Source organism: Microcella putealis (genome assembly GCF_004216575.1).
In the GTDB taxonomy this organism is placed as follows: Bacteria; Actinomycetota; Actinomycetes; order Actinomycetales; family Microbacteriaceae; genus Microcella; species Microcella putealis.
Window position 1 is genome coordinate 288,358 of sequence record NZ_SGWW01000003.1, and the last position, 110,995, is coordinate 399,352.

The 110,995-nt window shown below is 69.9% G+C and carries 108 protein-coding genes, 3 tRNA genes and 2 pseudogenes (2 of these 113 running past the window's edge); 66 read left to right on the forward strand and 47 right to left on the reverse strand.

All coding sequences use genetic code 11. From position 1 onward, the window contains the following. On the forward strand, nucleotides 1–1,115 hold the 3' portion of the coding sequence (locus EV141_RS08800; RefSeq protein WP_130485584.1) for a kynureninase. Its footprint begins 94 nt before the window's first position; the window shows 1,115 of its 1,209 coding nt (coding positions 95–1,209); its start codon lies beyond the left edge, outside the window; it ends in the stop codon at nucleotides 1,113–1,115. A gap of 108 nt (nucleotides 1,116–1,223) precedes the next feature. Here the strand turns inward: EV141_RS08800 and EV141_RS08805 are convergent, their stop codons facing one another. Then, nucleotides 1,224–1,481, reverse strand: coding sequence for a hypothetical protein (locus tag EV141_RS08805; protein ID WP_130485585.1), 258 nt, complete (start codon nucleotides 1,479–1,481; stop codon nucleotides 1,224–1,226). Nucleotides 1,482–1,634: 153 nt separating this feature from the next. Then, on the reverse strand, nucleotides 1,635–3,641 hold the full coding sequence (locus EV141_RS08810; RefSeq protein ID WP_130485586.1) for a glycogen debranching N-terminal domain-containing protein: 2,007 nt from the start codon (nucleotides 3,639–3,641) through the stop codon (nucleotides 1,635–1,637). Nucleotides 3,642–3,816: 175 nt separating this feature from the next. Between EV141_RS08810 and EV141_RS08815 the strand changes: the two genes are divergently transcribed. The 4 genes from EV141_RS08815 to EV141_RS08830 are packed head-to-tail and all read left to right on the forward strand — an operon-like array spanning nucleotide 3,817 to nucleotide 8,168. Further along, nucleotides 3,817–4,863 carry a LacI family DNA-binding transcriptional regulator gene (locus EV141_RS08815; protein ID WP_241969211.1) on the forward strand — a complete coding sequence of 349 codons (1,047 nt, stop codon included), beginning with the start codon at nucleotides 3,817–3,819 and terminating at the stop codon, nucleotides 4,861–4,863. A gap of 34 nt (nucleotides 4,864–4,897) precedes the next feature. Next, a complete protein-coding gene (locus tag EV141_RS08820) occupies nucleotides 4,898–6,148 on the forward strand; it encodes a sugar ABC transporter substrate-binding protein (protein WP_241969190.1) in 1,251 nt (416 codons plus the stop codon). After that, complete coding sequence (locus EV141_RS08825; RefSeq protein WP_130485588.1) at nucleotides 6,148–7,248, forward strand: carbohydrate ABC transporter permease; 1,101 nt, start codon at nucleotides 6,148–6,150, stop codon at nucleotides 7,246–7,248. The genes EV141_RS08820 and EV141_RS08825 overlap by 1 nt, the downstream gene beginning before the upstream one ends. Continuing rightward, nucleotides 7,245–8,168 (forward strand): carbohydrate ABC transporter permease, encoded by a 924-nt coding sequence (locus EV141_RS08830; protein WP_130485589.1) that lies wholly within the window; start codon nucleotides 7,245–7,247, stop codon nucleotides 8,166–8,168. Before EV141_RS08825 ends, EV141_RS08830 begins: the two co-directional genes overlap by 4 nt. Before the next feature lie 427 nt (nucleotides 8,169–8,595). On the opposite strand, the gene EV141_RS08835 is transcribed toward EV141_RS08830, so the two are convergent. Together EV141_RS08835 and EV141_RS08840 are read right to left on the reverse strand one after the other, a co-directional pair. Next, nucleotides 8,596–9,510 (reverse strand): ABC transporter permease, encoded by a 915-nt coding sequence (locus EV141_RS08835; RefSeq protein ID WP_130485590.1) that lies wholly within the window; start codon nucleotides 9,508–9,510, stop codon nucleotides 8,596–8,598. Further along, on the reverse strand, nucleotides 9,507–10,490 hold the full coding sequence (locus EV141_RS08840) for an ATP-binding cassette domain-containing protein (protein WP_130485591.1): 984 nt from the start codon (nucleotides 10,488–10,490) through the stop codon (nucleotides 9,507–9,509). Before EV141_RS08840 ends, EV141_RS08835 begins: the two co-directional genes overlap by 4 nt. Nucleotides 10,491–10,675: 185 nt before the next feature. Here EV141_RS08840 and EV141_RS08845 point away from each other — a divergent pair, with 185 nt between their 5' ends. The 3 genes from EV141_RS08845 to EV141_RS08855 are packed head-to-tail and all read left to right on the forward strand — an operon-like array spanning nucleotide 10,676 to nucleotide 13,747. After that, a complete protein-coding gene (locus tag EV141_RS08845; RefSeq protein ID WP_130485592.1) occupies nucleotides 10,676–11,896 on the forward strand; it encodes an acyl-CoA dehydrogenase family protein in 1,221 nt (406 codons plus the stop codon). A 25-nt stretch (nucleotides 11,897–11,921) separates the two neighbouring features. Further along, nucleotides 11,922–12,806: an alpha/beta fold hydrolase gene (locus EV141_RS08850; protein WP_241969191.1), complete on the forward strand. Its 885-nt coding sequence runs from the start codon at nucleotides 11,922–11,924 to the stop codon at nucleotides 12,804–12,806. A gap of 44 nt (nucleotides 12,807–12,850) precedes the next feature. Then, a complete protein-coding gene (locus EV141_RS08855; RefSeq protein WP_130485593.1) occupies nucleotides 12,851–13,747 on the forward strand; it encodes a hypothetical protein in 897 nt (298 codons plus the stop codon). Here the strand turns inward: EV141_RS08855 and EV141_RS08860 are convergent. The 3 genes from EV141_RS08860 to EV141_RS08870 form a co-directional block, all read right to left on the reverse strand. Then, the gene (locus EV141_RS08860) at nucleotides 13,728–14,720 is read right to left on the reverse strand and encodes a serine hydrolase domain-containing protein (protein ID WP_130485594.1); all 993 of its coding nucleotides are present in this window, start codon (nucleotides 14,718–14,720) and stop codon (nucleotides 13,728–13,730) included. The genes EV141_RS08855 and EV141_RS08860 overlap by 20 nt on opposite strands. A gap of 48 nt (nucleotides 14,721–14,768) precedes the next feature. Continuing rightward, nucleotides 14,769–15,779 carry an isopenicillin N synthase family dioxygenase gene (locus tag EV141_RS08865; RefSeq protein ID WP_130485595.1) on the reverse strand — a complete coding sequence of 337 codons (1,011 nt, stop codon included), beginning with the start codon at nucleotides 15,777–15,779 and terminating at the stop codon, nucleotides 14,769–14,771. A gap of 125 nt (nucleotides 15,780–15,904) precedes the next feature. Continuing rightward, nucleotides 15,905–16,552 (reverse strand): TetR/AcrR family transcriptional regulator, encoded by a 648-nt coding sequence (locus EV141_RS08870; protein ID WP_130485596.1) that lies wholly within the window; start codon nucleotides 16,550–16,552, stop codon nucleotides 15,905–15,907. Between the two features lie 50 nt (nucleotides 16,553–16,602). On the opposite strand from EV141_RS08870, the gene EV141_RS08875 reads away from it, so the two are divergent. The 13 genes from EV141_RS08875 (at nucleotide 16,603) to EV141_RS08935 (ending at nucleotide 30,886) form a co-directional block, all read left to right on the forward strand. Next, nucleotides 16,603–17,046, forward strand: coding sequence for an SDR family NAD(P)-dependent oxidoreductase (locus tag EV141_RS08875; protein ID WP_130485597.1), 444 nt, complete (start codon nucleotides 16,603–16,605; stop codon nucleotides 17,044–17,046). A gap of 36 nt (nucleotides 17,047–17,082) precedes the next feature. Beyond that, on the forward strand, nucleotides 17,083–17,562 hold the full coding sequence (locus EV141_RS08880; protein ID WP_130485598.1) for a Rossmann-fold NAD(P)-binding domain-containing protein: 480 nt from the start codon (nucleotides 17,083–17,085) through the stop codon (nucleotides 17,560–17,562). Nucleotides 17,563–17,689: 127 nt separating this feature from the next. Beyond that, on the forward strand, nucleotides 17,690–18,757 hold the full coding sequence (locus EV141_RS08885) for an acyl-CoA dehydrogenase family protein (protein ID WP_241969192.1): 1,068 nt from the start codon (nucleotides 17,690–17,692) through the stop codon (nucleotides 18,755–18,757). Further along, nucleotides 18,751–20,118: a PIG-L family deacetylase gene (locus EV141_RS08890; RefSeq protein ID WP_130485599.1), complete on the forward strand. Its 1,368-nt coding sequence runs from the start codon at nucleotides 18,751–18,753 to the stop codon at nucleotides 20,116–20,118. Before EV141_RS08885 ends, EV141_RS08890 begins: the two co-directional genes overlap by 7 nt. Further along, nucleotides 20,115–20,810 carry a glycosyltransferase family 2 protein gene (locus EV141_RS08895; RefSeq protein WP_130485600.1) on the forward strand — a complete coding sequence of 232 codons (696 nt, stop codon included), beginning with the start codon at nucleotides 20,115–20,117 and terminating at the stop codon, nucleotides 20,808–20,810. Before EV141_RS08890 ends, EV141_RS08895 begins: the two co-directional genes overlap by 4 nt. Before the next feature lie 56 nt (nucleotides 20,811–20,866). After that, a complete protein-coding gene (locus EV141_RS08900) occupies nucleotides 20,867–21,745 on the forward strand; it encodes an aldo/keto reductase (RefSeq protein ID WP_157985535.1) in 879 nt (292 codons plus the stop codon). A 14-nt stretch (nucleotides 21,746–21,759) separates the two neighbouring features. Then, nucleotides 21,760–22,824 (forward strand): NAD(P)-dependent alcohol dehydrogenase, encoded by a 1,065-nt coding sequence (locus tag EV141_RS08905; RefSeq protein WP_130485602.1) that lies wholly within the window; start codon nucleotides 21,760–21,762, stop codon nucleotides 22,822–22,824. A 45-nt stretch (nucleotides 22,825–22,869) separates the two neighbouring features. After that, nucleotides 22,870–23,820, forward strand: coding sequence for a 1-phosphofructokinase family hexose kinase (locus EV141_RS08910; protein ID WP_130485603.1), 951 nt, complete (start codon nucleotides 22,870–22,872; stop codon nucleotides 23,818–23,820). Nucleotides 23,821–24,032: 212 nt separating this feature from the next. Beyond that, complete coding sequence (locus EV141_RS08915) at nucleotides 24,033–25,361, forward strand: ABC transporter substrate-binding protein (RefSeq protein ID WP_130485604.1); 1,329 nt, start codon at nucleotides 24,033–24,035, stop codon at nucleotides 25,359–25,361. A 3-nt stretch (nucleotides 25,362–25,364) separates the two neighbouring features. Continuing rightward, nucleotides 25,365–26,345, forward strand: a complete 981-nt coding sequence (locus tag EV141_RS08920; RefSeq protein ID WP_130485605.1) for a carbohydrate ABC transporter permease — start codon at nucleotides 25,365–25,367, stop codon at nucleotides 26,343–26,345. 4 nt (nucleotides 26,346–26,349) lie between these two features. Then, nucleotides 26,350–27,267, forward strand: coding sequence for a carbohydrate ABC transporter permease (locus tag EV141_RS08925; protein WP_130485606.1), 918 nt, complete (start codon nucleotides 26,350–26,352; stop codon nucleotides 27,265–27,267). Next, nucleotides 27,264–29,639 (forward strand): beta-xylosidase/alpha-l-arabinosidase, encoded by a 2,376-nt coding sequence (locus tag EV141_RS08930; protein WP_130485607.1) that lies wholly within the window; start codon nucleotides 27,264–27,266, stop codon nucleotides 29,637–29,639. The genes EV141_RS08925 and EV141_RS08930 overlap by 4 nt, the downstream gene beginning before the upstream one ends. Next, nucleotides 29,636–30,886 (forward strand): endo-1,4-beta-xylanase, encoded by a 1,251-nt coding sequence (locus tag EV141_RS08935; protein WP_130485608.1) that lies wholly within the window; start codon nucleotides 29,636–29,638, stop codon nucleotides 30,884–30,886. The genes EV141_RS08930 and EV141_RS08935 overlap by 4 nt, the downstream gene beginning before the upstream one ends. Here EV141_RS08935 and EV141_RS08940 read toward each other — a convergent pair. From EV141_RS08940 to EV141_RS08950, 3 genes are all read right to left on the reverse strand, one after another. Beyond that, nucleotides 30,883–32,001, reverse strand: coding sequence for a prenyltransferase/squalene oxidase repeat-containing protein (locus tag EV141_RS08940; RefSeq protein WP_130485609.1), 1,119 nt, complete (start codon nucleotides 31,999–32,001; stop codon nucleotides 30,883–30,885). The two genes, EV141_RS08935 and EV141_RS08940, sit on opposite strands and share 4 nt — an antisense overlap. 86 nt (nucleotides 32,002–32,087) lie before the next feature. Further along, entirely contained in the window at nucleotides 32,088–33,119 is a 1,032-nt protein-coding gene (locus tag EV141_RS08945) for a LacI family DNA-binding transcriptional regulator (RefSeq protein ID WP_130485610.1), read from the reverse strand. Between the two features lie 23 nt (nucleotides 33,120–33,142). Then, nucleotides 33,143–34,357: an ROK family transcriptional regulator gene (locus EV141_RS08950; RefSeq protein WP_241969193.1), complete on the reverse strand. Its 1,215-nt coding sequence runs from the start codon at nucleotides 34,355–34,357 to the stop codon at nucleotides 33,143–33,145. Nucleotides 34,358–34,466: 109 nt separating this feature from the next. On the opposite strand from EV141_RS08950, the gene xylA reads away from it, so the two are divergent. The 3 genes from xylA (at nucleotide 34,467) to EV141_RS08965 (ending at nucleotide 38,287) form a co-directional block, all read left to right on the forward strand. After that, nucleotides 34,467–35,657, forward strand: coding sequence for a xylose isomerase (gene xylA, locus EV141_RS08955; protein ID WP_130485810.1), 1,191 nt, complete (start codon nucleotides 34,467–34,469; stop codon nucleotides 35,655–35,657). A 138-nt stretch (nucleotides 35,658–35,795) separates the two neighbouring features. Then, the gene (locus EV141_RS08960; RefSeq protein WP_130485611.1) at nucleotides 35,796–37,343 is read left to right on the forward strand and encodes an FGGY family carbohydrate kinase; all 1,548 of its coding nucleotides are present in this window, start codon (nucleotides 35,796–35,798) and stop codon (nucleotides 37,341–37,343) included. A 95-nt stretch (nucleotides 37,344–37,438) separates the two neighbouring features. Continuing rightward, nucleotides 37,439–38,287: an alpha-E domain-containing protein gene (locus tag EV141_RS08965; RefSeq protein ID WP_130485612.1), complete on the forward strand. Its 849-nt coding sequence runs from the start codon at nucleotides 37,439–37,441 to the stop codon at nucleotides 38,285–38,287. Here the strand turns inward: EV141_RS08965 and EV141_RS08970 are convergent. From EV141_RS08970 to EV141_RS08980, 3 genes are read right to left on the reverse strand one after another with little or no spacing between them, the layout of a single operon-like run. Next, the gene (locus tag EV141_RS08970) at nucleotides 38,284–38,538 is read right to left on the reverse strand and encodes a hypothetical protein (RefSeq protein WP_130485613.1); all 255 of its coding nucleotides are present in this window, start codon (nucleotides 38,536–38,538) and stop codon (nucleotides 38,284–38,286) included. The genes EV141_RS08965 and EV141_RS08970 overlap by 4 nt on opposite strands. 2 nt (nucleotides 38,539–38,540) lie before the next feature. After that, entirely contained in the window at nucleotides 38,541–39,869 is a 1,329-nt protein-coding gene (locus tag EV141_RS08975) for an MFS transporter (RefSeq protein ID WP_241969194.1), read from the reverse strand. A gap of 5 nt (nucleotides 39,870–39,874) precedes the next feature. After that, complete coding sequence (locus tag EV141_RS08980) at nucleotides 39,875–40,339, reverse strand: MarR family winged helix-turn-helix transcriptional regulator (protein WP_130485615.1); 465 nt, start codon at nucleotides 40,337–40,339, stop codon at nucleotides 39,875–39,877. Nucleotides 40,340–40,463: 124 nt separating this feature from the next. Here EV141_RS08980 and EV141_RS08985 point away from each other — a divergent pair, with 124 nt between their 5' ends. After that, the gene (locus EV141_RS08985) at nucleotides 40,464–41,354 is read left to right on the forward strand and encodes an alpha/beta fold hydrolase (protein WP_130485616.1); all 891 of its coding nucleotides are present in this window, start codon (nucleotides 40,464–40,466) and stop codon (nucleotides 41,352–41,354) included. Here the strand turns inward: EV141_RS08985 and EV141_RS08990 are convergent. Then, entirely contained in the window at nucleotides 41,351–41,686 is a 336-nt protein-coding gene (locus EV141_RS08990; RefSeq protein WP_130485617.1) for a cupin domain-containing protein, read from the reverse strand. The genes EV141_RS08985 and EV141_RS08990 overlap by 4 nt on opposite strands. A 22-nt stretch (nucleotides 41,687–41,708) precedes the next feature. Here EV141_RS08990 and EV141_RS08995 point away from each other — a divergent pair, with 22 nt between their 5' ends. The 4 genes from EV141_RS08995 (at nucleotide 41,709) to EV141_RS09010 (ending at nucleotide 45,533) form a co-directional block, all read left to right on the forward strand. Beyond that, nucleotides 41,709–42,545 (forward strand): sulfurtransferase, encoded by an 837-nt coding sequence (locus EV141_RS08995; RefSeq protein WP_130485618.1) that lies wholly within the window; start codon nucleotides 41,709–41,711, stop codon nucleotides 42,543–42,545. Nucleotides 42,546–42,616: 71 nt separating this feature from the next. Continuing rightward, complete coding sequence (locus tag EV141_RS09000; RefSeq protein ID WP_130485812.1) at nucleotides 42,617–43,666, forward strand: lipoate-protein ligase LplAB; 1,050 nt, start codon at nucleotides 42,617–42,619, stop codon at nucleotides 43,664–43,666. Then, nucleotides 43,663–44,703 (forward strand): FecCD family ABC transporter permease, encoded by a 1,041-nt coding sequence (locus EV141_RS09005; protein ID WP_241969195.1) that lies wholly within the window; start codon nucleotides 43,663–43,665, stop codon nucleotides 44,701–44,703. The genes EV141_RS09000 and EV141_RS09005 overlap by 4 nt, the downstream gene beginning before the upstream one ends. Continuing rightward, the gene (locus EV141_RS09010; RefSeq protein WP_130485619.1) at nucleotides 44,703–45,533 is read left to right on the forward strand and encodes a heme ABC transporter ATP-binding protein; all 831 of its coding nucleotides are present in this window, start codon (nucleotides 44,703–44,705) and stop codon (nucleotides 45,531–45,533) included. Before EV141_RS09005 ends, EV141_RS09010 begins: the two co-directional genes overlap by 1 nt. A 32-nt stretch (nucleotides 45,534–45,565) precedes the next feature. Here the strand turns inward: EV141_RS09010 and EV141_RS09015 are convergent, their stop codons facing one another. The 7 genes from EV141_RS09015 to EV141_RS09045 form a co-directional block, all read right to left on the reverse strand. Further along, nucleotides 45,566–45,850 carry a GNAT family N-acetyltransferase gene (locus EV141_RS09015; protein WP_130485620.1) on the reverse strand — a complete coding sequence of 95 codons (285 nt, stop codon included), beginning with the start codon at nucleotides 45,848–45,850 and terminating at the stop codon, nucleotides 45,566–45,568. Nucleotides 45,851–45,912: 62 nt separating this feature from the next. Next, on the reverse strand, nucleotides 45,913–46,467 hold the full coding sequence (locus EV141_RS09020) for an HdeD family acid-resistance protein (RefSeq protein WP_130485621.1): 555 nt from the start codon (nucleotides 46,465–46,467) through the stop codon (nucleotides 45,913–45,915). Between the two features lie 15 nt (nucleotides 46,468–46,482). Next, on the reverse strand, nucleotides 46,483–47,505 hold the full coding sequence (locus EV141_RS09025; protein WP_130485622.1) for a LacI family DNA-binding transcriptional regulator: 1,023 nt from the start codon (nucleotides 47,503–47,505) through the stop codon (nucleotides 46,483–46,485). A 64-nt stretch (nucleotides 47,506–47,569) separates the two neighbouring features. Next, the gene (locus EV141_RS09030; RefSeq protein WP_130485623.1) at nucleotides 47,570–49,021 is read right to left on the reverse strand and encodes a GH1 family beta-glucosidase; all 1,452 of its coding nucleotides are present in this window, start codon (nucleotides 49,019–49,021) and stop codon (nucleotides 47,570–47,572) included. Continuing rightward, nucleotides 49,018–49,989, reverse strand: a complete 972-nt coding sequence (locus tag EV141_RS09035; RefSeq protein ID WP_130485624.1) for a carbohydrate ABC transporter permease — start codon at nucleotides 49,987–49,989, stop codon at nucleotides 49,018–49,020. Before EV141_RS09035 ends, EV141_RS09030 begins: the two co-directional genes overlap by 4 nt. Next, nucleotides 49,986–51,008: a carbohydrate ABC transporter permease gene (locus tag EV141_RS09040; protein ID WP_130485625.1), complete on the reverse strand. Its 1,023-nt coding sequence runs from the start codon at nucleotides 51,006–51,008 to the stop codon at nucleotides 49,986–49,988. Before EV141_RS09040 ends, EV141_RS09035 begins: the two co-directional genes overlap by 4 nt. A gap of 97 nt (nucleotides 51,009–51,105) precedes the next feature. Next, on the reverse strand, nucleotides 51,106–52,401 hold the full coding sequence (locus EV141_RS09045; RefSeq protein ID WP_130485626.1) for an ABC transporter substrate-binding protein: 1,296 nt from the start codon (nucleotides 52,399–52,401) through the stop codon (nucleotides 51,106–51,108). Between the two features lie 288 nt (nucleotides 52,402–52,689). Between EV141_RS09045 and EV141_RS09050 the strand changes: the two genes are divergently transcribed. After that, the gene (locus tag EV141_RS09050; protein WP_157985536.1) at nucleotides 52,690–53,640 is read left to right on the forward strand and encodes an amidase domain-containing protein; all 951 of its coding nucleotides are present in this window, start codon (nucleotides 52,690–52,692) and stop codon (nucleotides 53,638–53,640) included. A gap of 46 nt (nucleotides 53,641–53,686) precedes the next feature. Here EV141_RS09050 and EV141_RS09055 read toward each other — a convergent pair whose 3' ends face one another. The 3 genes from EV141_RS09055 to pgm all read right to left on the reverse strand — a co-directional run bounded on the left by EV141_RS09055 (nucleotide 53,687) and on the right by pgm (nucleotide 57,647). Then, on the reverse strand, nucleotides 53,687–54,664 hold the full coding sequence (locus EV141_RS09055) for an IS481 family transposase (protein WP_130485813.1): 978 nt from the start codon (nucleotides 54,662–54,664) through the stop codon (nucleotides 53,687–53,689). A 98-nt stretch (nucleotides 54,665–54,762) separates the two neighbouring features. Then, nucleotides 54,763–55,989, reverse strand: coding sequence for a MalY/PatB family protein (locus EV141_RS09060; protein ID WP_198675529.1), 1,227 nt, complete (start codon nucleotides 55,987–55,989; stop codon nucleotides 54,763–54,765). Nucleotides 55,990–56,027: 38 nt separating this feature from the next. After that, complete coding sequence (gene pgm / locus EV141_RS09065; protein WP_130485628.1) at nucleotides 56,028–57,647, reverse strand: phosphoglucomutase (alpha-D-glucose-1,6-bisphosphate-dependent); 1,620 nt, start codon at nucleotides 57,645–57,647, stop codon at nucleotides 56,028–56,030. Between the two features lie 332 nt (nucleotides 57,648–57,979). Between pgm and pheA the strand changes: the two genes are divergently transcribed. Further along, nucleotides 57,980–58,930, forward strand: coding sequence for a prephenate dehydratase (gene pheA, locus EV141_RS09070; RefSeq protein WP_130485629.1), 951 nt, complete (start codon nucleotides 57,980–57,982; stop codon nucleotides 58,928–58,930). A 244-nt stretch (nucleotides 58,931–59,174) separates the two neighbouring features. After that, nucleotides 59,175–63,368, forward strand: a complete 4,194-nt coding sequence (locus EV141_RS09075) for an endo-1,4-beta-xylanase (RefSeq protein ID WP_130485630.1) — start codon at nucleotides 59,175–59,177, stop codon at nucleotides 63,366–63,368. A 119-nt stretch (nucleotides 63,369–63,487) separates the two neighbouring features. Here EV141_RS09075 and EV141_RS09080 read toward each other — a convergent pair whose 3' ends face one another. Continuing rightward, entirely contained in the window at nucleotides 63,488–64,474 is a 987-nt protein-coding gene (locus EV141_RS09080; protein WP_130485631.1) for a diacylglycerol/lipid kinase family protein, read from the reverse strand. A gap of 118 nt (nucleotides 64,475–64,592) precedes the next feature. Between EV141_RS09080 and serS the strand changes: the two genes are divergently transcribed. The 6 genes from serS (at nucleotide 64,593) to EV141_RS09110 (ending at nucleotide 70,040) form a co-directional block, all read left to right on the forward strand. Beyond that, nucleotides 64,593–65,861 carry a serine--tRNA ligase gene (serS, locus tag EV141_RS09085; protein ID WP_130485632.1) on the forward strand — a complete coding sequence of 423 codons (1,269 nt, stop codon included), beginning with the start codon at nucleotides 64,593–64,595 and terminating at the stop codon, nucleotides 65,859–65,861. Continuing rightward, nucleotides 65,858–66,688: an HAD family hydrolase gene (locus EV141_RS09090; RefSeq protein ID WP_130485633.1), complete on the forward strand. Its 831-nt coding sequence runs from the start codon at nucleotides 65,858–65,860 to the stop codon at nucleotides 66,686–66,688. Before serS ends, EV141_RS09090 begins: the two co-directional genes overlap by 4 nt. A gap of 57 nt (nucleotides 66,689–66,745) precedes the next feature. Next, nucleotides 66,746–66,833, forward strand: a tRNA-Ser gene (locus EV141_RS09095). Between the two features lie 34 nt (nucleotides 66,834–66,867). Next, complete coding sequence (locus EV141_RS09100) at nucleotides 66,868–68,157, forward strand: LCP family glycopolymer transferase (RefSeq protein ID WP_157985537.1); 1,290 nt, start codon at nucleotides 66,868–66,870, stop codon at nucleotides 68,155–68,157. Nucleotides 68,158–68,237: 80 nt separating this feature from the next. Beyond that, nucleotides 68,238–68,329 (forward strand) — tRNA-Ser (locus EV141_RS09105). Nucleotides 68,330–68,402: 73 nt separating this feature from the next. Further along, the gene (locus EV141_RS09110) at nucleotides 68,403–70,040 is read left to right on the forward strand and encodes a sulfatase-like hydrolase/transferase (protein WP_130485635.1); all 1,638 of its coding nucleotides are present in this window, start codon (nucleotides 68,403–68,405) and stop codon (nucleotides 70,038–70,040) included. Here EV141_RS09110 and EV141_RS09115 read toward each other — a convergent pair. Both EV141_RS09115 and EV141_RS09120 read right to left on the reverse strand, forming a co-directional pair. Continuing rightward, on the reverse strand, nucleotides 70,024–70,440 hold the full coding sequence (locus EV141_RS09115; RefSeq protein ID WP_130485636.1) for a hypothetical protein: 417 nt from the start codon (nucleotides 70,438–70,440) through the stop codon (nucleotides 70,024–70,026). The two genes, EV141_RS09110 and EV141_RS09115, sit on opposite strands and share 17 nt — an antisense overlap. Before the next feature lie 42 nt (nucleotides 70,441–70,482). Beyond that, nucleotides 70,483–72,144: a sensor histidine kinase gene (locus tag EV141_RS09120; protein WP_130485637.1), complete on the reverse strand. Its 1,662-nt coding sequence runs from the start codon at nucleotides 72,142–72,144 to the stop codon at nucleotides 70,483–70,485. A gap of 131 nt (nucleotides 72,145–72,275) precedes the next feature. Here EV141_RS09120 and EV141_RS09125 point away from each other — a divergent pair. After that, nucleotides 72,276–72,348, forward strand: a tRNA-Arg gene (locus EV141_RS09125). A 113-nt stretch (nucleotides 72,349–72,461) separates the two neighbouring features. Here the strand turns inward: EV141_RS09125 and EV141_RS09130 are convergent. After that, on the reverse strand, nucleotides 72,462–73,100 hold the full coding sequence (locus EV141_RS09130) for a hypothetical protein (protein WP_130485638.1): 639 nt from the start codon (nucleotides 73,098–73,100) through the stop codon (nucleotides 72,462–72,464). 336 nt (nucleotides 73,101–73,436) lie between these two features. Between EV141_RS09130 and EV141_RS09135 the strand changes: the two genes are divergently transcribed. From EV141_RS09135 to EV141_RS09145, 3 genes are read left to right on the forward strand one after another with little or no spacing between them, the layout of a single operon-like run. Beyond that, nucleotides 73,437–74,798, forward strand: coding sequence for an APC family permease (locus tag EV141_RS09135; RefSeq protein WP_130485639.1), 1,362 nt, complete (start codon nucleotides 73,437–73,439; stop codon nucleotides 74,796–74,798). Between the two features lie 9 nt (nucleotides 74,799–74,807). Further along, on the forward strand, nucleotides 74,808–75,872 hold the full coding sequence (locus EV141_RS09140; RefSeq protein WP_130485640.1) for an enoyl-CoA hydratase/isomerase family protein: 1,065 nt from the start codon (nucleotides 74,808–74,810) through the stop codon (nucleotides 75,870–75,872). After that, the gene (locus EV141_RS09145) at nucleotides 75,869–76,732 is read left to right on the forward strand and encodes an enoyl-CoA hydratase-related protein (protein WP_130485641.1); all 864 of its coding nucleotides are present in this window, start codon (nucleotides 75,869–75,871) and stop codon (nucleotides 76,730–76,732) included. The genes EV141_RS09140 and EV141_RS09145 overlap by 4 nt, the downstream gene beginning before the upstream one ends. A gap of 20 nt (nucleotides 76,733–76,752) precedes the next feature. On the opposite strand, the gene EV141_RS09150 is transcribed toward EV141_RS09145, so the two are convergent. Together EV141_RS09150 and EV141_RS09155 are read right to left on the reverse strand one after the other, a co-directional pair. Further along, a complete protein-coding gene (locus tag EV141_RS09150) occupies nucleotides 76,753–78,078 on the reverse strand; it encodes an ISL3 family transposase (protein ID WP_130485642.1) in 1,326 nt (441 codons plus the stop codon). A gap of 594 nt (nucleotides 78,079–78,672) precedes the next feature. Continuing rightward, nucleotides 78,673–78,984, reverse strand: coding sequence for a putative quinol monooxygenase (locus EV141_RS09155; RefSeq protein ID WP_130485643.1), 312 nt, complete (start codon nucleotides 78,982–78,984; stop codon nucleotides 78,673–78,675). Nucleotides 78,985–79,091: 107 nt separating this feature from the next. Here EV141_RS09155 and EV141_RS09160 point away from each other — a divergent pair, with 107 nt between their 5' ends. Next, on the forward strand, nucleotides 79,092–80,033 hold the full coding sequence (locus tag EV141_RS09160) for a GlxA family transcriptional regulator (RefSeq protein WP_130485644.1): 942 nt from the start codon (nucleotides 79,092–79,094) through the stop codon (nucleotides 80,031–80,033). A 33-nt stretch (nucleotides 80,034–80,066) separates the two neighbouring features. On the opposite strand, the pseudogene EV141_RS09165 reads toward EV141_RS09160, so the two are convergent. Beyond that, a pseudogene (locus EV141_RS09165) lies at nucleotides 80,067–80,336 on the reverse strand (integrase core domain-containing protein); the annotation flags it as partial. A gap of 69 nt (nucleotides 80,337–80,405) precedes the next feature. Here EV141_RS09165 and EV141_RS09170 point away from each other — a divergent pair. From EV141_RS09170 to EV141_RS09180, 3 genes and pseudogenes are all read left to right on the forward strand, one after another. After that, a pseudogene (locus EV141_RS09170) lies at nucleotides 80,406–81,583 on the forward strand (IS3 family transposase). 51 nt (nucleotides 81,584–81,634) lie between these two features. Beyond that, nucleotides 81,635–82,546 carry a pseudouridine-5'-phosphate glycosidase gene (locus EV141_RS09175; protein ID WP_130485645.1) on the forward strand — a complete coding sequence of 304 codons (912 nt, stop codon included), beginning with the start codon at nucleotides 81,635–81,637 and terminating at the stop codon, nucleotides 82,544–82,546. Continuing rightward, complete coding sequence (locus EV141_RS09180; protein WP_157985538.1) at nucleotides 82,543–83,463, forward strand: carbohydrate kinase family protein; 921 nt, start codon at nucleotides 82,543–82,545, stop codon at nucleotides 83,461–83,463. Before EV141_RS09175 ends, EV141_RS09180 begins: the two co-directional genes overlap by 4 nt. On the opposite strand, the gene EV141_RS09185 is transcribed toward EV141_RS09180, so the two are convergent. From EV141_RS09185 to EV141_RS09200, 4 genes are all read right to left on the reverse strand, one after another. Beyond that, nucleotides 83,411–84,319 carry an EamA family transporter gene (locus EV141_RS09185; protein ID WP_130485647.1) on the reverse strand — a complete coding sequence of 303 codons (909 nt, stop codon included), beginning with the start codon at nucleotides 84,317–84,319 and terminating at the stop codon, nucleotides 83,411–83,413. The genes EV141_RS09180 and EV141_RS09185 overlap by 53 nt on opposite strands. Nucleotides 84,320–84,472: 153 nt before the next feature. Continuing rightward, nucleotides 84,473–84,910, reverse strand: a complete 438-nt coding sequence (locus EV141_RS09190) for a hypothetical protein (RefSeq protein WP_130485648.1) — start codon at nucleotides 84,908–84,910, stop codon at nucleotides 84,473–84,475. Nucleotides 84,911–85,103: 193 nt separating this feature from the next. Beyond that, entirely contained in the window at nucleotides 85,104–86,480 is a 1,377-nt protein-coding gene (locus EV141_RS09195) for a cryptochrome/photolyase family protein (protein WP_130485649.1), read from the reverse strand. An 88-nt stretch (nucleotides 86,481–86,568) separates the two neighbouring features. Then, nucleotides 86,569–87,006, reverse strand: a complete 438-nt coding sequence (locus EV141_RS09200) for a MarR family winged helix-turn-helix transcriptional regulator (RefSeq protein WP_130485650.1) — start codon at nucleotides 87,004–87,006, stop codon at nucleotides 86,569–86,571. Between the two features lie 313 nt (nucleotides 87,007–87,319). Between EV141_RS09200 and EV141_RS09205 the strand changes: the two genes are divergently transcribed. The 7 genes from EV141_RS09205 to EV141_RS09235 all read left to right on the forward strand — a co-directional run bounded on the left by EV141_RS09205 (nucleotide 87,320) and on the right by EV141_RS09235 (nucleotide 91,762). Next, nucleotides 87,320–87,979: a HEAT repeat domain-containing protein gene (locus EV141_RS09205; RefSeq protein ID WP_130485651.1), complete on the forward strand. Its 660-nt coding sequence runs from the start codon at nucleotides 87,320–87,322 to the stop codon at nucleotides 87,977–87,979. A 47-nt stretch (nucleotides 87,980–88,026) separates the two neighbouring features. Beyond that, complete coding sequence (locus tag EV141_RS09210; protein WP_130485652.1) at nucleotides 88,027–89,001, forward strand: metal ABC transporter substrate-binding protein; 975 nt, start codon at nucleotides 88,027–88,029, stop codon at nucleotides 88,999–89,001. After that, complete coding sequence (locus EV141_RS09215) at nucleotides 88,998–89,780, forward strand: metal ABC transporter ATP-binding protein (protein WP_130485653.1); 783 nt, start codon at nucleotides 88,998–89,000, stop codon at nucleotides 89,778–89,780. Before EV141_RS09210 ends, EV141_RS09215 begins: the two co-directional genes overlap by 4 nt. Then, nucleotides 89,777–90,637, forward strand: a complete 861-nt coding sequence (locus tag EV141_RS09220) for a metal ABC transporter permease (RefSeq protein ID WP_130485654.1) — start codon at nucleotides 89,777–89,779, stop codon at nucleotides 90,635–90,637. Before EV141_RS09215 ends, EV141_RS09220 begins: the two co-directional genes overlap by 4 nt. A gap of 43 nt (nucleotides 90,638–90,680) precedes the next feature. Further along, entirely contained in the window at nucleotides 90,681–90,932 is a 252-nt protein-coding gene (locus EV141_RS09225; protein ID WP_130485655.1) for an addiction module protein, read from the forward strand. Continuing rightward, nucleotides 90,929–91,243, forward strand: a complete 315-nt coding sequence (locus tag EV141_RS09230) for a type II toxin-antitoxin system RelE/ParE family toxin (RefSeq protein ID WP_130485656.1) — start codon at nucleotides 90,929–90,931, stop codon at nucleotides 91,241–91,243. Before EV141_RS09225 ends, EV141_RS09230 begins: the two co-directional genes overlap by 4 nt. A 75-nt stretch (nucleotides 91,244–91,318) precedes the next feature. Further along, nucleotides 91,319–91,762 (forward strand): DUF1003 domain-containing protein, encoded by a 444-nt coding sequence (locus EV141_RS09235; RefSeq protein WP_241969196.1) that lies wholly within the window; start codon nucleotides 91,319–91,321, stop codon nucleotides 91,760–91,762. Here EV141_RS09235 and EV141_RS09240 read toward each other — a convergent pair. Continuing rightward, nucleotides 91,759–92,451, reverse strand: coding sequence for a winged helix-turn-helix domain-containing protein (locus EV141_RS09240; RefSeq protein WP_130485657.1), 693 nt, complete (start codon nucleotides 92,449–92,451; stop codon nucleotides 91,759–91,761). The genes EV141_RS09235 and EV141_RS09240 overlap by 4 nt on opposite strands. A gap of 26 nt (nucleotides 92,452–92,477) precedes the next feature. Here EV141_RS09240 and EV141_RS12515 point away from each other — a divergent pair, with 26 nt between their 5' ends. Beyond that, nucleotides 92,478–92,606, forward strand: a complete 129-nt coding sequence (locus tag EV141_RS12515) for a hypothetical protein (RefSeq protein WP_260437766.1) — start codon at nucleotides 92,478–92,480, stop codon at nucleotides 92,604–92,606. 97 nt (nucleotides 92,607–92,703) lie between these two features. Here EV141_RS12515 and upp read toward each other — a convergent pair whose 3' ends face one another. Continuing rightward, nucleotides 92,704–93,339 (reverse strand): uracil phosphoribosyltransferase, encoded by a 636-nt coding sequence (gene upp, locus EV141_RS09245; RefSeq protein ID WP_130485658.1) that lies wholly within the window; start codon nucleotides 93,337–93,339, stop codon nucleotides 92,704–92,706. Between the two features lie 25 nt (nucleotides 93,340–93,364). Between upp and EV141_RS09250 the strand changes: the two genes are divergently transcribed. Further along, complete coding sequence (locus EV141_RS09250) at nucleotides 93,365–93,832, forward strand: nucleoside deaminase (RefSeq protein WP_241969197.1); 468 nt, start codon at nucleotides 93,365–93,367, stop codon at nucleotides 93,830–93,832. Nucleotides 93,833–93,859: 27 nt separating this feature from the next. On the opposite strand, the gene EV141_RS09255 is transcribed toward EV141_RS09250, so the two are convergent. Further along, the gene (locus EV141_RS09255; protein WP_130485659.1) at nucleotides 93,860–94,219 is read right to left on the reverse strand and encodes a hypothetical protein; all 360 of its coding nucleotides are present in this window, start codon (nucleotides 94,217–94,219) and stop codon (nucleotides 93,860–93,862) included. Between the two features lie 46 nt (nucleotides 94,220–94,265). After that, nucleotides 94,266–94,622 (reverse strand): cation diffusion facilitator family transporter, encoded by a 357-nt coding sequence (locus EV141_RS09260; RefSeq protein ID WP_130485660.1) that lies wholly within the window; start codon nucleotides 94,620–94,622, stop codon nucleotides 94,266–94,268. A 43-nt stretch (nucleotides 94,623–94,665) separates the two neighbouring features. Here EV141_RS09260 and proC point away from each other — a divergent pair, with 43 nt between their 5' ends. Further along, nucleotides 94,666–95,505 (forward strand): pyrroline-5-carboxylate reductase, encoded by an 840-nt coding sequence (gene proC / locus EV141_RS09265; protein WP_130485661.1) that lies wholly within the window; start codon nucleotides 94,666–94,668, stop codon nucleotides 95,503–95,505. Here the strand turns inward: proC and EV141_RS09270 are convergent. Both EV141_RS09270 and EV141_RS09275 read right to left on the reverse strand, forming a co-directional pair. Then, nucleotides 95,502–96,173 carry a potassium channel family protein gene (locus EV141_RS09270; protein WP_130485662.1) on the reverse strand — a complete coding sequence of 224 codons (672 nt, stop codon included), beginning with the start codon at nucleotides 96,171–96,173 and terminating at the stop codon, nucleotides 95,502–95,504. The two genes, proC and EV141_RS09270, sit on opposite strands and share 4 nt — an antisense overlap. Then, entirely contained in the window at nucleotides 96,166–97,614 is a 1,449-nt protein-coding gene (locus EV141_RS09275) for a TrkH family potassium uptake protein (protein ID WP_130485663.1), read from the reverse strand. Before EV141_RS09275 ends, EV141_RS09270 begins: the two co-directional genes overlap by 8 nt. 70 nt (nucleotides 97,615–97,684) lie before the next feature. Between EV141_RS09275 and EV141_RS09280 the strand changes: the two genes are divergently transcribed. The 3 genes from EV141_RS09280 (at nucleotide 97,685) to EV141_RS09290 (ending at nucleotide 98,707) form a co-directional block, all read left to right on the forward strand. After that, nucleotides 97,685–98,188, forward strand: a complete 504-nt coding sequence (locus EV141_RS09280) for an ArsR/SmtB family transcription factor (protein WP_130485664.1) — start codon at nucleotides 97,685–97,687, stop codon at nucleotides 98,186–98,188. A 109-nt stretch (nucleotides 98,189–98,297) separates the two neighbouring features. Next, nucleotides 98,298–98,492 carry a helix-turn-helix domain-containing protein gene (locus EV141_RS09285; RefSeq protein ID WP_130485817.1) on the forward strand — a complete coding sequence of 65 codons (195 nt, stop codon included), beginning with the start codon at nucleotides 98,298–98,300 and terminating at the stop codon, nucleotides 98,490–98,492. A gap of 116 nt (nucleotides 98,493–98,608) precedes the next feature. Further along, nucleotides 98,609–98,707, forward strand: a complete 99-nt coding sequence (locus EV141_RS09290; RefSeq protein WP_003792170.1) for a 30S ribosomal protein bS22 — start codon at nucleotides 98,609–98,611, stop codon at nucleotides 98,705–98,707. Nucleotides 98,708–98,800: 93 nt separating this feature from the next. On the opposite strand, the gene EV141_RS09295 is transcribed toward EV141_RS09290, so the two are convergent. Beyond that, nucleotides 98,801–99,595, reverse strand: a complete 795-nt coding sequence (locus EV141_RS09295; RefSeq protein ID WP_130485665.1) for an HAD family hydrolase — start codon at nucleotides 99,593–99,595, stop codon at nucleotides 98,801–98,803. A 36-nt stretch (nucleotides 99,596–99,631) separates the two neighbouring features. On the opposite strand from EV141_RS09295, the gene EV141_RS09300 reads away from it, so the two are divergent. The 3 genes from EV141_RS09300 to EV141_RS09310 are packed head-to-tail and all read left to right on the forward strand — an operon-like array spanning nucleotide 99,632 to nucleotide 100,924. Further along, nucleotides 99,632–99,886, forward strand: coding sequence for a glutaredoxin family protein (locus tag EV141_RS09300; RefSeq protein WP_130485666.1), 255 nt, complete (start codon nucleotides 99,632–99,634; stop codon nucleotides 99,884–99,886). Then, entirely contained in the window at nucleotides 99,883–100,179 is a 297-nt protein-coding gene (locus tag EV141_RS09305; RefSeq protein WP_130485667.1) for a Dabb family protein, read from the forward strand. Before EV141_RS09300 ends, EV141_RS09305 begins: the two co-directional genes overlap by 4 nt. Nucleotides 100,180–100,192: 13 nt before the next feature. Then, on the forward strand, nucleotides 100,193–100,924 hold the full coding sequence (locus tag EV141_RS09310; RefSeq protein WP_130485668.1) for an SOS response-associated peptidase: 732 nt from the start codon (nucleotides 100,193–100,195) through the stop codon (nucleotides 100,922–100,924). A gap of 423 nt (nucleotides 100,925–101,347) precedes the next feature. On the opposite strand, the gene EV141_RS09315 is transcribed toward EV141_RS09310, so the two are convergent. Together EV141_RS09315 and EV141_RS09320 are read right to left on the reverse strand one after the other, a co-directional pair. After that, a complete protein-coding gene (locus EV141_RS09315; RefSeq protein ID WP_157985539.1) occupies nucleotides 101,348–101,695 on the reverse strand; it encodes an SdpI family protein in 348 nt (115 codons plus the stop codon). Nucleotides 101,696–101,816: 121 nt separating this feature from the next. Next, a complete protein-coding gene (locus tag EV141_RS09320; protein ID WP_130485670.1) occupies nucleotides 101,817–102,341 on the reverse strand; it encodes a thermonuclease family protein in 525 nt (174 codons plus the stop codon). An 84-nt stretch (nucleotides 102,342–102,425) separates the two neighbouring features. On the opposite strand from EV141_RS09320, the gene EV141_RS09325 reads away from it, so the two are divergent. From EV141_RS09325 to EV141_RS09340, 4 genes are all read left to right on the forward strand, one after another. Further along, nucleotides 102,426–102,968, forward strand: coding sequence for a hypothetical protein (locus EV141_RS09325; protein ID WP_130485671.1), 543 nt, complete (start codon nucleotides 102,426–102,428; stop codon nucleotides 102,966–102,968). Between the two features lie 52 nt (nucleotides 102,969–103,020). After that, the gene (locus tag EV141_RS09330; protein ID WP_130485672.1) at nucleotides 103,021–103,446 is read left to right on the forward strand and encodes a hypothetical protein; all 426 of its coding nucleotides are present in this window, start codon (nucleotides 103,021–103,023) and stop codon (nucleotides 103,444–103,446) included. A gap of 72 nt (nucleotides 103,447–103,518) precedes the next feature. After that, nucleotides 103,519–104,106: a DUF305 domain-containing protein gene (locus tag EV141_RS09335; protein ID WP_130485673.1), complete on the forward strand. Its 588-nt coding sequence runs from the start codon at nucleotides 103,519–103,521 to the stop codon at nucleotides 104,104–104,106. After that, a complete protein-coding gene (locus EV141_RS09340; RefSeq protein ID WP_130485674.1) occupies nucleotides 104,103–104,984 on the forward strand; it encodes a WD40/YVTN/BNR-like repeat-containing protein in 882 nt (293 codons plus the stop codon). The genes EV141_RS09335 and EV141_RS09340 overlap by 4 nt, the downstream gene beginning before the upstream one ends. Nucleotides 104,985–105,046: 62 nt before the next feature. Here the strand turns inward: EV141_RS09340 and EV141_RS09345 are convergent, their stop codons facing one another. The 3 genes in view from EV141_RS09345 to EV141_RS09355 are tightly spaced (at most 4 nt apart) and all read right to left on the reverse strand, a layout consistent with a single transcriptional unit that may run on beyond the window. Next, nucleotides 105,047–105,823: a DNA-formamidopyrimidine glycosylase family protein gene (locus tag EV141_RS09345; RefSeq protein ID WP_130485675.1), complete on the reverse strand. Its 777-nt coding sequence runs from the start codon at nucleotides 105,821–105,823 to the stop codon at nucleotides 105,047–105,049. A gap of 4 nt (nucleotides 105,824–105,827) precedes the next feature. Further along, complete coding sequence (locus EV141_RS09350) at nucleotides 105,828–110,468, reverse strand: ATP-dependent helicase (protein ID WP_130485676.1); 4,641 nt, start codon at nucleotides 110,466–110,468, stop codon at nucleotides 105,828–105,830. Then, a protein-coding gene (locus EV141_RS09355; protein ID WP_130485818.1) for an alpha/beta hydrolase crosses the window boundary here: on the reverse strand, nucleotides 110,461–110,995 show its 3' portion. The gene runs 146 nt beyond the window's last position; only the last 535 of its 681 coding nucleotides appear in the window; its start codon lies beyond the right edge, outside the window; the stop codon is at nucleotides 110,461–110,463. The genes EV141_RS09350 and EV141_RS09355 overlap by 8 nt, the downstream gene beginning before the upstream one ends.

A 110,995-nucleotide genomic window follows, 5' to 3' on the forward strand; every position in this document is an offset into this window, starting at 1 on the left:
TCGCCTACCTCGACGGCAACTCGCTCGGTCGCCCGCTCGCGACCACGGCCGATGCCCTGCGCCACCTGGTCGAACGCGAGTGGGGTGACCGGCTGATCCGCGGCTGGGACGAACTCTGGCTTTCCCGCGCCGAAGAGCTCGGCGACCGCATCGGTGCCGCCTGCCTCGGCGCGGCCGCCGGCCAGACGGTCGTGGGGGATTCGACGACGGTGCTGATTTTCAAGCTGATCCGCGCATCCGTTGCGATGCGGCCGGGGCGCACCGAGATCGCGATCCTCGCCGACGAGTTTCCGACCGACCGCTTCATCGTCGAGAAGGTCGCCGCCGACCACGGCCTCACCGTGCGCTGGGTGACGGCCCCGCACGACGGCGGCATCACCCCCGAGCTCGCCGCCGAGCACGTCAGCGAGCGCACCGCCGCAGCCCTCTTCAGCGGCGTCGCCTACCGCAGCGCCTGGTTCGCCGACATGCAGGCGGTCACCGGGGTCGTGCAGTCGCACGGCGCGCTGACGATCTGGGACTGCTCGCACGCCGTCGGCTCGGTGCCACTCGAGCTCGACGCCTGGGGCGTCGACATAGCGGTCGGATGCTCGTACAAGTATTTGAACGGCGGCCCCGGCGCGCCCGCCTGGGCCTACGTCGCGGCGCGCCACCAGGAGCAGGTCATCAACCCGATCCCGGGGTGGCTGGGCGCGCGTTCGCCGTTCTCGATGACGGAGGGCTACGAGCCCGCGATGGGCATCCGCCGCCTCGTGAGCGGCACGCCGCCGATCGTCGGCATGGTGCCGCTCGCTGAGATGCTGACGCTCATCGAGCAGGCGGGCATTGATGCGATTCGCGAGAAGTCGATCGCGCTGACGTCGTACGCGATCGAGCTGGTCGACGAACTGATTCCGGATGCTGTGGTCGCCTCGCCGCGGGACGTCGCCCGCCGCGGCTCCCACCTCACCGTCGACCACCCGAACGCTGCCCGGGCGGTGCAGACGCTGTGGGGCGAGGGCGTGATTCCCGACTTCAGGCACCCGAGCGGGGTGCGCGTCGGGCTGTCGCCGCTCAGTACGACATTCGCCGAGGTCGAGCGCGGGGTGCGCGCGCTCGCGGGTGCGCTGGCCTAGAAGGCTCGCGTCACAAGCCGCGGGTGCGACTCGAGGCTTGGCGGTTAACGCGCGAAGGGCGCGACGCGAGACCAGCGTGTCTGCATCGCGCCCCTCGCGCGTCGAGCTCTAGCGACGCCCGGCGACGACGCCGACGAGCACACCCACGAGGGCGACCGCCACCGCACCGAGAGCCACGCCGAACGCGGTCGGGTAGTCCTCGCGGTACTGGTCGACGCGGCGGCCCACCTTGCGGGCCTCGCGCACGACGACGTTCTCGTCGCGGTTGTCGTCGATCGTGTCGGCGACCGCGTTCTGGCCATCGCGCACAGCGTCACGCGCGTCGTCGATCAGTTCGTTCGTTTCAGACTTCAGCTTCTCAACCATCTGGGTCTCCTCTCGTCGCACCGCTGATCGGAGCAGTGCACGGTCTTCCAGTCAGTCGCATCGCGCGCGAGAACCCCTAGCCATTCCAGGGGACGCTCAGGAGGTCGCCAGGCCCGGCTCAGGGGCGACGCCATGCACGCGGCCCGAGCGCGGTCACCGCTCGGTCGAGACGCTGCGACTCTCGCCGCCCACGACGATGCCGTCGACGCGCACGCGGCCCGCGACGTCGAGCGGCCGCGTCGCGAGGGCGCCGCCGGCGCCCGGCTCGAGCCCCAGCACGGCCTGCAGCACGGCCACCGCCGAGGCCGCCGACCACGCCTGCGGTCGGCACGCCGCGGGGTACGGCACGGGGGAGTCGACGAGCTCGACGCCGTCGCCCGAGTGCAGTTCAGGCATGCGGTAGTCGAAGCCTTCGGCGGCGCGTAGCAGACCCGAGATCAGTTCGGCCGCCTCGGCGCCTCGACCCTCGCGGGCAAGCCCCAGCACGGCGATCGCCGTGTCGTGGGTCCAGACGGCGCCGCCGTGGTAGCTGAGCGGCCAGTAGCCGCCCGCGTCGCTCGACATGGTGCGCAGGCCGTAACCCGAGCTCATCGCCGGGTCGGCGAGCCGCCGCGCGATGAGCGCGCTCTGCTCGGTGTCGAGCAGGCCGGTGCCGAGAAGGTGACCAATGTTGGAGGTGACCGTGTCGACGGGACGCTTCTGAGCATCCAGGGCGATTGCCGGGTACGGGCCGAGCTCGCCCGTGAGGGCGGGGTCGGTGATCCAGAACTGCTCGTGGAAGAGCCGCTTGAGCGAGCCCGCCCAGGCGCGCCACTCGTCGCCGCCGTCGCGGCCGAACGCGTCGAGCATGTCGGCGCCGTGTATGGCCGCCTCGTAGGCGTAGGCCTGCACCTCGCAGAGCGCGATCGGCCCGTCGGCGAGCGAGCCGTCGCGCCACTGCACGCTGTCGCCCGAGTCTTTCCAGCCCTGGTTCGCGAGGCCGTGGCCCGAGCGATCGACGTATTCGAGCAGGCCGTCGCCGTCGGCGTCGCCGTGGTCGCGCATCCAGGCGAGCGCCTGCTCGAGCGCGGGCAGCAGCGCGCGCACCTCGTCGTCGGGCATGCCCCAGCGCCAGGCGTCGTGCAACAGGCAGACCCAGAGCGCGGTCGCGTCGACGGTGCCGTAGTACAGCGGCGGCAGCGAGGTCGCGTCGTCGACGACGAGTGTCTGGCGGCGCAGCTCGTGCATGATCTTGCCCGGCTCTTCGGCGGTGTCGTCGACCAGCTCGGTGCCCTGCAGCCTGGCGAGCACGCGCAGGGTGTCTGCGGCGAGCTGCGTGCCGAGCGGCAGCAAGAACCGCGCCGCCCACAGCGAGTCGCGGCCGAACAGGGTGAAGAACCAGGGGGCTCCCGCGGCCAAGAACTGCAGGTCGGGCCGCGCGGTCGTCGCCATGCGCAGCGCGTCGAGGTCGGTGAGCGACTGCGCGACCCAGCGCGCGAGGCGCTGGTCGCCCGCGTCGACAACCGGGGTCGACCAGGGGGCGGGGCCGTCGGCACCGCGCACCGCGGCGATGCGGTCGGTGGTGTCGAGGCGCCAGCCGACCGTGACCTCGCCGCGCGGCGGAATCGTCACCTCGGCGCTCAGCAGGATGCTCGCCCCGTCAACGCGCGTCGCTAGACCGCTCGTCGTGAGGCTCGCGTCGACGCTCTCGCCGCTCCAGCGCACGGCGTCACCGTCGGCGCTCGGCGTGACGCCGACGGCCTCGCGATGACCCTGCTTGATCGACTCCATGAGGCTGGCGTCGGCCTCGATCACGATCTCGATGGTCGTGGTGATGGTGTCGCCGTGGCGCGAGCGCAGCGTCAGCTGCTCGGTGACGCCCCCCGCGTCGACCGTGCGATCGAGCTCGAGCCGCACGCCGGGGTCGGGCGTCGTGTCATCAAGGTCGCGCAGCAGGTACTGGATGCGCGCCGCATCCGCGCGCGCCGCCCCCGTCGCGATGTGCTCGGGCCGGGTACCGCCCACGGTGAGTGCGAGTGCGCGAATGATGCGCACATCCGCCAGATACACGCCGTGGATCGGGGCCGCACCCATCTCACCCGAGGGTGCTGACCAGACCTGCGTCGGCGCACGCAAGACGGTGAGGGCGTCGTGCAGCAGCGGTTGGCGGGGTGGGGTCACGGCGGGTGCTCCTCGATCGTGGCTAGCGAGTGGTGCGGCGCCGGGCGTTGCCTCAGGGCTTGACACCGGCGTCTGGTGTGGGACACACTACCCAAGAATTAGAACGTTCAAAATGAACGATCAAAAATCACCCAAACTTTCTTCTACTGGGCCAAAGGGGGCGCACGTGGGACGCATGCCGACCGTCGACGACGTCGCGCAGGCCGCGGGGGTTTCCCGCCAGACCGTCTCGAACGTGCTCAACAGCCCCGACATCGTGCGCGAGACCACCCGCGAACGCGTGCAGCGCGCAATCTCTGAGCTCGGCTACCGCCCGCACGCCTCGGCCCGGCGCCTGCGCACCCGCCGCTCGGCCACGATCGGCATTCGCCTCGACCCGCTGCGCGACGGCATCTCGGGCGCCGTGCTCGACCGCTTCCTGCACAAGCTCGCCGAGCAGGCCGACGCCCGCGACCTCCGGGTCATGATCTTTACGGCCGACGGTGCCGACGACGAGCTGGCGCACATTCGCCGCCTGCACGACGGCTCCGACGTCGACGCGTTCGTGCTCATCGGCACCGTGCACGGCGACATCCGCCAGCAGTGGCTCATCGACAACGGGGTGCCCTTCGTCTCGTTCGGTCGTCCGTGGGGCGGCGACCTCGACGACCCGCGCCACCGCTGGGTCGACGTCGATGGGCGCGCGGGCGTGCGCGACGCCGTGAACCGGCTGCGCGCATCCGGATCGGAGCGCATCGCGTGGATCGGCTGGCCGAGCCCCTCGGGCACCGGCGACGAGCGCCGCGCCGGCTGGGAGGAGGCGTGCGGCCTCGACGAGGCGACGCGCGCCGCGCTCTCGCTCGCGACGGAAGACGGCGTGGATGCGGGGGCCGCCTGCGCCACGCAGCTGCTGTCCCAGCCCACCGCCCCCGACGCGATCGTCTGCGCCAGCGACTCGCTCGCGCTCGGCGCGCTGATGGCGGCGACCGCGGCCGGCCGGCCCGAACTGCCGATCGTCGGCTTCGACAACACGCCCGTCGCGGGCGCCGTCGGGCTCTCGAGCGTCGACCAGCCGCTCGACGAGGTCGTCGCCGCGGCCCTCGAGCTCCTGTTCGGCGAGAGCGGTGGCGACGTGCGCCCGAATCCAGACAGCAACGAGGAGCCGACGCATCGGCTCCTCGTGCCTCGACTCGTCGAGCGCAGGTCTAGCCACCTGACGCTCGGCGGAATCACCGGTGCCTGAGGGCTCCGGCAATCACTCATCGAAAGGAATCACTGTGAAGGCATCACAATGGACCGCCCTCGGGTTAACCGGGGCGCTCGCCGTCACTCTAACCGCCTGTGCCGCTGACGGCGAGGGCTCGGGCGACGGTTCGGGCAACGGCGACGGCGCGTCCGGCGGCGACTCGCTGAGCGTGCTGATCGCCTCGTCGGGCCCCGCTGAGGCGGGCTACTACGAAGAGGCCGTCGCCCGCTTCACCGAAGAGACCGGCACCGAGGTCGAGATCGTCGTCGCCAACGACCTGATCCAGCAGCTCGGTCAGGGGTTTGCGGGCAACAACCCGCCCGACCTCTTCTACTTGCCCTGGGACCAGTTCGAGACCTATGCGGCGCAGGGCTTCCTCGAGCCGTACGCGGGTGACCTCGCCAACGCCGGCGACTTCCTGCCCGCGCTCGTCGAGCAGTTCAGCTACGAGGACGAGTTCTACTGCGCGCCGAAAGACTTCTCGACGCTCGGCCTGCAGATCAACCTTGAGGCGTGGGAGGCCGCTGGCCTGACCGACGCCGACGTGCCCACCACCTGGGACGAGCTGCAGACCGTCGCCGCCACGCTCACCACCGGTGACCAGGTCGGCCTCTCGATGGGTCGCGAGTACGCCCGCGTGGGCGTGTTCATGAACCAAGCGGGCGGTCAGCTCGTCGACGGTGACACGGTCACGGCCGACACGGCCGAGAACGCTGCAGGGCTTGAGTACCTGCAGGGTCTGATCTCGGATGGCTCGCTCGTCTTCCCGCCCGACCTCGAGGCCGGGTGGGGCGGCGAGGCCTTCGGTCTCGGTCGCGCCGCGATGGTGATCGAGGGTCCGTGGATCAACGGCGCCATGGCGAACGACTTCCCTGAGCGCGAGTTCATTTCGGTCGAGCTTCCCGCCGGCCCGGGTGGCGAGTCGACCTACTCGTTCGCGACTTGCTGGGGCATGCCGGTCGGCAGCGACACCCGCGATTCGGCCTCGGCGCTCGTTGAATTCTTGACCACGCCGGAAGAGCAGCTGCTCGCCGCCGAAGCGTTCGGTGTGATCCCGTCGACGACCGCCGGCGCCGACACCTACGCGAGCGACTTCCCCGAGAACGCCGCCTTTGTTGCCGGTGTCGACTACGCCGTCAGCCCGGTCGCCTTTAACGGCGCCGCCGCGGTCATGAGCGAGTTCAACACCGAGCTCGAGCAGCTGGGCTCCGCTGACGCGGCCAGCCTGCTCGCCACCCTGCAGGGCAACCTGCAGGCGGCTCTGGACAGCGCCCAGGGCTAATGTCCGCACCTCGCGCCACAGCGCGCCCTCGTCGCGGCGGAGGAATCCGCCGCGGCGAGGCGCGCGCCGGCTACCTCTTCATCGCCCCCGCGGTCATCATCGCGGCGGTGTTCCTGCTCATCCCCATCGCCCTCGCGTTCTGGGTGAGCCTCAGCGACTGGAACGGCTTCCAGTCGCCCCTCAACGAGCGGGTCAACTTCGTCGGCGCCGACAACTACGCCGCCATCACGACCGAAGACACGCTGCAACAGCGTAACTTCGGCCGCGCCGTGCGCAACAACCTCTACTACGTGCTGCTCGTCGTGCCGCTGCAGACGGCGCTCGCGCTCTTCCTTGCCGTGCAGGTCAACCGCGCGGTGCTGCGCGGCCGCGGCTTCTTCCGCACCGCCTTCTACTTCCCGTCGGTCACGAGCTCGGTCGCGATCGTCATCGTGTTCCAGTTCCTGTTCCTCGGCACCGGAGCCATCAACCAGATCCTCGCCGCATTCGGCGCGCAAGGCCCGAACTGGCTGAACGACTCACGCGGCCTGCTGCACATTCTTTTCGGCGCATTCGGCGCCGACAGCGCGCCCTCGGCGCTCGCTGACGGCGGGATGCTCGGCATCAGCTGGTGGGATTGGCTCGCCGGCCCCTCGGTCGCCATGACCGTTCTGATCATCCTGGCGATCTTCACCACCTCGGGCACGTTCATGCTGCTGTTCCTTGCGGCCCTGCAAAACATCGGAAGCGAGATCGACGAGGCCGCCCTGATGGACGGCGCCGGCCCCTGGCGCAAGTTCTTCTCGATCACGCTGCCGATGCTGCGCCCGACGCTGTTCACGGTGCTCACCCTCGGCTTGATCGGATCGTGGCAGGTCTTCGACCAGATCTACGTGCTGGGAGGCGGGGCGAGCATCCTCACCCCCGCGTACCTGCTGTACGAGACGTCGTTCAACGAACTGCAGTGGGGTCAGGGCGCGGCCATCGCGTTCATCCTGTTTGTCTTCATCATCGTGCTGACGCTGCTGCAGCGCTGGATCCTCCGCGAGCGGTCGCCGAAGAAGCGCGGCTACGCGCAGCGGGCCGCCTCCCGCAACCTCACCGAAGGAGGCGTGCGATGACCACCACCGCACCCGAGGTGCCGAGCGCCCCCGATCGCGAGCCGGCGACGGGGCGCGCCCCGCGCATCCTGAAACGGCGGAAGCGAGTGGGCGCGAAGGCGCGCAGCGGCATTCTGCTCGGCTACCTGATCCTCATCGGGCTCGCCCTGATCTACATCTACCCGTTCCTGATTTCGATCGCGGGCTCGTTCAAGACGGATGCGGAGGCCACCCAGAGCGGGCTGTCGCTGATTCCCGAGACGATCACCTTCGCCGCCTACGAGCGACTGTTCACGCGGGAACCGTTCGCGCTGTGGGCGGGCAACTCGATGCTCGTCGCCGTGTGCGTGACGATCGGCCGCGTGCTGTTCGACTCGATGGCCGGCTACGCGCTGTCGCGGCTGCGGTTCCGCGGGCGCACGATCATCTTCGCCGCGTTCATCGCCGTGCTGTCAGTGCCGGGGGTCGTGCTGCTGATTCCCCGCTTCCTGATCTTGTCGGAGCTGGGGCTGTACGACACCTACGGCGGCATGATCATCCCGCTGCTGTCGACGGCGGCGGGCGTGTTCATCATGAAGCAGTTCTTCGACTCGATCTCCGAATCGATCGAGGAGGCGGCGAAGATCGACGGTGCCGGCACCTTTCGGCGCTTCTGGTCGGTTGTCTTGCCGATGGCAACGCCCGCGCTCGTGACGATCTTCATCCTGAGCTTCCAGGGCTCGTGGAACGAGCTCGGCCACTTCATCGTCGCCCGGCAAAGCCCTGAGCTGAACACGCTCACGGTGGGTGTGGCGCAGCTCGTGTCTGGTCAGCTGGGTGCCGGCAACCAGTACCCGCTGCAGCTGGCCGCGGCGGTGCTGATGAGCATTCCGGTGGTCGTGCTGTTCTTCATCTTCCAGCGCCGCATCATGAACACGACGGCGGGCGCCGAGAAGGGGTGATGGGCGGTGCGGGGCCGCATCCGAGGGGGGTGCGGCCCCGCCGCCATTCGCGGTTGAGTGTGTCGCGTCGGCATGGGGTGGCCCCGCGGTCCTGCGCAGTGGCGCGTGTCGCGTCGGCATGGGGTGGCCCCGCGGTCCCGCGCAGTGGCGGGTGTCGCGTCGGCCCGGTTGTTGTGGCTCATGCCGGTGTGTCGCGGTCAGAGTGCGGCGTGTTGCACGCCGAACCGGGCCGACGCGATAAGGGATGGGTCGCCAAGCGCCACCCTCCGCATTCCCACCCGGAGCGCGGTGTCTGCAGCACCGACACCGTCGCGGTGGGCCCGGCGTGTGCGGACCGGCGCGCCGGGGTGGACGCGGCGCTGTCGGTCCTGCGGACACGGGGCGGCGCGCCGCTGCGCCACCGGGCCCCGGGCGTCGCGCCGCCGCCCTAGCGGCTCAGGGTCGCGAACTTGCGAATCGACAGCGGGACGAAGACCAGGAGCATCACGGCGACACCGATCAGCACGGTGGCGAACGGGTTCTGCGCCGTCCACGCGTCGCCGACGATGGCGCCGGGGGGCACGTTGCCGAACAGTTCGCGTGCCGACTGCACGAGGGCCGAGACGGGGTTCCACTCGGAGAAGATGCGCAGCGGTGTCGGCAGCTCTTCGGTCGGTACGAACGCGTTCGAGATGAACGTCAGCGGGAAGAGGATCAGGAACGACGCGTTGTTGATGACTTCGGGGCTCTTCACCGCCATGCCGAGGAACGCCATCACCCACGAGAACGCGTAGGCAAACAGCAGCAGCAGGGCGACGCCGGCGAAGAACTCGAGCGGCGACGAGTTGACACGCCAGCCGACCAAGAACCCGGTTGCCATCATGACGACCATCGACAGCGCGTTGATCGCGAGGTCGCCGTTGGTGCGGCCGACGAGCACGGCAGCGCCGCTCATCGGCAGCGTGCGGAACCGGTCGATGATGCCGTCTTTCAGGTCTTGCGCCATCGCCGAGCCCGAGTAGGTTGAGCCGAATACGACGGTCTGCGCGAAGATACCCGCCATCAGAAACGACTCGTAGCCGTCACCCGGAATCTCGATCGCGGCACCAAACACGTAGGTGAACAGCAGTACGAACATGATCGGCTGAATCATCGTGAACAGCAGAATCTCGGGCACCCGGATGATCTTCATCAGGTTGCGCCACGTCGTCACCCAGCCGTCGGAGAAAAACCGCGAGATCGGGCTGCCAAGAATCGGTTGAAGCGTAGATGCGGTGCCCCCGGCGGTCGCGCCGGTGCGGTTCGCGGCGGCCCCGGCCGCGCCCGCAACGGATGCGCTGGTTGCGTTCAGTTCGGCGCTCATGCGGCTTCCCCTTCCGTCTCGTCGGCCTGCTCGGCCGCGTGGCCGGTGAGCTGGAGAAACACGTCGTCGAGCGTTGGGCGGCGCATGCCGGCGTCGTGCAGGGCGATGTTCTGCTCGGCCGCGGCCCCCACGATGGCGCTCAATGCGACGGGGCCGTTGTCGACGGGAACCACCCACGTGCGCCCGCCGCCGCCTTCGACGGGGGCGCCCGCCCCGAAGCGGGACATGATGTCGCGAAGAGGCACAGCATCCCTTTCGGAGACCAGCGTGACGGCGACGCGCTGGCCGCCGACCGACGCCTTCAACTCGTCGGCCGTGCCCTTCGCGATGACGCGCCCGTTGTCGATGACCGAGATGGCGTCGGCGAGGCGGTCGGCCTCCTCGAGGTACTGGGTCGTGAGCAGCACGGTGGTGCCGCCGCTGACGAGCGACTCGATGATGTCCCACAGGGCGAGGCGGCTGCGCGGGTCGAGGCCCGTCGTCGGCTCGTCGAGAAATAGCACGGGAGGGTTGATGACGAGCGCGCCGGCGAGGTCAATGCGCCGCCGCATGCCGCCCGAGAAGCCCTTCACCGGGCGGTTCGCGGCGTCGACCAGGTCGAACATTTCGATCAGCTCGCGCGCCCTCTGCTTCGCCACCTTCGCGCCCAGGTGGTAGAGCTTGCCGACCATCATGAGGTTCTCGAAGCCGGTGAGGTTCTCGTCGACGGCGGCGTACTGGCCGCTCGCGCCGATCATGCGGCGCACGCGGTCGGGGTCGCGCAAGACGTCGACATCGTCGATCGTGGCGGTTCCGCTGTCGGGCTGAATCAGGGTGGTGAGCACCTTGACGGTCGTGGTCTTGCCCGCGCCGTTGGGGCCGAGCAGTGCGGTGACGGTGCCCTGGGCGACGTCGAGGTCAAGACCGTCGAGGGCGCGCACGACCGGGGCGCCCTTCGGGGTGTAGGTCTTGACGAGGTCGCGGGCCTCGATGAATGCCATGAGCGCGACAGTACTCCTGGGGTGCGACGCGGCGGTTAACGGTTCGCCCACAGCGTGCGGGGCTGACTCGCGGCGTGAATCGTCGCGAATAGTCAGTAGTGGGGCCTTCGGCGGAGCGTGACCCCCACTACTGACCGTTCACGGCGCTGTGTGCCCGCTAAGGCGCGCGGAGTAGCGTGGCGGGCATGGCGGCGAGCACGGGGCACACCACGCAGGGCGGGCAGGATGCACGCGGCGGCGACCGCGCGCTCGACGCGGCGCGCGATGCGCAACTGCTCGCGCGCATCCGCGAGCGGGCGCCGCAGTACGACCGCGACAACGCGTTCTTCGCCGACGACCTCGCCGAGCTGCGCGCCCACGGATACCTGAAACCCCGCAGCCTGACCGCCGCGATGCGCGACCAGCGGCTGCTCGCCGCGCACGCCCCGGCGACGGCGCTCGGCCTCACGATGCACCTCGTCTGGATGGGCGTCGCCCGCGACCTTGCCGCCGCCGGCGACGACTCGCTCGCCTGGGTGCTCGACGACGCGGCCGCCGGCGAGGTGTTCGCCTTCGCGATCAGCGAGCGCGGCAACGACCGGGTCATGAGCGATTCGACCACCCGCGCCGACCGGGTCGACGCCGGCTGGGCCCTCACCGGCACGAAGATCTTCACCACCCTCTCGCCCGCCTGGACCCGCCTCGGCACCCTCGCCCGGCACGACCCCGACCCGGCCCGCGGCGAGACGGGCGACCCCGTCATCGTGCACGGCTTCCTCACCCGCGACGACCCGCACGGCGACCCGACGGCGACCCCGCCCGGCGTCACCGTCACCCCCGACTGGGACACGCTCGGCATGCGCGCCACCCAGTCCCACACGACCCATCTCGAGGGGGCGGTCATCCGCGACGAGCGCGTGGCGCGCATCCTGCCCGCGGGGTCTCCCGGCGACCAGTACACGCTCGCGATCTTCGCGAACTTCCTCACCCTGATCGGCGCGGTTTACGCGGGGCTCGCCGACCGCGCGCTTGAGCTCGCCGTCGAGTCGGCCCGCACCCGCACGAGCATGAAGCTCGACGGGGCGCCGTACGCGCACGACCCCGACATTCGCCGACGCATTGCGGATGCGGCGATCGCGCTCGACGCGCTCGCTCCGCAACTCGAGGCGGTCACCGCCGATCGGGAGGCCGGGGTCGATCGGGGGCTGCGGTGGTTCCGCGACCTGACGGGGCTCAAGCAGCGCTGCGTGCAGACCGCGCGCGAGGTGGTCGACCAGTGCATGCACGCCGTCGGCGGCTCGGGCTACCGCAGCGCGGCCGAGCTGAGCCGGCTGCAGCGGGACGTTCTGGCGGGCATCTACCACCCGAGCGACCCCGAGAGCGTGCAGTCGACCGTCGCCAGCGACCTGCTCGGGCCGCTGCCGTGACGGCCGCTGCCGTGAGCCGGCTACCGTGACCCGCGTCAAGGAACGCGACATCGAGCTCGCCGACGGGCGCACGCTGCACGTCTACGAGGCGGGGCGACGGCGCTCGAGCCGCCTGCCGATCATGTGGCACCACGGCACGCCGAACGTCGGCTCGCCGCCCGAGCCGCTGATGCGTGCGGCGAAAGACGCGGGGCTTCGCTGGGTGTCGTTTGACCGCCCCGGCTACGGCGGGTCGACCCGGCACGAGGGGCGCACGGTCGCGTCGGTCGCGCGCGACGCCCTGGCAGCCGCCGACGCGCTCGGCCTCGACCGCTTCGCCGTCATGGGTCACTCGGGCGGGGGTTCGCCTGCGCTCGCCATGGCGGCACTGGCCCCCGATCGCGTTGTCGCGGTCACCACCAGCGGAAGCCTCGCGCCGCTCGCGCGCACACCCGGCGACCCCGGCCTCGATATCGACGCCTGGTTTGACGGCATGGGCCCGATCAGCGCGACCTCGCTGCGCGCCGCGCTCGACGGGCCCAACGCGAAGCGCGCCTACGAGGCGAGCGCCGGCGACGGCATCGACTTCACGAGCCGCGACTTTGCGGCGCTCGCCGGCGAGTGGGGCTGGCTCGGCACCGTCGCCGCGGCCGGCGTCGCCTCCGGGCCTGACGCGCTCATCGACGACGACCTCGCCTACGTTGCGCCGTGGGGCGTCGACCTTGCGCGCATTACCGCGCCAACCCTGCTCGTGCACGGCGCCGAAGACCGGGTCGTGCCGGCCGCGCACTCCCGCTGGCTCGCGGGCGCCGTGCCGGGCGCTACCCACTGGCAGCTTGAGGGCGAGGGCCACATCTCGACCCTTGCCGACGACGAGCGGGGAGCCGCGGCCGCCGTGCGCTGGGTCGGCGAGCACCTGGCCGGCTCCTGACAATTTCGTGAACGCCAGGCCTGGTCGCCCTACCCTCGGCGACCATGGCCAGTGACACGCGACCGACGACGAATGTGCCCGCAACGACCTCGAGCGATCCGGTGCTGAAACGCCGACGGGCCGCGCGCATCCTCGTCGTCATCCTGGCCGTCGGTCAACCGGTGTCATCGGGGCTGTTCCCGCTGCTCTCCGACGAGATGATGCAGTCGGGCGCACGATTCTCGCCGCTCATTCCGCCGGGGCCGTGGTTCGCGATCTGGGGCCTCATCATCGTCGCCTCGCTGGTGTGGGCGCTCGCGCAGGTGCGCCCGTCGACGATTCACCGCGAGCGCGGCATTCGCGACCGCCTCGTGCTGCCCTTCTCGATCGCCTTCGCCAGCTTCGCGCTGTGGCTGGCCACCGCCGCCTTCGGGCAAGACAACCCGCTCGGCCTCGTCGTCTTCGTCGCCTACCTCGTGGCGTTCGTCATCGCGTGGCGCCAGGTGGTCGGGGCGCGCGACGAGATCCACCGCTGGAACGTCACCGAACGCGGCCTGCTGTACCTCACGCTCGGCGTCTACTCGGGCTGGACCTCGATGGCCTTCTTCGTGCAGATCGCCACCGTGGTGCAGTCGACCGGGGCGCCGTACGACACCGCCTGGGGCATCACCTGGCAGACGTTCGTGCTCGCCGCCGCGACCGGCCTCGCGGTGTTCTTCGCGGTCGTCTCACGCGGCTCGATCGCCTACGCGGCGACCGTCACCTACGCGCTCGTCGGGGTCGGCATCAGCACGGCGGATGCGGGGCTCACGATTCTCTCGATCGTTGCGGCTGCCGGCGTCAGCGTCGTGTGGGCGTCGACGGGGGTCGTGCGCGCGCTCGCCATGCGTCGCCGCCGCGACTCTGCCGCGCCGGGCGACTCAGCGGATGCGCGCCCCGCCACTACCCGAACGCGGTCGTAACGAGGTTGCGCAGCTGATCGACGTCGACGGCGGCGTCGCGCGCGGTCGCCGAGAAGCGGTTGGTGACGAGCGTCAGCACGACCCCGGCCTCGGGCGAGACCCAGAGCTGCGTCGACGTCCAGCCCTCGTGGCCGTACCAGCTCTGGTCGATGAGGCCCGGGCGGCGCGGCAGGTTGAACGCGAGCCCGAAGTCGTCGTGCACGGCGGCCGGGTGCGGGTCGATGACGTAGAGTCCGCGGGTGCGCGGGCGCAGCATCGCCTCGACCGTCGCCGGCTTCACGAGGGCGCCGTCGCCGGTGAGCAGGGAGCGCCCGATCGCCAGCAGGTCGTGGATGTTCGCGACCGCGCCTGCCGCGGGGTGCTTCAGCGCCATGAGCGCCGGGTGGTCGTGGTCGAACTTCTCGGCGTCGTAGACGGGTCGCGCGTCTGAGTCGTCGAAGCTCAGCGTGGTCGCCCCGGCGTCGCGCGCGAGCCGCTCAATCTGGGCGGCGAACGGCTCGTCGGTGACCGCCTCCACCATCGCCGCGATGCCCTCCCACGCGATGTTGTTGTAGCGGCGGGCGGTGCCGGGAATGAACTCGAGACCCGCCTTCAGCAGGGCGTCGCGCAGCGACGCGTACTGCGTCGTGCCCCCGCCGAGCACGACGTCGGCGAGCCCCGAGGTGTGGCTGAGCAGCTGGCCGAGCGTCACCTGCGGTGACGCCGCCTCGGGTACGAGCGAGCCGAGCGTGGTGTCGGTGCTGAGCAGGCCCCGCTCGACGGCGCGCATCGCGGCGAGCCCACTCAGCGGCTTCGTCACCGAGTACAGGCAGTAGCGCGAATCCACGTGGGCGTCACCGGCATCGTCTGACCCGGCCGCTGCGATGTCGATGACCCCGTCACGGGTGGCGATGCCGATGACCGCGGTCGGGAGCCGACCGGCGGCGACGTGGCCGCGCATCCAGTCGATGGCGGGGGTGGCGAGGTCAGACACGGGGGCTCCTTCGCGGCCGAGAGGGGGTCGTGTCTGAGCCTAAATGCCCTACTTCGCGGCGAGGTGCGGGTGGTGCGCCTCGACCACGTTCGGGTGCGCGCGCACGCGGCTCTTCAGCCAGTTGCGACCGAACACCGGGTGAATCGGGTTGTTCGGGTCGCGGGTGACGCCGCGTGCCTCGGCCGCCAACTCGGCAGGCAGCTCGATGTGCGGAATCTCAGCGTCGAGGGCCGGGCCGTGGAAGTAGGGGATAGAGATGCGCTCGTCGCCCTCGGCGGGCGAGATCACGCGGTGCAGGGTCGCCTTGAGGTACCCGTCGGTGGCCACCTCAAGCAGCTCGCCGATGTTGACGACAAACGCGCCGGGAACGGGCGGCGCGTCGATCCACTCGCCATCCTTCTCGACCTGCAGGCCGCCCTTGCCCTCCTCGACGTAGAGCAGCGTGAGCACGCCGAGGTCTTTGTGCGCGCCGACGCCCTGCTCGGGGGTCGGGCCGGACTTGCCGGGGTAGCGCACGATCTTCATGTTGGGGCTCGGGCGCTCGCCGAACGCGGCGTCAAAGTGGTTGGCGGGGGCGCCGAGGGCCTCAGCCCACGCGCTCAGGAGGCGCGCGCCGATGCCGTTGAGGCGGTCGATCCACGCGAGGGCCGCGACCTGCAGCTCGGGTAGGTTTTCGGGCCAGAGGTTCGGCCCGTCGAGCACCCAGTAGTCCTCCACGCCCTCGCCTGCGGGCACGGCGTCACGCTCGGCGCCGATGTCGATCTGCTCGCGCCAGTCTTGCTTGCCGAGGGTCAGCTCGCCGCCGACGCGGGTGTAGCCGCGGAAGTGGGGGCTCAGCGTGTTCTCGATCGCGAGCTTCTCCTCCTCCGGCAGCGCGAAGAACATGCGCGACAGGCGGATCATCTCGGCGAACTGCTCGGGGGTCACCCCGTGGCCGACGAGGTAGAAGAAGCCCACCTCGTGGGTCGCGCGGCGCAGCTCGTCGCGGAAACGCTGCTGGTCGGCGGCGTCGCCGTCGAGGAGGGACATGTCGACGATGGGGAGGCTGGCGGTGCTCATGGGTCAATCCTTACGGGTCTGAAGCGGGAGTCGTTGGTGCGGGAAATCGCAGGGGCGCAGAGCGCGCGGGGTGCTAACGGCGTGCGGCGGTTAGCGACAACAACAGAGGCAACAGAGGCGGATGCTCATGGTGAGTCTGACGGTATCCGCGCCGTTTTCGAGGCGGCCATCTGTGTTACGGATTGTGACGCGGGATGCGCGGGGCGCGCATCCAGGACGGTGCGGATGCGCGGAAGCGCCCGTGCGACGCGCTCGCGCAGCGACACCGCGTCGTTCGCGGCGAGCCAGGTGTGGAGCGAGCGCCGAAACAGCGCGAAACCGATGGCGGCGAGCACATCGGCGTCGTCGTCGCTGAAGCCGCGCGCCACGAGGGCCGTCGCCACCGCCGACTGCCAGCGCGCCTGTTTCGCCAGCTCGCGCCCGGCGAGGGCCACGTCGGAGTCGATGATGCGCTGCCGTGCGGCGAGCTCGCGACGCGAGGGTTCGATGGCGTCGGCGAGCACCCCGAGCGCGTGGTGCATGAGTGATTCGGCGGTGGCGGCGCGGGCCTCGTCGGCGCCGGCGATGGTGTCGAGCAGGAGGGGGAGGAGCGCGTCGTCGTCGGCGAACAGCACCTCTTCTTTGTCGCCGAAGTGGCGAAAGAAGGTGCGGGCGCTGACGCCGGCGTGGGCGGCGATCTGGTCGATGGTGGTCGACGGGTATCCGGTTTCGCCGAACAGGGTGAGCGCGGCGTCGACGAGGCGGGTGCGGGTGTCGTCGGGCCATCGGGGCATGCGCCCACTCTACTCTTGTGTCAGTTTCTGACATCACCTACTCTCGTGTCATGACAGTTCATGACATCACTCGTCCCACCGTTCTTCTCACCGGGCCGACTAGCGGCATCGGCTCCGGAATGCTGCGGCACCTGCTGCAGCACCCGTCACGCCCGAACCTCGTGCTGATGGCGCGCAACGCCGAGGCCCTCGAGCGCTGCGTGGCCGACGCGCGCGGGGCGGGGCTGACCGCGCGCGGTATCGTCGGCGACCTCGGCGACCTCGACAGCGTGCGGGCCGCTCTCGGCACGCTCGCGAGCCTCGTCGAGTCGGGTGGAGTCGCCCGCATCGACGCGGCGCTGCTGAACGCGGGAACCCACCTCGGCGACCGCACACACCGCGGGGCCCAGGGGTACGAGTTGACCTTCACGGTCAACGTGATCGCGCAGCACCTGCTCGTCACCGGTTTGCAGCCGTTGCTCGCGCGGGGCGGTCACACCGTGGTGATGGGCTAGTCGACCCATCGCGGCAAGCAACGGTCGTTCAACTTGATGCCCGACCCGCAGTGGCAGGAGCCAGCGGCACTCGCAACGATTGACGAGGTTCCGGCCGCATCCACCGGCGCGGCGTGGGAGCGGGGCGGCATCGCGTACGCCTCGAGCAAGCTCGCTCTCGTGACGGTCGCGCACGAGTGGGCCGAGCGGTACGCCGAGTCGGGCCACCGCCTCAACGTGTACGACCCCGGTCTGACCGTCGGCACCGGGCTCGTGCGCGACATGTCAGCGCTCAAGTACTGGGTGTGGAAAAACGTGATGCCTGTTATGGCGATCCACCCCAAGGCCACCACGGTGCGCGTCACCGGCCGTCACGCCGTCGAGTTGGCGCTCGGTGACGCGCACCCGCGCCTGCACGACGGCTACGTCGAGATCGGAAAGGTCACGGCCGCCGAGCCGATCACCGTCGACCGCGAGCGGCGACGGATGCTGGCCGACTGGCTCGACACCGCCGTCGCGACCGCTCCGCGCGCGTAGGGGTACCGCACCCGTTCTGTCAACCCGTTGTGGGAACGCCGGCGGGGGAGCAGTGTCGGGGGGCTGAGCGCCGTGCTGGGCATGGGTGCGCTCACCCCGACCGCCAACCCTCTGCGAGGCCACTCGAATGCTTGCCGTTTCCGACATCGCCGCGACCGATCTGCGCGACGATGACCTGAGCCCGCTCGTGACGCTCGCCGCCCAGCTGCGTGCGAACGACGTGACGGCGGCGCTCGCGGCGGCGCGGATGCTCGGGGATTCCGTCGGACCGGCGACCCGTCACGCCGATCGCTGGTCGGCACTCGCCACCCTCGCCACCTGCGACGTGGGGCTCGCCCGCATATGCGAACCCCACCTCGATGCCCTCAGCATCCTCGACGAGAGCGAGCTGCCGCGCGCGGTGACGGCGCGCGCGAGCGAGCGCACGTGGGGCGTTTTTGCCGCGGAGGGCGGCGACGAACCGCTCGGGGCACGCCGCTCGCCCGACGGCTGGATCCTTGACGGCGTGAAGCCGTGGTGTTCGCTCGCCGCCTCCCTCGACGCCGCGCTCGTCACGGCGCGCGTCGACGGCTCGGACGAGCGGTCGCTGTTCGCGGTCGAGCTGCGTCAGCCGGGCATCGAGACCGATGAGTCGTCGTGGCACGCGCGGGGGCTCGCCGAGGTGGCGAGTGGGCCCGTTCGCTTCCGTCATGTGACGGCCGAGCTCATCGCGCCCGATGGCTGGTACCTCGAGCGCGCCGGCTTCTGGTGGGGCGCCATCGGTGTGGCCGCCTGCTGGTACGGCGGAGCCGTGGGTGTCGCGCGCCGCGTGCATCGGGGTGTTGCCGAGCGCCCCGACCCGCACGCGCAGGCTCACCTGGGCGCCATCGACACGGCACTGCAGTCGGCGCGTCGGGCGCTCGCCGAGGCGGCGAGCCAGGCCGACGGTGACGCCCCTGCTGCCGAATCGGCGGCCTTCACGCAAGACTCTGCGGAGCCGCGCCTCGTTGCGAAGCGCGTGCGCGCCACCGTGGCCGCCGCGTGCGACGAGGTGCTCACCCGAGCGGGTCGGGCGCTCGGCCCCGCGCCCCTCGCGCTCGACGAGCAGCACGCCAAGCGGGTCAGCGACCTCACCCTCTACATTCGCCAGCATCACGCCGAGCGTGACCTCGCCTCACTGGGCTCCGCTCTCGCGAACGGGCCGGCACCGTGGTGAGCTTCGACGCCCGCGTCGCCGGCACCCCTGCCCAGGCCTGGCGCGACGACCCCCGACTCGACCGGGCGGCGCCGCTCGACGTCGCCACCGTCGACCGGCTGGTCGTGGTCGCAGCCCACCCCGACGACGAGACGCTCGGCGCGGGCGGTCTCATTGCCGGATGCGCGGCGCGCGGCATCCCCGTCACCATCGTGATCGTCACCGACGGCGCCGCCTCGCACCCCGACGATGTGCTGACCTCGCGGCGACGCGCGCGAGAGGCGGCACGCGCCGTCGAGGTTCTCGCGCCGAACGCCGAACTGCGCCTGCTCGGTTTTCCCGACGGGCGAACTGACGAGCACCGCTGGGCCATCCGCACCGCGCTGAACGCGGCGATCGGTGACGTCGGCGCGGGCACCCGGGTCGCGGCGCCGTGGCGGGGTGACGGGCACCGCGACCACCGCGTCGTCGGCGAGCTCGTTGCCGACCTCATGCCGGCGCCGCAACTGTGGGAGTACCCGATCTGGATGTGGCACTGGGCTGACCCGGCTGATGCGGTGGTTCCGTGGTCGAGGGCGCGGCGCGCATCCATCGATGCGGCGCCGAAGGCCCGCGCGATCTCGGCATACGCTTCGCAGACGAACGGAGACGCGCCGCAGTTGCTGCCGTCGTTCCTCGAGCATTTCCGCGGCGATACCGAACTGATTTTCGTCGCCGAGGAGGTGCCGCCGGCCCTCGCCGAGGCGGCGCGGCCCGCCGCGACGGTGAGCCCCACGGTCGACACGGTGGGCCACGAACACTTCGACGCGCTCTACGCCCGTCGTGCCGACCCGTGGCGCGTCGAAACCCGCTGGTACGAGCAGCGCAAACGCGCGCTCACCCTCGCGAGCCTGCCGCACCCCGCGTACGCCTCGGGCCTCGAGGTCGGGTGCTCGATCGGCGTCTTGACCGCAGAACTCGCCGACCGCTGCGCGTCGCTGCACGCCATCGACGTGTCGGCCGAGGCGGTGCGCCGCACGCGGGAGCGTCTCGACGCCGACGAGGTGAGGGGCGTGACGGTCGAGCAGCGCGACGCCCGCGAGCTTGACGTCGCCGCGCGCTATGACCTCATCGTGCTGTCGGAAGTCGGCTACTACCTCGACCCCACAGCCCTCGATCAGGCGCTCGACCGGCTTCTCGAGTGTCTCAGTGACGACGGCGTGCTCGTCGCCTGCCACTGGCGGCACACGGTCGACGGCATTCCGGCGACCGGCGATCAGGTGCACGACGCCCTCGCCCGGCGGCCGCTGCACCGGGTGGCGCGGTACCGCGATGACGACGTCGTGCTCGACGTGGTGAGCCGTGACCCGCGATCGGTCGCCCGGCAGGAGGGCCTCGCATGATTCGCATGGGTGTCGTGATTCCGGCGCGCAACGAGGAGGCGCGCATCGACGCGTGCCTGCGGTCCCTCGCCGTGGCAATCGCCGAAGCGCGGGCGGTGGCCGAGGTGTCGGTGACGGTGGTCGCCGACGACTGCAGCGACGGGACCGAGGCGATCGTCGCATCCCATGCCGGGGTGCGCGTGTTGCGCTCGCGCGGCGCAAACGTGGGCCTCGCGCGCGCGGTCGGCGCGCACCGCGAAATCGCCGACGGATGCACGTGGCTGGCTCACACGGACGCCGATTCGACCGTGCCGCCGAACTGGATCGTCGAACAGGTGGCCGCGGCACAGGCCGGTGTCGACGTGCTGATCGGCACCGTTCGGCCGAACTTCGACGAGCTGACGGCCGAGCAGGTGGCCCACTGGCGCGCGACGCACGTTCGCGGCCGCCCGAACGGCCACGTGCACGGCGCAAACCTCGGCGTGCGCGTCTCGACCTACCTCGCCGCGGGCGGCTTTCTGCCGCTGCTCGAGCACGAAGACAACGACCTCGTCGACCGGATGCGCGGGGTCGGGTCGATCACGCTCGCGAGCGACCGCGCCGAGGTCGTCACCTCGGGCCGGCTCGTCGGCCGCACGATGGGCGGCTACGCCGGGCACCTGCGGGCGATTCGCGATGCGCTGAACGAGGAATCGCCGGCGGTCGCCACGTAATGCGTGCGCAGATGAAGGGGTGCGGCGGGCGACCGCCTACCCCTAGGCTCGGGCGCATGGATGCGATCAGCGGGGTGTTGGGGGAGCGCGGTGTCGTTCTCGGCGTCGCCTCGCTGGTGCTCAAAGACGGCATGACGGCCGAGCGTGCGGAAGAGGTTGTTCGTGCCGGTGTCGCCGCGGGTGCCGTCGCCATTGATACGGCCAGGGCCTACGCGACCGTTGACGATGAGGCCGTCGGAGAGCGCCTCGCGCGGGTCGCCCGCGACGCCCGCCCCGGACTTCCGATCATTACGAAAGCCGGGCACTACCGCATCGCCACCTCGGCGTGGGATGCCGACGGCAGCGCCGAACGCCTGCGACACGACGCTGAGGTGAGCCGCGAGGTTCTCGGGGCGCCGCCGTCGCTGCTGCTCTTGCACCGCGCCGATCGCGTGCGCGACATCGAAGAGTCGGTGCGCACGCTCGCGCAGCTTCGTGACGAGGGCATCGTCGAAACCATCGGATTATCGAACGCCACCGTCGAAATGCTCGAGCAGGTGCGCGAGATCACCCATATCAACGCCGTCGAAAACCGTCTCGGCCTCGGGGTCGATCGCTTCGACGACTACCAGTACTGCGTCGACAACGACATTGCCTTCCTCGCCTACGCTCCGTTTGGAGGGCCGCAGGCGGCGCCGTTGCCGACGCGTGTGCCGCGGGTTGCCGCGCTCGCCACGGCGCGAGGCGCCTCGGTGCACCGCTTGACGCTCGCTGCGATGCTCGACGCCCTGCCCGGGTGCTGGCCTATCGTCGGGCCGACGCGCGTCGAAAGCGCGGTCGACGCGGCCGCCGCCGGCCACGAGGTGGTCGACGACGAGCTGCGCTCTGCGTTCTCAGAAGACATGCGAACCCGAGAGGTACCGTTGCCGGGTTTGAGTGGCGTCGCCACCGACTAAGCAGGAGGTACCTCGTGGCCCACGTGCCCGCCATCGTTGCCCCGTCCGCTGATGCCCCCCTCGAGATTGGCACCGTCGACCGTCGCGCCGTCGGCGCGCACGACGTGCGCATCGCGATCGATTGGGCGGGCATCTGCCACTCTGACATTCACACGGTGCGCGGTGACTGGGGGCCCCAGCACTACCCGCTGACCGTGGGCCACGAGATTGCCGGCCACGTGGTGGAGGTCGGCGACGCCGTGACCCGCTTCAGCGTCGGCGACCGCGTCGGCGTCGGCTGCATGGTGAACTCGTGCGGCGAGTGCGAGAACTGCCGCGCGGGTGAAGAGCAGTACTGCGAGCGTGGCAACACCGGCACCTACGGCGCTGTCGACCGCGACGGCACCATCACGCAGGGCGGCTACTCGACTGAGATCGTCGTCACCGAATCGTTCGTGCTGCGCGTGCCCGAGTCGCTGCCCTACGAGCGGGTCGCCCCGCTGCTGTGCGCCGGCATCACCACCTACTCACCGCTGCGCCACTGGAAGGCCGGCCCCGGTAGCCGTGTCGCCGTCATCGGACTCGGCGGCCTCGGCCACATGGCCGTGAAGCAGGCCGTCGCGATGGGCGCCGAGGTGACCGTGCTGTCGCAATCGCTGTCGAAGCGCGACGACGGCCTCGCCATGGGTGCTCGCGACTACTTCGCGACGAGCGACCCCGCGACCTTCGAGACGCTCGCCCGCTCGTTCGACCTCATCATCAACACGGTGAGCGCCCCGCTCGACCTCGCCCAGTACTTCGGGCTGCTCACCCTCAACGGCACCTTCGTCAGCGTCGGGGCCCCGCCCGAGCCGATGCCCGTGCAGGTCTTCAGCCTGTTCATGAACCGTCGCTCGTTCGCCGGCTCGTCGATCGGCGGAATCCGCGAGACGCAGGAAATGCTGGACTTCTGCGCCGAACACGACGTCGCCCCCGACGTCGAGGTCATCACGGCGCAGCAGGTCAACGAGGCCTGGAATCGCGTGCTGCGATCGGATGTTCGCTACCGCTTCGTGATCGACGTCGCGTCCCTGCGCGAGCAGGCAGCGCCGACCGCCTAGCTCCTTTCCCTGCCGCGCGGCACCCGCCGTCACTAGCCTGATGACATGTCCGCGCATCCTGCACCGCCGCTGCCGATTACGACGCTGACGATCAATCCGGCGCTCGATGTGAGCACGTCGACGCCGACCGTCATGGCCGAGCACAAGATGCGCTGCGGGCCCAGCCGGCTCGACCCGGGTGGCGGGGGAGTCAACGTCAGCCGCGTCATCGCGCGACTGGGCGGACAGTCGACCGCGATCTACGCGGTGGGCGGGCCGACCGGGCAGGCTTACCGCCAGCTGCTCGAGGCCGAAGGCATCGTGGGTCGCGCCGTGCCGATCGCCGGCTCGACGCGCGAAAACATCACCGTCGATGAGACCGAGACCGGCAAGCAGTTCCGCTTCGTGCTGCAGGGGCCCGAGGTCACCGAGCCCGAGTGGCAGGCGGCGCTGGCCGCCACCCTCTCGACGGCGCGCTTCGGCGGCTACGTGGTGCCGAGCGGCTCGCTGCCGCCCGGGGTGCCCGACGACTTCTACGCGCGCGTGACCCGCGCCGCGCACGAGTCGGGTGCCCGGGTTGTCGTCGATGCCTCGGGTGAGGCGCTCGCCGCCGCGCTCGACGAGGGCGTGTACCTGATCAAGCCGAGTGGCCGCGAGCTGGGCGAGCTGGTCGGCTCCACCCTCAGCACCGTCGCCGAGAAGACGGCGGCAGCGACCGAGCTCGTGGCGCGCGGTCGGGTCGAGGTCGTCGCGCTCACGCTCGGCGGCGACGGCGCGGTGCTCGTGACACGAGACGGTGCCCAGCATTTGGCCCCGCCGCCCATCGAGGTGCACTCGACGGTCGGCGCGGGCGACTCCTTTCTTGCGGGCCTCGTGCTGCGCCTGGCCGAGGGGCGTTCGCTCGAGGTCGCGTTCCGTGCGGGAGTCGCCTGCGGTGCGGCCACGGCGATGACGGCCGCGACAGAGCTGTGCCACGCCGACGACGTGCGCCGGCTGGAAGCGGAGCTCGCCGCCTGACCCGCCCCGCGCATCCGGCGCTGTGCGCGTCGCCGCGGCGACCGCGCGATTCTTTCGGGCGGATGCGCGGTGCCTTTCGCGCGCTCCCGCCCCGTACCCGCCCGTTACCGCTTCGAAATATGTTGTGCTTGACCACAAACGCACCCAAACGTATAGTCAGAACGTCCCCATCACTTTCGGCACTGAAGCCGAAACTTTCGAGAGGTTCAAAGATGAACAGACGAGCACCGAGGCGCTGGGCGGCTGTCGCCCTCACCGGCCTCACGATCGGCGCCCTGGCCGCGTGCTCCCCGGCCGGCGACGGCGGCACGGGCGGTAACGACGGTGGAAGCGGTGACGACGTCACGCTGACCTGGTGGCACAACGGCACCGGCGAGCCCCTCCTGGGCTTCTGGGAAGACGTGGCCGCCGAGTTCGAAGAGGCCAACCCCGGCGTCAACGTCGAGGTCACCGCCTACCAGAACGAAGAACTGCAGCGCACGCTGATCCCGAACCAGCTGCGCACCGGCTCGGGGCTCGACCTCTACCAGCAGTGGGGTGCCGGCGAGCTGGCCGCCCAGGTTGAGGCCGGCTTCGTGAAGGACATCAGCGAAGACGTCGCCGAGCGCGCCGAGGCCATGGGCGGCGTCGTCGCCCCGTGGCAGGTTGACGGCGCCACCTACGGTTTGCCCTTCAACTTCGGTATCTCGGGCTTCTGGTACAACACCGAGCTGTTCGAGCAGGCCGGCATTGAGGGTACGCCCGAAACCCTCGACGAGCTGTACGACGCCATCGACGCCCTGAAGGCCGCCGGCATCACGCCGATCGCCGTGGGTGCGGGCGACGGCTGGCCCGCCGCGCACTACTGGTACCACTTCGCGCTGAAGTCGTGCGCACCCGAGGTGCTGCAGGACGCGCAGAGCAGCTACGACTTCAGCGACCCGTGCTTCCTCGAGGCGGGCGAACTGCTCAACGAGTTCGTTGAGTCCGAGCCCTTCAACGACGGCTTCCTCGCCACCAGCGCCCAGCAGGGTGCGGGTAGTTCGGCCGGTCAGCTCGCCACGGGCGCCGCGGCCATGGAGCTCATGGGCCACTGGAACCCCGGCGTCATGGGCGGCATCCTCCAGGAGGAGACCGGCGACGAGAACGCGACCCCGCCGGAGTTCCTCGGCTGGTTCAACTTCCCGGCGATCGACGGCGCGCAGGGTGACCCGACCGCAGCCCTCGGCGGCGGCGACGGCTTCTCGTGCACCGCGTGGTCGCCCCCGGAGTGCACCGACCTGCTCAACTACATCACGAGCGTTGAGGTGCAGACCCGCTTCGGCGAGATCGGCGCCGGAATCCCCGTGACCCCGGGCAGCGAGGCCGGCATCGCCGACGTCAACCTGCAGCAGGTGCTCGCGGGTCTCCAGGAGTCGACCTACGTGCAGCTCTGGCTCGACACCGCCTACGGCCCGACCGTTGGTGGCGCCATGAACGAGGGCATCGTCAACCTCTTCGGTGGCCAGGGCTCGCCCTCGGCGATCATCGAGAACATGACGAACGCGGCGGCAACGCTGTAACTCATGGCCCTCACCACCACGAGCACCGGGTCCGCGGCAACCGCCGCGGGCCCGGTGCCCCACACCGCGTCCCCCCGTCCGCCGCGCTCGCGGCAGCAGACCCGCGGCCTGCTGCTCATCTGGGCCTTTGTTGCCCCCGCGCTCATCGTCTACGTGACCTTCGTGCTCGTGCCGGTCGCTCTCGCCGCGGTCTACAGCTTCTTCAACTGGAACGGCCTCGGTGCCCTCGACCGCTTCATCGGCGTCGACAACTACGTGCGCGCGCTGACCGACCCGATCTTCCTCGGCGCGATGATGAACAACGGCCTCATCGTCGTCCTGTCCCTGCTCATTCAGGGCCCGCTTGCCATCGGCATCGCGCTGCTGCTCAACCGCCCCCTGCGCGGTCGAGCACTGATTCGCACGCTGATCTTCGTGCCGTACGTCTTGAGTGAGGTCGTGGCGGGTCTCGCCTTCCGCCTCATGCTGCCCCCGGGTGGCCCCTTCGACTCCTTCCTGACCTCCCTCGGCTGGGCGGGCGACAAGCCTCTGTGGCTCGCCGACCCCGACGTGGCGTTCTGGACCCTCTTCGCGGTCATCACCTGGAAATACCTGGGCTTCGCGATCATCCTGATGCTCGCCGGTCTGCAGGGCGTGCCGGAAGAACTCAGCGAGGCCGCCGCGATCGATGGCGCCAGCTGGTGGCAGACCCAGCGTCACATCACGCTGCCGCTGCTCGGGCCCACCATCCGCATCTGGGCGTTCCTGTCGATGATCGGCTCGCTGCAGTTGTTCGACATGGTGTTCATCCTCACCGGCGGCGGCCCGCTGAACGCCACCGAGACGATGGCGACCTACATGGTCGAATACGGCAACGGCCGTTCGCAGATCGGTTACGGCTCAGCCGTCGCCGTCGTGCTCTTCGTCATCTCCCTCGCCATCGCGCTGCTCTACCAGCGCTTCGTCCTGCGTCGCGACCTCCGCGGCGCGATCACGAGGGGTTGACCTCATGACCGCCACGCTTACTCCGGGCGCAGCGCCCAACGCGCCGACCCCGTCGTCGCCGCGAACCCGCCTCGACGACCCGACCCCCGCATCCCGCCGGCGCCGGTTCGATTGGGGCACGCCGTTCGCGTACCTGATCGCCCTCGTCATGTGCGGCATCACGGTCGCACCGGTGATCTACGTCGTCATCAATGGTTTCCGGTCAACGGCGCAGATCAACCGCGACCCCGCGGGTCTTCCCGACCCGTGGGTGGTCACGAACTACCTCGGCGTCTTCAGCGACCCGAACTTCTGGACCCAGTTCGCCAACTCGACGATCGTTGCCGTCGCCACGACGGTCGGCGTGACGCTGCTCGGCGTCATGGCGGCGTTCGTCATCGCGCGCTACCAGTTCTTCGGGCGCACCTTCCTGTTCTCGCTGTTCACCGCCGGCCTCCTCTTCCCGCTGACGGTCGCCGTGCTGCCGCTGTTCACGATGCTGCGCAGCTTCGGCCTGCTCGGCAACCTGTTCGCCGTCATCGGTCCGCAGATTGCCTTCGCGCTGCCGACGACGATCATCATCCTGGTGCCGTTCCTGCGGGCGATTCCGGCTGAGCTCGAAGACGCGGCGCTCATCGACGGCGCCGGTCGCTTCACGTTCTTCTGGCGCGTGTTGTTGCCGCTGTCGTGGCCGGGCCTCATCACGGTGGGCGTGCTCGCCTTCGTCGCCAGCTGGAACGCCTACCTCTTGCCGCTGCTGCTGCTCGGCAACCCGGCGACGGCGACCCTGCCCGTTGGTGTGCAGTACTTCTCGACCGCGTACTCGCAGGACACGGCGGGGGTGCTCGCGTTCACCTCGGTGGCGATGATTCCCGCGCTGCTGTTCTTCACCCTCGCCCAGCGCCGCATCGTCGGCGGGCTGACGGGAGCCGTGAAGGGATGACCATTCACACCGCTCCCGCGCTCGGCACCGACGGCGCGGCCCCCTGGCACGACCGGGCCCTCGAGCCCGAGGCGCGCGTTGAGGCCCTGATCGCCGCCATGACGCTGCGCGAGAAGATCGCCCAGCTCTACGGCGTGTGGGTCGGCGCGGGTGCCGATGGCGGCGACGTCGCCCCGCACCAGCACGACCTCGACGACGCCATCGACCTCGACGAGGTGCTGCCCGATGGTCTCGGTCAGTTGACGCGGCCGTTCGGCACGCATCCGGTGGATGCGGGGGTCGGCGCGCTGAGTCTGCTCACCACCCAGCGTCGTATCGTCGCGGAGAACCGCTTCGGGATTCCCGCGCTCGCGCACGAGGAGTGCCTCGCCGGCTTCGCCGCGTGGGGTGCGACCGCGTATCCCGTGCCGCTGTCGTGGGGTGCCACGTTCAACCCCGCGCTCATCGAGCAGATGGCGACGCGCATCGGCACCGACATGCGTTCGGTCGGCGTGCACCAGGGGCTTGCCCCCGTGCTCGACGTCGTGCGCGACGCCCGTTGGGGCCGCGTCGAAGAGACGATCGGCGAAGACCCGTACTTGGTCGCGACCGTGGGCAGCGCCTACGTGCGCGGCCTCGAGCAGGCCGGCATCGTCGCGACCCTGAAGCACTTCGTCGGCTACTCGGCGTCGCGCGCGGGCCGCAACCTCGCCCCCGTCTCGGTCGGGCCGCGCGAGCTCGCCGACGTACTGCTGCCGCCGTTCGAGATGGCCGTGCGCGAGGGTGGCGCCCGCAGCGTCATGAATTCGTACACCGACCTCGACGGGGTGCCGAGTGCCGCCGACCGCAGCCTGCTCACCGAGCTGTTGCGCGACGAGTGGGGCTTCACCGGCACGGTTGTCGCCGACTACTTCGCCATCGCGTTCCTGAAGCTGTTGCATGGCACCGCGACGAGCTGGGCCGAGGCGGCGGGCGCTGCGCTCGACGCTGGCATTGACGTCGAGCTGCCGACCGTCAAGACCTTCGGCGAACCGCTGCGCCGCGCGATCGATGAGGATATCGTCAGCGAGGCCCTCATCGACACGGCCCTGCGTCGCGTGCTCGCGCAGAAGCTCGACCTCGGGCTGCTCGAGGCCAACTATGACCCCACGCCCGAGGCGCTGCGCGGCGTGACCGCCACCGACGCCGACGGTGTACGCGGGGCCATCGACCTCGACTCTGACGAGAACCGCGCGCTCGCCCGGCAGATCGCCGAGCAGGGCATCGTGCTCGTGAAGAACGACGGGCTCTTGCCGCTCTCCGCCCCCGAGCGTGTGGCGGTGATCGGCCCGAACGCCGACGAGCGCTACGCGATGCTCGGCTGCTATTCGTTCCCGACGCACGTCGTGAGCCAGCATCCGGGAGTCGAGATGGGCATCCATATCGACACCGTTCTGGATGCGGTGCGCGCGGAATTCGCGCACGCGCGCGTCACGCACCTGGCCGGCACCGGCATCGATGACGGGGCCACCGCCGCCATCGGCACCGCGGCCGAGACGGCGAAGAACGCCGACGTCGCGATTCTCGTGCTCGGTGACCGCGCGGGCCTGTTCGGCCGCGGCACGAGCGGCGAGGGCTGCGACGCCGACGACCTGACCCTGCCCGGCGCGCAGCAGCAGCTGCTCGACGCCGTGCTCGCCACCGGCACGCCGATCGTGGTCGTGCTGTTGACGGGCCGGCCGTACGCGCTCGGTGAGGCTCCCGAGAAGGCTGCCGCGATCATCCAGGCGTTCTTCCCGGGTGAGGAGGGCGCCAGCGCGATCGCGGGCATCATCAGTGGCCGGGTGAACCCGTCGGGGCGCCTGCCGGTCAGCATTCCCGCGCACTCGGGCGTGCAGCCGTCGACGTACCTCGCCGCGCCGCTCGCCCGCAAGAGCGGGGTGTCGAACATCGACCCGACCGCCGCGTACCCGTTCGGCCACGGCCTCGGCTACGGCGACGTGGTCTGGACCGACCTCGAGAGCCCCGATGCGACCGTCGCGAGCGACGGCGAGGCGATGCTGTCAATGCGGCTCGTGAACCGCAGCGACCGCGACGCCCATGAGGTCGTGCAGCTCTACGTGCACGACCCGGTGGCGAGTATCGTGCGACCCGTGCAGCGACTCATCGGCTACCAGCGCGTGACCGTGCCGGCGGGCGCGACCGTCCGTGTGGCCGTCACCGTGCCGATGGATCTCACGAGCTTCACCGGCCGCGACCGGCGCCGCATCGTCGAGCCGGGCGAACTCGAATTCGGCTTCGGGCGCTCGAGCGGCGACATTCCGTTGACGCACCGCCTGCGCGTGACGGGGCCCGAGCGCACGCTGGGCGCCGACCGTGCGGTGCACGCTCGGTTCCAGGTGATCGGGGCGTGAACGCGGCCGGACGCGCTGTCGGCGCATCCGACCCGTTCGCGCACCGCCGCGGCGACGCGGTCGTGACGGCGCTCGGCGCCGATGGTGAACCGCTCGCGAACACCGAGATCGTCGTCGAGCAGACCCGGCACGACTTCGGCTTCGGCTGCATCGGCTTCGACCTGATCGACCACGCGAACGGCACGGCCGACGAGTCGCGCCTCGCCGCCGACTGGCTGGGGCTGTTCAACCTGACCGTGCTGCCCTTCTACTGGGGCCTGTTCGAGCCGAAGCGCGGCGAGCCCGACACGGCGCGGTTGCAGCAGGCGGCGCGCTGGTTCCGCGAGCGTGGCGTGCGCGTGAAGGGCCACCCGCTCGTCTGGCACACCGTGAAGGCGGCGTGGCTCGACACGCTTCCGACCGACGAGGTCGAGCGCATCGTGCGCGAGCGGGTGCGGCGCGAGGCGCGCGACTTCGCCGGCCTCGTCGACGAGTGGGATGCGATCAACGAGGTCGTCATCATGCCCGACTTCGTCAACGAGCCCGACGGCGTGCCGAACGCGATCTCGCGGCTCGCGCGGCAGCTGGGCCGCGTCGAGATGGTGCGCCTGGCGGTCGACGAGGCGCGTGCATCCGACCCGGGGGTGCGCCTGCTGCTGAACGATTTCGACCTGTCGGCCGACTACGAGCGGCTCATCGAGCAGGTGCTCGATGCGGACGTCACGATTGACGCGATCGGCGTGCAGACGCACATGCACCAGGGGTTCCGCGGGCAGCAGCTCGTCGAGCTCGCCGACCGCTTCGGCCAGTTCGGGTTGCCCGTGCACTTCACCGAGACGACCCTCTTGTCGGGCGACCTGATGCCCGCCGACATCGTCGACCTCAACGACTACGTGGTCGACGAGTGGCCGTCGACGCCCGAAGGCGAGGCGCGGCAGGCGCTCGAGCTTGAGCAGCACTACCGGATGCTCGTCGGGCACCCGAACGTCGCCTCGATCACCTACTGGGGCATCACCGACCGCGGAGCCTGGCTCGGCGCCCCCGTCGGTCTCGTACGCGCCGACGGCCGCCGCAAGCCCGGCTACGGCGCCCTCCGGCGCCTGATCAAAAACGAGTGGTGGGTCGCGCCGACCGCGGTGCGCACCGACGAGGCAGGCCGCGTCGCTGTCTCCGGCTTCGCCGGCGACTTTCGCGTAACGGCCGCGGATGCGCGGGGCACGTTCGCGCTACCCCTCGGCTCGTCGACGCCGACTGTCGCCGTCGGCTAGGCCCGCGGAACGATCGGCATCTCGCTCGTCGGCGGGATCTCGTTGATCGGATTCGTTTCGAGCGTCGGTGCGCCGGCGAGATCGGCCGGGTCGGCGTCTCCGGTGCTGAGGTCAGCCGCGGGCGCCGCGCCCTGCTCGCCGCGTTCGCCTTCCTGGTCATAGCCGGCCCAGCGCAGCACACGCAGGGCAATGAGCGTCAGCACGGGGCTGTCGTCGCCCACGTCGGGGCTGTACGCGCCGACAAGCGGTAGCCAGTGCAGGCGCTCGCTGTCGGAGTCGACGCTCGGCAGCAGCGCTCCCTGGGCCCAGCGCCCCTTCGGGCCGCGCAGCCGCTCGACCTCGTCGAGGGCGTCGGCGATGCGCGCATCCGCATCGAGGCCCGCCTCGCGCAGAAAATCGAGCCCGCGCAGCACGTCGTAGCGGCGCCCGGGCGGGAAGGCGGGCCGCAGGAAGCTCGGGTCGATGACGTCGCCCGTCGACTTGCGGCGCAGGAGTCCGCGGTCGAGCAGGTAGTCGATGCCGCGCGCGATCGTGTCATCGATCGCCTTGCCCGGATGCACGCGGCTGTACGCGAGGAGGCCCTCGAGCACGCAGATGGTCGAGTGGAAGGACGAGCGCTTGCTGTCGATGTCGCAGTTCCAGCCGCGGTCTTTGCGCTGGCGGGCGGCCACGATGCTCTTCGCGAGAGCCGCCGTGTCGTCGTCATCGACGCCGAAGTAGGCAGCGTTGGCGAGCACGATGCCGTTGATGCAGACCTCGTCGGTGCCGCGGAAGTAGGGCACCTCGCCCGCGGCGTCGTGGGTGACCCGGTCACGCACGAGCTCAACCGCGCGGCGCACGATCGTGTCGTCGGGGTCGACCTGCAGGGCGCGCAGGGTGGCGAGCGCGATCGTCGCCGAGCCCGCGGGGGAGTCGGCCCAGCCGGTCGGTTCGTCGGCGGCCCACGAGCCGTCGTCGCGCTGCGCGTTCAGCAGCGCCCGGCCCCAGCCGGCGTGCGCGATGCGGGCGCGCAGCATCTGCAGCACCTCGGGAGTCTCACCCGAAATGTCGCGGGCGACCCCGTATTCGAGTGCGGGGTCGAGCTTGACGAGCCAGGCGATCGGGTCACGCATCATCGCCCCACCGTAGACCCGGGGCAGCCGCGGGGGGAACGGGTTGCGCTCCCTCCGCGAACGTGCAGGGGGCGACGACCTCTGTGTCGCTACGCGCGCGGCGGCGCCGTCGAGTCGCGCACGACGAGGCTCGTCGCGAGGTCCATGCGGGCGCTGCCCGGAGGATCCTCGCCGCGTGCTGCCGACAGCACGAGCTTCGCCGCCTCGACGCCCATCTGCCGCAGCGGCTGGTGCACGGTGGTCAGGCGCGGGCTCACCCAGCGGCTGAGCGGGATGTCGTCGTAGCCGACGATCGACACGTCGTCGGGCACGGTCAGCCCGAGCGAGCGGGCGGCCTCGAGGGCGCCGAGCGCCTGCAGGTCGCTGCCGGCGAAGATCGCGGTCGGCCGGTCGGGTCGGTCGAGCAGGTGCAGCGCCTGCGTGCGGCCGCCCTCGACGTGGAAGTCGCCGAAGCGCACCCAGTCGTTCTCGATCGTGAGACCGGCCGAGTTCATGGCCGAGCGGTAGCCGTCGAGGCGGGCAAGCGAGCACATCATGTCGCGGGGCCCGGTGATCGCGGCGATGCGGGTGTGGCCGAGTTCGATGAGGTGGCGGGTGGCGGCGAGGCCTCCCGACCAGTTGGCCGAGCCGACCGACGGCACGTCGGGGGAGGGGTCGCCGGCGGGGTCGACGATGACGAACGGAATCGCGCGCGACCGCAGCCGCTCGCGCAGTTCGGGCGGCAGGTCGCTGAACACGAGCACGACGCCGGCCGGGCGGCGCCGCAGCACTCCCTCGAGCCACTCGCTGCCGGGGGAGTGCCGGTCGCCCGTCACCGTCAGCACGACGCTGAGGCCCTGCTCTTTGGCGACCGATTCGACGCCGTCGATGAGTTCCATCGACCAGATGCGGTCGAGTTCGTGGAAGACGAGCTCGATGAGTTCGGCCTTGGTCGTGGTCGCCCCTGAGCGCCGCTGGTAGCCGTGGTGGGCGAGCAGTTCTTCGATGCGGGCGCGCGTTGCCGCGGACACGTCGGGTCGCCCGTTCAGCACCTTCGAGATGGTGGCGAGCGAGACACCGGCCTCGCTGGCCACGTCAGAGAGCGTGACCCGGGGGCTGGTGGCGGGGGCCGTGTTCGACATGTTTCGAACACTACTCTCGAAAGTTACGCTTCCGCGAGTGCGGGCGTGGTGAGCGCGTCGATCGGGTCGGCGATGAGCTCGTCCCACGCCAGTTCGGCGGCGCCGATCAAGAGGCGCTGGGCGCCGAGGGCGGCCGGCTCGATCGTGACCTCCGCGGCCGACGCGGGCAGAGCATCCGCAATGAGGGATGCGCGCTGCGCCTCGTCAGCGCACCGCCAGAGCGCGGCGAGGTGGCCGCCGAGCACGATGCGGTCGGGGTTCACGAAGTTGACGGCGCCGCGCAGGGCGACGGCGAGCCAGCGCAGTTGCCGGGCAACCTCGGTGCGGGCCGCGCCGTCGGCGTCCTCCGCGGCGACCGCCGCGACGAGCGCCTCTTCGAGGGCGTCGTCATCAGGGTGCTCGAGGCCGACCGCCGCAACGAGCGCGTCGCGAGGCGCCAGCGCTTCGAGGCAGCCGCGCGCGCCACACGCGCACAGCGGGCCGGCGGGGTCGAGCCCGAGGTGGCCGAGTTCGCCGGCGTAGCCCGCGGTGCCGTCCATGGGGCGACCGTCAACGACGAGTCCGCCACCGATGCCGCTGGGGCCGCCATTGAGGTAGAGCATGGTGCCGGCGCCGACCCCGGCGCCGAAGGTCTGCTCGGCGCGGCAACCAAGGTGCGCGTCGTTCGAGGCGCTGACCGGCATGCCGAGGGCCTCGGCGAGCGGGGCGGCGAGCGGCTCTTCGCGCCAGCCGAGGTGCGGGGCGAGGCGCACCTGGCCGTCGCGGCGGCGCACGAGGCCCGGCACGGCGACGCCGACGGCGCGCACTTCGACGTGGGGCGCCTCGGCGGCGAGTTCGCGCACGGTCTGCGCGGTGATCGCCACGGTCTCGGCGACGCTCGGCACGTGGTCGAGCGCGACGCGGCGGCGGGCGACGATCTGCCCGCCAAGCGAGACGAGGCCGACGTCGATCACGTCGAGTTCGGGGTTCACGGCGGCGACGACGCGGGTGTCGCTCGGGGCAACCCGAGGGCTGGGGCGGCCGACGCCCGAGCGCGGGGCGTCGTCGCGCTCGTCGACCCAGCCGTGTTCGACGAGCACCGCGACGAGGTCGCCGATGGTCGAGCGGTTGAGGCCGAGGGCGCGGGTGAGATCGGCGCGGGTGACGCCGCCGTGCCGGTGCACGAGCTCGAGCACGGCCGACAGATTGCGGCGGCGGAGGGCTCCGGCATCCATGGGGGTCGGCCTTCTCGGGGTCATGGGTTCCAGTCTGGCGGCAATCGTCGCGCACGTGATACGTTGTGTCAACCAACAAATACGTTCCGCGGTGTCGCAGCGACGCGCCCGCGCTCTGGAGGACAACGCCACCATGGCCCCGACGCCCACCCCCGCAGACAAGTTCACCTTCGGCCTCTGGACCGTCGGCTACAACGGAGCCGACCCCTTCGGCGGCCCCACCCGCGCGCCGCTCGACGTCGTGCACGTGGCCGAAAAGCTCGCCGAACTCGGCGCCTACGGCCTGACGCTGCACGACGACGACCTGTTCGCGTTCGGCTCGTCCGATGCCGACCGGCGGAAGCAGATCGACCGCCTGATCCAGGCGAAAGCGGATACGGGCATCCAGGTGCCCATGATCACCACCAACCTGTTCAGCGCGCCCGTCTTCAAAGACGGCGGATTCACCTCCAACGACCGCGCCGTGCGTCGCTTCGCGCTGCGGAAGGTGCTGCGCAACCTCGACCTCGCCGCCGAGCTCGGTGCGCACACCTTCGTCATGTGGGGCGGCCGCGAGGGCACCGAGTACGACAGCGCCAAGAACGTCGGTGCCGCGATCGAGCGCTACCGCGAGGCCGTCAACATTCTTACCCAGTACGTCACCGACAAGGGCTACGGCATCAAGTTCGCGATCGAGCCGAAGCCGAACGAGCCCCGCGGCGACATCCTGCTGCCGACGCTCGGCCACGCGATGGCGTTCATCGAGACGCTCGAGCACCCGGAGCTCGTCGGCCTCAACCCCGAGGTCGGCCACGAGCAGATGGCGGGCCTCAACTTCACCGCCGGCATCGCGCAGGCGCTCGAGGCGGGCAAGCTGTTCCACATCGACTTGAACGGCCAGCGCGGCATCAAGTACGACCAAGACCTCGTCTTCGGTCACGGCGACCTGCACAACGCGTTCTCGCTCGTCGACCTGCTCGAAAACGGCGGCCCGAACGGCGGATCGGCCTACGACGGCCCCCGCCACTTCGACTACAAGCCCTCGCGCACCGAAGACGAGACCGGCGTGTGGGAGAGCGCGAAGGCGAACATGCGCACCTACCTGCTGCTCAAGGAGCGCGCCGCTGCCTTCCGCGCCGACCCCGAGGTGCAGGAGGCGCTCGCTGCCGCCCGCGTCGCCGAATTGTCGCAGCCGACCCTCGGTGAGGGCGAGACGATCGACGAGCTGCTCGCCGACCAGTCGGCGTACGAGGGCTTCGACTCGGGCGCCTACTTCAATGGCAAGGGCTTCGGCTTCGTGCGCCTGCAGCAGCTCGCCACCGAGCACCTGATGGGCGCGCGCTAGCCGCCACACGTTCGCGCCGGGTCGCCCTGTCTGCGGCCCGGCGCGCCTCGACCCCGGTGGGCCGGGCGCGCGCAGTACCGTTCAGCCGCGTGCGTCCAGCCCGCCGGCTTTGTCCACCCCGCCCACCCGGAGGCCCGCATGACCCTCGTCGCCGGAGTCGACTCGTCGACCCAGAGCTGCAAAGTGCTGATCGTCGATGCTGCCTCGGGGCGCGTCGTCCGCGAGGGGCGCGCCGCGCATCCTGACGGCACGGCCGTTCCGCCCGAGGCGTGGTGGCGGGCGCTCGCCGAGGCGATCGACGCCGCCGGCGGGCTCGCCGACGTCGACGCGATCGCGATCGGCGGGCAACAGCACGGCATGGTGGCGCTGGATGCTGACGGTCGCGTCATCCGCGACGCCCTGCTCTGGAACGACACGCGGTCCGCTGCGGCAGCCGCGGCCCTGACGGACGAGCTCGGCGCCGCCGAGTACGCGCGCCGCACGGGCTCGGTGCCGGTCGCCTCGTTCACCGCCACGAAGCTGCGCTGGCTGCGCGACGCCGAACCCGAGAACGCCGCCCGCGTCGCGGCGGTCGCGCTGCCGCACGACTGGCTGACGTGGCGCCTGCGCGGCTACGGGCCCACGGGTGAGAGCCCGCTGGGGCCGGTGCTCGACGAACTCGTCACGGACCGCTCGGATGCCAGCGGCACCGCGTATTTCGACACCGCGCGCGGCGAGTACGACCTCGAGCTGGCTCAGCTCGCGCTCGGCCGCCCTGCCCGCGCTGCCGACCCGTCCCGTGAGGCTGACCCGGCTCGCGCCGCCGCGCAACCCGACCCGACCGCCGCCTCCGCCCACCCCACCTCCGCCGACTCGGTACGTTTTGCAGGAATCCAGCTCCCTCGCGTGCTGGGACCCGCGGAATTCCGTGTGGTCGACGCCCCGATTCCTGCAATACGTACTCTCCGGCCCGGCACCCGGGTCGGTGCGGGCGCCGGTGACAACGCCGCCGCAGCCCTCGGCCTCGACGCTCGCCCTGGTGACGTCGTCGTCTCGATCGGCACGAGCGGCACCGTCTTCGCGGTGAGTGAGACCCCCGTTGCCGACCCGAGCGGCGCGGTTGCTGGCTTCGCCGACGCCGCCGGAGCCTTCCTGCCCCTCGTCGCCACCCTCAACGCGGCCCGCGTGCTCGATGCCGTCGCGCGCCTGCTCGGCGTCGACCACGGGCAGCTCGCCGAGCTCGCCCTCGCCGCCGCGCCTGGCGCGGGCGGCGTCGTGCTCCAGCCCTACTTCGAGGGCGAGCGCACCCCGAACCTGCCCGACGCCACCGCGAGCCTCTTCGGCCTGACTCTCGCCTCCACCACGCGCGAGAACCTCGCCAGGGCTGCCGTCGAGGGCATGCTCTGCGGGCTGGCCGACGGCCTCGATGCGGTGACCCGTCTCGGGGTGCCGGCCGCGAGCATCCGCCTGATTGGGGGTGCGGCGCGCAGTCGCGCGGTCGGCGCCGTCGCCGCGCAGGTGTTCGGGCTGCCCGTCGTGATCCCCGAGCCGGGTGAGTACGTCGCCCGCGGCGCCGCCGTGCAGGCCACCTGGGTGCTGACCGGCGAACGCCCAAGCTGGCCGCTCGACACCTGGGCCGAGCTCGCCGCCGACCCCCGCCCCGAGGTGCGCGCCCAGTACGCGGCCCACGCCGTGCGCACCGCTTGACGCCGCCGGCCCGCACCGCGGCCCACGCCGTCACCTCGCGGTAACACCCGCGCAACACGACCGGTCTACCGTCAGCGGTGACGGGAGGGGGTCGCATGCCGGGCCGCACCGCCGACAACGTGTACGCGGTCGGCGCTCTCGTCGAGCGCGCTGACGCCGTCGCCCTCATCATTGACGCCGATCGGGCGCGCGCTGATGGTGCCGAGGCCGCGGCCCTCGCGGCGAGCGTCGTCGACCGTGCCCGCCCCGATTCGATCGCGTTCGCGTTCGCGACGGCGCGCGAGCAGGCGCGTCGTGCCCGTGGGATGCTCGGGGCCGACGTGCGCGAAGCCCTCGATGCGACGCGCGCGCGCATGCCGCGCAAGGTTGTTCCCGAGAAGCTGCACGAGTTTCTGACGTGGACCCGCGAGCGCGCCGCCCTCGTCACCGGCATCGTCGAGGCTTCGGCCGCCCGCGACGACACGTACCACCTATTCACGCTCGGCCGGGCAAGCACCCGGGCGCTCGTCACCGTGCGCACGCTCGCCGAGCGGGCGCCGACCGCGGTGGAGCCGGGCGACGCCGCTGCCCTGCTGCGCGCGTGTGGGGCGCTTGAGATCTTCCGCGCCCGCTCGGCCGCCGAGCCGACCCTCGCCGACGTTGAGGTGCTGCTGCTCACTGACCCCGGGGTTCCGCACGGCCTGCCGTACGCGCTGGCCGCGATCGACCGCGCGGTCGCCGCCCTCGGCGGTGCGGTCGATCGCGCCGACACTGCTCGCGCCGGCGCGGATTTCGGCGCGCCCCCGTTGCGCTCCGCGACGGACGCGCTCGACCCCGCCCCGCGCATCCCGCCGCCCATGACGCTGGATGCGCTCCCCGCGATTCGAGACGCCGTCGCGGCGCGCGTCGACGCGGCCGCCGCGATGGTGGGCGCCGGGGGGCGCGTCGTGGCGTCGCGCCGCTAGGCCGGCGCCTCGCTCGGCACCGGGCACCGCAGCCGACTGGGCGTCGTGCCGACCCCGCGCGCGACCGTGTGTTCGGCCATGAGGCGTCCGCAGAGCGGGCACGTGGGGTCAGTGGGCGCCTCGTACGGCGCCTCCTCGCGCCCGGCGCCGACGGCGGCCGGCCCGGTCGCCTTCCACATCAGCCGCCCGAACGCACCCCAGAAGCCGGGGGTGTCGTTGAACGGATTCAGCGGATTACGTGTGCGCGCCACCCCTACACCCGCCGCGACTCGGCTTCGACGATCGCGATCTCCTGCGTCGCCGTCTCGCGGTCGCGCTCGTCGCCGTCGAAGCGGATGCGGAACCGCGGTGCGTACCAGCGCGCGTCGAGATCGGCGCGACGGATGCGCAGGTTCTGCGTCACGCGCATCCACGCGATGGCGACGATCGCGGCGATGACGCCCGCGACGGCGCCCACGCCGATCGCCCAGCGCGCGCCGAGCTCGTTCGCGATGAGGCCGAGCAGCGGCCCGCCGATCGGGGTGCCGCCCATGAAGATCATGAGATAGAGCGACATCACACGACCGCGAATCGCGGGCCGCGTCGTCGTCTGCACGTACGCGTTCGCCGAGGTGATCATGGTGAGCGCGAAGAATCCGACGGGCGCCAAGGATGCGGTGAATAGTTCAAAGGTCGGCATCAGCGCGGCGATCACCATCGTTGCCGAGAAGCCGAGCGTGGCCCCCACGATGACGCGCAGGCGCGGCCGGTCACGGCGGGCCGAGAGCAGGGCCCCGGTCACCGAACCGATGGCGATCACCGACGACATGAGGCCGAACTCACCGGCCCCACGGTTGAACTCGACGCTCGCCATCGTCGCGGTAAAGATCGCGAAGTTGAAGCCGAAGGTGCCGAGCATGAACACCATCGCGAAGATCACCATGAGGTCGCCGCGGCGCCGCACGTAGGCGAGGCCCTCACGGAACTGCCCGCGCGACTTTTTGTCTTTCTTCATGGGGTGCAGCTCGTTTTCGCGCAGCAGGTACAGCGCGATGAGCATCGCCAGGAAGGTGAAGGCGTTGATGACGATGACCCAGCCGGCACCGACGAGCACGGTCAAGAACCCGGCGACGGCGGGGCCGATGAGGCGCGCGGTGTTGAACGACGCCGAGTTGAGGGCGACGGCGTTCGGCAGGTCTTTCACGCCGACGAGCTCGCCGACGAACGTCTGCCGGGCGGGCGCGTCGATCGCGGTCGTGATGCCGAGGCCGAGGGCGAAGAGGTAGACCATCCAGAGTTCGGCGATGCCCGTGACGATGATGAGGCCGAGCCCTAAGGCGAGCACGGCGAGCGTGATCTGGGTCGCGGCGAGCAGTTTTCGGCCCGAGATGCGGTCGGCCAAGATGCCGGCGTAGGGGCCGATGAGCAGGGCCGGCCCAAACTGCAGCGCCATCGTGATGCCGACCGCGACGGCGTCGTTGTCGGTCAGCTCGGTGAGCACGTACCAGTCTTGGGCGGTGCGCTGCATCCAGGCGCCGATGTTCGAGATCAGCGCGCCGGCGAACCAGATGCGATAGTTCACGCCGGCCAGCGAGCGGAACATCGCGTTCAACTGTCGGCTAGCTTCCGCAGTACGGGGCGGGCGGCTTCGAGCGCCGCGCGCTCGTCTGCCGTGAGCTCGTCGAGCCGGTCATGGAACCACTGCGTGCGCAGGCGCCGCGTTTCGGCGACGACCTGTTCGCCCGCGTCGGTCAGCGTGACCCACACGCACCGTGCATCCTCGTCGCTGGGCGTGCGGGCGACGAGCCCGCCGCCCTCGAGCGCGTTGACGGTGCGGTTCATGGCGGGGGCGCTCACCCGCTCGCGTTCAGCGAGCTGCCCCGGCGTCATGCGCCCGTCGGTGGTGAGCAGCCACAGCACGCCGAGCTGGCTGTCGGTGATGCCGTCGCCGCCACGTTCGCTGCGGATGCGCCGCGCGAGTTTCTGAATCAGCACGCGCAGTTCTTCGTCGGGGTCGGTCGACGCGGGCGGCGTGCCGGAGGGGGCGGGGGGAGGAGGCGGAGCAGTCGTCATGGCAACTCATTACCCTAGTTCATTACCTTGGGTAACGACTGTGCGCGGGCGCGTTCGGTTACTGAGCGCCGCACGCAGCGCTCGGTGCATGGATGCGCGTACGCTGGCCGCAGGGAGGCCAGAGATGGTGAAATTCATCGCCGAACGCGACCACCGCACGTTCGTCGACGACCACGGCGTCACGGTGCACTACTACGTGTGGTCGCCCGGCAAACCGCGGGGCGTCGTGCAGATCGCGCACGGGGTCGGCGAGCACGCGCTGCGCTACGAGGCGCTCGCGCAAGATCTCGTCAACCGCGGCTACGCCGTCTACGCCGACGACCACCGCGGCCACGGCGCCACGGGCGTCGAGCAGTGGGCCGGCGACCTCACGCGTATCGGCAAACTCGGGGTCGGGGGCCTGCGCGCGACGCAGCAGAACCTGCGCGACCTCGCCACGATCATCCGCCGCGAGCGTGGAGCCCTGCCGCTCGCCCTCGTCGCCCACTCGTGGGGCTCGCTGATGGCGCAGAACCTGCTGAACGCGGGCAACCACCCGTGGGACGCGGTCGCGCTCACCGGCACCGCCCACCGCACGCCGCGCGGCATGAACGGCGGCGACCTGAACGCCCGGCACAAGCACCTCGGCACCACGGGCGCCGAGTGGCTGAGCCGCGACCCCGAGGTGGCTGCGGCGTTCGTCGCCGACGAGCTGACGACCGACGCGAAGGTGCTGACCCTGTTCGGCCTGCGCGACGCGTTGCGCCTCTACGGCCGGCCCTCGAAGCTTGACCGCGACATCCCGCTGTTGATCGTGGTCGGCGACGACGACCCGCTCGGCGGCGAGGCGAGCGCGAAGAAGTTGGCAGATGACTACCTGCGCCGCGGCGGCCTGAGCGACGTCGAGCTGATCGTCTACCCGGGGGCGCGGCACGAGGTCTTCAACGAGACCAACCAGCAAGAGGTGCGCGACGACCTCATCGCGTGGCTCGACGCGCGCCTGTTCGACGGAGCCCGCGCGACCGGAACGGCCTAGCCCCGCGGCACCTGCGTCAGTAGCAGGGCGCTCGCCTCGTGCGCCTCGACGCGGTGGCGCGCCTGCGGAATCGGCATCAGCCGCCCCGCCGCCAGCGGAAACTCGTGTCCGTCGGCGAACAGCGTGACCGAGCCGGCGAGCACCTGCAGGGTGGCGTCTCCGGGGTTGTCGTGCTCGGGCAGTGTGCCCCCGGCCGCGAGGCCGATGCCGACGACGCGCACCCGATCGCCGAACGCGTCGAGCGGTTTCACGACGCGCCCCGACGGCTCGACGGCCGCCTCATTCATCAGCCACGTCGTGAGCAGGGTGAGGTCGTGCATGACGGGATCCATGCCCGCACCCTAGCCTGAGGGCATGTTGCCGCCGATTGTCTCGCCCGAGTGGTTCGCCGAGCACCGCGACGAGGTGGTCGTCGCCGACGTGCGCTGGTACCTCGACGGGCGCTCGGGTCGCGAAGCGCACGAGGCCGGTCACATTCCCGGAGCCGTGTTCGTCGACCTCGACGCCTGGCTCGCTGCCCCCGCCACCCGCGAAGACGGCCGCCACCCCTTGCCCGACCCCGCCGTCTTTGCGATGGGTCTCGGCGCGCTCGGCATCGGCGACGAGGATGCGGTGGTCGCCTACGACGACGCCGGTGGCGTCATCGCCGCGCGCCTCGTCTGGATGCTGCGCGCCGTCGGTTACGACGCCGCCCTCCTCGACGGGGGCCTGGATGCGTGGGTCGCCTCGAACGGACGCGACGCGCTCGACACGGGCCCCGTCCCGACGCGGCCGCGGTCGCTGTCGACGCGGGCCTGGCCCGCCGAGAAGCTGGCCGACCTCGACGAGGTGAGCCGCGCATCCGCCGACCACGGGCCTGTGCTGATCGACGCTCGGGCCCCGGAGCGATTCCGCGGCGACGAGGAGCCGGTCGACGCGCGCGCCGGGCACATCCCGGGCGCGGTCAACCTGCCGACCCGCGACCACGTCGGCCCCGACGGCCTGCACCTCGCCCCGGAGGTGCTGCGCGAGCGCTTCGCAGCGGCGGGCGCAGCCGAGCGCGAGGTCATTGCCTACTGCGGCTCGGGCGTCACCGCCTGCCACACCCTGCTCGCCCTGGAACACGCGGGCCTGCCCGCCGGGCGCCTCTACGCCGGCTCGTGGTCGCAGTACGCGGCCGCCGCGCACCTCCCTGTCGCCACCGGCGAGTAGTCGAGCTCGCGCCGACCGGCCCCTCATCAGCGCGGCTCACTAGGCTTCGTGGCATGAGCGCTGACAGCCCCCTGCACGGCGAGTACAAGGTCCCTGGCGGAAAGCTGGTCGTCGTCGACCTGACGATCGACGGCGACCGCATCGCGAGCATCCGCATCGCCGGCGATTTCTTTGTCGAGCCCGACGAGACGATCGCCGAGATGGAGCGGGCGGTGCTCGGGATGCGCGCCGACAGCGACGCCGGATCGCTCACCCAGGCGCTCGCCGACGCGGTGCCGGCCGGGGCGCAGCTGCTCGGGTTCAGCCCCGAGGCCGTCGCCACGACGATTCGCCGCGCGGTGAACAGCGCCACCACGTTCGCCGACCACGAGTGGCAGCTGCTGCGCGGGCCGGCGCTGAAGCCGGTGCAGCAGATGGCGACCGACCAGGTGCTGACCGAGGAGGTCGGGGCCGGGCGCCGCGGCCCCACCCTGCGCATCTGGGAGTGGGCGAGCCCCGCCGTCGTGATCGGCTCGTTCCAGAGTGTGAAGAACGAGGTCGACCTCGACAACGCCGCGAAGTTTGGCTTCGAGGTCGTGCGCCGCGTCTCGGGCGGCGGCGCCATGTTCATCGAGCCGCAGTCGGCCATCACCTACTCGCTGTACGCGCCGATCGACCTCGTGAAGGGCATGAGCTTCGCCGAGTCGTACGCCTTCCTCGACAGCTGGGTGCTGACCGCGCTACAAGACCTCGGCATCGACGCCAGTTACGTGCCGCTCAACGACATCGCGAGCCCCGCCGGCAAGATCGGCGGTGCCGCCCAGAAGCGGCTCGGCGCCGGGGCCGTACTGCACCACACGACCATGTCATACGACATGGACGGCGACCGCATGGTGCAGGTGCTGCGCATCGGCCGCGAGAAGCTCAGCGACAAGGGCATCGCGAGCGCCAACAAGCGCGTCGACCCGCTCAAGTCGCAGACCGGCATGAGTCGCGACGCCATCATCGACTCGCTCGTCGACACCTTCGACCGCCTCTACGGCCTCACCGAGGGCGCCATCACCGCCGACGAGCAGGCGCGCATCGACGAGCTCGTGGCCGAAAAGTTCAGCACGCCCGACTGGATCAACCGGGTTCCGTGAGGTCGCGGCTGCGCGGCACCGCGCTCACGCTGCTGCTGGCCGGCCTGCTGGTCGGCGGCATCGTGGCGAGCGCGATCACCGGGCAGCTGGCGATCGCGCCCACCGAGGTGCTCGGGTCACTGTTGCGTGCCGTCGGCATTGAGAACGGATGGGCGCCCACCGATCCGATCGTCGAGTCGACGCTGTGGGTGGTCCGCTTCCCCCGCATCGTGATGGGGCTCATGGTGGGGGCAGCGCTCGCCGTCGCCGGTGCCGTCATGCAGGCAATCTTCGGCAACCCGCTGGCCGAGCCGGGCGTCGTGGGCGTGTCCTCAGGAGCCGCGCTCGGCGCATCCATTGCGATCACGATCGGGGCGAGTGTTTTGGGCGGCCCGGGGGTTGCGGTGTTCGCCTTCCTCGGCGGGCTCGTCGCGACCCTGCTCGTCTACGCCGTCGCGCGGGCCGGTGGCCGCACCGAGGTGGTCACGCTGCTGCTCACGGGCATCGCCATCAACGCCTTCGCGCAGGCGGGCATCGCCTTCGTGCTGTTCATCGCCGACTCGGCGAGCCGCGAGCAGATCGTCTTCTGGCAACTCGGCTCGATCGCCGGGGCCCTCTGGGGTCAGGTGCTGCTCGTCGGCGGGGTCGCCGTGCTGGGCACGGTGGGCGCGCTGCTGCTTGCCCGGCAACTCGACCTGCTCGCGCTCGGCGAGCGCAGCGCCCGCCAGCTCGGGGTGAACGTCGAGCGCCTGCGCATCGTCGCGATCGTGCTGGTCGCCCTGCTGACCGGGGCCGCCGTCGCCTTCACCGGGATCATCGCCTTCGTGGGGCTCGTCGTGCCGCACATCATCCGCATGATCATCGGCCCCGCCCACCGGGGCCTCATCGTCGCGAGCGCCGTCGGCGGTGGGGCGCTGCTCGTCATCGCCGACCTCTTGACGCGCACCCTCATCGCCGGGGCCGAGCTACCCATCGGCATGCTCACCTCGCTGGTCGGCGGGCCGTTCTTCTTCTACCTGCTCTATCGCCAGCGCCGTCGCAGCGGGGGGTGGGCGTGATGAGTGACCTTCCCGGCACGCCCGCGACCGGCTCGATTCCCGCCGTTGCGGCCGAGCAGCGCGCGGTCATCACGGCGCGCGGACTCGGCGTCGTGCGCGACGGACGGCAGATCCTCTCCGACGTCACCCTCGAGGTGCGCACGGGGGAGGTGCTCGCGCTCGTCGGCCCGAACGGTGCGGGCAAGACGACGCTGCTCGGTGCGCTCAGCGGCGAGCTTGACTACAGCGCGGGCACGGTGCTGCTCGACGACAAGCGCATCGACGACTATCGCCCCCTCGACCTCGCGCGCCGTCGGGCCGTGCTGAACCAGGCGAACGACGTGAGCTTCCCCTTCCTCGTGCGCGAGATCGTCGCGATGGGCCGCAACCCCTGGGTGCGCACGCCGCAGTTCGCCGCCGACGACGAGGCCATCGCCGAGGCGGTGCGCACGGCCGACGTCGCGCACCTGGTTGACCGCCGCTTCACCGCGCTGTCGGGCGGTGAGCGGGCCCGCGTTGCCCTCGCCCGCGTGCTCGCACAGCGCACCGAGGTGGTGTTCTTGGACGAGCCGACGGCGGCGCTCGACCTGCGCCATCAAGAAGACGTCATGCGCGCATCCCTCGCCCTGGCACGGGCGGGGCGCGCGGTCGTCGTCGTGCTGCATGACCTGTCGCTCGCGGCCGCGTACGCCGACCGCGTGGGCATGATCACCGGCGGAACGCTCGCCGCCATCGGCACGCCGAACGAGGTGTTGACGGCTGAGCGCGTGGGTCGCGCCTACGGGCTCGGGGTGCGTATCTACCACCCGACGCCCGGCTCGCGGCCGGTGATCCTCCCGCTGCGCGACTAGCGCGACTAGCGCGACACGGGCCGCCGCGTCGGCTACCGCTGCGTCAGGTCGTCGTACTCGGGGTGGCGGCGCATCCACATGCGCACGAAGCCGCACACCGGCTGCACCGGCTCACTGCGCGAGCCGCGCACCTCGTCGAGGATGGCCTGCACGACGTCGCCGCCCACGCCCTTGTTGCGCATGAGCGGCGGCACCTCGGCGTGCAGCAGGCGCAGCGTACCGGCCGACACGTCGTAGTCGATCCAGCCCTGCAGTTCGTCGCCGCGGTGCACCGAGTAGCGGCTGGCGGTCTCGTCGTTCGTGACAGTGAGGCTCATGCCGCCACGCTACTCGCGCCGTGACAGCCGCCGCCGACCTGCCCAGCGACTGCGCAGCTCGTCTACCGAACTGTCTTCGCGGGCAGCGAGAACAGGGTGGTGACGCCGATGGCGATCAGAATCCAGCCGCCCGCGAGCACGAGGCTGCCGACCGCCCAGCCGGGCACGGCGAGCAGCACGATGCCGCCGATGATCGAGACCACGCCGCCGATGACGGTGAGCCAGCGGGGCAGCGCGCTGCGCCCACCGAGCGCTCCGGTGATCGCGGCGATGCCGTCGATGAGCCACCCGGCGCCGACGATGACGGCGAGCACAATGACGGTTTGGGTCGGGTTCGCCAGCGCAACGATGCCGGCAACGAGGATGAGCGCACCCAGCAGGCCGAGCAGCCAGCGGAATCGCGCCGTCAGGTTTCCGGCGGCAATCGCCACGACGAGGCGGAAGACCCCGGCGGCGACGAGGTGCGCGCCGAACAGCAGCGCCACGGTGACCAGGGTCGCGTTCGGCCACACGAGCGCGATGATGCCGAGCACGATCGACACGATCGCGACGGCGACGACGAAGCCGCGCTCTACGGCGATGGGTGACGGGGGAGTCGAGGTCGACAGGTCGCTCATGCGCCCATCATGCACCTACGCGCTCGCGCGCACCACGATGTCGGTCGGCATGATCGTGCGGCGCGTCGTCTCTTCACCGCGTAGCAGCTGCAGCAGGGTGCGGGCGAGCAGCCGACCCTGTTCTTCGGAGGGCTGACGAACCGTCGTCAGTTCGACCTCGCTCGTCAGCGCGGCGGGGCTGTCGTCGAAGCCCATGACCTTGACGTCGTCGGGCACGCGCAGGCCGCGCTCGCGCAGCGCCGTGACGGCACCGACGGCCATGAGGTCGCTCGCGACGAACAGCCCGTCGATGCTCGCGTCGCGGTCGAGCAGCGTCCGTGCCGCACGCGCCCCGCCGGTCATCGTGAAGTCGCCGTCGGCGACGAGCGAGTCGTCGAGGCCCGCCGCCCGCATGGCGCGCTGGAACCCGGCCAGGCGATCGATGCCGGCCGGCATGTCAGCCGGGCCGGTGATCGACGCGATGCGCGAGCATCCGGCATCAATCAGGTACTGCGTGCCATCGGCGGCCGCCGACACGTTGTCGATGTCGATGAAGACGGGGTCGCCCACCTCGGGGTCGATCGGCCGTCCGCCGTAGACGACCGGCAGGTGCCTGCCGAGTTCGGTGAGGAACGCGTCGCCCACGTGGTGTGACACGACGAGCGCCCCGTCGACGTTGCCGCCGGTGAGGTAGGCGATCGTCTTCTCTGCCGCCTCCGAGCGGGCGAGGTGCAGGTTCAGCACGTAGTCCGAGGCGTCGAGCTCGTCGGTGATGCCCTTCACGATCGCGGCGAAGTACGGGTCGCCGAACAGGCGCGAGGTGTCCTCCGGCACGACGAGCGCGATGACCATCGAGCGGCGGTTGGCGAGCGAGCGCGCCGCACGGTTCGGCGTGTAGCCGAGGCGTGAGATCGCGGCCTGCACGTTCTCGATCACCTCGGGGCTCACCTTCGGCGAGCCGTTGACGACGCGCGACACGGTCGCCCGTGACACGCCCGCCTCCGCGGCGACCATTTCGAGCGTCGGAGCGACGCGGGCGGTGGTCGTGGCGGAGGTCATAGGCGCAGTCTACGAGGGGGTAGCCAGGTAATCAGGCGGGCGAAACGCGAAACGGATGCGCGGCTCAGCCGGCCGCGATCGCGCGATCCGCGATGATCTGGCGGTACCGCATCCCGCTCGCCTTGATCGTGCGTTCCTGCGTCTCGTAGTCGACGCGAACGAGCCCGAAGCGCTTGTCGTAGCCCCACGCCCACTCGTAGTTGTCCATGAGCGACCAGTAGAAGTAGCCGTGCACGGGGGTGCCGGCGTCGATCGCGTCGAGCACGGCGGCGAGGTGCGCCTCAAGGAAGGCGGCGCGCTCGACGTCGTTCACGCTGCCGTCGGCCTCGACGACGTCGGTGTAGGCCGCGCCGTTCTCGGTGACGTAGAGCTCGATGCCCGCGTCCTTCGTGTAGTCGGTGTGCACGCGATTCAGCAGGCGGGTGAGGCCCTCGGGCTGCACCTCCCAGCCCATCGCGGTGGTCGGCAACTGGCGCGAGTGCCAGTGCACGCCCTCGGCGGCGGGGAACGGCGACAGCTTCGGCCGTTCGCTCGGCGCCGCGGTCGAGAGCCCCGCCGAGGGGTCGGGCTGGTCGCTGAGCGCGCCGCCGTGGTAGTAGTTGATGCCCAGCGCCTCGATCGGCGAACCGATGATCGCCAGGTCGCCCTCCTCGACCGGCAGCGACAGCTCGAGCGCGGTGAGGTCGTCGATGAGGTCGCTCGGGTACGCGCCCCGCACGATCGGGTCGATGAAGAGGCGGTTGTGCTGCGCGTCGATGCGGCGGGCCGCGTCAACGTCGCCCGGGTGGCTCGGGTCAACCGGGTCGGGCACCGTCATGTTGAGGGTGACGCCAAGCTTCAGCGCGGCATCGCGCTCGCGCAGCGCCTGAATCGTCAGGCCGTGGCCGAGCAGCAGGTGGTGGGCCGCGTCGAGCGAGGCCTGCGGCTCTTGACGCCCGGGGGCGTGCTCGCCCGAGAGGTAGCCCAGAAACGCCGAGCACCACGGCTCATTGAGCGTCGTCCAGTGCTCGATGCGGTCGCCGAGCACGTCGTGCACCGCGAGCGCGTAGTCACGGAAGCGGTACGCCGTGTCGCGCGCGGGCCAGCCGCCGGCCTCTTCGAGCGCCTGCGGCAGGTCCCAGTGGTAGAGGGTCAGCCACGGCGTGATGCCGGCGGCGAGCAGCTCGTCGACGAGGCGCGAGTAGAAGTCGAGGCCCTGCGCGTTCGCGGTGCGCCCGTCGGGCTGCACGCGTGCCCACGAGGTCGAGAAGCGGTAGGTGTCGACGCCGAGTTCGCGCATGAGCGCCACGTCGTCGCGGTAGCGGTCGTAGTGCTCGCAGGCGCGCGATCCGTCTTCGCCGCCGACGACGGCGCCCGGGATGCGCGCGAACGCATCCCAAATCGCGTCGCCTCGGCCGTCGCGATTGCTGGCGCCCTCGATTTGGTAGGCGGCGGTCGCCACCCCGAACCGGAAGCCGGTCGGGAAAGCGCGCGCGAGAGAAGACGCGCCCTGCGGCGCGGGGGTTACGAGGGTCATCCCTTAACAGCTCCCTGCATGATGCCGCTGACCAGGTGACGGCCGGCGACGGCGAACAGAATCAACAGTGGAATCGTCGACAGCAGCACGCCCGCCATGACGATCGAGTAGTCGACGAAGTAGTTGCTCTGCAAGAGCGACAGCGCGACGGGCAGTGTCGGATCTTGCCGGTCGAGCACGATGAACGGCCAGAAGAAGTTCGTCCACGTCGCAATGAAGATGAACAGGCCGAGCATGGCGGCGGCGGGGCGCGCGGCGGGCAGCGCCACCGACCAGAAGGTGCGGATCATGCTTGCCCCGTCGACGCGGGCGGCCTCGATGAGCTCGTACGGCAGCGCCTGCGAGAGGTACTGCGTCATCCAGAACACACCGAACGCGCTAACAATCGCGGGCAGAATCACGGCGCCGAGCGTGCCGGCGAGCTGCAGCTGGCTCATCGCGATGAACAGCGGCACGACGCCGAGTTGGGTGGGCACGGCCATCGTCGCGATGACGAAGACGAGCAGCCCGTTTTTGCCGCGGAACCGCAGCTTCGCGAACGCGAACCCGGCCAGCGTCGAGAACCATACGACGCTCGCGGCGACCACGGTCGAGACGATGATTGAGTTGCCGATCGCCTTCCAGAAGTTCACCGTCGGGTCGTTCAGCACGCTCGCGGCGTTCGCGAAGAAGTTGCCGCCCGGAATCGGCGAGATGCTGCGCTGCGTGATGGTCGACGCGTCGCCCGAGCCGATCAGGAACGACCAGTACAGCGGGAAGATCGACGCGAGCAGCACACCAATCAGGAAGGTGTAGCTGAACCAGCCGGGGCGCTGCACGGCGACGCTCGCGCGGCGGCGACGGGCCTGGCTGGCCCGGAAACGTTCGCCGAGTGAGTGCGGCGGGCGAGCATCCGATCGGTGATTGTCGGCGGGCCGGTCGTTCGCCGCCTCGGGGGCGGGGGCGACGGGCAAGACGGGGGCGCTCATGCGGACACCTTCTCCTTCTCGGTCGACGCGGATGCGCGCTCGGCACGGCGCACCGCTCGCTTTTGCGAGGCGGTCACGCCCGACGAGCTCGCGATCAGGCGGGTGAGCGCCATGTTGATGAGGCCGACCAGCACGATGATGAGGAACAGCAGCCAGGCGACGGCGGCCGCGCGGCCGAAGTTCAGTTGCCCCCAGCCGAGGTTGTAGAGGTACAGGGTGATGGTCATCCACTGGCTGTTCGCGCCGCCCTGACCGAACTGGTCGTACAGGCGCGGCTCGTCGAAGATCTGCAGCCCACCGATCGTCGAGGTGATGATGACGAAGATGAGGGTCGGGCGCAGTTGCGGGATGGTGATCGAGAAGAAGCGGCGAATCGGGCCGGCCCCGTCGATGGCGGCGGCCTCGTAATAGTCGCGCGGGATCGCCTGCATGGCGGCAAGCAGAATCAGCGCCGTGTACCCGGTCCAGCGAAAGTTGACCATGGTGGCGATCGCGAAGTGACTCGCGAGGGCGTCGGAGTGCCAGCCAATCGGGCTGATGCCGACATTGCCGAGCAGCGTGTTCACGAGCCCGTACTGGTCACCGAACATGTTGCTGAAGATCAGGGTGACGGCGACGGGGGCGACGACGAAAGGCAGCAGCACGCCCATGCGCCAGAAGGTCTTGGCGCGCAGGTTCTGGTCGAGCACCGCGGCGACGACGAGCGCGAAGGCCACCTGCGGCACGGCCGAAATCAGGAAGATCGAGAAAGTGTTGCGCAGCGCGACCCAGAACGGGGTCTGCTGCAGCACGAAGGCGAAGTTGTCGAGGCCGACGAAGTCACCCTGGCCGCCGATGAGGTTCCACTCGTGCACGCTCACCCACGCCGTGTAGACGAGGGGGAAGAGGCCGGTGATCGCGAAGAGGATGAAGAATGGCGAGATGTAGAGGTACGGTGAGAATTTCACGTCCCAGCGCGACAGCTTCTGCGAGAACGCGAGGCGGCGCACCGGGCGCTCGTCGACGGCGACGGCGGTCATGGCGGCTCCTTCAGTAAGTGCGGGGTGGGATGGGGGTGCCGCTGTCGCGTTCGCGACGCGGCACCCCCGATGGTGAGCGGATGCTCGGTGCGGCTCGCTAGAGCGAGTTCACCTCGTCGACCCACTGCTGCCACGACTCTTCGATCGTGTGCGTGGCGTCGACATCAACGCGGGTCAGCGCTCGCTGCATTGCGTCGTTGATGGGGAAGTACTTCACGCTCTTGAAAGGCGCGACGTCGATCGCCTGCGAGCGGTCGATGAGGATCTCGCCCACGGGGGCGTCGTTGAAGTACGGGTTGGTGGCGCCGGTCAGCGTCTCGCTCTCGTACGCGTCAACCTGGCTCGGGAAGGTGCCGGCCGCGGCGAACGCGGTGAGCTGCTGCTCGGGGGCGGTCAGCCACGCGGCGAGCTTCGTCGCCTCGTCGATGTTCTGACCCTGGGCGGGAACGGTCAGGTACGAGCCGCCCCAGTTGCCGCCGCCACCGGGGAAGACGTTGGCGATGTCCCAGCCCTCAACCTCGGGGGCGTTGCCCTCGATGACACCGAGCATCCAGCCCGGGCAGAGCATGGTGGCGAAGGCTCCGTTGGCGAGGCCGGCGAACCAGTCGTCGCTCCACTGGCCGAGCTTGGCCGACAGGGTCGCGCTGTTCTCGAGCACCTCGGTGTAGATGGCCTCGACCTCGGCGTTCTCGGTGGCGATGACGGTGCCGTCGGCCTCTTCGTAGGCGAACTCAACCTGGTTGATCATGCCCTGGTAGGTGGCGCCGGCCGAGTCGAACCAGGCCTGGCCAGTCGCGGCGACGTACTCCTCGCCGACACCGAAGTAGGTGTCCCAGTCGCCCTCGAGCAGCTCGGCCACCTCGGTGCGGTCGGTCGGCAGCCCGGCGGCCTCGAACAGGTCGGCGCGGTAGCAGACGGCCTCGGGGCCGATGTCGGTGCCGTATGCGACCAAGCGGCCGTCGGCGTCCGTGGCGGCCGCGGTCTTCCAGTCGACCCAGCGGTCGGCGACGGCGTCATCGCTGAGGTCGGCGAGACGGTCGCTGTACTGCATCATCTCGGCGAACCAGTCGACCTCGACGGCCTCAATGTCGGCGAGGCCGCTGCCAGCGCCGAGCTTGGTGAAGAAGTTGTCGCGGGCCTCGTTCGAGGTCGCGGCGCGGTTGTGCACGATCGTCACGCCGGGGTTCTCGGCCTCGTACTGGGCGAAGAGCTCGTCGGTGTAGCCGAAGTCGTTGAACGTAGCGACGGTCAGGGTGATGGGGTTGTCGGCCGAGGCCGGCTCTCCGCCGGAGCCGGCGGTGTCTGCCGTGCCGGCGCAGCCGGTGGCGAGAAGGGCGAATGCGGCGGCGCCAGCGATGGCGGCCGTCGCAGAGGTGCGGCGCGAAAGCGTCACGGTCACTCCTTTGTGCGTGGATGGGTGCTCGACATCGAGCGGGGGTGTGAGCGAGGCTCGGCGTGAAAGCGCTCTCACAGTCGGGCCGTGAGAGCGCTCTCACGTTGGCGGTCACGCTAGACCCGTTTACTGCAACGTGTCAAGAAACATTCCACAGAAAAGATGAAACAGCTGGTCAGGTGCCACAAATTGTTGAATCGCGAGCGGCGGATGCGCGCGGTTGCGCACCGCGCATCCGCTCCCGTGGGCAACCCGGCTCGAAAAATGACGAGCAGTTACGATAGAGACGTGACTGATTCGCTCTCCCGCCCCCGTTCACGCCGTCGCCGCTGGGTCATACCCGCCATGATCAGCACCGCGGCGCTCGTTCTGACGGTGGGTGTGGTGGGTGTGGTGCTCGCGCTGCAGCCGAGCGAACCTGTTGACGCGGCGACAAGCACACCGCCGCCCGCGGTAGAGCCGACGCCGGCCGAGACTGCTGAGCCCGAGCCAGCATTTGAGCTCATCGTTCCCGATGCGTTGGGCGGCAGCCTCGTGGGCGGTGAGACCGTGGCGCTGAGCGGTACCGCGCTCGACGAGGTCGTGACGGTGACGGTGGGCGGCCAGGCCGTCGACGCGACGATCACCGAGGGCAGCATTGAGTTCGCAGCGCCGCGTTCCGAGCGCTACACGGCCGGCCCCGTCGACGTCACATTCGCTGACGCGAGCGGGCAGACCCTGGCGACCGCGAGCTACGACTACCGCGTCACGACGCCGGTCGACCAGCAGATGGAATACGCCTTTAAACACTGGCAGGACTACAACCTCGCCGACTGGAACACCTTCAACCCGAGCGGTGGCGACTGCATGAACTTCGTGTCGCAAACGCTGTTCGCCCGCGGGTGGCAGATGACCGACAACTGGTTCAGCTACAACGGCGGAACCGACTTCTCGAGCGCATGGGTCTACGTGCCCACCTTCGACAGCTGGCTGCGCAGCGAGGCGCCCAACGGTGTCGAATACATCCCATACGAGCAGCGTGACCGCCTGACGGTCGGCGACATCGTCGTGTTCGACTTCAACTACAACGGCACGCCCGACCACATTCAGATCGTCTCGGCTGTCGAAATCGTGGACGGCCAGACCACGATCAAGATGGTCGGCCACAACCGCGACAGTGACTACCGCGATCTCGACGAGACGCTGACCGTTGACCACCCGGGCGGGCTCGCCTGGTTCTACAGCGTGCCCTCGGTCTAGAGACACGCTCGCGCCGCACTGGCGCTCAGCCGCTAGGTGTACCCGGTCATGATGTTGGTGACACTCGGCTGATCGGGGGTTGGCCTCCGCAGGCGGTGTGTGCTCGAGCGTAGTTGTAGTGCTCAAGCCATGGAGCGAGAGCGTCATGACGGGCCTGGTTCGTCAGAAACGGGTGCCGGTATGCCCAGTTCTCTTGCAGGGTTCGGTTGAACCGTTCGGCCTTGCCGTTCTGCCACGGGCAGTGCGGCCGGGTTCTCACGTGCCGCGCGCCAAGCAGTTTGAGCGTGTCTTGGAAAGCGTGGGAGATGACGTAGTTCTTCGCGTTGTCCGTCATCACGCCTCGAATCGCGACGCCATGCTGGGCGAAGAACGCTGCTGCTGCAGTGAGGAACGCAGCGCAGGTGGTGCCTTTTTCGTCCGGCAGGATTTGAGCGAACGCGAGCCGAGAGTGGTCATCGACCGCGACGTGAACGAAGTCAAAGCCGAGCTTGCGGGATCGGTCCCGGCGACGGTCGTGATCGATCACGGTCGGGCCGTCGATTCGCCACCCGCCGCCGTCCGGGATGCGGCCGAGTTTCTTCACGTCGACGTGGATCAGATCGCCCGGGTTGTCGTGCTCGTAACGCAGCTGCGTGGTTCGGGAGGCGCGAATGCGGATCCCGGTGACCGGGTCCAGCTCATGCAGTCGCGGCAGTCCTGCCCGGGCGATGATCCGCGATGCCGTGGAGGCGCTGACCTCGAACCGCAACGCGAGCTCGTCACGCCCGATCCGTTCAGCCTGACGCGCCGCGAGCAGCTGGCTCACGACCGTGGTGGGCGTCGCGGTTGGTGATCGCCGCGGCCGTGATGAGCGATCGACCAACCCGGTGACACCCTGACTTCGGAAGCGCCCCATCCAACGGTGAGCGCACTGTCGTGAAATACCGAGCTCTTTCGCAACGTGAGAGATCGGGCGACCCTGCAACACCCGCTCGACCAGAATCATTCGGCCGGCAGGCGCCAGCCTCGCATTACGGTGGACCAAGAGAAGGCCTTCCTCTTCGATGGCGTTAGACACCACTCAGAATGAAGGCCTTCTCCTCAACTACGTGTCACCAAGCTGCTGACCGGGTACAGCTAGGGCTACGCCCCGGTGAGTGCATCAGCCATGCGGTCGATCGCCTCGAGCGCAATGGGGGCGGGCGTGGCGAGGATCATGCGCACCCCGCCCGCTCCGGCCGCGCCGCACGCGCGGCCATCGGTGAGGGCGACGCGGGCGTGCTCGCGAAACCACTGCCCGAGGTCTGTCTCGCGCGGGTCGGCGCCGCCCGGCACGGGCGTCTCGCGCAGGTCGATCCAGCCGATGTAGCTTCCCGCCGGGCGCACGAACCGTGCGCTTGGGATGCGCGCTTCGAGTCGTTCGGCGACGCTCGCGATCGTGCCGCGCAGGTAGGAGTTGAAGGCGTCCAGCCACGGGCCGCCGTCGCGGTACGCCGCGATGTTGGCGACGACGCCCAGCGTGCTCGTACCGTGGCCGAACAGCGGACCCTGCTCGGCGACGACGCGCTGGTCGTCGTCGTTGGTGATGATCAGCTGCGCGCACTTTACCCCCGGCAGAGTGAAGGCTTTCGACGCTGAGGTCGCGGTCAGCGCTTGGCGCGCGGCGGCATCGCTGACCGATGCGTACGGCACGTGGGGCTGCTCGCCCACCAGGATCGGTGCGTGCACCTCGTCGGCGAAGACGCGCGCACCGTCGTGGCGAGCGACCACCTCGGCGAGGGCGGCGAGCTCGTCGCGCGAGAAGACCTTCCCGCCGGGGTTGTGCGGGTTGCAGAGAACCACGAGTCGGGCGCCGGCGCCGAGCGCGGCATCGATTGCCGCGAGGTCGAACGACCACTCGCCGCGCGCATCCGTCACGTGGGGCACCTCGATCACGGCCCGACCGTGGCGGGGTGGCACCGTCAAGAACGGCATATATGCCGGTGTCGGCACGATGACCGGCGATCCTGCGGGCGTAAACAGATCAATCGCGACCGAGAGTCCGTGAATCACGTCGGGCATGTGCTGGATGCGCGCGGGCGCGACGTCCCAATCGAACCGTTCGCGCATCCATGCCGCCGTTGCCTCCCGCAGCTCGGCCGCGAGCGGGGGCGGCAAATAGCCAAATTCACCCTTATCGACGGCCGCGTGCAGAGCCGCCGTCACGGCCGAATCTGTACCCAGATCGCTCTCGGCGACCCACGCCCCGATCATGCCGGGATTCGCCGCCCACTTCATGCCGCCGCGTGCATGAAGGTCGGTGGCGGTGATGGCATCCCACTGGGCGTGCAGCGCGGCCGCATCGAGCGCGCCGCTAGCGACGTCGCTCACCCTCGTGCCCGGCGTCGACTCATGCGGGGTCGACACGATCAGCTGCCGAGGGCTGCGTCGACGATCTGCTTCGCCTCGGCCTGCACCTCGCGCAGGTGCGACTCGCCGCGGAACGACTCGGCGTAGATCTTATAGACGTTCTCGGTGCCGCTCGGGCGCGCGGCGAACCACGCGTTCTCGGTCGTGACCTTGACGCCGCCGATCGCCGCGCCGTTGCCAGGGGCGTGACTGAGGCGCGCCGTGATCGGCTCGCCCGCCAAGGTGTCGGCGGTAATCGCGTCGCCCGACAGCTTCGACAGCGCGGCCTTCTGCTCGGGTGTCGCGGCGGCGTCGATGCGCTCGTAGGCCGGGTCGCCGAAGCGCTCGGTCTGCTTGCGGTACAGCTCAGACGGGGTCGAGCCGGTGGCCGCCGTGATCTCGCTGGCGAGAAGGGCGAGCAAAATGCCGTCCTTGTCGGTTGTCCAGACGGTGCCGTCGTGGCGCACGAAGCTCGCGCCCGCGCTCTCTTCGCCGCCGAACGCGACCGAGCCGTCGATAAGGCCGGGCACGAACCACTTGAAGCCGACCGGCACCTCCCACAGCGTCCGGCCGAGGCTCTCGACGACGCGGTCGATCATCGTCGACGAGACGAGGGTCTTGCCGATCGCGGCGCCCGGGCCCCACTGGGGGCGGTGCGTGGCGAGGTATTCGATCGCGACGGCGAGGTAGTGGTTGGGATTCATCAGCCCGCCAACCGGGGTGACGATGCCGTGCCGGTCGGCGTCGGCGTCGTTGCCGGTGAGCAGCGCGAAGTCATCGCGGTGCGCGAGCACGCTCGCCATCGCGCTCGGGCTCGACGGGTCCATGCGAATCTTCTCGTCCCAGTCGAGCGTCATGAACGCCCAGGTCGGGTCGACGGCCGGGTTCACGACCGTGAGGTCGATGCCGTAGGTGTCGGCGATGGCGGCCCAGTAGTCGACGGATGCGCCGCCGAGCGGGTCGGCGCCGATGCGCAGGCCGGCGTCACGCACGGCGCCGAGGTTCACGATGTGACGCAGATCGTCGACGTAGTGCCGGCGATAGTCGTAGGGCTGCGTGTCGACCACGACCGAGCGCTTCACCTCGGCGTTGCCGCCGCGGATGATGGCGTTTGCCCGGTCGGCGATCCAGCCCGTGGCGTCGGAGTCGGCGGGGCCGCCGTGCGGCGGGTTGTACTTGAAGCCGCCATCGCGGGGCGGGTTGTGGCTTGGCGTGATGACGATGCCGTCGGCCTGACCGCCGGACGCCTCGCCGTTGTGGCGGATAATCGCGTGGCTGAGCGCCGGGGTCGGCACGAACCCGGCCCGCGAGTCGACGAGCGCCGTCACGCCGTTGCCCGCCAGCACTTCGAGGGCGGTGCGCTGAGCCGGCGCCGAGAGTGCGTGCGTGTCAGCGCCGACGAAGACGGGGCCAGTGATGCCGTGCTGGGCCCGGTACTCGACGATCGCCTGGGTGATGGCGGCGATGTGGGTGTCGGTGAAGGCCCCGTCGAGGCTCGAGCCGCGGTGGCCACTCGTGCCGAACGCGACCCGCTGGGCGGGGTCGTCCATGTTGGGCTGGCGGTCGACGTACGCGGCAACGAGCGCCTCGACGTCGATCAGGTCGTGCGGCTGGGCGGGGGTTCCGGCGCGAGACGTCATGGGGCCATCCAACCACCGCGGCCTTGCCACAGTCGTGACGTTTCTCAGGAACTTAGCCGGGCGCATCCCGCGGTTCCGCGGGTACGCCCCCCGCCAGCGCGACACTGGCCGTTTGGTGCGAGACCCGACGTACGTTTACCCGGTACTGCAACGAACGTGCGGTGTTGCCAGCATCGAGCCTGGTGCGCAGCAGTTCGCCGCACCGTGCCCGCTGTGCAGCCCCGCACTGCGCTGCGCCCCGCACTGCGCCCCGCACTGCGCTGCGCCCCGCACTGCGCCCCGCGCTGCTCCGCGCCGCGCCCGGCCCACACGCCCCGCAATAGACTCGGCCCATGAGTGAGACCGCCGCGCCCCCGACGTACTCGTACCTCGGGCCGGCCGGCACCTTCACCTGGGAGGCCCTGCGCCAGGTGCCCGACGCCGAGGGCGCCACGTGGCGCAGCGTCTCGAACGCGGGTGAAGCCTTCGCCGATGTCGTGACGGGCCGCAGCGTCGGCGCGATGATCGCAATCGAGAATTCGGTCGAGGGCGGTGTGAGTGCCACGCAGGATGCGCTCGCCACCGTTCCGGGGCTGCGCATCGTGGGCGAGTACCTCGTCCCCGTGAACTTCGTGCTCGTCGCCCGCCACGGAACGACGATTGAGGATGTTCGCACCGTCTCCGCGCATCCGGTCGCCTATGCGCAGTGCCGCCGTTTCTTGGAGAGCGCGCTGCCCAGCCACGGCCACATTCCGGCCGCGTCAAACGTTGCCGCCGCCGCGGGCCTGCTCACGAGCGAGCTCGCGGAGGCCGCCGTCGCGCCGCCCAGCATCACCGAGCACCACGACCTCGCGGTGCTCGCCGAGAGCATCGGCGACAACCCGAACGCGGTCACGCGCTTCGTGCTGGTCAGTCGCACGCTCGGCCTGCCGCCGAAAACCGGAGCTGACAAGACGAGCATCATCGTTGAGCTGCCCGACGATGCCCCCGGCCGCCTGCTCGAGATGCTCGAACAGTTCGCGACCCGGGGCGTCAACATGAGCCTCATCGAGTCGCGGCCCATCGGCGATGAACTCGGCCGCTACCGCTTCGTCATCGATCTCGACGGTCACGTGCACGACGAGCGTGTCGCCGACGCACTGCTCGGCCTGCGCCGCTTCAGCCCGAACGTGATGTTTTTAGGCTCGTACCCGCGCGCCGATAAGCGGCCCGTCGAGTTCGTGCCGCAGTACTCCGACGACGTCTTTACGGATGCGCGTGATTGGCTCCGCGGAATTCTTGCGGGCGAACCTCCCGTCGCCTAGTTGACCCTGCGCCGCACATCGCCGTGCGGCATCTTTCGGGGCGCTCACGAACTCGTGACGCATCCCCAGCTCTGCCCCCCGAACGGGGGTGAGAGCGCGACCACGACCAATGTCGAAATCTTTCGATTGCATTTCGGTAACGGCTCGGTAACAGTAAGTTGGCAAACCCAACAAACCCGTTGTTTGCCGTCGCGCAATCTGCCTATCCTCCGCGGGTACGTCCCATCTCGCGCAAAGGAGCGCCATGCCTCGGCATCGCCACACCGAAAGTTTCGCGCACGATCCCGGCCCAGTGCGACATGGCCGCCGTGCTTTCCGACCTCGACGGGCACGATCAGGCCTCGCTGCGTTTGCGGCGGCAGCCCTGATCGTCGCCCCCCTCACCGCTCTGACTCCCGCTGCTGCCGCAGACACGGTCATCGGTGACGACGACTTCTCGTCGCCGATCAGCTCGACCTGGCAGACCCGCGGGGGTTCCACGTTCGCCTACGTGGACGTCGAGGGTGATCAAGCCCTCGAGATCAGCAACCGCGCTGACTCGTGGCGCGGCATTGAGACGGCCCCGGGCGTGCTTGAGCCGGGCGCGAGCTACACGATCAGCGCGGAGGTTCGCCTCCCCGCGTCGGCAACCGCCGCATCCGTCGCCCGCTTTGTTCAGAACCCTGGCCCGACGCAGCAGTTCCAGCGCATCGCCGAAACCGAGACCCCCGTCGACAACGTCGGGTGGGCCGCGATCGCAGGAACGTTCACTACCCCTGCGACCGGCGCTTCTCTTCTGTACCTCGAGGTCGACGCGACCGGCACGATCCTGGTCGACAACCTCGTGCTCACGCGTCTCGCCGACGAGCCCACTGAGCCGGTCATCACACCGATCTCGAGCTACGACTTCTCTGCCGGGCTTCCGGCCGAGTGGGACTGGCGTCAAAGCGGTGGCCCCGTCAACGGCTCAACCGCGCAATTCTTGACCGTCGAGAACGTGGGTGACAACCCCGCGCTGCGTGTCACCGACCGCGACCAAGACTTCGATGGAATCGAAACGGTTCCCGGCCTCCTGGAGGAGGGCGTCGAGTACACGGTCTCAATGGATGTGCGTCTCGCTCCGGAAACGTCGGGTGGCGAACGCGCCGCGAAGCTGGTCATCGTGCCCGGCTTCACGACGGTGCCCGGTACCGACGCGACCGTAACGACAGACGAATGGACGACCATCACGGGTACGTTCACGGCGCCAGCACCGGTAAACGGCGAGCTGAAGATCTACGTCGGTCTCGGCAACGCACCCGGAACGGGTGGGCCCGAGCAGCCGGCCGACGTCTACTCGTACTTCATCGACAACATCGAGCTCAGCTCGGTTGATGACGGCGGCGACCCGGTCGACCCGGGGCCCACCGACCCGGGAACACCGGGTGAGCGCATCGACGCGATGTCGACGAGCTTCGAAGACGGCCTCGATGGCTGGGTTCTGCGTCAGTCAAGCAATCTCGACATCGACCCGACCGTCGACGTCACCACCGAGTTTGCGTACGACGGGGTGCAGTCGGCTGTTGTCGCCAACCGCGGTAACCAGGGCGACGGGATCGGTTTCAACGTCATTGACACGCTGCTGCCCGGCATCAGCTACGAGCTGAGCGCGTGGGTGCGTTTTGCCCCCGGCCAGCCGGCCGGTGACATCTGGATGACCCTCCAGGCAGACAGTGCCTTCCAGACGATCGCGCAGTTCACGGGGCTCTCTAACGGCGAGTTCCGGCAGGTCGAGGCGACCATCACGATGCCGCCGAATGCGCTGGGTACCGGACTGCTGTACTTCGAGACGGCCTTCGCCCAGGGTGCGACGGGCAACACCTCGACGTTCTACATCGACGCGATCGAGGTCGTCCAGGCCGAGCAGCTCGACGTCGCTGACCTGCTGCCGATCAAGGACACGCTCGACTTCCCCGTCGGTGTCGCCATCGACTCCCGCGAGACGGGTGGAGCGCAGGCCGGCACGGTCACGCGTCACTTCGAGCAGCTGACGGCTGAGAACTCGATGAAGCCCGAGGCCTTCTACAACGGTCAGCAGGAGTTCATTTCGCCGACCGACGCCATCCAGGTGATGAACTTCGCGCGCGACAACGACCTACGCGTCTGGGGTCACACCCTGGTGTGGCACGCACAGACCCCGGCGTTCTTCTTCCAGACCACTGAGGGTGCCCCGCTCACGACGTCGGACACGGACAAGCAGATTCTCCGTGACCGCATGCGCGAGCACATCTTCAACGTGGCAGAGCTCTACGCCGACGAGTACGGCCTCTACGGCGACACGAACCCCATCGTGGCGTTCGACGTCGTCAACGAGGTCATCACCGACTCGAACACCACCGACGACGGCCTCCGTCGCAGCGAATGGTACCGCGTCCTCGGCGAAGAGTTCATCGATCTGGCGTTCCAGTACGCGGACGAGGCGTTCAACGACGTCTACGCGGCCGAGTCGGCCGATCGCCCGGTGGCGTTGTTCATCAACGACTACAACACCGAGCTGTTCCCGAAGGGCACGCGCATGCTTGACCTTCTCGAGCGTCTCATCGACCGGGGCGTCCCGGTGGATGGCGTAGGCCACCAGATGCACGTCAGCCTGTCGTTCCCGGTCGATGACCTGGGGGCAACGCTCGAGCGCTTCGCACCGCTCGGCCTGCAGCAGGCGGTCACCGAGCTCGACGTGACGACCGGTACGCCCGAGTCGGAGGCACTGTTCATCGACCAGGGCTACTTCTACCAGACGGCGTTCGAGGACTTCCGCGCCTTCCACGCCGAGACCGGTCAGCTGTTCTCGGCGACGGTGTGGGGCCTCAGCGACAACCGCAGCTGGCGTTCCGACCGCGGTGGCCCGCTGCTGTTCGACGAGCGTCTGCAGGGCAAGCCCGCCTACTTTGGCGTGGTGAACGGCGAACTGCCGGCTCCGCAGCGTTCGGCGAACACGTTCGGCGCGACGGTGACGTCGGCGACCGACCGTCAGTGGCAGCGGATGCCCGACATCCGTATCGATGCGGATGCGACGTTCCAGACGCGCTGGGCTAACGACACGCTGTACGTGCTCGTCGAGGTCGCGGATGCGACCGTCGACGCGGGCGACGCCGTCGAGGCACAGGTCGGCGATGTCGAGGTCACGGTCACCCGCGCCGACGCACAGGTGACGTCGGCTGAAGGCTGGTCGACGGTCATCGAGCTGCCGCTCACCGACCCGGCCGAGGGCGACCTGGTCGCGTTCGACGTGCGCGTCATCGACGACGGTGAGGTGCGTGCCGGGTGGAACTCGCCCGGCGTGCTCGGTTCGCTGACGTTGCTCGAGCCGCTCAGCTTCGTTGAGGTGGTCGAGGCGGATGTTGCCCCGACGATCGATGGAGTCATCGAGGCGGCGTGGGATGACGCGACCGTCGTCGAGACGGGCAAGCAGGTTGAGGGTGCGGGCGCGACCGCGTCGGCCACTGTCAAGACGCTCTGGCGCGACACGCAGCTGTACGTGCTCATGGAGGTCGCCGACCCCGACGTCAACCTCGACGGTTCCGACCCCTGGCAGCAGGACTCGGTCGAGATCTACGTCGACGGTGGCAACTTTAGGAACGGCTCGTACCGCTACGACGACACGCAGATTCGCATCAGTGCGGAGAACGTGGTGTCGTTCGGTGGCGGCGGCGACCTGCCGTTCCAGGAGGCGCGCGTTGTGTCGCAGACGGCGATCGTCGATGGCGGTTACGTCGTCGAGGTCGCGATCGACATGCTCTCGTACTCGGGGGTCGACACCGTTCACGGTCTCGACTTCCAGGTCAACGACGCGGCGAACGGGGCTCGCCAGGGCATCCGCAACTGGGCAGACCCCTCGGGCGCCGGATTCCAGTCGACAGCCCGCTGGGGTGTCGGCCAGTTCGTTGCCGAGGCCTCGACTGCGCCGACCGGCCCCGTGATTGACCTCGGCTCGCCGAGCGTTGTGCAGGGCGGCACGATTCCGATCGAGCTGTCGGGCCTCACGCCCGGCTCCGAGGTCGACATCGTGCTCGTGCCGGCGACGTTCGACACGCTCGGTCTCGAGCTCGCGGCTGCGCAGTTCGGTGCGGCGGCGGCATTCGTGCCCGCGGCCGTCGAGTTCCCGCTTCTGCTCGGCTCGTTCACGGCCGATGAGAACGGGGAGGTGTCGGGGTCGGTGACGATTCCGGCGGATGTCCCGGTGGGCGACTACCGTCTGCTCGCGATCGTCGACGGCGTCGAGGTGGCCTCGGCCGACCTTGCCGTCGCGGCGGCCGCGACGGGTGGTGGCACCGGTGGCACAGGTGGTGCAGGCGGGTCCGGCGGTGCCGGCGCGCTGCCCACGACGGGAGCAGGGAACCTGTCGTGGATGCTCCTGCTCGCGCTCGGTCTGATGGCGGCGGGTGCGGCGACCCGAGCCGTCCGCTCGCGTCAGGCGGCGTAGCCGGAGCGCAATAAAGGAAACGGGGGTGTCGCGGGTGCGGCACCCCCGTTTCGCGTGTCACGGACACCGCGCCGGCCGCACGCCCCGCGCGTGGCTGGACGGGGTGCGGGGGAACGCGCCTACTTCTTCTTCGGTGCCCGCACGATGAGCGAGCCCGGCGCGACCTTCACGTCGACGCCCGTGACGAGGCCCATGCCCTCGCCGTCGATTTCAAACTCTTCGGGCTTTTCGAATCGCAGGCTGGCGTGGCGTCCCTGGAAGTAACGCAGGCCGCGCACGGGTTTGTTGCCCTTCAGCAGCTGGCGCCCGGCGCGGGTTTTGCGCACGACGCCGTTCTCCCAGAAGACGGCCGTCGATACGCGCACCCAGCCGGCGAAGTTGCGCGGCCGCATTCCGACGATGTCGAGCAGCCCGTCGTCGATGACGGCGTCGGGCATGAGCAGCACACCACCGGGCAGCGCTCCGCAGTTGCCGACGATGAGTGTGTGCACCGAGGTCGTGCGCGGTGACGAGCCGTCGAGCGTGTAGGTGAGGCGCACCGCGTCGACGTCGCGCACGATGCGAGCGATGGCTTCGACGTAGGCGAGCCAGCCCACGCGCTTCTTCAGCTCGGGGTTCGTGGCGGCGATCATCTTCGCGTCGATGCCAATGCCGATCATGACGATGAAGGCGTGCTCTTCGGTCGCCCCGTCGGTGCGGATGATCGTGGCGATTCCCGCATCGATCGCCCGGTCGTCGCCGTCGAAGACCGTGTCGACGGCCTCGTCCATGCGGTTCACCGAGATGCCGAGGTTACGGGCGAGCAGGTTGCCCGTGCCGGCCGGAAGCAGGGTCATCGGCAGCCCCGAGTCGATGAGGCCCTCGCTGGCGGCGCGGACGGTGCCGTCCCCGCCCGCGACGAGCACCGCATCCACCTTGTCTTTCGCCGCCTGCCGGGCGAGGTTCTGGCCGGGCTCGTCTTCCGTGGTCTCGAGCCACAGGGTGGGCGCGTAGCCGTGTTCGGCCTCGCGTTCGGCCACGGCAGCGCGCAGCTTCTCGGCATCGATCTTGATCGGGTTGTACACGACGGCGATGCGGCGCTGATCGGAGCGCGAGGCGGGCGACATGCCGCTCAGCGTATGCCCATTGACTATGCCTGTGCCGAGGGAAATTCGTTCGGTGTTCACTCAGCCGGTGCGCGGCTGGCCGGGCGGCCCTCGGCGACCGCGTGCCAGACTAGAGCGCGTGATCGACCCCCAACTGCTGCGCGAAAACCCCGAACTGATCCGCGAGTCGCAGAGGGCGCGCGGTGCGTCGGTTGACGTGGTTGATGCCGCCATCGCGGCCGACCGGGCTCGCCGCGACGCGATCAGCGCGTTCGAGACGCTCCGGGCCGAGCAGAAAGCGTTCGGGGCGACCGTCGCGAAGGCGCCGAAAGACGAGAAGGCCGCGCTCGTCGCGCAGGTGCAAGAGCTCGCTGCCCGCGTGAAAGAGGCGCAGAGCGTCGCGAACGAGGCGGAAGCCGCTTTCGATGCCGCGATGACGAGCATCCCGAACATCATTATCGACGGGGTTCCTCCGGGCGGCGAAGACGATTTCGTTACCCTGCGCGAGGTCGGCGAGAAACCGTCGTTTGACTTCGAGCCGCGCGACCACCTCGCCCTCGGTGAGACGCTCGGCGCCATCGACATGGGCCGCGGAGCGAAGGTCTCGGGCGCCCGCTTCTACTTTCTGACTGGCGTCGGCGCCCGCCTCGAGCTCGCCCTCATGAACTACGCGCTCGACACGGCGCTCGACGCGGGCTTCACCCCGCTGATTACGCCGACGCTCGTGAAGCCCGAAATCATGCAGGGCACGGGCTTCCTCGGGGCGCACGCCGACGAGGTCTACTACCTCGCCGACGACGAGCTGTACCTGACGGGCACGAGTGAGGTGGCGCTCGCCGGGTTCCACTCCGACGAGATCATCGACGTCGCTCAGGGCCCCGCCCGCTACGCCGGCTGGTCGACCTGCTACCGCCGCGAGGCGGGCAGCCACGGCAAAGACACCCGAGGCATCATCCGCGTGCACCAGTTCCAGAAGCTCGAGATGTTCAGCTACATCGACCCCGCCAACGCGGTGGCCGAGCACGAGGCGTTGCTTGCCCTGCAAGAAGGGATGCTGCAATCGCTCGGTCTCGCCTATCGCGTCATCGACACGGCCGCCGGTGACCTCGGCTCGAGCGCGGCCCGCAAGTTCGATGTCGAGGCATGGGTGCCGACGCAGGGCGCGTATCGCGAGCTGACGAGCACCAGCAACTGCACCACCTTCCAGGCGCGTCGCCTCAACACGCGTTTCCGCCGTGAGGCGGGCGGCAAGACGGCGCCGGTCGCCACCCTCAACGGCACGCTCGCGACGACCCGCTGGCTCGTGGCCATTCTCGAAACCCACCAGCAGGCCGACGGCTCGGTCATCGTGCCTGAACCGCTGCGCCCCTACCTGCGGGGCCTCGAGATTCTGGAGCCCACCCGATGACCCGCGAGCTCGGTTCGAACGCGCACCTCGTTGCCCTCGACATTGACGGCACGATCCTGCACGAAGACGGCACGCTGTCGCCCGCCGTGGTGGCCGAGGTGCAGCGGCTGCGCGACCTCGGTCACGAGGTGACGCTCGCCACTGGCCGTTCGGTCTCGATGACCCTGCCGGTGCTCGACCGCCTCGACATCTGCCCCGAGTACATCGTGTGCTCGAACGGCGCGATCACGCTGAAGCGCGACGAGCACGCGCCGACCGGGTACCGGCGGCACCGTGTTGAGACGTTTGATCCGTCGGCGGTCTTGACGAGCATCCGACCGCACTTGACGCAGGCGAACTATGCCGTCGAAGACGAGACCGGCATGTACCGCTATGCCGGGCGGTTCCCTGATGGCGCGCTCGGGGCCAACACCGAAGAGGTGCCGTTCGACCAGCTGATGAGCGAGCCGGCCACGCGCGTGGTCGTCATCTCGCCCGGCCACGCGATGGATGAGTTTCTCGCCGCGGTCGAGCTGATGGGCCTGCACCAGGTCAGCTACAACGTCGGCTGGACGGCCTGGCTCGATATCGCGCCCGACGGCGTCAACAAGTCGACGGCGCTCGCGTGGGTTGCCGAGACGCTCGGCGTACCCGGCGAGCGAGTCGTCGTCGCGGGTGACGGCCGCAACGACATCGAGATGCTGACGTGGGCCGCCTCCGTCGGAGGGCGTGCGGTCGCGATGGGCCAGGCCCCGCCCGAGGTGTCGAGCGTCGCCACTGAGGTGACCGGCACTGATCGCGAAGACGGTCTCGCGACGGCGCTCGCGCAGCTCACAGTCGCTGCATAGCACCCTCGCCCGGCCGAAATGACACTGTGTCGGCTAGACTGGGCGGCTGATGTCCAAGGAGGGCTGTCCGAGCGGCCGATGGAGCTGGTCTTGAAAACCAGTGGGCAGAAATGTCTCGTGGGTTCGAATCCCACGCCCTCCGCCACTCGGCTGTTCGCCTGAGCCCGGGGGAGGGGTCGATGACCGAGCTGATTCGTGATCGCGCGTTGCGCTCATTGCCGACGGCGCGCATCCGCCACGGTCGCCTCCCTCGCCCGCGCTGGTGGCGCAGCCTGCTGGCGATCGTCGCCGCCGCGCTCTCGGTCGTGCTCGTCTCGGGCACGGCGCTCGCGAGCATCGTCTCGTGGCGCTTCGCCTCGAACATCGAAGAAGACGTGCTGGTCGACGCCGATGGCAACGTTCGCGCGATTCCCACCGTCGGTGACTGGCCGGGCGGCTTCAACGTCATGCTTTCTGCCCTCGACAACGCGGAGGGGCAGTTCGACGCCGGGCAGCGCGACGCGACGCTGAACGACGCGAACCTGCTGGTGCACGTGGCCGAAGACCAGCAGTCGGCCGTCGTGATCAGCATTCCGCGTGACCTCATCGTGCCGATCCCCGCGTGCCCGCGCGAAGACGGCGAGGGCTCGTACTCGGCCATGTCGGCGCAGCAGTTCAACGTGGCGTACGGCCACGGCGGCATGAACTGCGTCGTGCTCACCGCCGAAGAGCTCACCGGCCTGACGATCGACTACTCGGCCTCGATCAGCCTCGAGGGCGTCGCCGCCATGTCGACGGCCGTCGGCGGCGTCGACATCTGCATCACCGAGCCGCTGTACGACCGCTACACCGGCCTCGACCTGCCGAACGCCGGCACCAACACCATCGAGGGCTTCCAGGCCATGCAGTTCTTGCGCACTCGCTACGGCGTCGGTGACGGCAGCGACTTCAGCCGCATCGGCTCGCAGCAGCAGTACATGGCCTCGCTGATTCGCAAGCTGCAAGACGGCGGGACGCTGACGAACCCCGCAGCGCTCTACGGCCTCGCGCAGGTAGCGACCGACAACATGCGTCTGTCGAGCGGGCTCACGAGCCTCGACACGATGGTCTCGATGGCGCGCGTGCTCGCCGAAATTCCGCGCGAGAACATCGTCTTCGTGCAGTACCCCGCGACGACCAACGGGGCGGGCCGCGCTGTTCCCATCGAGGCGGATGCTGACGCGCTGTTCGCAAAGATTCTTGCGGGCGAGCGCTTCACGCTCGCCGACGACCCGACGGGCAACGGTACCGAGATCGTGCCCGACCCGAACGCCGAGCCGAGCCCCGAGCCCACCCCGTCGAGCGAGGCGGGCGGCGAGACGCCGGCACCGAGCGACGAGCCGGCCGCGCCGAGCGATCCGAGTGCGTCCCCGGCCCCCGCCGAGCCGGAAGAGCTCGACTTTGCTCGGGGCCAAACGGCGGCCGACAACACCTGCTCCGTCGTTCGCTGAGCCGCTTCGACGGGGTGACGATCGGTGACCGCGTGATGCGGGCATCCCGTCACCGGCTATAGTGGTGACGGCTTTCGCCAGGAGACGTCGCATAGTCCGGCCGAGTGCACCACCCTGCTAAGGTGGAGTCCCCGCAAGGGGACCAGGGGTTCAAATCCCCTCGTCTCCGCCACGAAAAGGCCCCGCTTCGGCGGGGCTTTTCGCGTTCCTCGGCACTGCGCAGGTCGTCGACTTAGGATTCCCGCATGGGGGGTCACACGGAGATCGGCATCCCCCCGGCGCCCTCGTCGCGAGCGACAGTGCTGAATGTGCTCGCCTGGGTGACCATCATCGGGGTTTCCCTTCTTCCCGGGATCCTCGGTAGCGGTACAGCGGCCGCCGCCCGACTGCCGTTAGAGGCCATCGTTCTCGTGCTTCTCACCCTCGTCGTGCCTCACCCCACCTTCCGACGCGTGGTGGCCACCGGGTTCGCCGTGCTCACCGTCGTCGCCGCCGCCATCGCGGTGCTCGATCGCTCGTTTCGCGCGACAATCGACCGCGGCTTCGCGGCCGCGGAGGACTGGCGGGCCATCGTCAACGCCTACGGCGTCGTCGAGAATGTCGTGGGGCCGGTGCTCGCCGCCATGACAGCCACACTCATCGTCGTTCTCGCGATCGCCGTGGTCGCAGGCGTCGCGTGGTGTGCTCTGCGATGCGCGCGCACGGTCTCCGACGCGGGCCGCCGCGGACGCGTCGCGGCGGCTGCGGCGGCCGTCGCGTGGAGTGTGTTCGCGATCGCCGGGGTGCAGCACACCACGGGCGCATCCGTCGCCGCGGCTGATCCGTTGAGATCGCTCACCGAGGTCGCCGCCGAGACGACGCAGAGCATTCGCGATCAGGAAGCCTTCGCCGAAAACATCCGCAAGGATCCGCTGGCCGAGCAGCCGGCCGAGCACCTCTTTGATGCACTTCGGGGCAAAGATGTCGTCTTCGCGTTCGTCGAAAGCTACGGCGAGGTCGCCGTCTCGGGCGCGGAATCGATGGCGGGTATCAGCCGCACGATCGACGACTACGCGGCACGGTTGACCCAGAGCGGTTACCGCGCCGAAAGCGCATTCCTCAGCTCGCCGACCTTTGGCGGCGTGAGTTGGCTGGCGCACAGCACGCTCGAGAGCGGCACGTGGGTTGACTCGCAGCAGCGGTACGACACGCTGCTGGCGAGCGACCGCCTGACGCTCAGCAGTCTCTTCGGCGACGCGGGATGGCGCACCGTCGCCGTCAAGCCCGCGCACACCGAGCCGTGGCCCGAGGGTGCCGCCTTCTATGGATTCGACCGGATGCTCGACTGGCGCGCCCTCGCATTTGACGGGCCCACTTTCGGGTTCGCGCTCGTGCCCGACCAGTTCACCTGGCAGCGCTTTTTCGACGACGAGCTGTCGCGAGGTGACGCCCCGGTCATGGCCCAGATGAGTCTCATCTCGTCGCATTCGCCGTGGACGCCGACGCCACCGCTCGTTCCGTGGACGGACGTCGGCGAGCCCGGGGCCTTCGACGGTCAGTCGCGCGAATCAGGGGACATCTGGCCCGATCCCACGCGCGTGCGCGCCGCGTACGCCGAGTCCATCGAGTACTCGCTCGGCGCGACACTGTCGTTTCTCGAGAACTACGACCCGTCGAACCTCGTTCTGGTGCTCGTGGGGGACCACCAGCCATCGCGCATCGTCAGCGGCGAGGCGGCCGACACCGACGTGCCCATCACGATCCTGTCGAAGGATTCGACGGTGTTCGAGCGCATTCACGAGTGGGGCTGGGAGCTCGGCTTCCGCCCGTCACCCGACGCCCCGGTGTGGCGCATGGATACCTTTCGCGACCGATTCGTCGCGGCATTCAGCGGCGGGGAGTGAGGCCTGCGCGCCGATCCCTCCAGGCGATCACCGTGGCGGCCACCAGAACGACCACACCGATCGACTCGATGATCGCCGTCTCGCGAATGAGCGGGTAGTCCCATCCCGGCTGAACACCGAGCAGCCCGACGGTGAGCGTGAGCGCGAGGGCCAGGAGGCTCGCCACCATGAACAGCAGCGCGAGCACCGTGACGGCGAGCAGGAATCGACGGGGCGCCACGAGCATCCCGACACCCAGCGCGAGGCCGGCAACGAAGTTGAGCACGAACGTCACGCCCAGAAGGCCGCCGGCGCCGGTCAGGACGAGAAACAGATGGATGCCGCCGGCCGCGAGCACAAGAAGGGCGCCAACGATTCGCGCGACGGTCAGGGTGCGGGGGTGAGGGCCAGCCGTTGACATGTGTACTCCGATTCTGTGGGTGGCCCGACGGCGCTGCTCGCGTTAGCGCCGCGGCAGACGCACGGTGAAGGTCGATCCCTCACCGAGAGTGCTCTCGACGTGCAGGCGGCCGTCGTGGGCGTCGACGATGGCTTTGACGATCGACAGTCCGAGGCCGATGCCGCGCGTGGCCGAGACGCGCGCCGAGTCGGCGCGGAAGAACTCGTCGAAGAGTCGACGCTGATCGTCGTCAGAGATTCCGACGCCGGTGTCTTGCACGTCGAGTTCGAGCTCGTCGCCGACGGTGCGGGTGACGACCGCGACCGTGCCGCCCTCGGGCGTGTACCGCACGGCGTTCGACAGCAGGTTTTCGCACACCTGTGCGAGACGCACCGGGTCGAGGCGCCCGCGGGCCGACCGCAGGTCGAGGTGCACGGTCAGGCGTTTGGCCGTGATCTCGTGGGCGAGCGCGGCTGCGGCGTCGGCGGCGATCTCGGCGAGGTCGGCGTCACTCACGTCAAGTCGCATGGGGCCGGTTCGGGTGCCCGCCGCGGTGAGCAGGTCGCGCACGAGCACGGTTTGTCGGCTGACGTTGCGCTGCAGCACCGGGAGCCACTGCGCAACGGCGTCGGGAAGTGACTCTTGCTGCTCGATGATGACCTCGAGCGCCCCGGCGACGGTCGTGAGCGGCGTGCGCAGCTCGTGAGACACCGTGCCGATGAAGGCGTCCTTCGCCTCGAGGGCGCGCACGAATTCGGTGACCTCGGTGATCAGAATCACGTTCGCGATGTGCTCGCTGTCTGCCGTGTGAACGGGGCCACCCGATACAGAGAGGGCGCGCTGCGCGCCACCGGGCGGGCCGACCCAGATCATTCGGTCGATGACCGTTTCGCCTCGTACGACGCGCGTGTAGGTCATGTCGTCTGGGTCAAGCGGGGTGACGCCGTCGGCGTCGAAGGCCGGGGCGTGGCGGTAGCTTTCCCACGGGTCGGCGCCATTGGCCGTGAGTTCCGGGCTCTCGCGCAGCACCTTGTTCATCAAGATGAGTTCGCCGTCGGGGTCGGTGATGATGACCCCGATGGTCAGCGAGTCGAGCACAGTGTCGAGCAGGAAGCGGCTGCGCTCGCTCGCGCCCGCCGCCTCAGCGCGGCGCGTCTGCTCGATGAGCAGCGCCTGCTGCCGATCGGCAAGGATCGACGCCATCGCGTTCGCGGCGACCGCGCTCAAGATCATCACGAGCGGAAGCATGACGATCAAGACGACGGCGCGATCCGCGTCTGCCTCGCCAAGCTCCCCGCGGGCAAGAAGCACCATGTCGGGCACGACGACGAGGACAGACAGCACCCCGATGGTCGCCAGGGCGATGCGCGACCGCATCAGCCCGGCCCACACCGCCGGCAGGGTCAGCATCATCACCATGGGGTTCGTGCCGTCGCCCGTCGACACGGTGCGGATGATCGCAAAAGCCGCGAAATCGAGACCGGGTATGGCGAGCATCCACGGCTGATAGCTCGGCGCGTTGATGCCGGGAAGCAGAATGAGCAGGGTGGCGACGGCGACGAAGCCCGCACCGATGAGGTTCGGCGCGCTCGCGGCGAGGGGAGCCTCGATGATGAGAAGCAGCACGGTTGCCGCGAGAAAGATGGTGGCGAACGCGCCCTGCAGCAGGCGCGCGGTAACGCCCGGCGTGACGAACGGGCGATCGTCAATGGTCGAGTCGGCCACCGGCGCCTCCTTCCGCTTTGCCCACCCTAGGGAGTAATTGACAGCCTGTCAGCACCCTCATCGGGGGAAGGTCCGCCGATTCGCACCCGCCCTGCGACGCTGGTATGCTCACGGGGTCGCTCACGCGATGTGCGCCCCTAGCTCAATGGATAGAGCATCTGACTACGGATCAGAAGGTTGGGGGTTCGAGTCCCTCGGGGCGCGCAGTGCGAAGGCCCCCGCGAAGTATCGCGGGGGCCTTCGTCGTTTCTCCGTGGGGGGAGATTCTCCTGGGGGGAGACCCGCCCGTCGTGCGGGCGGGAGAGGTGTCGTCAGCCTTAGCGGCCGAGGATGCCCGTCAGCGAGCCGGTGACGTCGCTGATGATGCCGTCGACGTCAACCGAGCCGGTGATGTCCTCGACGAGGCTGTTCACGTCCACGACGTCCGAGACAACGTTGTTCACATCACCCAGGTCAACGTTCGTGGTGTTGCCCGAGCCGATGGGCGCGCTCACGTCGTTGCCCGAACCGATGGCGTTGCCGTTGCCGACCTCGGTGCCCGAGGCGATGTCGCCGGTCTTCGGGGCCACGACGACCGGGCTCTCGTTCGAGAGGTCGCCACCCGTGATGTCGCCCACCACGCCGTCAACCGAGGTCGCGCCGCCGGTCACGTCACCGACGAGCGAGTCGAGTGCGATGCCGCCGACCAGGTCGCTGATCGAGCCGCCGAGCGCGTTGTCGCTGATGGCGGGGTCGCCGCCGGTAATGCCGCCCGTGATGTCGCCGCCGTTCAGCACGGCCTCGATGCTGTCGAGGATGTTCGTGGCCGTGTCAGTGGTCGACGTGCGCTCGCTGGTCGACGAGTCGGTCGTGCTGGTGTTCGCGGTGGCGGGCATGGCCACGCCCACGGCGAGGAGGCCTGCTGCAGCAAGCGCGGCGACGCTGGCGGTGGTCTTCTTCGTGGTGAATGCGTTCATGATCGAACCGTTTCCTTCCATGCTGTTCGCTCGGCGGCCGGGTGTCGGCCTGTCGTTTCCGGCGAACTCGTGGGGCCATCCGGAGCCCGGCGTCGGCCGGTTTGGCCCCCGAGCCGTGTACCCCGTTTGGGGGGCACCGTTTTGACTTTTTGCTGTGAGTTCCTGTGTGCCGTCTTCCGCCGAATTACGGGCGATTGCGGGCGAAGAGGACCGGATGCTCAAAGATCACCAGGTGCGTGAATCCCCCGTGGGTGGTAGCGGGCAAGCGTCTTACCGTGCACCTGCCTCCGCGTCAACGGGTCGCGGGGGGTGTCTTCGCCCCCATACGGTCATTGGATGCCCAATGCGACAGCTGACGCCCGTGGCCGCTCGACGAGAGCCAACGTGGCGACGTTGGGCAGCGCTCTGCCGCCCACCAAATTGCGCCGCGCCATCACGGGCCCGCTGCTGTTCCTTTTCATTCTCGGCGACGTTCTCGGAGCGGGCATCTACGCGCTCGCGGGTGTCCTCGCGGGCGATGTCGGTGGCGTGCTCTGGGCCCCGATCATGCTTGCCCTAGGTCTGGCGCTCTTGACGGCGGGGTCGTATGCCGAGCTCGTCACGAAGTACCCGAAAGCGGGCGGCGCCGCAGTGTTTGCCGAGCGCGCCTTTCGTCGACCCGTGGTCTCCTTCCTGGTGGGGTTCAGCATGCTCGCCGCCGGGGTGACCAGTGCCGCCGGTCTCACGTTGGCTTTCGCGGGTGACTACTTAACGGTGTTTATCGACGTGCCGCCGATCGTTTCCGCGCTCGTGTTTCTGGCCCTTATTGCCGCGCTGAATGCTCGCGGAATTCGCGAGTCGCTCGGCGCCAACGTCGTCATGACCGTGCTCGAATTGTCCGGGCTCGTTCTCGTTGTCGTCGTTGTCGCGATCTTCGTGGGGGGCGGGGGCGGCGATGCCGCACGACTGACGACCTTCCCCGAGGGGTCGGTGCCCGCGCTTGCGATCCTCGCCGCATCGATCGTCGCGTTCTATTCGTTCGTCGGCTTCGAGGTGTCGGCCAACGTGGCCGAAGAGGTTCGCGACCCTGCGCGCACGTACCCCCGCGCGCTGTTTGGCGCACTCATCACGGCAGGCGTGTTGTATCTGTTGGTTGCTCTCGCGAGTGGCATCGCGCTTCCCAGCGACGAGCTCGCTGACACCAGTGCGCCGTTGCTCGCCGTCGTCGAGTCGACCGGCGCGGGCGTGCCTCCGTGGCTTTTCAGCCTCGTGGCGCTCATCGCGGTGGCAAACGGCGCACTCTTGACGATGATCATGGCGAGTCGTCTTGCGTTCGGAATGGCCGAGCGGGGCCTACTGCCGGGCGTACTCGCTCGAGTTCTCCCGCGCCGGAAGACCCCGTGGGTCGCGATCGTCGCAACAACCGTGGTGGCGATGATCTTGGCCTCGATCGGCACGTTGGAGCTTCTGGCCGAGACAGTCGTCCTCTTGCTCCTTTTCGTCTTCATCACCGTAAACGTCGCCGTGCTCGTCTTGCGGCGCGATCGGGTCGATCACCAGCACTTCCGCGTGTGGGCGCCGATTCCGGTGCTGGGTGTCGCGTCGTGCATCCTGCTTCTTTCGCAACAGAGAGCCGAGGTGTGGCTCGCCGGAGCAATCATGCTCGCCATCAGCGCAATCCTGTACCTCGTTCCTCGGGCGATCACTCGTGCCCGCTAGCGTGGTCGCATGCTCGACGTCGAGATTCGCGGCCACCTTGGCCTCATCACCCTGAACCGCCCGGCCGCGCTCAACGCGCTCACCCACGAGATGGTCATCGGCATTCGGGATGCGCTGCGCACCTGGGCGGGCGACGACAGCATCCGCGTGGTTGCGATCCGCGGCGCCGGCGACCGCGCCTTCTGCGCGGGCGGCGACATCGTGGCGATGCGCGCGCGGGTCGTGGATGGTGACGTGGCGGCGGCCGCCGGCTTCTTCTTCGACGAGTACCGCCTGAACAGTCTCATCGCGCGCTACCCGAAGCCGTACGTCGCCCTGATGGACGGCATCGTGCTGGGCGGCGGCGTGGGCGTTTCGGCCCACGGATCGCACCGGGTCGTCACCGAGCGCACGCGCATCGGCATGCCCGAGACCGGCATCGGCTTCACCCCCGACGTTGGCGGCAGTTGGCTGCTGAGCCGCGGCCCCGGCGAGGCGGGCACGCACCTCGCGCTTACCGGTGCCATGGTCGGCGGAGCCGACGCGATCGCGGCGGGGCTTGCCGACGTCATGGTCGGCTCCGACCGACTCGACGATCTGCTCGACGCCCTCGAGCGCTGCACCGAGCCCGCCGACGTCGACGCGGTGCTCAACAGCCTGGGCGAAGAAGCGGGCGAGGCGGCGCTCGCCGAGCACGCGGCCGCCCTCGACGCGGCGTACGCCGGCGACGACGCGGCCGTCATTCTTGACCGGATGCGCGCATCCCACGACCCGTCGCTGCAGGAGGCGGCGCGCGCCCTCGCCGGCCGATCGCCCACCTCGCTCGCGGTCACCCTCGCGGCCCTGCGCCGCGCCGCGCGCCTCGAGAGCCTCGACGAGGCCCTCGCGCAAGAGTTTCGGGTCGTCGCGCGACTGCTCGACGAACCCGACTTCGCTGAGGGGGTGCGCGCACAGCTCGTCGACAAAGATCGGCAGCCGCGCTGGGTGCCCCCGACGCTCGACGACGTCGACCCCGACCGGGTCGCGTCGTTCTTTGCCCCGCTGACCGACGCGGAGCGCGCCCGACTCGACACCCCCGACTGGAGCCCCCGATGAGCGACCCTGCCGAGCACGCCACCCCCGCCGAGCGCCCCGCGACCGCGCTACCCGACGGATTCGACCCGGTCGGCGACGGCAAGGGAGCCGCTTTCGCGGGCATCGTCGCGGGTCGCCGCGACCGGGTGGGCCTCATCATCCTTGACCGTCCGCAGGCGCTCAACGCCCTGAACCGCCAGGCAATGGATGCGGTGGTCGCCGCCGCCACGCTCTTTGATCTCGACGAGACCATCGGCGCGATCGTGCTGACCGGCGCGGGCCGCGCCTTCGCCGCCGGCGCTGACATCAAAGAGATGGCCGAGCTCAGCTACGCCGAGGCGACTGCGCGCGACCTGTTCGCGGGCTGGGACGCGCTCACGCGCATCCGCACCCCCCTCATCGCGGCGGTCAACGGCTTTGCCCTCGGCGGTGGCTGCGAGCTGGCGATGATGTGCGACGTGATCATCGCCGCCGACACCGCGAAGTTTGGCCAGCCCGAAATCAATCTGGGCGTCGTGCCGGGCATGGGTGGCACCCAGCGACTCACCCGCGCCGTCGGCAAGGCGAAGGCGATGGAACTGATTCTCACCGGCCGCATGATGGATGCCCGCGAGGCCGAAAGCGCCGGTCTCGTCGCGCGTGTGGTCGCCGCCGCCGAGCTGCTCGATGACGTGCTCACCATGGCCGCGGGCATCGCCGCGAAGTCGCTGCCGGCGCTGCAGGCCGCCACCGAGCTGGTCGACGCGGCCTTCGATTCGACCCTGACCGAGGGGGTCGCGCGCGAGCGCCGCGTCTTCCACGCGGGCTTCGCCCTCGACGACCAGAAAGAAGGGATGCGCGCCTTCATCGAGAAGCGCGAGCCCCGGTTCACGCACCGCTGAGCACTAGGCGGATTGACGGCTCATCCCAATCGGGGGTGTAGGAGTTGGGGTGTGAAGCCGCCGGTCTCGAGCAGGCTTCGGGCGATGTAGTTGGTCAGGTGGCGGAACCCGAGTGCGGAGCCGCGCAGGTGTTCGAGCCGTCCGTTGAGCGCCTCGGTCGGCCCGTTGCTGGTGCCGGGTCGTTCGAAGTAGGCGAGCACGTCAGCGGCTCGCTTCTTCAGGGTCCGGCCCAGGGTGGTGAGCTCGGTGAGCACCTTGGGGACGCCGGCGCTGAGGTCGGTGATCAGCTTCTCCATGAGCTCGCGGCCACGTTGCCGGTCCTCGTGGCGATTGGCGGCGATCATGCGCTGGTAGACACCCCAGGTCGCCTCGACCTCGACGTGAGCGTCATCAACGAACAGCGCGCGTAGCCTGTCGCTCTGCTTGTCGGTGAGCAGGTCCGCGCCGGTGTGCAGCGTGCGCCGCGACTTGTAGAGCGGGTCGTCCCTGAACCCACGGTGCCCGTGGATCGCGAGTTGGACCCGGCGCCGGCACCTGTCGAGGGCGTCACCGGCCAGGCGCACGACGTGGAAGGGATCCATCACCGTGACCGCGTCCGGGATCTCCTCTGCAGCGGCGGTCTTGAACCCGGTGAAGCCGTCCATCGCGACCACCTCGACCGCGTCACGGAAGGCGTCGTCGCGGTCGGCGAGCCAGGTCTTGAACGCCGCCTTCGACCGGCCCTCGACCATGTCCAGCAGCCTTGCTGCGCCGGCGCCATCGCGGACCGGGGTGAGGTCGATGATCACGGTGACGTACTTGTCGCCACGCCTGGTGTGGCGCCAGACGTGCTTATCGACGCCAATGACCTTCACGCCCTCGAACCGCGTGGGGTCGTTGATCAGCAGCCCCTTGCCTTCAGCCAGGACCGCGTTGTTGGCGGTGTCCCACGCGACCCCGAGTCCCTCGGCGACACGTGCGACGGTGAGGTGTGCGACCGCGATCCCTTCCAGCGCCCACCGCAGCCCGGTGCGCGAGAGCTTCGCGCGTGGCTCCGCGGCGGCGCTGGTGTCTTGGCGCCACACGTGTCCGCAGTCGGCACAGCGGTAGCGGCGCACTACAACTTCCAGGACGGTCGGTCGCCAGCCCAGCGGCTCGTGGGCCAACCGCCGGATCACGGTGTCACGAGCAGCGCCTTCGCTGCCGCACCGTCGGCACCACTGATCTGGTTCCACCACGCGGCACGCGAGGACCGCACGATCCGGCTCAAGTCGTTGTCCGGCCACGCTCAGACCGAGGCCGTCGAGTCGAGCGAAGGCGGTCAGGTCAGGGCGGCCGAAGCCGGCCGGCGGGGTAGCGTCGGTCACGTCGAGGTCTTTCGGACGGATGGCGTAGGAACCTCCGTCGTCGGGAGACCTCGACGTCTCCCTGCGGACCGACGCGCCCGGCCGACCTACACCGTCATCTGAGAAGACCCCTGAAACGTCTTCGCCGACGACGGGACCGGCGAGGAGGAGGGCGCGGTGAGCTAAAAGAATGGAGCTTGCTCGGCTTCGACGCCGCCGCAAGCTCCGGTGAAACGGTCGGTACTGGTCGGTCGTCGTCGGTCACCACCGGGTGGCGGCGTCCTCCACGCTCGGCGTTTGCGCAGGTCAGCGGCTCGTTCGCCCAGTGGGCGCATCAAGCGATAGACGCAAAGCCGACGTGATTAGGTCGTCGGTTCGATTCCGACAGGCGGCTCCGGCGAACCGTTCTGGTGGTCGCGCGATGCGCTGGCCTCACGGCTCTACCCGACACCGACGTCGCTCTCCTCTGCGACGGACCCCTCGCCGGCTGAGCGCTCGCGGCCGGCATCCTGTCCGTGTGCCGATAGGCCTCGCACCGCTCGGCAACGCAGCGTGGCGTTGCGTCGCGACCTGGCGACGGCTCGGCGGGGCGCGATCGTCTCGTGCGTTGGCGGACTACGGGAGCTTGGACGCGAGGACGTCGGCCGCCAGGATCTCGGGTGCTGCGCCGAGGAGGTGCTGGTTGGCCATCAGGGCTGCGACGATGGCGCCGTTGGCGTGGGCGTCGCGAGCGGCCTCGTCGGGGAATGCATCGAAGATCCAGAAGGTGTCGGCGTGGGTCCTGACCGCGAACCAGACAATCGTTCCTACTTCTTCGTTGGCGAGTGCGACAGCGCCGGCGAGCAGTTCGGCGAGCGCGTCGTGCTGTCCATCGGCCGCGACGATCTTGGCGACGAAGGCATACGGAAGTGATGCGGGTGTGGACATGAGGGACTCTCCTTGACGTCGGGGTTCTTCGTGGGACGAGTTCAGCGTATGACGAGCGCGGGCCGGTGGGGAGTGGCGTATACGGCAGTATTGCTATTGTTTACGTCATGCGTATCGGACTGATCGCGATCGACGGCTGCTTCGGTTCGGCTATCGCGTCGATCATCGACATCGTGCGGGTGGCCGACGGAGCCCGCGGCGATGTCGACCCGCGGATCGACCCGATCGAACTCGCCATCCTCGGACCGAAACGGCGAGTGACCACGACGGCATCGATGACCCTGTCGGTGGACCACCCGCTGTCGGAGTCCGCAGAGTTCGACGTGGTCGTCGTCCCTGCTCTTGGGACCCTTACGGCCGCCGCTACCAACGACGCCCTCCAGAGCCGAGATGCTCGTTCGGTCATCGCCTCGCTCGGGCGCCTCGACGAGGCGACCACCCGGATCGCCGCGGCGTGCACCGGCGTGTTCGCTGTCGCCGAGACCGGACGGATGCATCATCGGCGGGCGACGACCAGCTGGTTCCTGGGGCCGGAGTTCCTGAAGCGCTATCCGACCGTCGCCCTCGATCTCGACACCATGGTCGTGGTCGACGGGAACCTCGTCACCGCCGGCGCCGCGTTCGCCCACATCGACCTCGCGCTCTCACTCGTGCGATCGATCAGCCCCGACCTGGCCCAACATGTCGCCAAGCTCCTCCTCATCGACGAGCGCCCGTCGCAGGCGGCCTTCGTCGCTTACGAACATCTCCGGCACGAGGACCCGATCGTCGTCGAGTTCGAACGCTTCGTGCGCGCCCGCCTGGACGAACCGTTCAACGTCGCCTTCGTCTCGCAGTCGCTCGGCACCAGCCGGCGCACCCTCGAACGACGAGTCCGTGCGGCGCTCAACCTCACTCCGCTCGGCTTCGTCCAACGGCTTCGCATCGAACGAGCTCGGCACCTCTCAGCAACCACGGACCTCACCTCCGCCGAGATCGCGCTACGAGTCGGCTACGCGAACGCCGAGACTCTGCGCTCCCTCCTGCGCAGGGAGCGACGCCGTTCCTGACCTATCGCCATGCCTGTAGCCGGTGTCCTAGCTTTAGTGCCCAGGCAGGTTGTTTAGCCGGCTGATGGGTGGAACCTTGCCGATGGCGGTGTGGGGCCGGTGGTGATTGTAGTGATGCAACCATGCGGGGAGGGCGGCTCTGCGGGCTGATTCGGAGTTGTAGTGCTTCGTGAATGCCCACCCGTCGGCCATGGTCCGGTGGAACCGTTCGATCTTGCCGTTGGTTTGCGGCCGATAGGGGCGGGTCCGTTTCGGCGTGATCCCGAGTTGCCGGCAGGCGTCTCGCCAGGCGTGTGACCGATAGGGCGTGAGGAACGAACTGGTGACAACTGATCGTTAGTGCCGCAGGGCGCTGGCGGGGAGGATGTCATCATGCCCGGTCCCTATCCCAGAGAGTTCCGCGAGGACGTCGTCGCGGTCGCTCGTAGCCGTGAGAGCGGCGTCACCATCAAACAGATCGCCACCGATCTTGGTATCAGTGAGGCGACGCTGCAGAACTGGTTGCGTCAAGCCGATGTCGAGGAAGGCAACCGTCCCGGTCAGACCGCCGCCGATGCCGCGGAGGCCCGGGAGTTAATAAAGCGGATCCGCTTGCTTGAGCAGGAGAACGAGGTGCTGCGACGTGCGGCGGCGTATCTGTCGCAGGCGAATCTGCGCCTCGGTGGCTCCCCAAAATGACGTACCCGCTCGTATCTGAGCTCGCCGATGCGGGGATCCCCGTGACGGTGTCGTGCCGGGTTCTGAAGCTCGCAAGACAGCCCTACTACCGGTGGCGCAACGACCCCGTCCGCGCTGCCGACGTGCTCCGCGCGTATCGGATCAACGCGTTGCATGACGCGCACCACGACGACCCAACGTTCGGTTACCGATACCTCGCCGACGAAGCCCGTCGAGCGGGGTGGCGGATGAGCCGGCGGACGGCGTGGAAGCTGTGCTCGCAGGCCGGGATCCTCTCGTCCGCCCAACGTCGAAGGTGCCGGAAGGGCTAGAAGGCCGGGCCGCCCGTGTTCGACGACCACGTCCAGCGCGTGTTCCGCGCTGATGCACCGAACCGGGTCTGGCTCACGGACATCACGGAGCATTGGACAGGCGAAGGCAAGCTCTATTGCTGCGCGATCAAGGATGTGTTCTCCAACCGGATTGTCGGCTACTCGATCTCCGACCGAATGACCGCGCAGCTCGCCGTCGACGCCGTCCGCAACGCCGTCGCCCGCCGTGGTGAGGTCGCCGGCTGCATCCTGCACGCCGATAGGGGTAGTCAGTTTCGGAGCCGGGCGATGGCCCGCGAGCTGCGCCGCCACGACATGGTCGGATCGATGGGACGCGTCGGCGCCGCAGGGGACAACGCGGCCATGGAGTCGTTCTGGTCACTGCTGCAGACGAACGTGCTCAACCAGCACCGTTGGGGCACACGGCAGGAGCTGCGGCTCGCGATCGTCGTATGGATCGAGCGGAAGTATCACCGTCAGCGCGCGCAGGACACCCTCGGCGGCTTGACGCTCATCGAGTTCGAAGCCAAGCTAACCGAGCCGCTCACACTCGCGGCCTGAACCACACCTGTCACCGATTCGTTCCTCACGCCCCGGCGCTAGGGTGAGCGCGTGACCGCACTGCAGCTCGCACCCGAGGTGGCCGAGGCGCTCGACGCCGGGCGCCCCGTCGTTGCCCTCGAGTCGACCATCATCAGCCACGGCTTGCCGCGGCCGCGCAACCACGAGGCGGCGATCGAGTTCGAGGCGATCCTGCGCGAGCAGGGCGTCACGCCCGCTACGATCGCGGTGCTCGACGGCGTTGCGCAGATCGGCCTCGACGCCGAGGGCGTGCGCCGCATCGCCGAAGACGAGCTGGCCAAGGCCAGCGTGCGTGACTTGGCCGTCCTCGCCGGTCGCGGCGCGAGCGGTGCGACGACGGTCGCGGCGACCGCGCACCTCGCGGCGAAGGCGGGCATCCGCGTCTTCGCGACGGGCGGGCTCGGCGGCGTGCACCGCGGCGCGAGCGAGTCGTTCGACGAGTCGGCCGACCTGTCGATTCTCGCCGAGACGCCCATCACGGTCGTCTCGGCCGGGGTGAAGAGCGTGCTCGACATTGGGGCGACGCTCGAACGGCTCGAGACCTTCTCCATCCCGGTGGTCGGCTTTGGCACCACCGTATTTCCCGCTTTCTGGCTGCGCGAGAGCGCGTTCACGCTCGACTGGTCGGTCGAGACGGCCGACGAGGTCGCCGCGATCATGGCGGCCCACGACGCGCTGGGCCATCGTCAGGGAATCGTCGTGGCGAACCCGATTCCGCGCGAGCAGCAGTGGGACCCGGCCGAGCATGACCGCGTGCTCGCGCAGGCTTTCGCCGCCTCCGATGATGCGGGCGTGCGTGGCAAGGCCGTGACGCCCTTCCTGCTCGGCTACATCGTCGAGGCCTCGCACGGCCGCAGCCTCGAGGTCAACCTTGACCTGGCCCGCAACAACGTGGCGACGGCGGGGCGCATCGCGACCGCCTGGGCGGCGCGACGGCCGTGAGCGACGACGCCCCGCGCATCCTCGTCGTCGGCGACGTCATCAACGACATCGTCGTCTTGCCGTCGGAAGAGTTGCGCCCCGACACCGACACCGCGTCGACCATCATCGCGACGCCCGGCGGTTCGGCCGCGAACACGGCGGCCTGGGTCGGCTGGCACGGCGTGCCCGTCGACTTTGTCGGTCGCGTGGGGGCGGGCGACGCCGAAACTCACCGGCGCATCTTCGCCGAGGCCGGGGTCACGGCACACCTCGCCGAGTCGACCACCCGCGGCACCGGCACGATCGTGATCATCGCCGAGGGCGAGCGGCGCACCATGCTCACCGACCGCGGTGCCAACGACGAGCTCGACCCGGCGAGCGTGACCGACGAACTGCTCGAGCGCGCCAGCGTTCTGCACCTCACGGGCTACGGCCTCGTCAATGCCTTCACGGCCGACGACGTTGCGCGGCTGATTGCGCGCGCCCGCGAGCATGGCGTTAAGGTCTCGCTCGACCCCGGTTCGGTCGGTTTTATCAGCGACTACGGGCCCGCCGCGTTCCGGCGTGCGGTGACCGGTGTTGACCTGCTGCTGCCGAATCTCGCCGAGGCGCGGCTGCTCATCGGCCAGCCCGAGGCGCCGGCCGCGCACGCCGCTGTTGTGCTACTCGACGTGGCACCGCTCGTTATGTTGACCGACGGCGCGCGCGGCGTCATCGTTGCCGAACAGTCGGGGGTCGTGCACGAGATCGCGGTCGACGAGGTGCCGACCGTCGACTCGACGGGCGCGGGCGATGCCTTCGGTGCCGGTGTGCTCGTGGCGTTGGCGACCGGTCAGGATGTTCGCGCGGCCGCCGCTCAGGGCATGCGGGCCGCGGCGATCGCGGTCAGTCGAGCGGGAGGACGACCGCCGGCCGGTCGCGGGACTGCCGCGCGCTGACGACCGCGCCGACACTCGCGACGATCACCGCGGCGACGGCGACGAGTTGCAGTACCGACAGCACCTGCCCGAGCACGACCAGCCCGGCGAGCGCGGCGACCGCGGGCCCGAGGCTCGAGAGCACGCCGAACACCCGGGTCGGCATGGTCTTCAGCGCGATGAATTCGAGCGCGTACGGCACGGCCGACGTCATGAGGGCGATGCCGGCGAAGACCGCGACGAGCGTGGGGTTGGCGACAACAGCATCCGTCGCCTGCGTGGCCCCGAAGGGCGCGACGAAGACGGCCGCGACGACCATGGCGACGGCGAGCGCGTCAACCCCGCGCGGGGCCGGGCGGTCGTCGCTCGTGGCGCCGAGGCGGGCCGAGGCGACGATGTAGAGCGCCCAAAAGGCGGCGGCCGCGGCGGCGTAGAGGGCGCCGTCGAGGGCGAGGGCGCCGCCGCGGTCGATGCCGAGCAGCAGCACGCCGACGGCGGCGAGGGCGACCCAGGCGAGGTCGCGGGCGCGCCGAGTTCCGGCGACGGCGACGGCGAGGGGCCCGAGCAGTTCGATGGTGACGGCGACGCCGATCGGGATGCGTTCGATCGCCAGGTAGATGAGCGCGTTCATGCCGCCGAGGCCCACGCCGAGCAGGAGGACTCCCGCCCAGGTGCGGCGGCTCCAGCCGCGCATGCGGGGCCGAATCACCAGCATCAGGATGCTCGCGGCGAGCACCAAACGCAGGGTCGCCGCCCCGAGACTGCCCACCTCGCTGAAGGTGCCCCCGGCGATGGCGTTTCCGAATTGAACGGAGAGGATCGCCGTGACGGCGAGCGCGACCGGGGTGGCGGGCGTGCGGCGGGTGCGGGGGCTCACTGCCTGAGTATTGCGCACCGGTCGTCGCGTCCGCGTGCGGGGTCGTGCGCACACAAAAAGAACCCCGGTTCCGCCGCCCGAATATCGGCGGAACCGGGGCTCGCACGTCGCGTCGTTCCCCCGAACGACGCTGGAACGGTCGACTTTGCTGTGTTAGTCGACCGAGTCGACGCTCGCCGGCGAGTCAACGCTGGCGGGCGAGGCGACGCTGGCCGGCGAGGCGGGGCTCGCGGGCGACGGCACCGACACGGGGCTGACCGGCGACGGCGCCGACTGCGCCGAAATCGGGCTGATCGGCGACGGCAGCGATACCGGGCTCACCGGCGACTGGGTCGAGACCGGCGAGGGGGTCATCGTGCTGGCGGGTGACGGGGTGACGATCGAGTCGCTCGTGACGCCGAAGGTGACGTCGGCGCTGCCGGTGCCGTTGCCCTTCACGTCGGCGGCGTCGGCGCGGTCGCCGGTGCCGGTGCCGGTGAACAGCGGAATCGCGCTGGCGGCCGTGGCGGCGCCACCGGCGAGAACGCCGAGGCTGAGGGCGCTCGCGGCGCCGATCGCGACCCAGTTCTTGGGGTTCAGGGTGGGTGCCATGGTGGTACTCCTTGCCTTGCTGTGTGAAGCGACCGACCCGAGCGGTCGTTCGCGATGTGACTACTCTCGGCGCGGCCGATGAGACGACAAGGAGGTGTGCGTGAGTGCTCTCTCATTCTCGGCGCGAACTTCATGAGGGCTCTCTCACGCACGATCGCCGGATGCGCGGCGCGGGTTCACGCGCCCCTCGCGATTACGAGGCGCGCGCCTTCGCCGCCTTGACCGCCTCATACCCGTCGAGCGCCGCCTGCCGCGACTCCTTGAGATCGACCATCGGCGCGGGGTAGTCGTCCGTGCCCTCGTCGGGTACCCACTTCGCCACGTACTCGTTGCGCGGGTCAAACTTCTGCGCCTGCAGCACCGGATTAAACACGCGGAAGTACGGCGCCGCATCCGCCCCCGATCCTGCGACCCACTGCCACGAGGCGGCGTTCGACGCCTCGTCGGCGTCGACGAGCGTGTCCCAGAACCACTCCTCGCCCGCGCGCCAGTCGATCTGGAGGTTCTTCGTCAGGAAGCTGGCGGTGATCATGCGAACGCGGTTGTGCATCCAGCCGATGTGCCAGAGCTGGCGCATGCCCGCGTCGACGATCGGAATGCCGGTGCGGCCTTTCTGCCAGCGCTCAAGGCCGGCGGTTGCGGGGTCGTTCCACGGGTAGGCGTCGAACTCGCGGCGGTAGTTGACGGTGGCGAGGTCGGGGTGGTGAAAGAGCAGGTGGTACGAGAACTCGCGCCACCCGATCTCGCTCAAGAATTTCGCGTGGTTTTTCGCGGCGAGGCCCGAGAGCCCGTCGCGCAGCCGGTGCCACACCTCGAACGGGCTGACCTCGCCGAAGCGCAGGTGGGGGCTCAGCTGGCTGGTGGCGTCGAGGCCGGGCTCGTCGCGGCGGTGATAGTCGGCGAGGCGCACCTTGACGAGTTGCTCCAGCCGCTCGTGGGCACCAACTGAGCCGGGCGTCCACTCGTCGCGCATGCCGCCCGCCCAGTCGGGCGTCGTCGGCAGCAGCCCCCAGTCGTCGAGGCTGTCGCCGTCAACGCGGCGACCCGGGATGCTCGTGGGCGCGTCGAGAGGCGCCCGCGGTTCGTCGCGCGCGAGACACGACTTCCAGAACGGCGTGAACACTCCGTAGGGCCCGCCCGAGCCGGTCTTCACCGTCCACGGTTCGAACAGCAGGTTGGCGGCGTGGCTGACCGCCTCGATGTCGCGATCTTTCAGCGCGGACTTGAGGCGCGCATCCACCTCGCGGGCTTTTCCGTAGCGGCGATTCCAGTGCACGGCGTCGCCGCCGGTCTCGTCGACGAGCCCCATGACGACCTTCTCGGCGGGGCCGCGGCGCAGGGTGAGCGAAGCGCCGAGCACGTCGAGCTCGGTGGCGAGGGCGGTGAGGCTGTGGTGCAGCCACCAGCGGCTGGCCGCGCCGATCGGCCGCACCTCGGGGCTCTCGTCGTCGAGCACGTACACGACCACGACGTCGCGGCCGCGCTCGACGGCGGCGGTCAGGGCGGGGTTGTCGGCGACCCGCAGGTCGTCGCGCAACCAGACAATGGTCGGGGAGCTCTCAGCGGCCATGCCGAGAACGTTAGGGCGACAGCCCGAAAGAAAGCCCCGACTGCGGGTGCGATCTCAGGACGCTGAGGCGCCCGCAGTGTGCGGATGCTCAGGCGCTCGCGTCGCGCAACTTCCGACACAGCGCGGTCAGTTGCGCCAACTCGTCGGGCTCGAGTGCGCCGCCCACGCGACGCGCAATCGAGTCGGCGTGCGCGACGGCCACGCGGCGAAAGAGGGCGTAGCCAGAGTCGGTGAGCGTGACGATGGTGCCCCGCGCATCCTTCGGGTCGGTCTGCTTGGTGACGAGCGCGCGGCTGGTCAACCGGTCGATGAGGCGGCTAACGCTCGGCTGGCTGAGCAGCAGGTGGGGGATCAGGTCGCGGATGCGCATGCTGCGCTCGGGTGCGCGGCTCAGGTTGAAGAGCACGTCGTACTCGGTGAACGAGATCTCGGTCGTCGGGAACTCGGCGCTCAGCTGGCGCAGCACCGAGACCTGGGCGCGGAAGAGCGCTTCCCACGCATCCACGGCAACCGACTTGTCCACCATGGGCTAACTCTATTCACCCGCATGGGTAAGCGCGATCGTCGGGCGTCACGAACTGCCGTTAACGTGATTGAGGCCCGACCGTTGAGGCAAACGGTCGGGCCTCTCCCTTGCACCAAGAGTGTCCTGCAATCACATGTTGCGTCCCTCGCCACAGCAAACGATAGACGCTGAGATCAATGTATAACGACGAGGTAACGGTGTCTAGTTGCAGAATCGTTATTTTTTGATGAATCTGCTGAAAGCGGATGCGCACCTCCGATATCGACGAACTCGCGTCGACGTCGGGTTCAGACGACCCCGCGATGATGGGGCTATGCCCTCCGTTCCGGCCGACCCCGCCGCCGCCCGCCTCGCCGAGGCGCTCGCCGCGCCCGCCGCATCGACCCGCCAGCAGGCCGCGCTCACCGCCGGCACGCACCCGCGCGACTCCTACGTGCCGGTGCTTGTCGCCCAGTGCGCGATCGACACCGACCTCACCGTGCGCGAGACGCTCACGTGGGCGCTGCTGCGCCAGGACCCCGATGTCTCGCTCCCGGCCCTCACCGCCGAACTCGCCTCATCGAATCCGCAGGCGCAGAGCCAGGCGCTGCACACTCTGTCGAAGATCGGCGACGGCCGAGCCTGGCCGTCAATCACCCCCGAGCTGATCGACAACCCCGATCTCGGCGTTGCCCGCACCGCCTGGCGTGCGGCCAGTCGGCTCGCCCCCGAGGGCGAGCGAGCCGCCCTCGCCGAGACGCTCACCACGCACCTCGGCGTCGGAGACTGGCCCGTGCAACGCGCCCTCACCGACGCGCTGCTCTACCTGGGTGAAGCCGCAGTCCCGGCGCTCGCGGATGCGGCTCAGGCTCCCGACCCGCACGCGCGCGCCCACGCCCTCGCGACGACAGCGATGGGCGCCGAAGACTCCCTGGGCTTCGACGTCGCGATCGAAACCGCCCTCCGGCAGGTCAGCAACGCGCCCCGCGCCTGAGCAACGGCCGATCGCGCACTCAGCGTCGCTCGAGTACATTTTTCGGTGTGCCGAAAAATCAGCGTCGGATTCTCGCGGTCGCGACCGCCGCGCTCGTCGCGCTGGCGGGCGGGTGCGCTCCGGGCGGTGCATCCGAAACGAGCGCGGACGACGCGGGCACAGCATCCACTGCCCCTGACGGCAGCGAGCGGCCGCTCGTGCTCACGACCTTCACCGTCATCGCCGACATGGTGCGCGAAGTCGCGGGCGACCGCGTCGAGGTGCGGTCGGTGACCCGTCCCGGCGCCGAGATTCACGGCTACGAGCCGACACCCGGCGACCTGCGGCAGGCCCGCGGCGCCGACCTCGTGTTTGAGAACGGCCTCGGCCTCGAGGCCTGGTTCGCCCAGTTCATCGCCGACGTCGACGCTCCCGCTGTCACCCTCAGCGACGGCCTCGACCCCGTCCCGATCGCCGGTACCTCCGAGGCGAACCCCCACGCGTGGATGTCTCCGCTCGCCGGCCAGCACTACGTCAAGCGCATCGCCGACGCTCTCACCGAGCTCGACCCCGCGGGCGCCGAGCACTACGCCGAGCGCGCCGCCGCCTACTCGGCCGAACTCGACGCCGTTGCCGCCGACCTTGCCACGGCTCTCGACGCGGTGCCGCCCGCCGAACGCGTGCTCGTCAGCTGCGAGGGAGCCTTCTCGTACCTCGCCCGCGACCTGGGCCTCGACGAGGCCTACCTCTGGCCCGTTAACGCCGACCAGCAGGCCACCCCGCGCCGTGTCGCCGCCGTCATCGACACCGTGCGCGAGCGCGATGTGCCGGCCGTCTTCTGCGAGTCGACCGTGTCGAACGAGCCCATGCTGCAGGTCGTCGCCGACACCGGCAGCCGCTACGGCGGCACGCTCTACGTAGACTCGCTCTCCGAGGCAGGTGGGCCTGTGCCCAGCTACCTCGCCCTGCTGCGGCACGCGGCTGACACGATCGCGGCGGGCCTCACCGGAACAGCCCCGACCGAAACGGGGCCGGCCTCGTGAGCGCGACCGCGAGCATCCGCCTCGACGCGGTGACGGTGCGCTACGGCGCCGTGACCGCCCTCGACGACGTCACCGTCGCGATCGCGCCGGGCGCCGTCACGGCACTGGTTGGGATGAACGGGGCCGGCAAATCGACGCTCTTCGGCGCCATCACGGGTCGCCTCCGCCCCCACACGGGCCGCGTCGAGGTGCTCGGTGGCACCGCCGACGCCGCGCGCCGCGCTGGACGCGTTACCGTCATGCCCCAGACCGACGGGGTCGACGCCGACTTCCCGCTCACCGTCGCCGACGTTGTCGCGCAGGGCCGGTACGGGCGCCTCGGGCTCACCCGCCGCCTGAAGCCCGCCGACCGCGCCGCCGTCACCGACGCGCTCGCCCGCGTGCAGCTGAGCGAGCTGGCCGAGCGGCCGATCGGGGCACTGTCGGGCGGTCAGCGCCGCCGCGCGTTCGTCGCCCGGGCCCTCGCGCAAGAGGCCGACGTGCTGCTGCTCGACGAGCCGTACGCCGGGGTCGACGTCGTCAGCGAGCAGCTCATCGCCGACGTGCTCGCCGAGCGCGCCGCCGCCGGCGCGACAGTGCTCGTGTCGACGCACGACCTCGCGACCCTCGGCGACCGCGCGCACCGCGTCGTGCTGCTCGCCCGCCGCATCGTCGCCGACGGCCCGCCCGCCGAGGTGCTCGCGCCCGAGGTGCTGGCCCGCGCGTTCGGTCTACCGCCCGCGAGCGGCGCGCAACCCGATGCACGACCCGCCGCCGACCCGGGGGAGGGTCGCTCATGAGCCCCCTCGACCTGATCCTCGAACCGTTCACCTACGAGTTCATGCTGCGTGCCCTCGCCGCCACGACGATCGCCGCCGTCGTGTGCGCGGTTCTGAGCTGCTGGCTCGTGCTCATCGGCTGGTCCCTCATGGGCGACGCGGTCGCGCACGCAGTACTGCCGGGCGTCGTGCTGGCCTACCTCGTCGGAGCCCCCTTCGCCGTCGGCGCCCTCGTCTTCGGCCTGCTCGCCGTGCTGCTGATCGGCGTCGTGCGCGACACCTCGCGCGTCAAGGAGGATGCCGCGATCGGCATCGTCTTCACGAGCCTGTTCGCGCTCGGCATCGTGCTCGTCTCGGTCGTGCCGAGCCAGATCGACCTCGGCCACATCGTGTTCGGCAACATCCTCGGCGTCGGCCCCGCCGACCTCGTGCAGATCGCCGTCATTGGCGCCGTCGCCCTCGCCCTGCTCATCGTGAAACGCCGCGACCTCACGCTCTTCGCGTTCGACCCGGCACACGCCCATTCGATCGGCCTGTCGCCCCGCCGCCTCTCGGCCCTGCTGCTCGGCCTCCTCGCCCTCACCGCCGTCGTCGGCCTGCAGATCGTCGGCGTCGTGCTCGTCGTCGCCCTGCTTATCATCCCCGGAGCCACCGCGCGCCTGCTCACCGACCGCATCCAGCGGATGCTCGTCATCGCCCCGCTCATCGCAGCCGCTTCCAGCCTCGTCGGCGTCGCCGCGAGCTACTACCTCGACGTCGCCTCCGGCGGCGCCGTGGTCGTCGTCAACGCGATCGTGTTCTTCGCCGTCTACCTGCTTCACCCGAGGCGGGGTCTTGCCGCGCGCATCCGCCGCCCGCGAGCGTCGGCGGCCTCGTGACACGAGCAGCGCGATTGTCGGAGGAGCGGCGTACACTCCCCGCATGAACCCGAAGCTGACTGACTACGTCGAGGCGGGCTATGCGCTGACGCCCGAGCAGCGCCTCGAGGCAGCACGGCTTCTGCGCCTGAGCGTCGACCGCGATATCGACGCCGATCAGAGTGCGATCGACGCTGCGTGGGACGACGAGATCGCTCGGCGGCTTTCCGACACAATCGAGAACCGCGTTGAGCTGCTCGACGGCCCCGCCCAACTCCAGCAACTCCGCGCTGAAATCGCCGCGCGTCGCGCGTGAGCCGCTCGTGGCGGCAGCACCCGGCTGCTGCTGCCGAACTTCGCGACGCTGTGCTCTACCTCGAAGAGGTGCGTGAAGGACTCGGCGAACGGTTCCTTGATGCGGTCGACACCGCGCTGCGGTCGATCATTGACGATCCGGAAGCGTGGTCCATTCATCGGGGCCGCGCCCGTATACCTGCCGTCCGCACCAGGAGTGTCTCGGGCTTCCGCTACGACATCAAGTACGTCGTCGTCGCTGACGCGATCATCGTTCTCGCGTTCGCGCACGAGCGTCGTCGACCCGGCTATTGGGCCGACCGTCTCGGTTAGTCGCTTCGCCGTCTACCTGCTGCGCCCGACCCGGGGTCTTGCTGCGCGCATCCGCCGCCCCCTAGCGTCAGCCACATGACGCGTCCCCTCATCAACTGGCACACCCGCACCACCAGCGACCGTACGCTCGGGCAACGCTCTGCCGATGTGCTGCGCAACGGCATGGGCAGCTGGCCCTTCGTGTTCGCGTTTCTCGCCTTCATGAGCGTGTGGGCGGCCGTGCAGTCGACGGAGATCCGCTGGGACCCGTACCCGTTCATCCTGCTGAACCTGTTCCTCAGCATGCTCGCCGGGCTGCAGGGCGCCATCCTTCTGATCGCCGCGAAGCGCCAAGACGCGATCTCGGCCTCACTCGCGCAACACGACTACGAGACGAACGTCGCGGCGGCGCGCGAGATCGAGCAGTTGCTCGACATCAACCGGCGCCAGCTCGAATTGCTCGAGCACCTCGTCGCCGAACGCGACGGCCGTGACCGGCGCGACGAACGCACCGACGGTGACGGCGGCCCGACCGCCTAGAACGTGTCGGGCGACGGCGTCGACGCGTAGCGAATCGTCACGTCGGCGTGCCGGTCGAAGCGGTACCCCGCGCCCCGCACGGTGCGCACGATCTCTTCGTACGCGCCGAGCTTCGCGCGCAGACGCCGCACGTGCACGTCGATGGTGCGCTCGTTCGGCACCTCGCCCTCGTGCTCGACGCCCTCAGCCCAGAGCGCCGAGATGAGCTCGTGTCGGTCGATCGTGCGGCCCTCGCGCAGCACCAGGTACTGCAGCAGTTCGAACTCTTTGTAGGTGAGCTGGGCGGTTTCACCGTCGAGCACGACGCGCTTGCGCGAGATGTCGACGATGACGCCCTCGTCGGTGGGCGTCTTCTCGGTCTCACCGCGGTAGCGCGACAGGGCAGCCGGGTCTTGCATGGCGAGGCGCACGACCTCGAGGTCGCGCCCGCCCGCACCGACGGGCGCGAGGGCGACGGCAGCGTGCGTCTCGGCCGCGGGGGCCAGCTCGCTGGTCACCTTCTTCAGCTCGGTGACGAGACGGCCGAGGTCGATGCCGGCGGCCGCGGCCTTCTTCTCGTCGAGGCCGACGTAGAGCACGAAGCCGCGGGGCTCGGTCTGCGGGGGTTGCGCGGCGAGACGGCGCTGCGGGTTGACCCCGGGCGCGGTCGCGGCAGGACCCGAGGTGGGGGGAGTGGGTACGAAACTCATGGTCGAATGCGTCCTTGAAAATTGTGATGGATGCGCGCCTCCACGAAGCGGGGCGCGCCGGATCTCATCAGGAGCACATTCGACAGCTGGGGCTGACCGCCGAGCGCATCATCATGCGCGCGCTCGTCCCGGCCGAAGCGGCAGAACGGGCGTGAGCGGGCGCGGTCATAGCCCTGAGTATTTCGCTCGGGCGAGCAGAGCGTCAAGTTGCGTCGGTCACGCTCCGCAACCAATGCCGGGGCAGCGCGACCGTTATCCCGCAGTGCCGTACAGCCGGTCGCCCGCGTCGCCGAGGCCCGGCACGATGTAGCCGTGCTCGTTGAGCCGCTCGTCGAGCGCCCCGAGCACGAGCGTCACGTCGTGCCCCTCGACGGCCTTCTCGACCGCGGCGACGCCCTCGGGGGCGCCGAGGATGCACACCGCCGTGACGTCTTGAGCGCCCCGCTCGAAGAGGTACTGAATCGCCGACAGCAGCGAGCCACCCGTGGCGAGCATGGGGTCGAGCACGAAGCACTGGCGGTTCGACAGGTCGTCGGGCAGGCGTTCGGCGTACACGCTCGGCTCGAGCGTCTCTTCGTTGCGCACCATGCCCAGGAAGCCGACCTCGGCGCTCGGCATCAGCGCCGTCATGCCCTCGAGCATGCCGAGACCCGCCCGCAGAATCGGCACGATGAGCGGCCGCGGCTCACTGATAGCGAGGCCCACCGTCTCGGCGACGGGGGTCTGGATCGTGACCTCGTGCGTACGCACGTGCCGCGTCGCCTCGTAGGCGAGCAGGGTGACGAGCTCGCTTGTCAGGGCCCGGAAGGTCGGCGACGGGGTCGCCACGTCGCGGAGAACCGTGAGCTTGTGGGTGATCAGAGGGTGGTCCGCAACGTGCACTCGCATAGGCTCAATCTAACGGAGGTGGCCCATGACCGCGGTGCCCGAGCCCGACCGGCTGGCGATGCGCGAGGCGCTCGCCGAGGCGCACGCGGCCCTGGCGACCGGTGACGTTCCCGTCGGGGCCGTCGTGATCGACGCGAGTGGGCGCATCCAAGGTCGAGGGCGCAACGAGCGCGAGGCGACGAACGACCCGACCGCGCACGCCGAGGTGGTCGCCCTGCGCGAGGCGGCCACAGCGATCGGCGACTGGCAGCTGACCGGATGCACGCTCGTCGTCACGCTCGAACCGTGCGTTCTCTGCGCCGGCGCGATTCTCGCCGCGCGCGTTCCGCGCGTCGTCTTCGGCGCCTTCGACGACAAGGCGGGCGCCGCGGGAGGCGTCGTCGACCTGCTCCGCGAGCGCCGCTTGCCGTTCCGCGTCGACGAAGTCGTCGGCGGTGTCATGGCCGACGAGTCGGCAGCGTTGCTCAGAGAGTTCTTCGACGCGCGACGCTGACCCGAAAGCCGGCGCCGCGCATCCTCATCACCAGAAGACGGCGAGCACCACGTTGACGAGCGCGAGGCCGCCCGCGGCGTGGAAGAACGGCTTGATCGAGCGGTCGTTGGTGCCCTTGCGCGCGCGCAGCCAGCCGAGCAGGGCGGCCACGAAGACGACGGCCGCGATCACGAGCTTGACGATGATCTTCGCGTAGTCGAAGTCACGGTCGAGGCCCTCGCCGACGCCGGTCATCAGGATTCCGGTGACCAGCTGAACGATGGCGCCGCCGAAGACGGCGGCGATGGCGAAGTCGGAGTTCTTGCGCATCTGCACGAGGAACGGGCCGACGATCGCGGCGAGGCCGATGAAGTGGCCGACGAGGAGGAACTGGTAGAGGAATTCCATGTCGCAAGCCTAGCGTGCAGCGTTCACGAAGCGGGGGGATTCCGCGCTAGTCGGCGCCGCGGATGATGATCGTGTCGGTCGGGGGGTCGACGTCGGTGCGCGGGCCCGCCACTTCGGGTTCGACCACGATGCCCCGCACATCGGGCAACGCGGCGCGAATGCCCGCCTTCACCTCGGTCAGCACGGCAACAACGTCTTTCACGGGCGTGAGCCGACCGAAGCCGAGCGTGGCCGTGACGAGCTGGCCACCCTTGTCGAGCCGGTGCACCACCACCTCGCCAACGGTCTGCACCCCCGGCGTGCCAATCAGCACCTCGCGAATGGCCATCGCCTGGCCGGGGTCGACGGGGCTCGCTGCCGAGCCCGCGGTCGACGTGGTCTCGCGGTCGTCGTGGTCGGTCATTCCGCATCCTCCCGTTCGAGTGCCCCCAACCTACACTCGTGGCATGAGCGAGCGAGCACCCCTTCCCCCGATCGCGATCATCGGCACCGGCTCGATGGGGGGTGCCATCTTGAGCGGATTGCGGCGGCCCGTCGAGGGCGCAGACCCCGTGCCGGTTCGGGTCACCACCCGTTCCGAGGCATCGGCTGCGGCGCTGCGCGCCGAGGGGGTGGATGCGCGGGCGATCGAGCACGACAGCTCCGCAAACGCGTGGGCCGTTGAGGGGGCCGGCGTCGTCGTGCTCGGCGTCAAGCCCGCGCAGATCGTCGACGTGCTTGCCGAACTCGCGCCGTCTCTCGACGCCGACGCGCTCGTCATCAGCGTCGCCGCGGGCATCACGACCGCCACGATGGAGGCCGCCGCACCGAACCCGGTCGTGCGCGCGATGCCGAACACGCCGTCGCTCGTCGGTCGCGGCGTCACGGGGGTGAGCGCGGGATCTCGGGCGACGGCCGCCCACCTGACACTCGCCGACGACCTCTTCCGACTGGTCGGCACCGTCGTCGAGTTGCCCGAGTCGCAGATCGACGCCCTGTCGACCATCTCAGGCTCGGGCCCCGCCTACGTCTTTCTGCTGATCGAAGAGTTCACGAAGGCCGCGCAGGCGATGGGCTTCGACGAGGACGTCGCTCGACTCATGGCCGAGCAGACCTTCATCGGCGCCACGCGTCTGCTCGAGGCGTCGGGCGACGACCCCGAAGAACTGCGTCGCCAGGTCACGAGCCCCAAGGGCACGACCGAGCGCGCGGTCGCCGTGTTGCAGGGTGCCGAGCTCGATCGGCTGTTCGCGCGGGCGGCTGAGGCCGCGCTCGCGCGAGCCCGCGAGCTGGCCGCCGGCAGCTAGTCGTCGAGCGACGCGAAGCGGTCGATATCGCGCTCGGTGCCCGAGCAGATGATGAGGTCGTGGTTCGAGACCACCGTCTGCTCAGTCGCGTAGGTGAAGGGCTTGCCGGGGCTCTTCACGCCGACCACCGTGATGTTGTACTTCGTGCGCACCTGCGACTCGGTGAGCGACAGCCCGCGAATCGCCTTCGGCGGGTACATCTTCACGAGCACAAAGTCGTCGTCGAACTCGATGAAGTCGATCATGCGGCCAGAGAGCAAGTGGGCGACGCGTTCGCCGGCCTCACGCTCGGGGTAGATGACGTGGTTGGCGCCAATGCGGGCGAGAATCTTGCCGTGCGACTGGCTAATCGCCTTCGCCCAGATCTGCGGCACCTTCAGATCGACGAGGTTCGCCGTGATGAGCACGCTCGACTCGATCGACGACCCGGTCGCGACGACGGCGATCGAGAAGTCCTGCGCGCCGATCTGCTGAAGCGCGTCAATCGAGCGGGCGTCGGCCTGCACAGTGTGGGTGATGCGGTCAGCCCACTTCTGCACGAGCACGGGGTCTTCGTCGACACCGAGCACCTCGCGGCCCTGCCGCTGGAGCTGGCCGGCCGTGGCTGCTCCAAAGCGCCCCAGGCCGATCACGATGACGGGGGCGTCGTGCCGAATGCGTTCAACCAACGATGGGCCTCTCTTCTGCTCTGCGGAACAGCTGGCGTCGCTGACTCGCGGCGAGCGCGGCGGCGAGCGTCACTGTACCAACGCGGCCAGCCCACATGGTTGCCGCGAGCGTGTACTTCGCGGCGTCGGGCAGCTCGTTACTCGTGAGCCCCGTCGATAGTCCGCAGGTCGCAAATGCGCTGATCACGTCGAACAGCACGTAGTCGAGCGGTGCCTTCGTGATGTGCAGCACGATGATCGACGAGGTGGCCACGATCGTCGCGCCCCAGAGCACGATCGACACGGATACGCGCAGCACGTCGACCGGAATCCGCCGATCGAAGGCCTCCATGTCTTTCACGCCACGGGCTTCCGCGAAGGCGGCCAAGAACAGCACCGCGAGCGTGGTGACCTTGATGCCGCCCGCGGTTGACGCCGAGCCGCCACCAACGAACATCAGCATGTCCATGCCCAGCAGGGTCGAGCCGTTCATGGCGCCCACGTCGATCGGGCTGAACCCGCCCGACCGCGTCATGACCGAGAGGAAGAAGGCGTTCAGTGGCCGATCAACGGTCGCCTGTCCGCCTATGGTGCTGCCGTTATTCCACTCAAGCGCGAGGATCAGCAGCGTGCCGAGCACGATCAACACCAGCGTGGTGAAGAGCGTCAGCTTGGCGTGCACGCCCAGCCGCGCCCGGAACCGCGCGAGGCGGAACAGCGCAAAGATGACCGGAAAACCGACCGAGCCGAGGAAGACACCGACAGCGATCGTCAGCAGCATCCATGGGTCGGAGACAAACTGCTCCATCCCGTCCGTCAGCGGCACGAATCCGGTGTTGGTGAACGCGGACGCCGCGAGGTAGAAGCCCTGCCAAACGGAATCCCAGAGAGAGAAGCCCGCGGTCAGCAGCCGCGGAAAAATCGAGGCGAAGAGTGCGAGCTCGATGACGAGGGTGCTGAGCGCGACGGTGCCGAGCAGCCCACCGATCTCGCCAATGCGAATGGCCTGCGAGTCGTTGCCCGCACCCGAGGTGACCCGCGACTGGCTCGCATCGTTGACGGCCATGAGCTTCGCCCGCAGGCCGAGCCGACGCGACACGATGAGCCCCATCACGCTGGCGAGAGTCAAGACGCCTACGCCGCCGACCTGGAAGGCGAGCAGCACGACACCGTGCCCGAACGCCGACCAGTGGGTCGACATGTCGAGGGTGACCAGCCCGGTGACGCAAATGGCCGAGACGGCCGTGAACAGCGCATCCGCAATGGGCGTTGGTTCGCCGCTCGCGCTCGAAATCGGCAGAGCGAGAAGGGAGGTGAAGATCAGGATCAGCGCCGTAAAGATGACAATCGCGAATCGGGCGGGCGACGACACGAGGTGGCGATCGATAAATGCCTGGATGCGCGCGGTCGTCGACTGGGGAGCCGCGCGCCCCAGCGCGCCCACCCGTCGGCGTTCGGCCATTCTGTGCCTCCTCGGCCCCTGTGGCCGGTCGCCATGGTACTCCCGGCCTCGGCTGAACTAGCCTGGGGACATGGCCGACATCTTTAGCGTGATCGCCGACGCGACGCGCCGCGAGCTGCTTCAGCACCTCCTCGATGCGACCCTGTCGCCCGATAACAAGGAAGGCGAGCTGGCGGTCAGTGAATTGGTCGACCGCATGGACGCGACGCAGCCGACGGTGTCCAAGCACTTGAAGGTGCTGCGCGATATCGGTCTCGTGCAGGTGCGTGAAGAAGGTCAGCACCGCTACTACCGTCTCGACCCGACCCCGCTCGAAGACGTCGAAGACTGGATGATCCCGTTCCTCTCCGTCGAGTTCGACGAGGAGGCCGGTGCCGGGGGTGCCGCCTACGCTGCGTGGGCGGGTGCCGATCTCACGGGCGCCGCCAGCAGTCTCGGCCGCGCTGCTGCCGAGGCGTCACACCAGGCCCGCAGTGTTATCCACGACGCGCAAGAGCGCCTGACCGCGGTCGGCGACAAGCTGCACGACGCGCAAGAAAAGGTTTCGGGCAAGCTGCCCTGGCGTCGCGACTGAGCACGCCCTGACCCCCCTTCGGGGTGTCTTTACTTCCGTCACACCAGCCCCTAGCGTTATCACGATGCACGCCTACGGGGCGGTGCCCCGCACGATGAACGGACGACCCATGGCCCGCGATCTCTCCGAGGTTCGCTTCCTCACGGTGGCCGAGGTCGCCGAGATGATGCGCGTGTCGACCATGACGGTCTACCGCATGGTGCACGCCGGCGATCTGCCCGCCATCCGTTTCGGGCGCTCGTTCCGCATCCCTGAATCGGCCGTCGCCGAGGCGATCACGCCGGGCCTCAGCGACGTCGGCTGACGGCCGCAAAAACTCGCCGTCTGCGGCGCGCCGTCGCCCTGCGATAGACTCTCCCGGTTATCGACGCGGTCTGAACGGACCGTGAGTCCGTTCGTCCGCACGACCAGAGGATTTTTATGGGTTCTGTCATCAAGAAGCGCCGCAAGCGGATGGCTAAGAAGAAGCACCGCAAGCTGCTGCGCAAGACGCGTCACCAGCGTCGCAACAAGAAGTAGGGCATCCGCCCGACAGCCAGCGCCTCGCCTTTGGGCGGGGCGCTTCGGCGTTAACCCATTCGTCAGGCGCGAGGTGCTCGCTTAGCGGGCGCCTTATGCGACCGCGCGCGCTTCGCGACGCACGCGACGACGCTGCGCACGGATGCTCGCCGCACCCGCCGTAATCATCGGCCAGTTCCGCGCGTTCGCGTACCGCTTGAGCGCCGCGTCGGGGTTCACGACGACGCGGTTTCCCGCCAACTCGAGCAGCGGGATGTCGTTGCGCGAGTCGGAATATGCCCAGCAGTCGTCGAGGTGGGCGTGTTTTTCGAGTGCCAGCTCTTTCGCCGCGAGCGCCTTCTCGGCGCCGTGCATGACGTGGCCAAGCAGCTCACCCGTGAAGACCCCGTCGACGTCCCGGATGCGCGTGCCGATTGCGCCGGTGAGCCCGAGGCGCTCGGCGATCACTCGCGCGCAGGCCTCCGGCGTCGCCGTGATCAGCCACACCTCGTGACCCTTGTCGAGGTGGTCGCGGGCGAGCCCCACCGTCTCCGGCAGTAGCAGCTTCTGAATGCGCGTCTCGTAGGTCTCGATCGCCAGCGACTCGAGCTCGGCGATGGTGTGCCCGGCGATCAGCTCGAGCCCACGGTCGCGCGCGGCCAACTGGTGCGCGTGGTTCTCGCCGACGGCGATGAAGCGCAGCTGCTTCCAGGTGAAGCGCACCAGGTCGCCGAAGGTGACGTAGCCGCGCTTCCAGGCGGCCCAGCCGAGGTGGTAGACGCTCGCGCCCCGCATCAGGGTGTTGTCGACGTCGAAGAAGGCGATGATCGGCGTCTCGCTCGGTGGCTGCGCGGCACCGTCGCGCGGCGGAGTGCCGGGCGGCGTCGCGTCGTCGTCGAGGGCGGCCATCAGCATCCAGTCTAGGCACGGGCGTAGGCTGGCCCCGTGTCGCGCATCGAGGTTCTCTTGTTGACGAAGCCGGGGTGTCACCTGTGTGACGACGCCCGCCCGATCGTCGAGCGGGTCGTCGCTGAGGTGCCTGCGGCCGAGCTGGTTGAGCGCGACATTACGAGCGACGCGGCACTGAATGAGAAGCACTGGGATGAGATTCCGGTGGTCATGATCGACGGCGCCGTGCACACCATCTGGCGCGTTGACGAAACGCGGTTGCGCACCGCGCTGAAGGAGAAGACAGCATGATCCGGCACGTCGTGTTCTTCCGTTTGGCCTCCAGCGAGGCCGAGCGCGCGGCAGATATTCGCCGCTTCGCCGCCCCGCTCGAAGCGCTCGTCGGCGTCGTGCCGGGCCTGCGCTCGCTGACCGTCGGCGCCGACATCGGGTTGCTCGAGGCCAACTGGCACGCGGTGCTCATCAGTGAGCACGACGACCGCGAGGCGCTCGCCGTGTACGCCAACCACCCCGCGCACATCGAGGCGGCCACGATCGTGCGCTCGCTCATGATCGACCGCGCGACCGTCGACTACGAGGTCTGAGGCAACGCGCGACATGTGCGGCCGGTACGCGAACACGAAGAGCGGTGAAGAACTTGGCCGCTACTTCGAGGCCGACGAGGTTGACGCCGTCGCCCTGCCCGCAAGCTGGAACATCGCCCCCACCCAGCGGGTACCGATCGTCGTCGACCGCCTGTCGAAGACCGACCCAGACGAGGTGCCGCCGAGCCGCTTCGTGACGAGTGCGCGCTGGTCGCTCGTGCCGCGCTGGGCGACAGAACTCGCCAGCAAGTACCCGACCTTCAACGCCCGCAGCGAGACCGTGAGCGAGAAGTCGACGTTCACGGGTGCGCTCGTGCGTTCGCGGGCGATCCTGCCCGCCGACGGCTACTACGAGTGGCACACGACGACCGGCGTCGACGGCAAACCGGTCAAGACCCCGCACTATATTCACGACCCTGTCGAGGGTGAGCTGTCGTTCGCGGGTCTCTACTCGTGGTGGCGCCCGCCGGTCGCCGACGGCCAGCAACCCGCCGAATGGATTCTGACGGCCACGATTCTGACGCGAGCGGCGGCTGGGCCGGCGGCGAGCATCCACGATCGGGCGCCCGTGATGCTGCCGCGCGAGGTTGTCGACGAGTGGCTCGACCCGACCGTCGAGGGTGACCAGTCGCTCGTCGACGCGATGGTCGCCGAGAGCGACGCGGTGCTCGAGCGGCTCGAGCTGCACGCCGTGGCGCCGCTGCGCGGGGACGGCCCGCAGCTGATCGGGCCGCTCGGGGCGTAGGAGCGGGCTACCCGCGGACGTGCTCGCCCGGGTGGTTGCGCGCGTGCGGCTCCCGCGTGGTGCCTGCGACGGCGAACGCCTCCGACTATCCGCCGCCTTTCGCCTTTCGCCCCGCGTCCCACGCCGCGCCCCGCGCCCCCACCCCGCGCCCCCACCCCGCGCCTCGCCCAGCGGCCCGCCCAGCGCCTCGCCCCGCGCCTCGCCGCCCCGCGCCTCGCCCCTGTGTCCCGCGCTCCGCGGCGCCTACCCCGGTGTAGGACTTCCTACACCGGAGTAGGAAGTCAGGCGATGGGCACAGACCTGCCGGTCGTGGGCGAGGCTGCGCGGGTGGCAACGTGAGTGCGCTCGCGGGGTGCGGCGTGCCGGCAGCCCGGGCGGCGGATGGCCGGTGACGGGTCTCGCACGGCCCCACTCTGTGCGCGGCTACGCGCCCTCGACGGTCGCGGCCTCGGCCGCGGCGCGGTCGGCGATGAACATGGCGCGCACGAGCAGCGCGACCGGTACGGCGTAGCCCATGACCACCACGGTGGGGAAGACGGCGGCCTCCCACGCCGGAGGGGTCCACAGCATGGCAGCGGTGCCGACGACCGCGAGCGTGCCAGCCACAGTGGCGGCCTTCTGAACCAGGGGTGCGGCGGCGCGGTGTGCAGCCAGCCAGGCGGCATCAGACGCAAGGGTTGCGCTCGTTCGGATGCCCACTGCGCGATTGCGCCCGAGGGCGCCGTCGCGTCCGGCTCTGCCGATCAGCAGCGTCGCGATAGACAGAATCACTAGCCCGAGAGTCGGTGTAAGAAGGGGATGCACGTCATTCGACGGTAGTCACGCTCTCAGGGCGAGGCTCGGCTCGTCCACAACGGACGGCGGAGTTCAGCCGCCTAAGACGCCGGCACCGCTACGAGCAGGCGCCCCAGAGGCCTGCGGCGGCGGCCTGCGCCGCGGCCTCGGCCGACTCGATCTGATCGCGGTAGTGGTAGTTCGGTGAGTAGTGCAGCTCGCGCGCGTACCCACCTTCGACGAGCGCGAGGTTGATGAATGTGCCGTCGGCGGCATACAGGTACATGAGTTCTCGGTCGTACTGGTCGCGCCGCTCGTCGTCGTACTCGAACGCGATGCGCGAGCCGACCGGTGCGAGAGCAGCGAGGGCGTCGCGTGCCTCGTCGGCGAAACACTCCGACTCGCGCAGCTCGGGGGTGTCGATGCCGGTGAGACGCACCCGCAACTCTTCGCCGTTGACGACGAGGCGCAGCGTGTCGCCGTCGGTGATGGACGCCACCTCGCCGGTGGCTCGCTCGTCGCTTTCCGTCGTCGGAGTGGTGACGTCAGCCAGCAGGGCGCAGCCGCCGAGCGCGGCACTGAGCGAAACCGCGACAGCCGCGACGCGCATCCTGATCGCGAAGCGGGGGCGGGTGCGCGGCATGCTGCGAGGCTACCTGCGCGCTCGGACACCGCGCGGCGCGGCGGGTTACTCTGAGCCTCGTTCGCCCACCGCCGAGGAGCCGCCATGACTGACCCGTCGCTTGACCCGCGGTATCCGCGCGTCTTTCAGCGCGGTGGCGACGGCTCCGCCCTTCCGGCGCCCTCCTCGCGCAGCGCCACAACCGCACCGCCCACGACCGCACCGCCCACGACCGCACCACCCGCCACCGCACGACCCGCCTCCGCACTGCCGCCCCGTCGCGAGACGTCGGCGCCTCGCGGCCCCGAGGTCGACCCGGCCGTGCTCGTCACCGGCGCCGCGCCCGTCGCCGTCGGTCGCGCACCGCTTGAAGTGATCGTCGTCGGCAACCCGTGGATGCGCGCCCTCTGGACCGTCGGAGCCCTCACCCTGGTCGGTGGCATCGCGCTCACCGTCGCCGCCGAGTTCGCCTTCAGCGCCCTGCAGACGGCGTCGACCTACGACCCGGCGGCGTTCCTGCCAGCGCGCCTCATGCAGGTGCTCGGGCTTCCGCTGATCATCGCCGGAACCCTCGGCCTCGTCGCGGCGACCGTGCTGCGCCTCGTCGCGTGGCGACCGGCCGCGGTGCGCGACGTCGATGCGGGCTGAGCCACGCGCATCCGTCTGTCGCGGCGACGCGCAGCCTGCTAGCATACCCCCCATGGGTATCAGGGTGATCGAGCGGGTCGTGCGACTCGCTCTGGCCGTTGCCCTGGCCGTCTCGGGGGTCGCGATGGTGTCGCACCACGCTGCCGGGGCAAGCCACGAGCTCGTTGCTCATGGGCACAGTGTCGCCGCGCACGAGAACAACAGTGTCGCGGAGACGAACGGTGTCGCTGAGGCCGGGGCCCATCACGAGGTGCCCGGTGCGGCCTGCGCTGACTGCGAGACACAGGGTCACGACGCGCTTCTGATGAGTTGCGCCGCTTTGTTGACGGCTCTGTTCGTGTCTGTGCGCCTCGTGCCCCCCGCCGGTGCGCCGCTCGTTGCGGCCGCTGAACCCGCGAACGCCGTCACTGTGTCTCCGCACACCGAGGCCGTGCCGACGGCGCCGTGCCGAGAAGAATTGAGTGTGATCCGCCAGTAAGAGAGACCCCGCCGAGTCGCTGCTCGGCACCCCTCCATCTCTCGATCCCCTCCTGACGGAAAGGTTTTTCTCATGCGCTCCACGCGCTTCACTACCGCTCTCGCGCTGGCATCAGCCCTCGCACTCACCCCCACGCTGGCCGCGTGTTCGACCCCGCAGGTCGACGCACCGTCGGCGTCATCCCCGGCCAACGCCTCGGTCTCGCCGGCAGATGTGATGTTCGTGCAGATGATGATTCCGCACCACGAGCAAGCCGTCGAGATGTCGACGATCATGCTCGACAAAGAGGCGCTCCCCGGCGAGGTGCGCGAGCTCGCGCAGCAGATCGCCGATGAGCAAGAGCCCGAGATTGCCCAGATGCGCGCCTGGCTCGACGACTGGGGCATGCCTGAAATGGGCGGCATGGGCGGTCATGGCGGTCATGGCGGTATGGATGGCATGCTCACCGATGACCAGCTCGACGAGCTGCGGGCGGCGTCGGGCGACGAGGCCGTCACGCTGTTTCTTGAGCAGATGATCCTGCACCACGAGGGCGCGATCGACATGGCGCGCGACGTGATCGATGACGGTCAGCACGCGGATGTTCGCGAGCTCGCCGAGGGCATGATTGCCGCGCAGCAGGCCGAGATCGACCTCATGACCGAGTGGCTTGCCCGGTGACGGCTCGCACTCCGTCGCTGATCGTCCTGACCATCGCGGGTGCTCTCGCCATCGGTGGATGCACGCCGAGTGACGCCGGGCCACCAGCGACCGGCGATGTCTCTCTCGACGACGCTGCGGCGCCGGTCACGCATGTGCACGCGATCGACGTCGATGAGGCAACGGGCGAGATTCGCGTCGCGACGCACGCGGGCATCTACGGCGCGAGCGTGACTGACGACGGCTCCCAGGCCCTCGAACGCGTCGGGTCGTGGCGTGGAGACGCGATGGGCATGGTGCGCGCGGCGGGGCGCATCCTGTTCTCCGGCCATCCGGCCCCTGACGAGACCGGCCCGGCCAATCTGGGTGTGAAGACGCTCAGCGCGGATGGCGCTGCCGAGGTCATCGCGCTAGACGGCGAGGTCGACTTCCACGCCATGGCGGCCCACGGTCCGTCGGTCGCGGGGTGGGATTCGGTCTCTGGTGCCGTGGTGTCGAGTTCTGACGGCGGTGCGAGCTGGCAATCGGGCGCGGTTGCGCCCGTGCGCAGCCTGGCATGGTCGCCGGATGGTGCGACGCTACTGGCGACGACTCCCGACGGGCTGATGGCTTCTGCCGATGCGGGGGCGTCCTTTGCCCCTGCCGAGACTGCGCCGCTCCTCGTGCTCGTGGCCAACACCGACGGTGATGCCGTGAATCCGCGCATCGTGGGGGTCGACACCGCCGGGGTGCTGCACACCTCATCCGATGGGGTGTCGTGGCAAGAGCTCGGCGAATCGCCCATCATGCCCGAGGCGCTGACAGTCACCGACAGTGGCCGCATTGTCGTCGCGTCGACGTCACTGGCGTTGATTTCCGACGCCGACGGTCTGAATTGGCAGAGCCTCTTCCGATACTGAGCGCGCGATCGCGGTGACGGGATGCGCGAACTGCGTCGTGCATCCCGTCTGCGCCCAACGGACTAGCGCTGACAGCTCGGGCAATACCAGGTAATGCGCTCGGTGAGCGCGTCCTCGCCGAGCAGCCCACGCTTGATCGGGGTGCCGCAGCGGCGGCACGGCTTGCGGTCGCGATGGGCGACCCACAGCCGCTTGTCGCGACGGGTGTCGCCGGTGGTCGTGCGCTCGTTGCGGTCGCGATTGGCGCGGATGAGGCGCACCGCGAGGTCGAGTGCGGCGGCGGCGTCGGTCGCGCCGACGGGGGTCTCGGGCAGCACGCCGCGCAGGAAGAGCGTCTCGTTGCGGTAGTCGTTGCCGAGCCCGGCGATGACCCGCTGGTCGAGCAGCGCGAGCCCGATGGGCCGATCGGGGTCGGCGGTGAGCCGCGCCAGTGCCTCGGCGCGGTCGAACTCGTCGCGTAGCGGGTCGGGCCCGAGGTAGTCGATGAGCGTGCCCTCGTCGGCGCGCGGCACGAGGTCGAGCTGGCCGAGCGCGAAGCCGACGGCCTGCACCTCGCCCGCCTCGAGCACGATGCGGGCCTCGAAGGCGGGCCGCCGCCACCGGTCACCGCGGGCGTAGACGTGCCAGACGCCCTCCATCTTCAAGTGCGAATGGATGCTCGTGGTCGCCGTGCGCGTCACCAGGTGCTTCCCGAAGGCTTCCGTGCCCTCGACGGTTTCGCCGCTGAGGTCGACGGTCGCGTGCTGCGGCACGCGCACGTCGCAGCGGGTCAGCACCCGCCCGGTGAGGGCGGCGTCGAGCCGGCGGGCTGCGCGGTGAACGGTGTCTCCTTCGGGCACGCGATCACACTCGCAGTCTGAGGCCCTGGGGCGTGGCGACGAAGCCGGCGGCGGTGAGGGCGTCGGCGAGCACCGTGCCGAACACGCTGTGCTGGTTGACCCGCTCGACGCGCAGCGACCGCAGGCGTGCGCGCACGGTCGCGGCCAACTCGGCGGCGGCCGCGGCAAGTTCGGCCTCGTCGTCGGTGAAGGCGAGGGCGCTCTTGCCACCCCGCTCGAGGTAGACCGCGAGGTGCCCGTCGACGAGGGCGACGAGCGAGCCGGCCTTGCGACCGGGGCGGTGCTTGGTCGACTCGCCGCGCGCCTCGGCGGCCGCGTCGACCCGCGCGTCGGGCCAGGGGAGGGCCGCGCCGTACGGGTTTGCCGGGTCGGTGGCCGCGAGCACGACGGCCTGCAGCGCGGGGGCCGCGTCGGGGTCGCGGGTGAAGGTGCGCAGCCGGTCGACGGTCGCCGGGGTGCCGAACTGCGCGGCACCCAGGTGGTCGACGAAGTAGCCGCGCCGCACCCGTCCGGCCTCTTCAAGCTGGGCAAGAACCTTGTAGAGCAGAGCGAAGCCGCCGGCGACGTCTTCAGCCTGGGCGGCTCCGCGGGTCACCACGCCGTGTCGTTCGAGCAGGGTTTCGGCCAGGTGTGCGGTGCGCCGCGTGACGTCGTCATCGCGCTCGGGCAGCAGCGCCCAGCGCCCGGCCGCGGTGGGCGGGCCGGTGCGCAGCGACAGGGCGGAGGCTCCCGTGGCGGCCGAGCCGCGCATCCCTGAGCCGGACGGGCGGGCGTAGCCGCCCATCGTGCGCGACCGTGCGCGCGGCGCTCGCCGCCTGCCGGCCGTGCGGCTCGACGTCGAGCCGAGCAGCGCGCGCGCCGGCGCGATCGTGTCGTTCGTGAGGTGCCCCGACCAGACGAGGCTCCAGAGGTCGGTGACGATCCCCGCGTCGTCGGCGTCGTGCAGCGCACCCGCCAGTTGCCGAAAGAAGAAGCCGCCGCCGCCCTCGAGCAGCGACACGATCGACTGCTGTCGCTCGGTCAGCTCGTCGCCGAGCGGGGGCTTCAAGCTCAGCGGCGCGAGCTCGGCGAGGTGCAGGCTCAGCCAGCCGTCGTTGCCGGGCAGCGACCCCTCGCCCGCCCACACGACCTCACCCGACGCGGTCAGCTCGTCGAGCCAGGCCGGCGAGTAGTCGCGCACGCGCGCGGGCAAGACGAGCGACTCCCAGGCGCTCGCCGGTAGCGCGACGCCCTGCAGTTGCTCGACCGTCTGCAGTACCCCGTCGATGCCGCGAAGCGAGCCGCCGACGTGCTGCCACGCGGGCATGAACCGCCCGAGCGACCCGGCGCTGACCGGCTCAATCTCTTTGCGCAGCGCCGCGAGGCTGCGGGTGCGCAGGCGCCGCAGTACCTCGGCGTCGATCCACTCGGAGCCCGTTGCGTCTGGCCGGTATTCGCCCTCGATGACGCGACGATCGGCGCCGAGGCGACGCAGCGCATCCCGCACCACAGCGCTTCCCATGCCGTAGCGCTCGGCGACGTCGCTGAGGGCGAAGGGGCCGTGCGTGCGGGCGTAGCGGGCGACGAGGTCGCCGACCGGGTCGGGCACCTGGTCGAGGAACGCCGTCGGCACGCCGATCGGCACAGGGGTGCCGAGGGCGTCGCGCAGGCGGGCCGCGTCTTCGACGGCGGCGAATCGCGGATGCGCGGCAATCGTCACCGCGATCGCCCGGTTCGCGCGCGTCAGTTCCGTCAGGGCCTGCTCGACGTCGAGCCCGTCAATGGCCCGCAGCCGCACCTCGTCGGCCGAGAGTGGACCGAGGATGCGCAGCAGATCGGCCACGCCCTCCGCGTCTTTCGCCCGCCGGTCGGGGGCGAGCCGCTGCAGCTCGGCCTCGACCTCGGCGATGACCTTCGCGTCGAGCACCTCGCGCAGCTCGGCGCGGCCGAGCAGTTCGGCGAGCAGGGTCGAGTCGATGCTGAGCGCGGCAGCCCGCCGCTCTGCGAGCGGGCTGTCGCCCTCGTAGAGGAACGCGGCGACGTAGCCGAACAGCAGCGAGCGGGCGAACGGCGACGGAGTCGGCGTCTCGACCTCGACGACCCGCACCGCACGCTGCGCGATCTGCGTCGCGAGCGTGATGAGCGCATCCAGGTCGTAGACGTCGCTGAGCACTTCGCGCAGGGTCTCGAGCGTGATCGGGAAGTCGGGGAACTCTTGCGCGACCTCGAGCAGCTGCCCGGCGCGCTGGCGCTGCTGCCAGAGCGGGCTGCGCCGCCCCGGGTCGCGGCGCGGCAGCAGCAGCGCCCGCGCCGCGCACTCGCGGAAGCGGCTGGCGAACAGCGCTGATCCCCCCGCCTCAGCAGTCACGATCTGGGTCAGCTCGTCGGCGTCAAACATCAAGAGCTCGGCGCCCGGCGGCTCGGAGTCGGTGTCGGGCAGCCGCACGACCACCCCATCGTCGGCGGCGATCGCCGCCCCGTCGACGCCGTAGCGCTCGCGGATGCGCGCCGACACGGCAAGCGCCCACGGCGCGTGCACGCCGAGACCGTAGGGCGAGTGCATGACGAGCCGCCAGTCGCCGAGCTCGTCGCGAAAGCGTTCGACGACGAGCGTCGTATCGCTCGGCAGGTGCCCGGTCGCGGCGGTCTGCTCGATGAGCAGCGCCTCGAGGTTGGTAACGGCCCGCTCGTCGAGGCCGGCGGCGGCGAGACGGATGCGCCGCTCATCGCTCGAGGCGGCCCCCAGTTCGCGTGTGGTCGCCCCGAGAGCCCTCCCGAGTTCGGCGGGGCGGCCGAGCCCGTCGCCCTTCCAGAACGGAACCTTGCCGGGCTGGCCGAAGGCGGGGGTGACGATGACGCGGTCGCGGGTGATTTCGTCGATGCGCCAGCTGGTCGCGCCGAGCGCGATGACGTCGCCGACGCGCGACTCGTAGACCATCTCTTCGTCGAGTTCGCCGACGCGACGCCCGGGGCCGTCGCCGGCGAGGAAGACGCCGAAGAGCCCGCGGTCAGGAATCGTGCCGCCGCTCGTGACGGCGAGGCGCTGCGCACCGGGGCGCCCGGTGAGGGTGCCGTGCACGCGGTCCCACACGATGCGGGGCCGCAGTTCGGCGAAACGGTCGCTCGGGTAGCGGCCGCTCAGCAGGTCGAGCACGGCGTCGTACGCCGAGCGCGGCAGCGAGGCAAAAGGCGCGCTCCGACGCACCTGGTCGAACCACTCGTCGATGTCGCACGGTTCGAGCGCGACGTGCGCGACGGTCTGCTGCGCGAGCACGTCGAGCGGGTTCGCCGGAACCCGCAGTTCCTCGATCAGCCCCGCGAGCATCCGTTCGCCGGTGACGGCCGCGTGCAAGACGTCCATGCGGTGCTTGGGCACGAGTACGCCGCGGCTCACCTCGCCGACCTGGTGCCCGGCGCGGCCGATGCGCTGCAGTGCGCTCGCGACGCTCGGCGGGGATTCGACCTGAATGACGAGGTCGACGGCACCCATGTCGATGCCGAGCTCGAGGCTCGACGTCGCGACGACGCAGCGCAACCGCCCGCTCTTCAGCTCGTCTTCGATGTCGGCGCGCTGGTCTTTGCTGACCGAGCCGTGGTGGGCGCGGGCGAGCAATGGCGGGGCGCCGGCCGTCGGCTCGGTGGGCCATATTTGCTGCGCGGGCAGCTTCGTCATGACGGGCAATTCGATGGATGCGCGTTCCGCGTAGATCTCGTTCAGTCGCGCCGTCAGCCGCTCAGCCAGTCGACGCGAGTTGACGAACACGATGGTGGAGCGGTGCTCGAGCACGCGGTCGACGATCGACTCTTCGACGTGCGGCCAGATGGACGGGTTGGCGGGAGCGCCGGACGCGTCGGGGTCGTCGTCGGCACCCGCGGGCAGCGGCGGCTGCGTCATGTCGTCGACCGGCACCGAGATGGTGAGGTCGAACGTCTTGGTGCTCGGGGGCTGCACGATCTGCACGGGGGTCTGCCCGCCGAGGAAGCGCGCCACCTCGTCGACCGGTCGCACTGTCGCCGACAGGCCGATGCGCTGCACGGGCCGGCCGAGGCGCGCGTCGAGCCGCTCGAGGGTGAGGGCGAGGTGCGCCCCGCGCTTGGTGCCGGCGACGGCGTGTACCTCGTCGACGATGACGGTCGTCACGCCGCTGAGTGTCTCGCGGGCCGACGAGGTCAGCATCAGGTACAGGCTCTCGGGGGTGGTGATGAGGATGTCGGGGGGCGTGCGCTGCAGGGCCCGCCGTTCTTGCGTGGGCGTGTCGCCGCTGCGCACCCCGACGGTGATCGGCGGGGTGGGGGTGCCGAGCCGGGCGGCCGTCGCGGTCACGCCGATGAGGGGAGCGCGGAGGTTGCGTTCCACGTCGACGCCGAGCGCCTTGAGCGGGCTCACGTAGATGACGCGCGTGCGCGTGGCGGCCGCGTCGTCGCGGGCCGCGTCGGCCGCGCGTGCGGTGGGGTCGGCGACGAAGCGGTCGATCGCCCACAGGAAGCTGGCGAGGGTCTTGCCCGAGCCGGTGGGCGCGACGACGAGGGCGTGCTTGCCCGACGAGATTGCGTCCCACGCGCCGAGTTGCGCGGGCGTCGCGCCGGGGAAGGCGCCGGCGAACCACTCGCGGGTCGCCGGGGTGAAGCGGCCGAGGACGGTGTCGGCGTCGGGTGCCTCAGTCACGGGCGTCGCCTGTGCCGCCCGCGCCGCCGGTCGCGTGGCCCGCGCCCGCGTCCGACTGCTGGCGCAGGAACGCGAGCACGTCGTTCAGCTCCGACTCGCTGATGCCGTGTCCGAGGCCCTCATAGATGCGCTCGGTCACCTCGACATGGTTCGGCAGCCACTGCTGGGCGTGCTCGATGAACCGCGAGGGGATCACCTCGTCGGCGGTGCCGCGCCCCCAGAAAACGGGCGGGCGCTGAGCGGCGAGGCGCGCATCCGCCGGGGCGTCGCCCTCAAGCACGAAGCCGGCGAGGCTGACCGCCCACGCGAAGCGTTCGGGCGCGTGGCGCAGCAGGTGCACGGCCATCGCGCCGCCCTGGCTGAAGCCGATGATGCCGACGCTCGATGGCTGCTGCGTGTCGAGCCAGTGCAGGATTCCGCGGGCGGCCGCGTCGCCGCCGTCGATGCGTGAGGCGTTCAGCTCGGGGTCGAGGTCGTACCAGGCGAAGCCAGGGCCGGCCGGTCGCGGCGCCCGCAGCGAGGCGATG

Excerpts from the sequence above, each read along its gene's own strand:
- EV141_RS08805 (WP_130485585.1), bottom strand. The coding sequence starts at position 1,481 with ATGGTTGAGAAGCTGAAGTCTGAAACGAACGAACTGATCGACGACGCG.
- EV141_RS08815 (WP_241969211.1), top strand. The coding sequence starts at position 3,817 with ATGCCGACCGTCGACGACGTCGCGCAGGCCGCGGGGGTTTCCCGCCAG.
- EV141_RS08825 (WP_130485588.1), top strand. The coding sequence starts at position 6,148 with ATGTCCGCACCTCGCGCCACAGCGCGCCCTCGTCGCGGCGGAGGAATC.
- EV141_RS08830 (WP_130485589.1), top strand. The coding sequence starts at position 7,245 with ATGACCACCACCGCACCCGAGGTGCCGAGCGCCCCCGATCGCGAGCCG.
- EV141_RS08835 (WP_130485590.1), bottom strand. The coding sequence starts at position 9,510 with ATGAGCGCCGAACTGAACGCAACCAGCGCATCCGTTGCGGGCGCGGCC.
- EV141_RS08840 (WP_130485591.1), bottom strand. The coding sequence starts at position 10,490 with ATGGCATTCATCGAGGCCCGCGACCTCGTCAAGACCTACACCCCGAAG.
- EV141_RS08845 (WP_130485592.1), top strand. The coding sequence starts at position 10,676 with ATGGCGGCGAGCACGGGGCACACCACGCAGGGCGGGCAGGATGCACGC.
- EV141_RS08855 (WP_130485593.1), top strand. The coding sequence starts at position 12,851 with ATGGCCAGTGACACGCGACCGACGACGAATGTGCCCGCAACGACCTCG.
- EV141_RS08865 (WP_130485595.1), bottom strand. The coding sequence starts at position 15,779 with ATGAGCACCGCCAGCCTCCCCATCGTCGACATGTCCCTCCTCGACGGC.
- EV141_RS08870 (WP_130485596.1), bottom strand. The coding sequence starts at position 16,552 with ATGCCCCGATGGCCCGACGACACCCGCACCCGCCTCGTCGACGCCGCG.
- EV141_RS08875 (WP_130485597.1), top strand. The coding sequence starts at position 16,603 with ATGACAGTTCATGACATCACTCGTCCCACCGTTCTTCTCACCGGGCCG.
- EV141_RS08880 (WP_130485598.1), top strand. The coding sequence starts at position 17,083 with ATGCCCGACCCGCAGTGGCAGGAGCCAGCGGCACTCGCAACGATTGAC.
- EV141_RS08885 (WP_241969192.1), top strand. The coding sequence starts at position 17,690 with ATGCTTGCCGTTTCCGACATCGCCGCGACCGATCTGCGCGACGATGAC.
- EV141_RS08895 (WP_130485600.1), top strand. The coding sequence starts at position 20,115 with ATGATTCGCATGGGTGTCGTGATTCCGGCGCGCAACGAGGAGGCGCGC.
- EV141_RS08900 (WP_157985535.1), top strand. The coding sequence starts at position 20,867 with ATGGATGCGATCAGCGGGGTGTTGGGGGAGCGCGGTGTCGTTCTCGGC.
- EV141_RS08910 (WP_130485603.1), top strand. The coding sequence starts at position 22,870 with ATGTCCGCGCATCCTGCACCGCCGCTGCCGATTACGACGCTGACGATC.
- EV141_RS08915 (WP_130485604.1), top strand. The coding sequence starts at position 24,033 with ATGAACAGACGAGCACCGAGGCGCTGGGCGGCTGTCGCCCTCACCGGC.
- EV141_RS08920 (WP_130485605.1), top strand. The coding sequence starts at position 25,365 with ATGGCCCTCACCACCACGAGCACCGGGTCCGCGGCAACCGCCGCGGGC.
- EV141_RS08925 (WP_130485606.1), top strand. The coding sequence starts at position 26,350 with ATGACCGCCACGCTTACTCCGGGCGCAGCGCCCAACGCGCCGACCCCG.
- EV141_RS08930 (WP_130485607.1), top strand. The coding sequence starts at position 27,264 with ATGACCATTCACACCGCTCCCGCGCTCGGCACCGACGGCGCGGCCCCC.
- EV141_RS08940 (WP_130485609.1), bottom strand. The coding sequence starts at position 32,001 with ATGATGCGTGACCCGATCGCCTGGCTCGTCAAGCTCGACCCCGCACTC.
- EV141_RS08945 (WP_130485610.1), bottom strand. The coding sequence starts at position 33,119 with ATGTCGAACACGGCCCCCGCCACCAGCCCCCGGGTCACGCTCTCTGAC.
- EV141_RS08950 (WP_241969193.1), bottom strand. The coding sequence starts at position 34,357 with ATGACCCCGAGAAGGCCGACCCCCATGGATGCCGGAGCCCTCCGCCGC.
- xylA (WP_130485810.1), top strand. The coding sequence starts at position 34,467 with ATGGCCCCGACGCCCACCCCCGCAGACAAGTTCACCTTCGGCCTCTGG.
- EV141_RS08960 (WP_130485611.1), top strand. The coding sequence starts at position 35,796 with ATGACCCTCGTCGCCGGAGTCGACTCGTCGACCCAGAGCTGCAAAGTG.
- EV141_RS08965 (WP_130485612.1), top strand. The coding sequence starts at position 37,439 with ATGCCGGGCCGCACCGCCGACAACGTGTACGCGGTCGGCGCTCTCGTC.
- EV141_RS08975 (WP_241969194.1), bottom strand. The coding sequence starts at position 39,869 with ATGTTCCGCTCGCTGGCCGGCGTGAACTATCGCATCTGGTTCGCCGGC.
- EV141_RS08980 (WP_130485615.1), bottom strand. The coding sequence starts at position 40,339 with ATGACGACTGCTCCGCCTCCTCCCCCCGCCCCCTCCGGCACGCCGCCC.
- EV141_RS08985 (WP_130485616.1), top strand. The coding sequence starts at position 40,464 with ATGGTGAAATTCATCGCCGAACGCGACCACCGCACGTTCGTCGACGAC.
- EV141_RS08990 (WP_130485617.1), bottom strand. The coding sequence starts at position 41,686 with ATGGATCCCGTCATGCACGACCTCACCCTGCTCACGACGTGGCTGATG.
- EV141_RS08995 (WP_130485618.1), top strand. The coding sequence starts at position 41,709 with ATGTTGCCGCCGATTGTCTCGCCCGAGTGGTTCGCCGAGCACCGCGAC.
- EV141_RS09010 (WP_130485619.1), top strand. The coding sequence starts at position 44,703 with ATGAGTGACCTTCCCGGCACGCCCGCGACCGGCTCGATTCCCGCCGTT.
- EV141_RS09015 (WP_130485620.1), bottom strand. The coding sequence starts at position 45,850 with ATGAGCCTCACTGTCACGAACGACGAGACCGCCAGCCGCTACTCGGTG.
- EV141_RS09020 (WP_130485621.1), bottom strand. The coding sequence starts at position 46,467 with ATGAGCGACCTGTCGACCTCGACTCCCCCGTCACCCATCGCCGTAGAG.
- EV141_RS09025 (WP_130485622.1), bottom strand. The coding sequence starts at position 47,505 with ATGACCTCCGCCACGACCACCGCCCGCGTCGCTCCGACGCTCGAAATG.
- EV141_RS09030 (WP_130485623.1), bottom strand. The coding sequence starts at position 49,021 with ATGACCCTCGTAACCCCCGCGCCGCAGGGCGCGTCTTCTCTCGCGCGC.
- EV141_RS09035 (WP_130485624.1), bottom strand. The coding sequence starts at position 49,989 with ATGAGCGCCCCCGTCTTGCCCGTCGCCCCCGCCCCCGAGGCGGCGAAC.
- EV141_RS09040 (WP_130485625.1), bottom strand. The coding sequence starts at position 51,008 with ATGACCGCCGTCGCCGTCGACGAGCGCCCGGTGCGCCGCCTCGCGTTC.
- pgm (WP_130485628.1), bottom strand. The coding sequence starts at position 57,647 with ATGACGTCTCGCGCCGGAACCCCCGCCCAGCCGCACGACCTGATCGAC.
- pheA (WP_130485629.1), top strand. The coding sequence starts at position 57,980 with ATGAGTGAGACCGCCGCGCCCCCGACGTACTCGTACCTCGGGCCGGCC.
- EV141_RS09075 (WP_130485630.1), top strand. The coding sequence starts at position 59,175 with ATGCCTCGGCATCGCCACACCGAAAGTTTCGCGCACGATCCCGGCCCA.
- EV141_RS09080 (WP_130485631.1), bottom strand. The coding sequence starts at position 64,474 with ATGTCGCCCGCCTCGCGCTCCGATCAGCGCCGCATCGCCGTCGTGTAC.
- EV141_RS09090 (WP_130485633.1), top strand. The coding sequence starts at position 65,858 with ATGACCCGCGAGCTCGGTTCGAACGCGCACCTCGTTGCCCTCGACATT.
- EV141_RS09100 (WP_157985537.1), top strand. The coding sequence starts at position 66,868 with ATGACCGAGCTGATTCGTGATCGCGCGTTGCGCTCATTGCCGACGGCG.
- EV141_RS09110 (WP_130485635.1), top strand. The coding sequence starts at position 68,403 with ATGGGGGGTCACACGGAGATCGGCATCCCCCCGGCGCCCTCGTCGCGA.
- EV141_RS09115 (WP_130485636.1), bottom strand. The coding sequence starts at position 70,440 with ATGTCAACGGCTGGCCCTCACCCCCGCACCCTGACCGTCGCGCGAATC.
- EV141_RS09130 (WP_130485638.1), bottom strand. The coding sequence starts at position 73,100 with ATGAACGCATTCACCACGAAGAAGACCACCGCCAGCGTCGCCGCGCTT.
- EV141_RS09135 (WP_130485639.1), top strand. The coding sequence starts at position 73,437 with ATGCCCAATGCGACAGCTGACGCCCGTGGCCGCTCGACGAGAGCCAAC.
- EV141_RS09140 (WP_130485640.1), top strand. The coding sequence starts at position 74,808 with ATGCTCGACGTCGAGATTCGCGGCCACCTTGGCCTCATCACCCTGAAC.
- EV141_RS09145 (WP_130485641.1), top strand. The coding sequence starts at position 75,869 with ATGAGCGACCCTGCCGAGCACGCCACCCCCGCCGAGCGCCCCGCGACC.
- EV141_RS09155 (WP_130485643.1), bottom strand. The coding sequence starts at position 78,984 with ATGTCCACACCCGCATCACTTCCGTATGCCTTCGTCGCCAAGATCGTC.
- EV141_RS09160 (WP_130485644.1), top strand. The coding sequence starts at position 79,092 with ATGCGTATCGGACTGATCGCGATCGACGGCTGCTTCGGTTCGGCTATC.
- EV141_RS09190 (WP_130485648.1), bottom strand. The coding sequence starts at position 84,910 with ATGGCACCCACCCTGAACCCCAAGAACTGGGTCGCGATCGGCGCCGCG.
- EV141_RS09195 (WP_130485649.1), bottom strand. The coding sequence starts at position 86,480 with ATGGCCGCTGAGAGCTCCCCGACCATTGTCTGGTTGCGCGACGACCTG.
- EV141_RS09200 (WP_130485650.1), bottom strand. The coding sequence starts at position 87,006 with ATGGTGGACAAGTCGGTTGCCGTGGATGCGTGGGAAGCGCTCTTCCGC.
- EV141_RS09205 (WP_130485651.1), top strand. The coding sequence starts at position 87,320 with ATGCCCTCCGTTCCGGCCGACCCCGCCGCCGCCCGCCTCGCCGAGGCG.
- EV141_RS09220 (WP_130485654.1), top strand. The coding sequence starts at position 89,777 with ATGAGCCCCCTCGACCTGATCCTCGAACCGTTCACCTACGAGTTCATG.
- EV141_RS09225 (WP_130485655.1), top strand. The coding sequence starts at position 90,681 with ATGAACCCGAAGCTGACTGACTACGTCGAGGCGGGCTATGCGCTGACG.
- EV141_RS09235 (WP_241969196.1), top strand. The coding sequence starts at position 91,319 with ATGACGCGTCCCCTCATCAACTGGCACACCCGCACCACCAGCGACCGT.
- EV141_RS09240 (WP_130485657.1), bottom strand. The coding sequence starts at position 92,451 with ATGAGTTTCGTACCCACTCCCCCCACCTCGGGTCCTGCCGCGACCGCG.
- EV141_RS12515 (WP_260437766.1), top strand. The coding sequence starts at position 92,478 with ATGGATGCGCGCCTCCACGAAGCGGGGCGCGCCGGATCTCATCAGGAG.
- upp (WP_130485658.1), bottom strand. The coding sequence starts at position 93,339 with ATGCGAGTGCACGTTGCGGACCACCCTCTGATCACCCACAAGCTCACG.
- EV141_RS09250 (WP_241969197.1), top strand. The coding sequence starts at position 93,365 with ATGACCGCGGTGCCCGAGCCCGACCGGCTGGCGATGCGCGAGGCGCTC.
- EV141_RS09255 (WP_130485659.1), bottom strand. The coding sequence starts at position 94,219 with ATGGAATTCCTCTACCAGTTCCTCCTCGTCGGCCACTTCATCGGCCTC.
- EV141_RS09260 (WP_130485660.1), bottom strand. The coding sequence starts at position 94,622 with ATGACCGACCACGACGACCGCGAGACCACGTCGACCGCGGGCTCGGCA.
- proC (WP_130485661.1), top strand. The coding sequence starts at position 94,666 with ATGAGCGAGCGAGCACCCCTTCCCCCGATCGCGATCATCGGCACCGGC.
- EV141_RS09275 (WP_130485663.1), bottom strand. The coding sequence starts at position 97,614 with ATGGCCGAACGCCGACGGGTGGGCGCGCTGGGGCGCGCGGCTCCCCAG.
- EV141_RS09280 (WP_130485664.1), top strand. The coding sequence starts at position 97,685 with ATGGCCGACATCTTTAGCGTGATCGCCGACGCGACGCGCCGCGAGCTG.
- EV141_RS09285 (WP_130485817.1), top strand. The coding sequence starts at position 98,298 with ATGGCCCGCGATCTCTCCGAGGTTCGCTTCCTCACGGTGGCCGAGGTC.
- EV141_RS09290 (WP_003792170.1), top strand. The coding sequence starts at position 98,609 with ATGGGTTCTGTCATCAAGAAGCGCCGCAAGCGGATGGCTAAGAAGAAG.
- EV141_RS09295 (WP_130485665.1), bottom strand. The coding sequence starts at position 99,595 with ATGGCCGCCCTCGACGACGACGCGACGCCGCCCGGCACTCCGCCGCGC.
- EV141_RS09305 (WP_130485667.1), top strand. The coding sequence starts at position 99,883 with ATGATCCGGCACGTCGTGTTCTTCCGTTTGGCCTCCAGCGAGGCCGAG.
- EV141_RS09310 (WP_130485668.1), top strand. The coding sequence starts at position 100,193 with ATGTGCGGCCGGTACGCGAACACGAAGAGCGGTGAAGAACTTGGCCGC.
- EV141_RS09320 (WP_130485670.1), bottom strand. The coding sequence starts at position 102,341 with ATGCCGCGCACCCGCCCCCGCTTCGCGATCAGGATGCGCGTCGCGGCT.
- EV141_RS09325 (WP_130485671.1), top strand. The coding sequence starts at position 102,426 with ATGACTGACCCGTCGCTTGACCCGCGGTATCCGCGCGTCTTTCAGCGC.
- EV141_RS09330 (WP_130485672.1), top strand. The coding sequence starts at position 103,021 with ATGGGTATCAGGGTGATCGAGCGGGTCGTGCGACTCGCTCTGGCCGTT.
- EV141_RS09335 (WP_130485673.1), top strand. The coding sequence starts at position 103,519 with ATGCGCTCCACGCGCTTCACTACCGCTCTCGCGCTGGCATCAGCCCTC.